The 92,653-nt window shown below is 70.4% G+C and carries 89 protein-coding genes (1 of these 89 running past the window's edge); 53 read left to right on the top strand and 36 right to left on the bottom strand.

The window, feature by feature from the left end; translation table 11 throughout:
• From AP234_RS04375 to AP234_RS04355, 5 genes are all read left to right on the top strand, one after another.
• On the top strand, positions 1 to 1,098 hold a 1,098-nt coding region (locus AP234_RS04375; protein WP_063842751.1), incomplete at its 5' end, for a citrate/2-methylcitrate synthase.
• Positions 1,099 to 1,108: 10 nt separating this feature from the next.
• Positions 1,109 to 1,399, top strand: coding sequence for a DUF3017 domain-containing protein (locus AP234_RS04370; RefSeq protein ID WP_055478151.1), 291 nt, complete (start codon positions 1,109 to 1,111; stop codon positions 1,397 to 1,399).
• Positions 1,400 to 1,506: 107 nt separating this feature from the next.
• Positions 1,507 to 2,724: an NADP-dependent isocitrate dehydrogenase gene (locus tag AP234_RS04365; RefSeq protein WP_055478150.1), complete on the top strand. Its 1,218-nt coding sequence runs from the start codon at positions 1,507 to 1,509 to the stop codon at positions 2,722 to 2,724.
• Positions 2,725 to 2,881: 157 nt separating this feature from the next.
• A complete protein-coding gene (locus tag AP234_RS04360; protein WP_055478149.1) occupies positions 2,882 to 3,781 on the top strand; it encodes a serine/threonine-protein kinase in 900 nt (299 codons plus the stop codon).
• A gap of 105 nt (positions 3,782 to 3,886) precedes the next feature.
• Positions 3,887 to 4,726, top strand: a complete 840-nt coding sequence (locus tag AP234_RS04355; RefSeq protein WP_152990225.1) for a DUF11 domain-containing protein — start codon at positions 3,887 to 3,889, stop codon at positions 4,724 to 4,726.
• On the opposite strand, the gene galE is transcribed toward AP234_RS04355, so the two are convergent.
• Positions 4,712 to 5,686 carry a UDP-glucose 4-epimerase GalE gene (galE, locus tag AP234_RS04350; protein ID WP_055478147.1) on the bottom strand — a complete coding sequence of 325 codons (975 nt, stop codon included), beginning with the start codon at positions 5,684 to 5,686 and terminating at the stop codon, positions 4,712 to 4,714. The two genes, AP234_RS04355 and galE, sit on opposite strands and share 15 nt — an antisense overlap.
• Positions 5,687 to 5,816: 130 nt before the next feature.
• On the opposite strand from galE, the gene AP234_RS04345 reads away from it, so the two are divergent.
• A complete protein-coding gene (locus AP234_RS04345; RefSeq protein ID WP_152990224.1) occupies positions 5,817 to 7,244 on the top strand; it encodes a hemolysin family protein in 1,428 nt (475 codons plus the stop codon).
• Between the two features lie 50 nt (positions 7,245 to 7,294).
• Positions 7,295 to 8,293: a tryptophan--tRNA ligase gene (gene trpS / locus AP234_RS04340; protein WP_055478146.1), complete on the top strand. Its 999-nt coding sequence runs from the start codon at positions 7,295 to 7,297 to the stop codon at positions 8,291 to 8,293.
• A gap of 42 nt (positions 8,294 to 8,335) precedes the next feature.
• On the opposite strand, the gene AP234_RS04335 is transcribed toward trpS, so the two are convergent.
• Positions 8,336 to 9,682 carry a D-alanyl-D-alanine carboxypeptidase family protein gene (locus AP234_RS04335; protein ID WP_235557946.1) on the bottom strand — a complete coding sequence of 449 codons (1,347 nt, stop codon included), beginning with the start codon at positions 9,680 to 9,682 and terminating at the stop codon, positions 8,336 to 8,338.
• 97 nt (positions 9,683 to 9,779) lie between these two features.
• Between AP234_RS04335 and AP234_RS04330 the strand changes: the two genes are divergently transcribed.
• From AP234_RS04330 to AP234_RS04320, 3 genes are all read left to right on the top strand, one after another.
• Complete coding sequence (locus AP234_RS04330) at positions 9,780 to 10,034, top strand: SCO4848 family membrane protein (RefSeq protein ID WP_055478145.1); 255 nt, start codon at positions 9,780 to 9,782, stop codon at positions 10,032 to 10,034.
• A 54-nt stretch (positions 10,035 to 10,088) separates the two neighbouring features.
• Complete coding sequence (locus tag AP234_RS04325; protein WP_055478260.1) at positions 10,089 to 11,258, top strand: glutamate--cysteine ligase; 1,170 nt, start codon at positions 10,089 to 10,091, stop codon at positions 11,256 to 11,258.
• A 141-nt stretch (positions 11,259 to 11,399) separates the two neighbouring features.
• Entirely contained in the window at positions 11,400 to 12,545 is a 1,146-nt protein-coding gene (locus AP234_RS04320; protein ID WP_200926204.1) for an amidohydrolase, read from the top strand.
• A gap of 207 nt (positions 12,546 to 12,752) precedes the next feature.
• Here AP234_RS04320 and AP234_RS04315 read toward each other — a convergent pair whose 3' ends face one another.
• The 3 genes from AP234_RS04315 to AP234_RS04305 all read right to left on the bottom strand — a co-directional run bounded on the left by AP234_RS04315 (position 12,753) and on the right by AP234_RS04305 (position 15,069).
• Positions 12,753 to 13,589, bottom strand: coding sequence for an alpha/beta fold hydrolase (locus AP234_RS04315; protein ID WP_055478143.1), 837 nt, complete (start codon positions 13,587 to 13,589; stop codon positions 12,753 to 12,755).
• A gap of 107 nt (positions 13,590 to 13,696) precedes the next feature.
• Positions 13,697 to 14,611, bottom strand: coding sequence for a hypothetical protein (locus tag AP234_RS04310; RefSeq protein ID WP_055478142.1), 915 nt, complete (start codon positions 14,609 to 14,611; stop codon positions 13,697 to 13,699).
• Positions 14,612 to 14,703: 92 nt separating this feature from the next.
• Positions 14,704 to 15,069: a DUF3592 domain-containing protein gene (locus AP234_RS04305; RefSeq protein WP_055478141.1), complete on the bottom strand. Its 366-nt coding sequence runs from the start codon at positions 15,067 to 15,069 to the stop codon at positions 14,704 to 14,706.
• A 525-nt stretch (positions 15,070 to 15,594) separates the two neighbouring features.
• Here AP234_RS04305 and AP234_RS35890 point away from each other — a divergent pair.
• From AP234_RS35890 to AP234_RS04255, 11 genes are all read left to right on the top strand, one after another.
• The gene (locus AP234_RS35890; RefSeq protein WP_152990223.1) at positions 15,595 to 15,831 is read left to right on the top strand and encodes a hypothetical protein; all 237 of its coding nucleotides are present in this window, start codon (positions 15,595 to 15,597) and stop codon (positions 15,829 to 15,831) included.
• Positions 15,832 to 16,054: 223 nt separating this feature from the next.
• Complete coding sequence (locus AP234_RS04300) at positions 16,055 to 17,122, top strand: BMP family lipoprotein (protein ID WP_200926203.1); 1,068 nt, start codon at positions 16,055 to 16,057, stop codon at positions 17,120 to 17,122.
• Between the two features lie 127 nt (positions 17,123 to 17,249).
• Complete coding sequence (locus AP234_RS04295) at positions 17,250 to 18,791, top strand: ABC transporter ATP-binding protein (RefSeq protein ID WP_055478140.1); 1,542 nt, start codon at positions 17,250 to 17,252, stop codon at positions 18,789 to 18,791.
• Positions 18,788 to 19,969, top strand: coding sequence for an ABC transporter permease (locus tag AP234_RS04290; RefSeq protein ID WP_083501749.1), 1,182 nt, complete (start codon positions 18,788 to 18,790; stop codon positions 19,967 to 19,969). The genes AP234_RS04295 and AP234_RS04290 overlap by 4 nt, the downstream gene beginning before the upstream one ends.
• Positions 19,966 to 21,258 (top strand): ABC transporter permease, encoded by a 1,293-nt coding sequence (locus AP234_RS04285; protein WP_235557945.1) that lies wholly within the window; start codon positions 19,966 to 19,968, stop codon positions 21,256 to 21,258. Before AP234_RS04290 ends, AP234_RS04285 begins: the two co-directional genes overlap by 4 nt.
• 28 nt (positions 21,259 to 21,286) lie before the next feature.
• The gene (locus AP234_RS04280; RefSeq protein WP_152990222.1) at positions 21,287 to 21,679 is read left to right on the top strand and encodes a cytidine deaminase; all 393 of its coding nucleotides are present in this window, start codon (positions 21,287 to 21,289) and stop codon (positions 21,677 to 21,679) included.
• Positions 21,680 to 21,691: 12 nt separating this feature from the next.
• Complete coding sequence (locus AP234_RS04275) at positions 21,692 to 22,978, top strand: thymidine phosphorylase (protein WP_055478137.1); 1,287 nt, start codon at positions 21,692 to 21,694, stop codon at positions 22,976 to 22,978.
• A 58-nt stretch (positions 22,979 to 23,036) separates the two neighbouring features.
• The gene (locus AP234_RS04270; RefSeq protein WP_055478136.1) at positions 23,037 to 23,990 is read left to right on the top strand and encodes an LLM class flavin-dependent oxidoreductase; all 954 of its coding nucleotides are present in this window, start codon (positions 23,037 to 23,039) and stop codon (positions 23,988 to 23,990) included.
• 92 nt (positions 23,991 to 24,082) lie between these two features.
• Positions 24,083 to 24,436 (top strand): cupin domain-containing protein, encoded by a 354-nt coding sequence (locus tag AP234_RS04265; protein WP_055478135.1) that lies wholly within the window; start codon positions 24,083 to 24,085, stop codon positions 24,434 to 24,436.
• Between the two features lie 24 nt (positions 24,437 to 24,460).
• Entirely contained in the window at positions 24,461 to 25,597 is a 1,137-nt protein-coding gene (locus tag AP234_RS04260; protein WP_055478134.1) for an adenosine deaminase, read from the top strand.
• Between the two features lies 1 nt (position 25,598).
• On the top strand, positions 25,599 to 26,195 hold the full coding sequence (locus tag AP234_RS04255) for a hypothetical protein (RefSeq protein WP_055478133.1): 597 nt from the start codon (positions 25,599 to 25,601) through the stop codon (positions 26,193 to 26,195).
• Between the two features lie 12 nt (positions 26,196 to 26,207).
• Here the strand turns inward: AP234_RS04255 and AP234_RS04250 are convergent, their stop codons facing one another.
• From AP234_RS04250 to AP234_RS04240, 3 genes are all read right to left on the bottom strand, one after another.
• Complete coding sequence (locus AP234_RS04250) at positions 26,208 to 27,851, bottom strand: phospho-sugar mutase (protein WP_235557944.1); 1,644 nt, start codon at positions 27,849 to 27,851, stop codon at positions 26,208 to 26,210.
• 96 nt (positions 27,852 to 27,947) lie between these two features.
• On the bottom strand, positions 27,948 to 28,751 hold the full coding sequence (locus AP234_RS04245; protein ID WP_055478131.1) for a purine-nucleoside phosphorylase: 804 nt from the start codon (positions 28,749 to 28,751) through the stop codon (positions 27,948 to 27,950).
• A 223-nt stretch (positions 28,752 to 28,974) separates the two neighbouring features.
• Complete coding sequence (locus AP234_RS04240; protein WP_055478130.1) at positions 28,975 to 29,427, bottom strand: gamma-glutamylcyclotransferase; 453 nt, start codon at positions 29,425 to 29,427, stop codon at positions 28,975 to 28,977.
• Positions 29,428 to 29,562: 135 nt separating this feature from the next.
• Here AP234_RS04240 and AP234_RS04235 point away from each other — a divergent pair, with 135 nt between their 5' ends.
• Positions 29,563 to 30,954, top strand: coding sequence for an NAD(P)H-quinone dehydrogenase (locus tag AP234_RS04235; protein ID WP_055478129.1), 1,392 nt, complete (start codon positions 29,563 to 29,565; stop codon positions 30,952 to 30,954).
• Positions 30,955 to 31,238: 284 nt separating this feature from the next.
• Here AP234_RS04235 and AP234_RS04230 read toward each other — a convergent pair whose 3' ends face one another.
• Positions 31,239 to 32,621, bottom strand: a complete 1,383-nt coding sequence (locus AP234_RS04230; RefSeq protein WP_055478128.1) for a hypothetical protein — start codon at positions 32,619 to 32,621, stop codon at positions 31,239 to 31,241.
• 159 nt (positions 32,622 to 32,780) lie between these two features.
• Positions 32,781 to 34,529: a biotin carboxylase N-terminal domain-containing protein gene (locus AP234_RS04225; protein WP_055478127.1), complete on the bottom strand. Its 1,749-nt coding sequence runs from the start codon at positions 34,527 to 34,529 to the stop codon at positions 32,781 to 32,783.
• Positions 34,530 to 34,786: 257 nt separating this feature from the next.
• On the opposite strand from AP234_RS04225, the gene AP234_RS04220 reads away from it, so the two are divergent.
• Entirely contained in the window at positions 34,787 to 35,059 is a 273-nt protein-coding gene (locus AP234_RS04220; protein WP_055478126.1) for a WXG100 family type VII secretion target, read from the top strand.
• Positions 35,060 to 35,075: 16 nt separating this feature from the next.
• On the opposite strand, the gene AP234_RS04215 is transcribed toward AP234_RS04220, so the two are convergent.
• On the bottom strand, positions 35,076 to 40,016 hold the full coding sequence (locus tag AP234_RS04215) for an FtsK/SpoIIIE domain-containing protein (protein ID WP_055478125.1): 4,941 nt from the start codon (positions 40,014 to 40,016) through the stop codon (positions 35,076 to 35,078).
• A gap of 539 nt (positions 40,017 to 40,555) precedes the next feature.
• On the opposite strand from AP234_RS04215, the gene AP234_RS04210 reads away from it, so the two are divergent.
• Genes AP234_RS04210 through AP234_RS04155 form a run of 12 tightly spaced genes read left to right on the top strand, consistent with a single transcriptional unit; the run spans position 40,556 to position 51,861 of the window.
• A complete protein-coding gene (locus AP234_RS04210; RefSeq protein WP_055478124.1) occupies positions 40,556 to 41,263 on the top strand; it encodes a hypothetical protein in 708 nt (235 codons plus the stop codon).
• A gap of 1 nt (position 41,264) precedes the next feature.
• Positions 41,265 to 42,107: a hypothetical protein gene (locus AP234_RS04205; protein ID WP_235557943.1), complete on the top strand. Its 843-nt coding sequence runs from the start codon at positions 41,265 to 41,267 to the stop codon at positions 42,105 to 42,107.
• Positions 42,104 to 43,423 carry an ATPase, T2SS/T4P/T4SS family gene (locus AP234_RS04200; protein ID WP_055478123.1) on the top strand — a complete coding sequence of 440 codons (1,320 nt, stop codon included), beginning with the start codon at positions 42,104 to 42,106 and terminating at the stop codon, positions 43,421 to 43,423. Before AP234_RS04205 ends, AP234_RS04200 begins: the two co-directional genes overlap by 4 nt.
• A complete protein-coding gene (locus AP234_RS04195) occupies positions 43,420 to 44,325 on the top strand; it encodes a type II secretion system F family protein (protein ID WP_055478122.1) in 906 nt (301 codons plus the stop codon). The genes AP234_RS04200 and AP234_RS04195 overlap by 4 nt, the downstream gene beginning before the upstream one ends.
• Entirely contained in the window at positions 44,322 to 45,392 is a 1,071-nt protein-coding gene (locus AP234_RS38365) for a hypothetical protein (RefSeq protein WP_055478121.1), read from the top strand. Before AP234_RS04195 ends, AP234_RS38365 begins: the two co-directional genes overlap by 4 nt.
• Entirely contained in the window at positions 45,392 to 45,637 is a 246-nt protein-coding gene (locus AP234_RS04185; protein ID WP_055478120.1) for a hypothetical protein, read from the top strand. The genes AP234_RS38365 and AP234_RS04185 overlap by 1 nt, the downstream gene beginning before the upstream one ends.
• A complete protein-coding gene (locus AP234_RS04180) occupies positions 45,634 to 46,068 on the top strand; it encodes a TadE/TadG family type IV pilus assembly protein (RefSeq protein WP_055478119.1) in 435 nt (144 codons plus the stop codon). Before AP234_RS04185 ends, AP234_RS04180 begins: the two co-directional genes overlap by 4 nt.
• A 44-nt stretch (positions 46,069 to 46,112) precedes the next feature.
• Positions 46,113 to 46,484: a TadE/TadG family type IV pilus assembly protein gene (locus tag AP234_RS04175; RefSeq protein WP_055478118.1), complete on the top strand. Its 372-nt coding sequence runs from the start codon at positions 46,113 to 46,115 to the stop codon at positions 46,482 to 46,484.
• Complete coding sequence (locus tag AP234_RS04170; RefSeq protein WP_235557942.1) at positions 46,481 to 46,993, top strand: pilus assembly protein TadG-related protein; 513 nt, start codon at positions 46,481 to 46,483, stop codon at positions 46,991 to 46,993. The genes AP234_RS04175 and AP234_RS04170 overlap by 4 nt, the downstream gene beginning before the upstream one ends.
• Positions 46,994 to 46,999: 6 nt before the next feature.
• Positions 47,000 to 50,185 carry a hypothetical protein gene (locus AP234_RS04165; RefSeq protein ID WP_235557941.1) on the top strand — a complete coding sequence of 1,062 codons (3,186 nt, stop codon included), beginning with the start codon at positions 47,000 to 47,002 and terminating at the stop codon, positions 50,183 to 50,185.
• A 9-nt stretch (positions 50,186 to 50,194) separates the two neighbouring features.
• Positions 50,195 to 50,875, top strand: coding sequence for a hypothetical protein (locus AP234_RS04160; protein WP_055478117.1), 681 nt, complete (start codon positions 50,195 to 50,197; stop codon positions 50,873 to 50,875).
• Positions 50,872 to 51,861 (top strand): hypothetical protein, encoded by a 990-nt coding sequence (locus AP234_RS04155; protein WP_055478116.1) that lies wholly within the window; start codon positions 50,872 to 50,874, stop codon positions 51,859 to 51,861. Before AP234_RS04160 ends, AP234_RS04155 begins: the two co-directional genes overlap by 4 nt.
• A 27-nt stretch (positions 51,862 to 51,888) precedes the next feature.
• On the opposite strand, the gene AP234_RS04150 is transcribed toward AP234_RS04155, so the two are convergent.
• The 5 genes from AP234_RS04150 to AP234_RS04130 form a co-directional block, all read right to left on the bottom strand.
• Positions 51,889 to 52,401, bottom strand: a complete 513-nt coding sequence (locus AP234_RS04150) for a methylated-DNA--[protein]-cysteine S-methyltransferase (protein ID WP_063842750.1) — start codon at positions 52,399 to 52,401, stop codon at positions 51,889 to 51,891.
• A 197-nt stretch (positions 52,402 to 52,598) separates the two neighbouring features.
• On the bottom strand, positions 52,599 to 54,140 hold the full coding sequence (locus tag AP234_RS04145) for an Ada metal-binding domain-containing protein (protein ID WP_055478115.1): 1,542 nt from the start codon (positions 54,138 to 54,140) through the stop codon (positions 52,599 to 52,601).
• A 148-nt stretch (positions 54,141 to 54,288) separates the two neighbouring features.
• Positions 54,289 to 55,227 (bottom strand): NYN domain-containing protein, encoded by a 939-nt coding sequence (locus AP234_RS04140; protein WP_055478114.1) that lies wholly within the window; start codon positions 55,225 to 55,227, stop codon positions 54,289 to 54,291.
• Positions 55,228 to 55,360: 133 nt separating this feature from the next.
• Complete coding sequence (locus AP234_RS04135; protein ID WP_235557940.1) at positions 55,361 to 55,651, bottom strand: acyl-CoA carboxylase subunit epsilon; 291 nt, start codon at positions 55,649 to 55,651, stop codon at positions 55,361 to 55,363.
• Entirely contained in the window at positions 55,648 to 57,237 is a 1,590-nt protein-coding gene (locus tag AP234_RS04130; protein WP_055478113.1) for an acyl-CoA carboxylase subunit beta, read from the bottom strand. Before AP234_RS04130 ends, AP234_RS04135 begins: the two co-directional genes overlap by 4 nt.
• A 232-nt stretch (positions 57,238 to 57,469) precedes the next feature.
• Here AP234_RS04130 and AP234_RS04125 point away from each other — a divergent pair, with 232 nt between their 5' ends.
• From AP234_RS04125 to AP234_RS04115, 3 genes are all read left to right on the top strand, one after another.
• On the top strand, positions 57,470 to 58,252 hold the full coding sequence (locus tag AP234_RS04125) for an ABC transporter ATP-binding protein (protein ID WP_055478112.1): 783 nt from the start codon (positions 57,470 to 57,472) through the stop codon (positions 58,250 to 58,252).
• On the top strand, positions 58,249 to 59,868 hold the full coding sequence (locus tag AP234_RS04120) for a hypothetical protein (protein WP_235557939.1): 1,620 nt from the start codon (positions 58,249 to 58,251) through the stop codon (positions 59,866 to 59,868). Before AP234_RS04125 ends, AP234_RS04120 begins: the two co-directional genes overlap by 4 nt.
• A gap of 104 nt (positions 59,869 to 59,972) precedes the next feature.
• Complete coding sequence (locus AP234_RS04115) at positions 59,973 to 62,657, top strand: phosphoenolpyruvate carboxylase (protein WP_083501747.1); 2,685 nt, start codon at positions 59,973 to 59,975, stop codon at positions 62,655 to 62,657.
• 358 nt (positions 62,658 to 63,015) lie between these two features.
• On the opposite strand, the gene fdhD is transcribed toward AP234_RS04115, so the two are convergent.
• From fdhD to AP234_RS04100, 3 genes are all read right to left on the bottom strand, one after another.
• A complete protein-coding gene (gene fdhD, locus AP234_RS04110) occupies positions 63,016 to 63,900 on the bottom strand; it encodes a formate dehydrogenase accessory sulfurtransferase FdhD (protein WP_055478110.1) in 885 nt (294 codons plus the stop codon).
• 167 nt (positions 63,901 to 64,067) lie between these two features.
• Complete coding sequence (locus AP234_RS04105; protein WP_055478109.1) at positions 64,068 to 65,156, bottom strand: glycosyltransferase family 9 protein; 1,089 nt, start codon at positions 65,154 to 65,156, stop codon at positions 64,068 to 64,070.
• Complete coding sequence (locus AP234_RS04100; protein ID WP_083501784.1) at positions 65,149 to 66,291, bottom strand: glycosyltransferase family 4 protein; 1,143 nt, start codon at positions 66,289 to 66,291, stop codon at positions 65,149 to 65,151. Before AP234_RS04100 ends, AP234_RS04105 begins: the two co-directional genes overlap by 8 nt.
• Before the next feature lie 172 nt (positions 66,292 to 66,463).
• On the opposite strand from AP234_RS04100, the gene AP234_RS04095 reads away from it, so the two are divergent.
• Both AP234_RS04095 and AP234_RS04090 read left to right on the top strand, forming a co-directional pair.
• Entirely contained in the window at positions 66,464 to 67,600 is a 1,137-nt protein-coding gene (locus tag AP234_RS04095) for a glycosyltransferase family 9 protein (RefSeq protein WP_055478108.1), read from the top strand.
• On the top strand, positions 67,597 to 68,424 hold the full coding sequence (locus tag AP234_RS04090; RefSeq protein ID WP_055478107.1) for a biotin--[acetyl-CoA-carboxylase] ligase: 828 nt from the start codon (positions 67,597 to 67,599) through the stop codon (positions 68,422 to 68,424). Before AP234_RS04095 ends, AP234_RS04090 begins: the two co-directional genes overlap by 4 nt.
• A gap of 21 nt (positions 68,425 to 68,445) precedes the next feature.
• Here the strand turns inward: AP234_RS04090 and AP234_RS04085 are convergent, their stop codons facing one another.
• The 3 genes from AP234_RS04085 to AP234_RS04075 are packed head-to-tail and all read right to left on the bottom strand — an operon-like array spanning position 68,446 to position 71,748.
• On the bottom strand, positions 68,446 to 70,098 hold the full coding sequence (locus AP234_RS04085) for an ABC transporter permease (protein WP_055478106.1): 1,653 nt from the start codon (positions 70,096 to 70,098) through the stop codon (positions 68,446 to 68,448).
• Positions 70,095 to 71,021 carry an ABC transporter ATP-binding protein gene (locus tag AP234_RS04080; RefSeq protein ID WP_055478105.1) on the bottom strand — a complete coding sequence of 309 codons (927 nt, stop codon included), beginning with the start codon at positions 71,019 to 71,021 and terminating at the stop codon, positions 70,095 to 70,097. Before AP234_RS04080 ends, AP234_RS04085 begins: the two co-directional genes overlap by 4 nt.
• 37 nt (positions 71,022 to 71,058) lie before the next feature.
• A complete protein-coding gene (locus AP234_RS04075; protein ID WP_055478104.1) occupies positions 71,059 to 71,748 on the bottom strand; it encodes a TetR family transcriptional regulator in 690 nt (229 codons plus the stop codon).
• 219 nt (positions 71,749 to 71,967) lie between these two features.
• Here AP234_RS04075 and AP234_RS04070 point away from each other — a divergent pair, with 219 nt between their 5' ends.
• From AP234_RS04070 to AP234_RS04040, 6 genes are all read left to right on the top strand, one after another.
• The gene (locus AP234_RS04070) at positions 71,968 to 72,480 is read left to right on the top strand and encodes a PH domain-containing protein (protein WP_055478103.1); all 513 of its coding nucleotides are present in this window, start codon (positions 71,968 to 71,970) and stop codon (positions 72,478 to 72,480) included.
• 239 nt (positions 72,481 to 72,719) lie between these two features.
• Complete coding sequence (locus tag AP234_RS04060; RefSeq protein WP_083501746.1) at positions 72,720 to 73,736, top strand: adenylate/guanylate cyclase domain-containing protein; 1,017 nt, start codon at positions 72,720 to 72,722, stop codon at positions 73,734 to 73,736.
• A gap of 107 nt (positions 73,737 to 73,843) precedes the next feature.
• Positions 73,844 to 74,023: a (2Fe-2S)-binding protein gene (locus tag AP234_RS04055; protein ID WP_055478100.1), complete on the top strand. Its 180-nt coding sequence runs from the start codon at positions 73,844 to 73,846 to the stop codon at positions 74,021 to 74,023.
• Positions 74,024 to 74,037: 14 nt separating this feature from the next.
• Complete coding sequence (gene bfr / locus AP234_RS04050; protein ID WP_055478099.1) at positions 74,038 to 74,526, top strand: bacterioferritin; 489 nt, start codon at positions 74,038 to 74,040, stop codon at positions 74,524 to 74,526.
• Between the two features lie 375 nt (positions 74,527 to 74,901).
• A complete protein-coding gene (locus AP234_RS04045) occupies positions 74,902 to 75,570 on the top strand; it encodes a response regulator transcription factor (RefSeq protein ID WP_030451323.1) in 669 nt (222 codons plus the stop codon).
• Positions 75,571 to 75,606: 36 nt separating this feature from the next.
• Positions 75,607 to 76,875, top strand: coding sequence for an ATP-binding protein (locus AP234_RS04040; protein WP_055478098.1), 1,269 nt, complete (start codon positions 75,607 to 75,609; stop codon positions 76,873 to 76,875).
• Between the two features lie 14 nt (positions 76,876 to 76,889).
• On the opposite strand, the gene AP234_RS04035 is transcribed toward AP234_RS04040, so the two are convergent.
• On the bottom strand, positions 76,890 to 77,474 hold the full coding sequence (locus AP234_RS04035) for a GtrA family protein (protein ID WP_083501745.1): 585 nt from the start codon (positions 77,472 to 77,474) through the stop codon (positions 76,890 to 76,892).
• 335 nt (positions 77,475 to 77,809) lie between these two features.
• On the opposite strand from AP234_RS04035, the gene AP234_RS04030 reads away from it, so the two are divergent.
• A complete protein-coding gene (locus AP234_RS04030) occupies positions 77,810 to 78,994 on the top strand; it encodes a 5-(carboxyamino)imidazole ribonucleotide synthase (RefSeq protein WP_083501744.1) in 1,185 nt (394 codons plus the stop codon).
• On the top strand, positions 78,987 to 79,514 hold the full coding sequence (gene purE / locus AP234_RS04025) for a 5-(carboxyamino)imidazole ribonucleotide mutase (protein WP_055478097.1): 528 nt from the start codon (positions 78,987 to 78,989) through the stop codon (positions 79,512 to 79,514). Before AP234_RS04030 ends, purE begins: the two co-directional genes overlap by 8 nt.
• 264 nt (positions 79,515 to 79,778) lie before the next feature.
• Here the strand turns inward: purE and AP234_RS04020 are convergent, their stop codons facing one another.
• The gene (locus AP234_RS04020; RefSeq protein WP_055478096.1) at positions 79,779 to 81,134 is read right to left on the bottom strand and encodes a UDP-glucose dehydrogenase family protein; all 1,356 of its coding nucleotides are present in this window, start codon (positions 81,132 to 81,134) and stop codon (positions 79,779 to 79,781) included.
• A gap of 219 nt (positions 81,135 to 81,353) precedes the next feature.
• Here AP234_RS04020 and AP234_RS04015 point away from each other — a divergent pair, with 219 nt between their 5' ends.
• Entirely contained in the window at positions 81,354 to 82,517 is a 1,164-nt protein-coding gene (locus AP234_RS04015) for an acyl-CoA dehydrogenase family protein (protein ID WP_055478095.1), read from the top strand.
• A 76-nt stretch (positions 82,518 to 82,593) separates the two neighbouring features.
• On the opposite strand, the gene AP234_RS04010 is transcribed toward AP234_RS04015, so the two are convergent.
• From AP234_RS04010 to AP234_RS03980, 8 genes are all read right to left on the bottom strand, one after another.
• Positions 82,594 to 83,853, bottom strand: a complete 1,260-nt coding sequence (locus AP234_RS04010; protein WP_055478094.1) for a tyrosine-type recombinase/integrase — start codon at positions 83,851 to 83,853, stop codon at positions 82,594 to 82,596.
• A gap of 3 nt (positions 83,854 to 83,856) precedes the next feature.
• Positions 83,857 to 84,033 carry a helix-turn-helix transcriptional regulator gene (locus tag AP234_RS04005; RefSeq protein WP_055478093.1) on the bottom strand — a complete coding sequence of 59 codons (177 nt, stop codon included), beginning with the start codon at positions 84,031 to 84,033 and terminating at the stop codon, positions 83,857 to 83,859.
• Entirely contained in the window at positions 84,030 to 85,400 is a 1,371-nt protein-coding gene (locus tag AP234_RS04000) for a replication initiator (RefSeq protein WP_055478092.1), read from the bottom strand. The genes AP234_RS04005 and AP234_RS04000 overlap by 4 nt, the downstream gene beginning before the upstream one ends.
• A 112-nt stretch (positions 85,401 to 85,512) precedes the next feature.
• Positions 85,513 to 85,653 carry a hypothetical protein gene (locus tag AP234_RS37040; RefSeq protein ID WP_160330373.1) on the bottom strand — a complete coding sequence of 47 codons (141 nt, stop codon included), beginning with the start codon at positions 85,651 to 85,653 and terminating at the stop codon, positions 85,513 to 85,515.
• Between the two features lie 24 nt (positions 85,654 to 85,677).
• Positions 85,678 to 86,052 carry a hypothetical protein gene (locus AP234_RS03995; RefSeq protein WP_055478091.1) on the bottom strand — a complete coding sequence of 125 codons (375 nt, stop codon included), beginning with the start codon at positions 86,050 to 86,052 and terminating at the stop codon, positions 85,678 to 85,680.
• Between the two features lie 17 nt (positions 86,053 to 86,069).
• Positions 86,070 to 86,804 (bottom strand): DUF2637 domain-containing protein, encoded by a 735-nt coding sequence (locus AP234_RS03990; RefSeq protein WP_055478090.1) that lies wholly within the window; start codon positions 86,802 to 86,804, stop codon positions 86,070 to 86,072.
• A 26-nt stretch (positions 86,805 to 86,830) separates the two neighbouring features.
• On the bottom strand, positions 86,831 to 88,183 hold the full coding sequence (locus AP234_RS03985) for an FtsK/SpoIIIE domain-containing protein (protein ID WP_055478089.1): 1,353 nt from the start codon (positions 88,181 to 88,183) through the stop codon (positions 86,831 to 86,833).
• Positions 88,176 to 88,514: a hypothetical protein gene (locus tag AP234_RS03980; RefSeq protein WP_055478088.1), complete on the bottom strand. Its 339-nt coding sequence runs from the start codon at positions 88,512 to 88,514 to the stop codon at positions 88,176 to 88,178. Before AP234_RS03980 ends, AP234_RS03985 begins: the two co-directional genes overlap by 8 nt.
• 126 nt (positions 88,515 to 88,640) lie before the next feature.
• On the opposite strand from AP234_RS03980, the gene AP234_RS03975 reads away from it, so the two are divergent.
• Positions 88,641 to 89,021, top strand: coding sequence for a GntR family transcriptional regulator (locus AP234_RS03975; RefSeq protein WP_055478087.1), 381 nt, complete (start codon positions 88,641 to 88,643; stop codon positions 89,019 to 89,021).
• 177 nt (positions 89,022 to 89,198) lie between these two features.
• Here AP234_RS03975 and AP234_RS03970 read toward each other — a convergent pair whose 3' ends face one another.
• The gene (locus AP234_RS03970) at positions 89,199 to 89,417 is read right to left on the bottom strand and encodes a hypothetical protein (RefSeq protein ID WP_055478086.1); all 219 of its coding nucleotides are present in this window, start codon (positions 89,415 to 89,417) and stop codon (positions 89,199 to 89,201) included.
• A 152-nt stretch (positions 89,418 to 89,569) separates the two neighbouring features.
• Here AP234_RS03970 and AP234_RS03965 point away from each other — a divergent pair, with 152 nt between their 5' ends.
• The 3 genes from AP234_RS03965 to AP234_RS03955 are packed head-to-tail and all read left to right on the top strand — an operon-like array spanning position 89,570 to position 91,291.
• Positions 89,570 to 90,310 (top strand): hypothetical protein, encoded by a 741-nt coding sequence (locus AP234_RS03965; protein WP_055478085.1) that lies wholly within the window; start codon positions 89,570 to 89,572, stop codon positions 90,308 to 90,310.
• Between the two features lie 2 nt (positions 90,311 to 90,312).
• A complete protein-coding gene (locus tag AP234_RS03960) occupies positions 90,313 to 90,789 on the top strand; it encodes an NUDIX hydrolase (RefSeq protein WP_055478084.1) in 477 nt (158 codons plus the stop codon).
• A gap of 55 nt (positions 90,790 to 90,844) precedes the next feature.
• On the top strand, positions 90,845 to 91,291 hold the full coding sequence (locus AP234_RS03955; protein WP_152990219.1) for a hypothetical protein: 447 nt from the start codon (positions 90,845 to 90,847) through the stop codon (positions 91,289 to 91,291).
• Between the two features lie 56 nt (positions 91,292 to 91,347).
• Here AP234_RS03955 and AP234_RS03950 read toward each other — a convergent pair whose 3' ends face one another.
• The 3 genes from AP234_RS03950 to AP234_RS03940 all read right to left on the bottom strand — a co-directional run.
• Positions 91,348 to 91,896 carry an HD domain-containing protein gene (locus AP234_RS03950; protein WP_055478082.1) on the bottom strand — a complete coding sequence of 183 codons (549 nt, stop codon included), beginning with the start codon at positions 91,894 to 91,896 and terminating at the stop codon, positions 91,348 to 91,350.
• 67 nt (positions 91,897 to 91,963) lie between these two features.
• The gene (locus AP234_RS03945) at positions 91,964 to 92,425 is read right to left on the bottom strand and encodes a GntR family transcriptional regulator (protein ID WP_055478251.1); all 462 of its coding nucleotides are present in this window, start codon (positions 92,423 to 92,425) and stop codon (positions 91,964 to 91,966) included.
• Between the two features lies 1 nt (position 92,426).
• A protein-coding gene (locus tag AP234_RS03940; protein ID WP_055478081.1) for a hypothetical protein crosses the window boundary here: on the bottom strand, positions 92,427 to 92,653 show its 3' portion. Its footprint extends 127 nt past the window's final position; only the last 227 of its 354 coding nucleotides appear in the window; its start codon lies off the right edge, out of view; the stop codon is at positions 92,427 to 92,429.

Genomic DNA, 92,653 nt, shown 5'->3' with positions numbered 1-92,653 from the left:
CTTGCCGATGTCGTCGCCGCGTCGACAGCGCTGAGTGACATCGACGGCAAGGCGGGTCGGCTCTTCTATCGTGGCTACGACATCCACGACCTGGCCGGCCGAACCACCTTCGAAGAGATCGCCCACCTACTCCAGCGCGGAACGCTGCCGACCCGCGACCAGCTTGCCGACTACGGCGCCGAGCTGGCCCGGGGACGCGGCCTCGGCGGACTGGCAGAGAACAACATCGCCGAGATCGCCGAGAAGCAGGAGCCGATGGCGGCGCTGCGCACGCTGGTCTCGCTGTCGGGGGCCGAGGACCCGGACAAGAACTCCAACGCCGCAGACGCCAACCGCAGAAAGGCGGCGCGGCTGACGGCCCAGCAGCCGATCCTGGTCGCCCGCTATCACGCAGCCAGGACGGGTGCCGCGACTCCGGAGCCGGATCCCGAGCTCGGCGTCGCAGCCAACTTCCTGCTGCAGATCACCGGCCGGCGGCCGTCGCCGCGCGAGACGGAGATCTTCGACACCTGTCTGGTCCTGCACGCCGACCACACGATGAACGCCTCGACGTTCGCCGCCCGGGTCTGCGCGGCCACGCTGTCCGACATGCACTCGGCGATCGTGGCGGCCATCGGCACGCTCAAGGGCCCACTGCACGGCGGCGCCAACGAGCAGGTCATGCGTACGCTGGAGGCGTTGGACCCGAGCGGCGTGGCGCAGGCCGTACGGGACAGGCTCGCGGCGGGCGAGAAGATCATGGGCTTCGGGCATCGCGTCTACAAGACGGAGGATCCCCGGGCGACGCATCTGCGGCGGATGTCGCGGGAACTCGGTGAGGCGTCCGGCGACGACACCTACTATCGGATGTCCAAGGAGATGGAGGAGGTCGTCTTCGCGGAGAAGGGCCTGTACCCGAACGTGGACTTCTACGCGGCGACCGTCTACCACTACCTGGGCATCCCGACGGACCTGTTCACTCCGGTCTTCTCCATCAGCCGGATGGCGGGATGGACCGCGCACGTGATCGAGCAGCACGCGGACAACCGGCTGATCCGGCCGGACAGCGAGTACATCGGGGAGCGTGACCAGAAGTGGACGCCGATCGACGAACGGTGACCCGACAGGTGTGAGGGCGAACGGCAAGGGCCAGGTCTGGAGACCGTACCTGCTGGTGACGGCGGGTGCGGGTGCCGGGCTCTGCGCGGTCGGCCTCGGTGCGGCCCCCTGGGTGGGCGGCGTGGTGATCGGGGCGTCGCTCCTCGTCGGGGCCGCGCTGCGCTACTTCGGCTCCGGCCGCAGGGCCGGGATGCTGGCCGTACGGAGCCGCAAAACCGACAGCGTTGTGCTGGCCGTGCTGGGGGCGGCCCTCGTGGCGGGCTCGCTGAGCCTGCTGCTGCCGTCCCTGCACCACCCGTAGCCCGCGACCTGGATCGAGGCGCTACCACAGCCATCCGATAGCCTCAACGGCCAGTGAGCCTCAAAAAGGACTGTCTGGCCAGTTAGTTCAGAAGGGGAACCCCACGCATGCCCAAGATCAAGGTAGCGGGTCCGGTCGTCGAACTCGACGGCGACGAGATGACGAGGATCATCTGGCAGTTCATCAAGGACCAGCTGATCCTTCCCTACCTCGACGTCGACCTGAAGTACTACGACCTCGGCATCGAGCACCGTGACGCCACCGACGACCAGGTCACGATCGACGCCGCCAACGCCATCAAGAAGTACGGCGTCGGCGTCAAGTGCGCCACGATCACCCCGGACGAGGCCCGCGTCGAGGAGTTCGGCCTCAAGAAGATGTGGAAGTCCCCGAACGGGACGATCCGCAACATCCTCGGCGGTGTCATCTTCCGCGAGCCGATCATCATGTCCAACATCCCCCGGCTGGTGCCCGGCTGGACCAAGCCGATCGTCGTCGGCCGTCACGCGTTCGGCGACCAGTACCGCGCCACCGACATCAAGATCCCCGGCGAGGGCACGCTGACGCTGACGTTCACGCCGAAGGACGGCAGCGAGCCGATCGAGCTCAACGTCTTCGACTTCCCGGGCTCGGGCGTCGCGATGGCGATGTACAACCTCGACGAGTCGATCCGCGACTTCGCCCGTGCCTCGATGCGGTACGGCCTCAACCGCGGCTACCCCGTCTACCTGTCGACCAAGAACACGATCCTCAAGGCGTACGACGGCCGGTTCAAGGACATTTTCGCCGAGGTCTACGAGAGCGAGTTCAAGGCCGACTTCGAGGCCGCCGGCATCTCCTACGAGCACCGCCTGATCGACGACATGGTGGCTGCCTCGCTCAAGTGGGAGGGCGGCTACGTCTGGGCGTGCAAGAACTACGACGGCGACGTCCAGTCCGACACGGTGGCGCAGGGCTTCGGCTCGCTCGGCCTGATGACCAGCGTGCTCATGACGCCCGACGGCCGTACGGTCGAGGCCGAGGCGGCCCACGGCACCGTGACCCGCCACTACCGTCAGCACCAGCAGGGCAAGCCCACCTCGACGAACCCGATCGCCTCGATCTTCGCGTGGACCCGGGGCCTGCAGCACCGCGGCAAGCTCGACAACACCCCCGAGGTGATCGACTTCGCCGAGAAGCTGGAGCAGGTCTGCGTCGAGACCGTCGAGGGCGGCCAGATGACCAAGGACCTCGCCCTCCTCGTCGGCGGCGACGCCGAGTGGTTGACCACCCAGGACTTCCTCGCCGCCCTGGACGAGAACCTGAAGAAGAAGATGTCGGCCTGACCCGTCCCCTCGGACAGGCGAGACAGGCAGGGCCGTACAACAGGCAGGGCCGTACAGAAGACAGGGCCGCCCTCTCCCGGGTGGCCCTGTCACGTCCTGTGCGGCGATCGGTTCGTACGGACAGACCGTAAAGTTGGGCTGACCGACTCTTTGCCCGATGCTGGGGAACGTGATGTCACAGATCATGCCGCTCGGGCCCGGGGATCCGACCAGGATCGGCCAGTTCACGCTGACGGGCAGGCTGGGTGAGGGCGGGCAGGGCATCGTCTACCTCGGCCGCAACGAGATGGACGAGTGGGCGGCGGTCAAGTTGCTGCACGTCAAGTTCAGCGGTGACGCGATCGCGCGGTCGCGGTTCGCCCGGGAACTGCGCGCGGCGCAACGGGTGGCGGGCTTCTGCACCGCCCAGGTCCTCATGGCCGATCTCGAGGGCGACACGCCGTACATCGCGAGCGAGTACATCGAGGGGAGATCGCTGCGCGAGACGGTCGAGGCCGACGGTCCGCTGCGCGGCGAGGCACTGGGCCGGCTGGCCGTCGGTACGGCGACCGCGCTGACCGCGATCCACCGTGCGGGGATCGTGCATCGAGACTTCAAACCGGACAACGTGCTCCTCGCCGCCGACGGCCCACGCGTGGTCGACTTCGGCATCGCCCGCATCGTCGACTCGACCGGCACGATCACCAGCCGGGCCATCGGCACGCCCGCCTATCTCGCCCCGGAACAGGTCGCGGGCGGCGGGGTGGGCCCGCCGGCCGACATGTTCTCCTGGGGGGCGACCATGATGTACGCCGCGACGGGGAAGTCCGCGTTCGGCGGGGGTTCGATCGCCGCCACCCTGAACCGGATACTCAACGGCGACGTCGACGTGAGCGTCCTGGCCGCACCGCTGAACCGGGTCGTACGCGCGTGCCTCAGCAAACGGGCGGCCGACCGGCCGACGGCGGATCGCGCCCTGCTGGGCCTGCTCGGCCTGCCGGAGTCGGACGACGCCTCGGCGGTCGTGCTTTCGCGGGGTGCCCGCATCGCCGGGGCGGGCAGGCGGTTCCCCGGCTGAGGCCCGGACGTCCGAACCGGCCGGGCGGTGCGGGCGGCGGCGTGTCGGCGGGATGGCGGCGGCTCCGACGCGATTGAATTGATCTCGAGCGTTCGGGGGAGCCGCATGGGTCGTAGGGTCGTCACGGGTTTGATCTGCGTTTTCGTCGCCGGGGTGCCGCGCCCGGCGGTGGCGATGGATCAGGTGGAGCAGTGGGGGGCCGCGGATCTCGCGGTGCGGATCTCCGCCTCGCCGAAGGTCGCCCAGCCGGGCCAGCCACTGGTCTACCGCGTCAAGGTGGACAACAGGGGGCCGGGTGACGCCGTGCTGCCGGTGCTGCGGGTAGACGTGCCCCGCGACTTCCAGATCATCAACGTCAACGTGGCCGAGTGCCGGCCGGTCCGCGGCCACCGCCAGGTCGTCTGCGAGTCCGACAGGGACGTCGTCGCCGGCGAATCCGGCAGCTTGACGATCACCGGGGTGGTCCGGCCGGGGGCGTCCGGCCCGCTCCGCGCCAGGGCCAGCGTCGACTCCGAGGTCGTGGACGGCCACGAGGCCGACAACAGGGCGAAGACGGTCACCAAGGTCGACGGCGGGGCCGATCTCGCCGTCCGCTTCAGATCGTCTGCGAGGTTCGCCCGGCCGGGTCATAGATTTTCCGTACGGGCCGAGGTGCGCAACCGGGGGCCGCGCATCGTGCGGGACGCCTACGTCTTCCTGCGGCCACGGCAGGCCCGGTTCCGATCGGCGACCGGAGGACGCTGCCGGAGTCGGCGGGCGTTCGTCGCGTGTGCGCTGCCGCCCATCAGGACAGGGTCGACCGGTTTGCTGAGGCTGGTGTTCAGCGTGCCGTCCCACGCCTCGCGCGCCGTGTCCACGATGGCCACCGTCTACTCACGCCATTTCGGCGACCGGCGGCCGGCCAACAACCGGGCGCGTATGCGGGTCGCCCTACGCCGAGACTGAGCCCTTCCCGATGGCGGCAGCCCAGGCGTCGGCGACGATGTCGCGCAGCGCGGGGTGGACCGGCTTCCAGCCGAGCTCGCGCTGGATCTTCTCCGACGACGCGACCAGCACGGCCGGGTCGCCGGGGCGGCGCGGGCCGACCGTCACCGGGATCTCGTGCCCGGTCACCTCACGGCAGACGTCGATGACCTCCTTGACCGAGAAACCGGTGCCGTTGCCGAGGTTGAAGATCTGATGTGCGCCGGCCGCGGTCGCGTCGAGGGCCAGCAGGTGCGCGCGGGCGAGGTCGGCCACGTGGATGTAGTCGCGGACGCAGGTGCCGTCCGGTGTCGGGTAGTCGGTGCCGAAGAGGCTGACCGATTCCCGCTCGCCGAGCGCGACCTTCAGCACGTTCGGGATCAGGTGGGTCTCGACCGTGTGCCGCTCGCGGAGGTCGCCGTACGCCCCGGCCACGTTGAAGTAGCGCAGGCTGACGGCGGCCAGGCCGTACAGGCCGGCGAACGCGCTCAGCGCGGTGTCGACGGCGAGCTTGGACGCGCCGTAGGGGTTGGTGGGCCGGGTCGGGTCGGTCTCCGAAATCGGCGTGCGCTCGGGCTCGCCGTACGTCGCGGCGGTCGAGGAGAACACGATGCGGCCGACGCCGGCCCGCCGCATCGCGTCGAGCAGCGCCAGCGTGCCGCCCAGGTTGTTCGACCAGTAGAGGCCGGGCCGCTCGACCGACTCGCCGACCAGCGACTTGGCCGCGAAGTGCAGCACGGCGTCGAAGCCCGTGAAGCTCTCGCCGAGCAGGGTGCCGGTCTCGCCGATCGTGCCCCGGACGAACCGCGCGCCGGCGGGCACGGCGTCGGCGTGCCCCGTCGACAGATCGTCCAGCACCGTGACCTCGTGCCCCTCCTCGACGAGTTGGGCGGTCACGACGCTGCCGATGTACCCCGCTCCACCGGTGACCAAGAGTCGCACTGGCACTCCTCTGTTCGGGTCTGTTGAAGTATGTTGATTTATGTACGGCTGTCGCCTAGCTTACGCGGTCCCTCCGCGGAACGGGTTGAATGCCTGCAGAAGAGCGACCACATGGGGAACGGACGATGACGTGAGCAACGTCGCGGTGATTATCACCCTGGTCCTGATATTCATTCTTATCGGCGGGTTCTTCACCGCCACCGAGATGGCCATGGTGTCCCTGCGGGACAGCCAGGTCAGGCGGCTCAGCGGGCAGGGCCGCCGCGGCGCCCGGGTGCAGAAGCTCGCCCGCGATCCGAATCGGTTCCTTTCGGCGATCCAGGTCGGTGTGACCGTCGCGACCGTGCTGTCGGCCGCGCTCGGCGCCGACCAGCTCGCCGATCGGCTGACCCCGGTCTTCGCGGGCTGGGGGCTGGAGCGGGGAGCCGCCGCGCCGCTGGCGTTCGTGGCCGTCACGCTCGCCATCTCCTATGTGTCGCTGGTGCTGGGCGAGCTCGTCCCCAAGCGGCTGGGGCGGCAGCGGGCCGAGGGACTGTCGCTGCTGGCCGCGCCGCTTCTCGACTTCATCGCCGCCCTGTCGCGGCCGGTCATCTGGCTGCTGTCGATGTCGACCAACGGCGTGGTGCGGCTGCTCGGCGGCAACCCGGCGGCCGACCGGGCCGCGATGACGACGGAGGAGCTCCGCGAGATGGTGGCGGGTCATCAGGAGCTCGCCCAGGACGAGCGCGACCTGATCGGCGAGGTGTTCGCCGCGGGCAAGCGCCAGCTCAGGGAGGTGCTGCTGCCGCGTACGGAGGTCGAGTTCATGGCGGCGGACACGCCGCTGGCCGAGGCGGCGGTGCTGGCCGCGGCCATGCCGCACTCCCGGTTCCCGGTCTACCGCGACTCATATGACGACATCATCGGATTCGTCCATGTCCGTGATCTCCTCGATCCGGTCCTGACCGGAAGCGTCGAACCGATCAGCGAGCTGGTGCCGATCCGGCCGGTCAAGCTCGTGCCGGCGAGCAAACGGGTGCTCACGACGCTGGCGGAGATGCGTGACGAGGGCCATCACCTGGCGATCGTGGTCGACGAGTACGGCGGCACCCGCGGCATCGTGACGCTGGAGGACCTGGTCGAGGAGCTCATCGGCGACATACGCGACGAGTACGACCAGGACGGAGAGTCCGTACGGCTCATCGCCGGCGACATGGAGATCGAGGGGCTGGTCCACCTGGGGGATTTCGCGGATCAGACGGGTGCCCGGCTGCCCGAGGGTCCGTACGAGACGCTGGGCGGATATGTGATGGCCGCGCTCGGTCACATCCCCGAGCGGGGCGACTCCGTCGAGGTGGTGGGGCTCAAGCTGACCGTGACCGAGATGGACGGCCGGCGGGTGGCCCGCGTCCGGGTCACCCGTACGGCCGCGGCCCCCGATCAGGTCACAGCGCAAGCCGAAGCTCAAACCGCAGATCAAGCGGCGAATCAAGCCACCGGGCAGGGTCCGGTTCAGCCGCCGGATCGGAAACCGGGAGGGACGCCGATCGACACGAAGCACGACGCGCAGAGCGGGTAGGACGATCGCCTGTCGCGGGCACCCGCCGACTCCTGACAGAATTACATGTCATGGCACGTCCTCGCGTTCTGTCCGGAATCCAGCCCACCGCCGACTCGTTCCACCTCGGCAACTATCTCGGCGCGGTGCGGCAGTACGTCGCGCTTCAGGACACCCACGAGGCGTTCTACTTCATCGCCGACCTGCACGCGCTGACCGTCGCGCCCAAGCCGGAGGAGCTGCGCCGCCGCACCAGGGTCGCCGCCGCGCAGCTGTTCGCGGCGGGGCTCGACCCGGAGCGCGCCTCGGTCTTCGTGCAGAGCCAGGTGCGGGAGCACAGCGAGCTGGCCTGGTATCTGATCTGCCAGACCGGCATGGGCGAGGCCGGCCGGATGACGCAGTTCAAGGACAAGGCCGCGAAGTACGGCGAGGGCGCGGCGAGCGTCGGCCTGTTCACCTACCCGATCCTCCAGGCGGCCGACATCCTGATCTACCAGACCGACCAGGTGCCGGTCGGGGGTGACCAGAAGCAGCACCTGGAGCTCAGCCGCGACCTCGCGCAGCGGTTCAACAGCAGGTACGGACCCACCTTCAAGCTGCCGAACCCGTACATCCTGAAGGAGGTCGAGAAGATCACCGATCTCCAGGACCCGTCGGCCAAGATGTCGAAGTCGTCGTCGAGCCCGCAGGGCATCATCGACGTGCTCGAGGAGCCGGGCCGGCTGCGCAAGAAGATCATGCGGGCCGTCACCGACACCGGCTCCGAGGTCGTCGCCGACGAGGCGAACAAGCCGGGCGTCACCAACCTGCTGCGGATCCACTCGGCGCTGTCGGGCGTGTCGATCGCCGACCTGGAGGCGAGGTTCGCGGGCCAGGGCTACGGCGCCTTCAAGAAGGAGGTCGCCGAGGTCGTGGTGGACACGTTCGCCCCGATCCGCGAGCGGACCGAGAAGCTGCTGGCCGACGAGGCCGAGCTCGACCGCATGCTCGCCGCCGGCGCCGACCGCGCGCGTGCGGTGGCCCGCGAGACCATGGCCCAGGTCCGCGACCGCCTCGGCCTGCTGCTGTAGGCATCCTGCGCCGGCCGGGGGGCAGCCGCTCTACCTGCCGACTCAGGTACGGTTCGCGCGGCGTCGGCGGCGGATGCCGTACACGGCGGCGCCGCCTCCGATGAGGAGCACGCCGCCCGCCAGCACGGCCGCGACGACCGGCAGCGGGCCGCCGCCGTCCCCGCCGGCTCCGCCCGCGGCGGCCACGGGACTCGCCGGGGTCCGGCCGGGCGGTCGTACGGGCAGGGTGTTGGGGGCGGGGGTCGGCGAGGGCACCACCGGACCGACGAGCCTGCCGATCGGTGCGGCCTTGCCCCGGTTGGCGAAGCCCCAGTCGAGCAGCTTGGCCACCTCGTCCCAGAATCCGCCCGGATGATGCATGACCACGACGATGATCGTGTGTCCGTTTCTGGTGGCGGCGCCCACGAAGCTGCCGAGGGCCTTGGACGTCCAGCCGTTCTTGACGCCGATCATGCCGGGGTACTTCCACAGCAGCCGGTTGTGGTTGCCCATCTCGTAGTAGGTCGGCCGGGGCGATCTGCTCGCGTCGGGATCGGCGGTGTGCCGCCGCTCGCGACCCCGTCCGTCACGCTTGTTCTTCTTCTTGTCGTAGTCCTTGGGCGCGGGGAACTTGGCGACCTTCGTGCTGATGTACTCGCGGAACCGGGGCATCTTCAACCCGGCGCGGGCGATCAGGGCGAGGTCGTAGGCCGAGCTCCGCTGGCCCGGCTTGTCCAGGCCGTGCGGCGTCTTGGCCACCGTGTCGTACGCCTGGAGTATGCGCGCCTCCTTGTTCATGTCCGCGAGGGTCTTGGCCATGCCGCCGTTCGCCTCGGCGAGCGCTTCAGCGGCGTCGTTGGCCGAGACCATGAGCAGTGCCCGCAGCAGGTCGTCGATCTTGTAGATCGGTTCGGGGACGATGCCGACGGCGCTGCCCTCCACGTTGGAGGCCCGGTCGCTGGGTTTGATCTTGCGGTTCTTGTCGAGCTTCGGGATGAGGGTGAGGGCGGTCAGCGTCTTGAGCGTGCTCGCCGGGCGATAACGCCCGTGCGGGTCCTTGGCCGCGAGCACGGCGCCGGTGTCGGCGTCGGCGATGAGGAAGGCCGAGGCCTCGGTCTTCGGCGGTGGTTTGAGCCCGGCGGGGACGATCAGCCCACGGCCGGCGAGCAGTTTGCCGCCCACGGTGCTGCGCGGGGCGCCCGCGGCCTTGGCGTCCTCGGCGTCGCCCGGCGGTGCCGTACCGTCCGGGGCGCCGGAGTCGGCGACGTCGGGGGTGGGGGAGGGTACGGCCGTCGCGCCGACCGGTGGCGTCCCGACGCCGAGCAGCGCCACGGCGGCCACCATCGTCCCCAGTGCCGTCACCCGCGTCTTCACCGACGTGGTGCCGCGGTTCGTCCTCGTAGGCAGCATAGGCAGATCAGCCTAGCCGTGAGTCCATGCACATGCCGGACAGATCCCCTAAAGATCGCGAATATACGCATATGGGGCAGACGTTGATACTAGAAGCATGTCGAGACGTGTATCGGTCTTTCTGTCGGCCCTCGCCGCTTTCATGATCTTTGAATGGATCAACCTCGGGTTCAACCTGCAGGACGGGCATGAAACGAGCTTCTACGTCGTCCACGGCGTGCTGATCGCCGTCAACGTCATCCTGGCGGTGGTGCTCGGCACCCTGGGGGTGCGCGGACTGCTGGCGACACGGGGAACGCCGGGGCGCGCAGGGGCGGAGCGCGAGGCGGTGAGCAGCGGGGGCGGTAAGTAAAGGCATGACGGGAACTAAGGAAAGGAGGGATATCTCGATGTGATGGAGGAACGCGTGGCGATCCAGTTCAACCCTTCCCGTGGCGCGACCCTTGGGGTGGAGTGGGAGCTCCAACTCGTCGACCGGCACACCCGCCATCTCCGCCAGGACGCCAAGGAAGTGCTCGCCGCGGTCCCGGACCTGAGCGACGGCCAGCGGCCCAAGGCGATGCACGAGCTCATGCAGTCGCAGATCGAAATCGTCACCGATGTCTGCCACACGGTGGCCGAGGCCGTACAGGACCTGAAGAAGAGCATCGGCAGGATCACCGAGGTGGTGGAGCCGAGGGGAACCGCGCTGGCCTGCACGGGCACCCACGCGATCAGTGACTGGCGCGACGCGGTCTACGCGCCGAGCCAGCGGTACGCGGAGCTGGTCGAGGACCTGCAGTGGCTCGCCTGGCGGATCCAGACGTTCGGCGTGCACGTGCACGTCGGCGTCCAGGACCGCGACAAGGTGATCCCGATCGTCAACGCGCTCGCCGCCCACCTGCCGCACTTCCTCGCGCTGACCTCGTCGAGCCCCTTCTGGGGCGGCAAGGACACCGGGCTGGCGTCCAGCCGTGCGATCGTCTTCGGCTCGCTGCCCACGGCGGGGCCGCCGCATCTGCTCGCGGACTGGACGGAGTTCGAGGAGTACATGGACACGCTGCTGCGGGCGGGGACGATCCGCAGCATCAAGGAGGTGTGGTGGGACATCCGGCCGCATCCCGACTTCGGGACCATCGAGATCCGGATGTTCGACGGCATCCCGACGCCCAGGGAGGTGGGGATGGTCACCGCGCTGTGCCAGAGCCTGGTGGCGCGATTCGACCAGCAGCTCGACCGCGGCTACACGCTGCCGCATCCGGCGGCCTGGGTGGTGCACGACAACAAGTGGCGGGCCACGCGGTACGGCCTCGACGCGAGCGTGATCACCGACGATCGCGGCTCGACCGCTCCGATGCGGGATCTGCTGTACGAGCTCCAGCGCGAGCTCGAACCGGTCGCCGAGCGGCTCGGCTGCGCGGAGGAACTGGCCGTGATGACCGAGGTGCTGGAGAAGGGCAACTCGAGCGAACGCCAGCGGGCGATCCTGGCCGACGGGGGAAGTCTCCAGGACATCGTCGACGCGACGGTCATCGAACTCGCCGAAGACAGGTTCGTCACGTCCCGTGTCGAGATACCCGGATGGACGGATCGGTAATGGTTGGGCCACGCTTCGCATAAACTCGCAGGAAAACCGGCAGATCGGTGCGCGGATCGCTAGACTGTCCCCCATTCTCGCTTGCGATCACAAGGAAAATGAACTAGCTGGACGGAGTCTGCTCTCGTGTTGACAGGGGATTTGGATCTAGAAACACTCATCCGGTTCCGCCGGGACATCCACTCCCACCCAGAGCTGGCCCGTCAGGAGATCCGTACGACCGCCGCCGTGGCGGACATGCTCAGATCCGCCGGACTGGAGCCACGGGTCTTCCCGACCGGGACCGGGCTCGTGTGCGACATCGAAGGGGGCGAGGGCCCCACCGTGGGTCTGCGCGCCGACATGGACGCGCTGCCGATCCAGGACGCCAAGGACGTGCCGTACCGCTCGCAGAACACCGGCGTGTGCCACGCCTGCGGGCACGACGTGCACACGACGATCCTGGTGGGTGCGGCCCTCGAACTCGCCAAGCGCCGCCAGCACCTTGCGGGACGGATCCGGCTGGTCTTCCAGCCCGCGGAGGAGTCCTCTTCGAGCGGCTCGCTCGACATGATCGCGGGCGGCGCGATCGACGGCGTCGATGTGATCTACGCACTGCACTGCGACCCGAGCCGCAAGCTGGGCGACGTGGGCATCCGCAGCGGTGCGATCACCTCGGCCCAGGACCACATCGTGCTGCGGCTGCACGGCAAGGGCGGCCACTCGGCCCGGCCCCACCTGGCGGTCAACCCGATCAACGCGCTGGCCTCCGTGATCGCCCGGCTTCCCGAGTCAGTGAACGAGTCCCTCCACCCCGAAGAGCGGATGCTCCTCGGCTTCGGCATGATTCAGGCCGGCGAGGCGCCCAACGCGATCCCGTCCCTGGCACAGGCCGCCGGGACCGTACGGATCCCGAACGCGGACATCTGGGAGCAGGTCCCCAGCATCGTGCAGAAGTCGCTCAGCGAACTCATCGAGCCCTTCGGGGTCGAGTGGGAGCTGGACTACAACCGGGTGTGCCCGGCGGTGGTCAACGATGCGGTGGCCACGAAGATTCTCTACAACTCGGCGCTCGCGGTCGTCGGCGAGGACCACGTCCAGGAGGCCCCGCAGAGCCTCGGTGGCGAGGACTTCGCCTGGTATCTGCGCCAGATCCCGGGCGCGCTCTTCCGCCTGGGGGTCACGCCTCCCGACGCGGAGGGCCACGTGGACCTGCACTCCGAGCGGTTCGACATCGACGAGCGGGCCATCGGGGTCGGCGTCCGGATGTTCGTGGAAACGACCTTGAACGCCCTCCAGTCCTACTGAGCCGAGCAATCCCCCGCTGTTCGGTCACGGCCTCAGGCGAATGCCCATGGGCGGCGAACACATGACGATGCTCTGGCGACGCCGGGTCGCCGAGCCGATGGCCGTGCTCGAATCACGGTGCCAGGCCGGCGTCCGGGCTCGCGGACTCGGCCTGGTCCAGTGCGAGAAGCCGATCGTGCGTCGAGCCATCGCGGGTACGGCCCCGTGTCAGCCGAGCGGGATGATGACGTCGGCCAGCTCGCCGGGCATGGAGAGGAAAGGCGAGTGGGAGGCTTCGAGCGCGACGACAGAGGTCGGGTCGTCCGGAAACGCCGCGTCGGCCTCTGAAATGAACTTCGCCTGCACATCGGGCCGGAGGGCCCTGTCCCGCGTGCACATGATGTACGTGCGCCGTACCGATCCCCAGCCGTCCTGAGTCAGGGTGGTGGTACCCACCATGATGCCGATCGGGCTGTCGGGCGCCAGCAGGCCGGTGGCGGCGTCGGCGATGGCCGGATCGACGTCACCGTAGAACGCCTCGTAAAGCCGCTGCCGGTAGGCGGCGTCGTCCGTGGCCAGGTCGAACCGCAGCGCGCCTGTCTGGGCCGGGTCGCCCCGCAGCAACGGCGTGACCAGGCTGTCGGCGGCCTCCGGAATCCGTGTGTAGGCCGCCGCGGACACATCCGATGCCGGCATGTACGCGGTGAGATATACCGCGTGCGCGATCAGTTCGGGCGTCTGCTCGGCCGCTCGCATCAGTACCGGGCCGGCCGCGCTGTGGGCGACCACCGTTACCGGCTCGCCACCGCCGATCCGCTTGATCTGCGAGGTCAGCAACTCGGCGGCATCGTCGAGACTCACGTCCGCCACGGGCGAGACCTCGGTGGCGACCGCCTCGCTGTCGTACGGCTGCTCGGTGAACCATCGAGGACGGCGGGCGTACAGCCCGTGCCCCGCCATGTCCACCGCGACGGCCGGCCGCCCGGCGGCCACCACGTGGGGGATGACTTCGCTCCAGCACCAGGAGCCGTGCCAGAAACCGTGGACCAACACCAGCGTGGACATGATCGCTCCTTCGGGGGGTGCCTGTGTCAAGGCTCGGGGGGTCGAGGGATCGGGGGGCAGGGGGAACGGTGGCGTCGCCGGAGGCGCTCAACGTGCTACCGGAGCCTTCAGGCTTGAGGAGACGTCATCGGTGTGGTGCCGGTTGCGGCCTCCACGACGTCCGTCCGCTCGGCCGAATCGATTGCCGCCGGTTCCGGTCCGTCACGGAACCGGTAACCGGTCGCCCGAAGGTGCCGGTATTCGAATATGGCCAGCACCAGCACCGTGGCCACGCCGCAGAGGTTCAGCGTCAGCCACAGCCATTCGGGCACACCGTTCGTGTCACGTTCAATGATCTCCTGGGCACTGATCAGCAGCGTGAGACCCGTTGTGCCGATCGGTGCGAGCAGCGGATGGACATCGCCGATCCAGAATCCGGTACGCGCTGTCCAGTAGATCGTGCAATACCAGAAGCACACGTACCAGGGAAAGAGGACGATCACCAAGGCCATGGCGGCGAGCAGCCAGAATGCCGCTTCCCCCGAGGCGTTGAGATCGATGTCCTGCTGAAATTCGACCTGACCGTTGGCGAGGGTGTCGATGTTGAGCTCACCGGCCGCGGCGAGGATCAACACGAACGGGAGGTAGAAGAAAATCAGTGCGAGCACCGCACGCCGTGTCATGAGCAGCACGCCGGAAAGAATCCGGGTGCGACGGCCGGAGCGGGTCACGATCAGTATCACGAGGATCGGTATCGGCAGCAGAATCAGGGCGAGCCGCCCGGTTTCAAGCGCCTTTTCTATGAGGTTCGCCGAGACGTCCTGGTATTGAGAGGTCGCCACCAGGATCACACCGAGGCCGACCGTCGATCGCCAGAACGCGAGCCGGTCCAGCGTCCGGTCTTTACGTGAGGGGCCGACCCGGGGCCTGAACAGGAATCTGGCGGTCAGCCATGGAAAGAGCAGGGTGGCGATGACACGCCTGGTCTTTCTGTGATCATCGGCGTTGTTTCTGCGGCGGTGTTTCGGTCGGGCTGAGGCCATCCGGCTCCCTTGCGATATCGACTCGGTAGGACGGACGCCCTGGTGGTTCGGGCGGAGGAATCAGATGTTCCAGGAACGCGGGCCTGCCGGGGTCAGAGGACATCGAGGGCGGACAGCACGCCGAGGGCCACGAGTAGAAGGCCGAGGCCGATCACGATCCACCCCATGGCGGAACCGGTCTGACCGCTGGTGTCGATGCGGGCCTTTCGCGGCTTTCGCGGGTTGTAGAGGATCGTGACGCGATCCCCTGGTTGGGGAGGATGGGCTTCGCCGAAACCCGAGGTGACCTCGACCTCATGCCCTTCGAGGGTCGTGAAGCGGAAGACGGGCCTGCACGTAGGGCTATCAGGGTCACTGCTCCTCACCAAGCCAGTGATCACACCGGGTACCCGAACCGCGCGGGCGCGGAACCGCCGTGCATTGATCACGATCCAGGCGCCGCACACCAGGAGCGCCAACCCTGGTTCCAATGATGATCACCTTTCGCTCGGGCGAGAATGCGCCGCGGAAATCATTGATCTCCGTGTGCGCGAGCCTCGCTGAAGAGGCCTGTCCCGGCTATGACTTCTGCTTCATGCATGTGGCTCGTGATGTTCGGATGTGGAATGACTTCTTTAGTGATTGACTACGCCATCGGCGGATCGGTTCGCTCCGCAATCGGAGTGTGACCTAGGTCACACTGGCCTTTGCCCAAATCGATAGATTTGGACGGTGTGGTGTCAAGAACTGAGGTCAATGTGGCTAAAGAGGGATTTGTGCCTGTAATGTCCCGCCGATTCGTGGAGTGGATCAAAAATCGGCGGTTCGGTCCGGCCGACGGACCTGATCGGGCTCGGGGTCGTTGACGCCGCCGGTGCCACCGGCAGGTCCTGGACAAGGCGATCAAGCTGTACGGACGCCGCGAGGAGGGTCGCGTCCACTGGCCGGATCTCGCCTCCCGACTGTCCGTACGGCAGGTCTGGGTCGCTCGGGGGAAATAGCGCATGACGTCCCCAGGGTCCTGGCCCACGTGCTGGAGGATCCGGTCGTCGGGTGACGCGGAAAGCGTCACCGCGGAGTTGCGCCGGATGCCCGGCCCGCGCCGCTGGAAGGTCGTTTCGTGTGTGCCCGAGAGATGGGCGACGGCGACGTCCGGAGGATCGAACGCCATCGACGCCGTCGTGAACGTCCTGTGCCTGGTGGTGCGCCTGGCGGCGGCCGGATTCGTCGCGGTCGGATGAGGCGGGCACCCTGGGGAACGGGTGGCGGGTGGGTCGGAGATTCCGTGGACCGGTCAACCTGGTCACAGGGCGGCCTGAGGTACATAACGGACACGTTGCGGACTGTGGTGTGGGTTTGGTCTGAGCAGGTCAAACAACTATCTTCCGTGCAGGGTTGCCGTGCGTTCCTACATGCCGGCGACGGGAGTTGGACCGGCGGGGACACGGAAGGGGACTACACACCTTGCTCCGCAATCGAGTTAGCAAACTGGCCGCCGCCACCGCGGCGGGTGCCATGCTCATGGCCGCCGCCGCGTGTGGAAGTGGTGACGACACATCGACGGCCACGTCTGAGGCGTCCTCGTCGGCGGCACCGGGAGGTGCGGCACTCAAGGTCGGCCTCGCCTACGACATCGGCGGTCGCGGTGACGGTTCCTTCAACGATGCCGCCGCCCGGGGCCTCGACCAGGCCGTCTCGGAGCTGAAGGCCGAGAAGAAGGAGCTGGAGGCCGCCGCGGGTGAGACGGACGCCCAGAAGGAGGAGCGGATCCGCCTGCTCGCCTCCAACGGGTACAACCCGGTCATCGCGGTGGGCTTCGCCTACTCCGAGCCGCTGAAGAAGGTCGCGCCGGAGTTCCCCGACGTGAAGTTCGCCATCGTCGACGACGACGCCGCCACGGGTGAGAACATCAGCAACCTGGTGTTCTCCGAGGAGCAGGGCTCGTTCCTGGTCGGCGTGGCCGCCGCGATCAAGTCGAAGAAGGACAGCATCGGCTTCGTCGGCGGCGTGGACGTCCCGTTGATCCACAAGTTCCAGGCGGGCTTCGAGGCCGGCGCCAAGGCGGTCAAGCCGGACATCAAGGTCCAGTCGAAGTACCTGACCCAGCCGCCGGACTTCGCCGGCTTCAACGACCCGGCCAAGGGCAAGACCGCCGCGCAGGGCATGTTCGACAGCGGTGCCGACGTCGTCTACCAGGCGGCGGGCGGCTCCGGCAGCGGTGTGTTCGAGGCGGCCAAGGCGGCCGGTGCGATGGCCATCGGGGTGGACTCCGACCAGGCGGCCCTCCCCGCGTACGCCGACGTCAAGGACGTCATCATCACGTCCATGATCAAGAAGATCGACGTCGCGGTCTTCGACTTCCTCAAGCGCGCATCCGAAGGCACGGTCCAGGCCGGTAAGACGGTCTACGACCTCAAGGCCGACGGGGTGGGCTACTCGACGACCGGCGGCAAGATCGACGACATCACCTCCCAGATCGACGAGTACAAGCAGAAGATCATCAACGGAGAGATCACGGTGCCGAGCTCCTGAGCCCGGCCTTCGTGGGGCCCGGCGAGGTTATCCACAGCCGGGCGGCAGCGGCCGCGCGGCCCGGGCCCCACGCCTAATCTCTCTTCCGTCACCGCATGCTCAGGTACTCCTCGAGGAGGGGGCCGCCATTTCCACCGCGACCGCCACGGCACCCGCAGTAGAGCTCACCGGGATCACCAAGAGGTTCCCCGGTGTCGTCGCCAATCGCGACATCCGGTTACGGGTGACCAAGGGACAGATCCACGCCATCGTCGGTGAGAACGGCGCCGGCAAGTCCACCCTCATGAAGATCCTGTACGGCATGCAGCGGCCGGACGAGGGTGAGATCCGCGTCGACGGAAAACCCGTCGTCTTCCACACCCCGGCCGACGCCATCGCGGCGGGCATCGGCATGGTCCACCAGCATTTCATGCTGGCCGACAACCTCACGGTGCTGGAGAACGTCATCCTCGGCAGTGAGCCGCGCCGGGGCGGGGTGGCCATCGACTTCCGCGCCGCCCGCAAAAAGATCAAGGAGATCTCCGACGCGTACGGCCTGGCCATCCGGCCGGACGTACCCGTGGAGGAGCTGGGGGTCGGCGACCGCCAGCGAGTGGAGATCCTGAAAGTCCTCTACCGCGGCGCGCGGATCCTCATCCTCGACGAGCCGACGGCGGTGCTCGTGCCGCACGAGGTGGACGAGCTGTTCGAGAACCTGCGTGGTCTGGTCCGCGAGGGGCTCACGATCCTGTTCATCTCCCACAAACTCGACGAGGTCCTGCGGGTGGCCGACGCGATCACCGTGATCCGCCGCGGCACGACCGTGGCGAGCGTCGATCCCAGGGACATGACCGCCCGCCACCTCGCAGAACTGATGGTGGGCAGCGAGCTGCCCAGCCCGGAGACCCGCGAGTCCACCGTCACCGACTCCGTGGTGCTGTCGGTGGGCGACCTGACCGTACGGGACATCGACGGGCGGGCGATCGTCGACCGGGTCGGCTTCGATATCCACAGGGGCGAGGTGCTCGGCATCGCCGGTGTCGAGGGCAACGGCCAGGCCGAGCTGGTCGAGGCGCTCATGGGCATCCGCCCCTGCACGGTGGGCTCGCTGACACTCGACGGCAAGGACATCACCGGGTGGTCGACGCTGAAGCGGCGTGAGGGCGGCATCGGCTACATCCCCGAGGACCGGCACCGGCACGGCCTGCTGCTCGAGGCGCCGCTCTGGGAGAACCGGATCCTCGGTCACCAGACCCGTCGGCCGAACGTCAAGGGCATCTGGATCGACCGCACCGCGGCGCGGGACGACACGCAGCGGATCGTCGAGGCCTACGACGTCCGTACCCCGGGGATCGACACGGCGGCGGCCGCCCTTTCCGGTGGCAACCAGCAGAAGTTGATCGTCGGCAGGGAGATGAGCGGCGATCCGGTACTACTGATCGCCAGCCACCCGACCCGCGGCGTCGACGTCGGTGCGCAGGCCGCCATCTGGGATCATCTGCGCGCCGCGCGCGCCGCCGGCCTCGCCGTGCTGCTGATCTCGGCGGACCTCGACGAGCTCATCGGCCTGTCCGACTCGCTCAAGGTGATCCTGCGCGGCCGGATCGTCGCGGACGTGGATCCCGCGAACGTGACCCCAGAACAGCTCGGCTCGGCCATGACCGGTGCCGGTGAGGCGGCAGCACAATGAGTGAGCGAGACGAAGCGGCCGAGCGCGGCGGCGGCAGGCCCGGAGCCGGCGGAGCGGGTGGATTCCGCGACAGGCTGCTGGGGCGGGTGCGGCTCAGCGGCTGGCTGGCCCTGGCCGCTCCGCTGCTGGCGGTCCTCTTCGCGGCACTGATCACCTCGGTGGTCCTGTTGATCGCGGGCAGCTCGCCGCTGGCGGCCTTCGACACGCTCGTGGAGTACGGCAGCCAGCCGCGCACGATGGCCGTCATCCTCAACAACGCGACGATGTACTACATCTCGGCGCTGGCCGTCGCCGTCGGGTTCCGGATGAACCTGTTCAACATCGGCGTGGACGGGCAGTATCGCCTGGCCGCCGTGGTGGCGGCGGGCGTGGGCGGAGCGGCGTTGCTGCCCGGAGTGCTGAACATCGTGCTCGTGCTCGTGGTCGCGGTGCTCGTCGGCGCGCTGTGGGCGGGGATCGCCGGGCTGTTGAAGGTGAAGCGCGGCGTCAGCGAGGTCATCGCGACCATCATGCTGAACGCGATCGCCACCGGTCTCGCGTCCTGGCTCATGAGCAACCATCTGGGTGTGCTGACGGGGAACGATCTGGCGACCCGGCCGATCCCGGAGGGCTCCAGAATGCCCGGCATGGAGCTCATCGCCGGCACGCCGAAGCTGGTCAACGGCTTCCTCGTGGTGGCGATCATCCTCGGCATCGCCTACTACGTGCTGCTGAACCGCACCCGGTTCGGTTTCGAGCTGCGGGCGACCGGCATGTCCGAACCCGCGGCGCTGGCGAGCGGCATCGGGGTCAAGCGGATGGTCGTCACCACGATGGTCGTGTCCGGGGCGGTGGCCGGTCTCGCCGGAATGCCCGAGCTGCTCGGCGAGACGTACAAGTACAGCAACAACTTCCCCGCCGGTCTCGGCTTCGACGGCATCGCGATCGCGCTGCTCGGCCGGAACAACCCGGTGGGCATGGCCCTCGGCGCGCTGCTGTGGAGCTTCCTGGGCAACTCGTCCGACTCCCTCCAGATGATCAACATCTCCAAGGAGACCGTGGACATCATGAAGGGCGTGACGGTGCTCTCGGTGATCATCGCGTACGAGTTGGTCCACCGATATCGGATCATCGCCGAGCAGCGGCGGGCCGGCCAGGAGACGGCCGCCTCCCCGGCCGCGGAAGGGGCCGCGGCGTGAGCGGGGGAGCAGAGGTGACGAGCACCGCGCAGGCGCCGGCGGGTGGACCGCAGGCCGCGCCGCCGGCGCGCCGATTCCGGGTCACGACGCCGATCCTGCTGCTCGCCGGGGCCGGGCTGGTCGTGCTGCTGTCGGCCGTGCGCATCGTCACCGGTGCCGACGACATCACCTCGGGGGGCACGATCGCCGCCGCCCTCGGCCTTGCCGTGCCGATCGGCCTGGCGGCCCTGGGCGGCCTGTGGTCGGAGCGGGCCGGCGTGGTCAACATCGGCCTCGAGGGCATGATGGTGCTGGGCACCTGGTTCGGCGCCTGGGGGACGCTCCAGTTCGGCAGCCCATGGGCCGGGGTCGTCGCCGGCGCGATCGGCGGAGCCCTGGGCGGCGCGATCCACGCGGTCGCCACCGTGACCTTCGGCGTCGACCACATCATCTCCGGCGTCGCGATCAACATCGTCGGCATGGGGTTCACCCAGTATCTGTCGAAGCTGGTCTTCGAGGAGATGCCGGGCGGCGGGACCAAGAACTCTCCCCAGCTCCCCGAGATGTCGAGGTTGAGCATCACGGTCATCGACGGGCCGCTGCGGTCCCTGGAGGGCAGGCACTGGTTCCTGGTGTCGGACCTGGCGGGCATCCTGCGCGGGCTCACCCAGGGCGTGTCGTGGTTCACGATCCTGGCGATCCTGCTCATCCCGCTGTCGTACTACATCCTGTGGCGCACCGCGTTCGGCCTGCGCCTGCGCTCCTGCGGCGAGCGCCCGGTCGCCGCCGAGTCGCTGGGCGTCAACGTCTACCTGTACAAGTGGGCCGCCGTGGTCGTATCCGGCCTGCTGGCCGGGCTGGGCGGCGCGTTCCTGTCCATCGTGGCGGCCGGGATCTACCGTGACGGGCAGACGGGAGGCCGAGGATACATCGGCCTCGCCGCCATGATCTTCGGTAACTGGCGTCCCGGGGGGCTCGCCGGCGGCGCCGCGCTGTTCGGTTACACGGACGCGCTGCAGCTTCGGCAGGGTGGGACGTCCGTGCACGCGCTGCTGCTCGTGGTGGCGCTGATACTCGCCGCCGTGGCGGTCTACCAGCTCGTACGGCAGAGCCGTACCATGGCCGCTTCGGTCACAGCGGGGTGCGCCGCCCTGGTCTTCGTGGTGTTCATGGCGACCGACACGGTGCCCGAGCAGTTCACCACGTTCACCCCGCACCTGACCACGCTGCTGGTGCTGTCGCTGGCCTCCCAGCGATTGCGGATGCCGGCCGCCGACGGAATCCCCTACCGCAGGGGGCAGACCACATGACAGGTCGCGGATGCGAAAGGGGAGCGACATGACGACGATCGACTGGGCGGCGCTGCACGCCGCGGCGAACGAGGCGATGACGCACGCGTACGCGCCGTACTCCAAGTTTCCGGTGGGCGCGGCGGCGTTGGTGGACGATGGCCGGGTGGTGACCGGCTGCAACGTGGAGAACGCGTCGTATGGCGTCGGACTGTGCGCGGAATGCGGTCTGGTCTCCGCGCTGCACGCGAGCGGAGGCGGCCGGCTGGTCGCCTTCACCTGCGTGGACGGGCACGGCGAGCTGCTCATGCCGTGCGGCCGCTGCCGTCAGCTGCTTCTCGAGCACGGGGGTCCCGACCTGCTGGTCGAGACGCCGGAGGGTCCGATGCGCATGGCGGACTTCCTGCCGTACGCCTTCGGACCGGACGACTTGTCGCGATAAGGGATAGAGGGCATGGGTTTCGACGCGATAGAGGTCATCACCGTCAAGCGGGATCGCGGTGAGCTGTCCACGCCGCAGATCGATTGGGCGGTGGACGCCTACACGCGCGGCGAGGTGGCCGACGAGCAGATGTCCGCGCTGCTGATGGCCATCCTGCTCAACGGGATGAACCGCCGGGAGATCGCGGACTGGACCCAGGCCATGATCAGGTCGGGGGAGCGGATGGACTGGTCCGTCCTCGACCGGCCCACCGCGGACAAGCACTCCACCGGCGGCGTCGGCGACAAGATCACCCTGCCGCTCGCTCCGCTGGTGGCCGCCTGCGGCGCGTACGTGCCGCAGCTGTCCGGCCGGGGACTCGGGCACACCGGCGGCACGCTGGACAAGCTCGAGTCCATCCCCGGATGGCGGGCGTCCCTGTCGAACGACGAGATGCTGGGGGTCATCCGTACGGCCGGAGCCGTGGTCTGCGCGGCGGGCAGCGGGCTGGCCCCGGCCGACAAGAAGCTGTATGCACTGCGGGACGTCACGGGCACGGTCGAGTCGATCCCGCTGATCGCCTCGTCGATCATGTCGAAGAAGATCGCCGAGGGCACGGGCTCGCTCGTGCTCGACGTCAAGGTCGGCTCCGGCGCGTTCATGAAGGACGTGGACAGCGCCCGTGAGCTGGCCAGGACCATGGTGGCCCTCGGCACCGACGCCGGGGTGCGCACGGTCGCCCTGCTCACCGCGATGGACCGGCCGCTCGGCAACGCCGTGGGCAACGCGCTGGAGGTCGCGGAGGCCGTCGAGGTGCTCGCCGGCGGCGGCCCGGACGACGTGGTCGAACTGACCGTACGGCTGGCCCGGGAGATGCTGGAGGCGGCCGGGATCGCGGACGCCAGGGACCCGGAGGAGGCACTGAAGGACGGCTCGGCCATGGACGTCTGGCGGCGCATGATCACCGCCCAGGGCGGCGATCCGGACGCGCCGTTGCCGAAGGCCGCCGAGTTCCTGGAGATCACCGCACCGGCGTCGGGTGTGCTGACCCGGCTCGACGCCCTGTCGGTCGGCCTGGCGGCCTGGCGGCTCGGGGCGGGGCGGGCGCGCAAGGAGGACCCGGTGTCCGCCGGGGCCGGGGTCACCCTGCACGCCAAGCCGGGCGACCTGGTCGGCGAGGGCCGGCCGCTGATGACGCTGCACGCGGACGAGATCACGAGATTCGAGCGGGCCCTCGACGCCCTCGAGGGAGCCTACGAGATCGGCGCCTCGGCCGACCCCGGTCTGCTGCCGCTCGTCGTCGAACGCGTCACCGCATAGCCGGGACGGCGTCCGTCCCCTCGGGTCGCCCGCTCGTCTGACAACCGGGAGCGTCGCCGTGAAGCTCGGCCTCTTCTTCGATCTCCGCAACCCGCCCGCCTGGCGACGTCCCTGGCCGGATCACTACCGGTGGAGCCTCGACCTGATCAGCGTGGCGGAGGGCATGGGCGCCGCGTCGGTGTGGTTCACCGAGCACCATGGGCTGGAGGACGGATATCTGCCGCAGCCGCTCACCTTCGCCGCGGCGGTGGCCGCCCGCACCTCCCGGGTCCGGATCGGCACCGCGGTCCTGCTCGCGGCGCTGCGTCATCCCCGGCACATCGCGGAGGAGGCCGCCATGGTCGACCTCCTGTCGGCCGGACGGCTCGAGCTGGGGGTGGGAGCCGGGTTCGCCCAGCGGGATTACGACGCGTTCGGCGCGGACATCCGGCGGCGTTACCCGCTGACCGATGCGGCGGTCGCCGAGATCAGGCGTCTGCTGGCCGCCGGCGAGGTCACCCCGCCGCCGGTCCAGCGGCCGCTGCCGATCTGGATGGGCTACCAGGGGCCGCAGGGGGCCCGCCGGGCGGGCCGGCTCGGCACGGGCCTGCTCTCCCTGGACCCGCGGCTGCTGGAGCCGTACGAGCAGGGGCTGGCGGAGGGCGGACACGAGCCGTCGTCGGCCCGCATGAGCGGGATGCTCGACATCATCGTGGCCGACGATCCCGAGGAGGCACGGCGGCGCATCCTGCCGCACTTCGTCTACCAGCTGAACTCCTATCGGAGGATGAACGCGGGCGGGCCGTACCGCGATCTGACCGTGGACGAGGTGGCCGGCGACACCGGCCGGAAGGGAAAGATCCCGGGCCTGACCGTGCTGACGGCGCACGACGCGATCCAGGCGATCAGGGAGCGTACGGCAGGCGTGCCGGTGGAGCACGTCTACCTGTGGGCGAGCGTCGCCGGGATGCCGGACGACCTGGTCGAGCGCCATGTCGAGCTGCTGTTCCGCGAGGTGGCGCCCGCGCTCTGATCGCCACAGAAACGACGGCGACCAGGATGACGGGGCCCGGGGTGATCGGCGGGGCGTTGAACGCTCGCCGTCGGAGTTGCGAGACTGGCGGCATGGTGAAGAGGATCGACGGCCCCACCCGCATCCCGGTGCCGGGCGGCAAGGTCATAGACGAGTACGTCGGCCGGGTGAACAGCGGCGACGAGGGAGTCTCCATCGCGCACATGGTCGCCCCGCCCGGCTGGGAGGAACCGGCCCAGACCCCCGAGTTCGCGGAGTACACGCTGGTGCTCAAGGGGTCGGTCGTGGTCGAGCACGCCGGGGGCACCACGGTCGTGGCCGCGGGTCAGGCGTTCGTCAGCGAGCCCGGGGAGAAGATCCGGTACGGCTCCGGGCCTTCGGGAGCCGAATACGTCGCCGTCTGCCTGCCCGCGTTCTCCCCAGACACGGCGCACCGGGAGGAATGACCGCGTCGAGGATAGGATTGCCTGATGAGTGACCGGAGCGGGGTGGGGAACGTGAGCCGCTTGCCCAGCCTTCAGGAGATTCGCAAAGCGCCCAAGGTGCTTCTTCACGACCATCTGGACGGCGGGCTGCGCACCGCGACGATCATCGATCTGGCCCGTGAACGCGGTCATGTCCTGCCCTCCGGCGATCCGGACAATCTAGCCGACTGGTTCAGGGACGCGTCCGACTCGGGCTCACTTGATCGTTACCTGGAGACGTTCGCTCACACGGTCGGCGTGATGCAGTCCCGCGAGGCCCTCATCAGGGTCGCGGCCGAGTGCGCGCAGGACCTGGCCGACGACGGCGTGGTGTACGCCGAGGTCCGGTTCGCCCCGGAGCAGCACAGCGAGGGCGGTCTCACTCTGGACGAGGTCGTGGAGGCCGTGCTGGAGGGCTTCCGTCAGGGCTCCGCCGGACCGGACGGCCGACCGCGGATCAGGGTCGGTACGCTGCTCACCGCCATGCGTCACCAGGCCCGCTCCAGGGAGATCGCCGAGCTGGCCGTGCGCTACCGCGACGTCGGCGTGGTCGGCTTCGACATCGCCGGGGCCGAGGCGGGATATCCGCCCACGCGCCACCTGGACGCCTTCGAATACCTGCAGCGGGAGAACGCCCACTTCACCATCCACGCCGGCGAGGCGTTCGGGCTGCCGTCCATCTGGCAGGCCATCCAGTGGTGTGGCGCCGACCGCCTGGGGCACGGCGTGCGGATCATCGACGACATCACCGTGTCGGACATCGGGCCCGACGGCTCCGGCGACGGAGAGGCCAAACTCGGGCGGTTGGCGGCCTATGTCCGGGACAAGCGGATTCCGCTGGAGATGTGCCCCACGTCGAACGTGCAGACGGGCGCGGCCCCGTCGATCGCCGAGCACCCGATCGGCCTGCTGCGCAGGCTCTACTTCCGGGTGACGGTCAACACCGACAACCGGCTGATGAGCGGGACGAGTCTGTCGCTGGAGTTCGCCAAGCTCGTGGAGGCCTTCGGCTACGACTGGGACGACCTGCAGTGGTTCACGGTCAACGCGATGAAGTCCGCGTTCATCCCGTTCGACGAGCGGCTGGCGCTGATCAACGGTGTGATCAAGCCCGGTTTCGCCCACCTGAAGTGGCAGGCCTGAGATGGACGGGGCGAAGGGCGAGGTCTTCCGGTCGAAGGTCGCCTGGGTCTTCGGCTGGATCTGGCTGGTGTTCGCCGCGTGGAACACCTATGACCTGATCGCCCGTGGCTCGATGCCCTCGGCGCTGATCGCCGGCGCGGTGCTGGGCGTCATCACGGCGTTGATCTTCCTCATGGCGATGCGCCCGGCGATCGTGCTGGAGGACGGCGGCGTGCGCATCCGCAATCCGCTGCGAAACGCCTACATCCCGTGGAACGCGGTCGACGACGTGATCGTGACCAACGCGATCGTCATCGAGGCCGGGCGCACCACGGTCCGGTGCTGGACGCCGCAGACCACCGCGAGAGAACGGGCCAGGGCCTCGGCGCGTGCGGCCAAGGCCGCGTCCTCGGCCGACACGTCCCGCGCCGATCGGGCGGTGGCCGAGGCGGTCGGCACGCGTACGCACGCCGACTGGGTGGCCCACCGGATCACCGAGACGAGCGCGATGCGGCGGGACGCCGCATCGGGTGAGACCTCCGTCACCTGGTCGCCCGTCGCGCTCGCCGTCACCGCCGCCGCGGTCGCCCTGGTGGTGGTGACGATCGTCCTCTCCTGAGGCGGCTCCTGATCAGTGGAGGCCGAGGGCGGCGGCGAGGTCCTTCTTGAGCGCCTCCAGGTCCTCGGCGGCGCGTGCCCTGGCCCCGGCCACGGAGTCCTCGACCGGGATGACGATCTCGAGGTAGCACTTGAGCTTGGGCTCGGTGCCGCTGGGCCGTACGACCACGCGGGCGCCGCCGCTCAGGCGGTAGCGCAGGCCGTCGGTGGGCGGCAGCCCGGCCACGCCCTCCGCCAGGTCCTCGGCCGATTCCACCACGCGACCGGCGAGCTCGGCCGGCGGCTCGGCGCGCAGCCGGGTCATGGCGCGGCCGATCTCCGCCAGGTCCGACACCCGGAACGAGAGCTGCGCGGTGGCGTGCAGGCCGTACCGCCTGGCCTGGTCGTCCAGCAGGTCGAGCAGCGTCCGCCCGGACCGCTTGGCCTCGGCGGCCAGACCGGCGACGGCGAGGGCGGCGCCGATGCCGTCCTTGTCGTGCACCGGCAGACCTTCGCGATCAGATCCGACGCTGTATCCGAGCGCCTCCTCGTACCCGAAGACCAGGCCGGGACCGGCCTTCATGATCCACTTGAAGCCGGTGAGGGTCTCGGCCTGGCGCACGCCGTACGCAGCCGCGATCTTGGCGAGCAGCGACGACGACACGATCGTCGTGGCGACCAGGCGGTCGTCGCCGGAGGTGTGCCGCAGCACGTGCTCGGCCAGCAGGCCGCCCACCTCGTCGCCCGTGAGCATGCGGTGACCGCCCTCCGGCAGCGGCGTGCCGACAGCGCACCTGTCCGCGTCCGGGTCGTTGGCCAGCACCAGGTCGGCGCCGATCGAGGCGGCCAGGCCGAGCGCGAGGTCCATCGCGCCCGGCTCCTCCGGATTGGGGAACGCCACGGTCGGGAAGTCGGGATCCGGCTCGGCCTGACGGTCGACCACGCGCGGCGCGGCGAACCCCGCGCGTTCGAACGCCTCGGCGAGGACGCCGTACCCGACCCCGTGCAGCGGCGTGTACGAGATCACCAGCTCCCCGGCCGCGCCGACCGGGAGGGCGGCCAGGGCCTCCAGGTACGGAACGACGATCGCGTCGTGATCGAGCGTCTCCCAGCCGTCCCCGAGGGGAAGCTCGTCCACCCGGCCCACGGCGTCGATCGCCTGGGAGATCTCGCGGTCGATCGGCGGGACGATCTGCGCGCCGTCCCCCCAGTAGACCTTGTAGCCGTTGTCCCTGGGCGGGTTGTGCGAGGCGGTCACCATGACGCCCGCGTCGGCTCCCAGGTGGCGTACGGCGAACGCCAGCACCGGGGTCGGCCATCTGCCGTCCATCACGGAGACGCGCAGGCCGGCCCCCGTGAGCACGGCGGCCGTGTCAGCGGCGAACACGTCCGACATATGACGCGCGTCGAAGCCGACGACCACATGCCCGCCCGGCCCGAGCACGCGGGCCAGCCCGGCGGCCGCCCGCATCACCGTGACGCGGTTCATCCGGTTCCGGCCCGCGCCCAGCTCGCCGCGCAGGCCGGCCGTACCGAACTCGAGCTTGCCGCAGAACCGGTCGGCCAGCGCGGCCGTGTCCCGGCGGTCGAGGATGTCCGCCAACTCCGCCCGGGTCAGCGGGTCGGGATCCTGGGCGAGCCACTCACGGGCGATCAGGACCAGGTCGTCGGTGGTCAAAGCGTGTTCCCCCTGAGTCATCCTCCGGTCGTGTCCCGACAAATCATGCCCTGATCGGCGCGTACGGCACCTGGCGGATATCCCCAGAACCACGACCTAAAGCTTGTCGACCACCTTGGCGAGGAGGGCGCCCATCCGGGTGGCGGTGGCCCGGCCCACCGCGAGGACCTCCTCGTGGTCGAGCGGCTCGCCGGTCAGGCCGGCGCCGGGGTTGGTGACCAGGGAGATGCCGAGGATCTCGGCGCCGGCCTCCCGCGCGGCGATCGCCTCGAGCACGGTGGACATGCCGATCAGGTCTCCGCCGAGCGTGCGGAGCATGCGGATCTCGGCCGGCGTCTCGTACGTCGGGCCGCGGAACGCCACGTAGACGCCCTCGGCCAGCGATGGGTCCACCTCGCGGGCGAGGGCGCGCAGGCGCCGGCTGTAGACCTCGGTCAGGTCGACGAACGTCGCGCCGGTGATCGGGTTGCTCCCGGTCAGGTTGATGTGGTCGCTGATCAGGATGGGCTCGCCGACCCGCTGCGTCTCCGGGCGCAGGCCGCCGGCGGCGTTGGTCAGCACGACGGCGCGCACACCGGCGGCCGTCGCCGTACGGACCCCGTGGACCACGGTCTCCACGCCGCGGCCCTCGTAGAGGTGCGTGCGGCCGAGGAAGATCAGCGTGTTCAGTCCCGCGCCGGTCCGCACCGCGCGGAGGGTGCCCGCGTGTCCGGCGACGGCGGGCGCGGTGAAACCGGGAAGCTTCGTCACGGGGAACTCGGCGATGGTCTCGCCGATGGCGTCGGCGGCAGGCACCCATCCCGAGCCCATGACGAGGGCCACATCGAAGGAGCCGACGCCGGTGAGGTTGCGCAGGGTGCTCGCGGCCTCGGCCGCCAGGGCGTATGGGTCGTTGGTCACACCAGTGAGCGTACAGAAGCCGCCCCGACCCCCACCCCATGGTGATCTTGCAGTTGCTCGCAGGGGTCCGCCCCGAGCTGCGAGAACACTAGTCGTGATCTTGCAGAAACTCACACAGAACGCCGCTGACCTGGGCGGTTACCGTCCGTGATCTTGCAGTCGTACGGCACGCGGGACGACGCGGAAGAGGCGGACCAGGACGAGAAACCGGGCGGTGTGGCGGTCAGTCGCCCAGTGATTTGCACGGGCGGTTGCGCAGGCCGGTGACGTAGTCGTCGGGGGCCCCGGCCTTCTCTGCGGCCTCGGCCAGAATGCCCAGATAACGCGCGGACGGCAGCCCGCCCTCATAGGAGTCGAGGACGTAGGTCCAGGCCAGCACGTCGCCCTCCAGGGTCGCGACGCGGAGCCGTACCTTGCGGTAGAGGCCGAGATCGGCGCCCATCCACTCGTCGAGGGAGGCCTCGTCCCACTCCGGCACGTCGTAGAGCACGACGAACACCTGGTCATCGGGATCTTCGACGATGGTCGCGAGCGCGCCCTCCCAGCTGACGTCCTCCCCGCCGAAGGTCAGCCGCCAGCCCGCGAACCAGCCGGTTCCTCGCATGGGCGAGTGGGGGGCCCACTCGGCCATCTGCTTCGGGTCCATGTTGCTGCCGTAGGCGGCGTAAACAGGCACGGCACACAAGCGTAATCCAAGATGCCCGGTCTTCGCCGACGGGATCGCGTACGCCGTGCCGCCGGAGACGGATTCGGTATGGCCATGCCGGGCGAACCGGGAATGAGCGCGTAAGAATGCGGGACAATAGGTTACGTGACGAGGATTGTGATCATTGGTGGCGGTCCCGGCGGGTACGAGGCGGCGCTGGTGGCCGCGCAACTGGGTGCACAGGTCACCGTGGTCGAGCGGGACGGCCCCGGCGGCGCCTGTGTGCTCACCGACTGCGTGCCGTCCAAGACCCTGATCGCCACCTCCGTCCGCAAGCAGGCGCTGCTCGACGCCTCATCGGTCGGTGTCCACTTCGACGGCGGCCCGGACGGCGACACCGGAGGTGTCATCGCCGACATGAGCCTGGTGAACAAGCGTGTGAAAGAGCTGGCGCACGCGCAGTCCGCCGACATCACGGCACGGCTCGCCGCCGAGGGCGTGGAGGTGATCCACGCCGAGGGGCGGCTCGTCGACCCCCAGGTGGTGCGCGCGGGCGACCGGACGATCCGGGCCGACGTCGTCATCGTCGCCACCGGCGCCCACCCCCGCGTGCTGCCCGGCGCGGAGCCGGACGGGGAGCGCATCCTGTCCTGGCGGCAGCTGTACGACCTGCGGGAGCTGCCCGAGCACCTGATCGTCGTCGGGTCGGGGGTGACCGGCGCCGAGTTCGCCGGCGCGTACCAGTCGCTCGGCTCCCAGGTGACGCTCGTCTCCTCCCGCGACCGGATGATGCCGAACGAGGACGCCGACGGGGCCGAGGTGCTGGAGGAGGTCTACCGGCGGCGCGGCATGAACGTCATGGGCCGATCGCGGGCCGCCTCGGTCAAGCGCACGGCCGACGGGGTCGTGGTCACGCTGGAGGACGGCAGGACGGCCGAGGGCAGTCACTGCCTGATGACCGTCGGCATGGTGCCCAACACGGCCGGAATCGGTCTGGAGGACAACGGCGTACGGCTCGACCGGGGCGGGTTCATCGAGGTCGACAAGGTGTCCAGGACCTCGGCTCCCGGGATCTACGCGGCCGGCGACTGCACGGGTGTGCTGATGCTGGCGTCCGTCGCGGCCATGCAGGGCAGGATCGCCGTCTGGCACGCGCTCGGCGAGGCCGTCCAGCCCATCCGGCTGGCCACGGTCGCCGCCAACATCTTCACCGACCCGGAGATCGCCAACGTCGGGGTGTCGCAGCAGCAGATCGAGTCCGGCGAGATCGACGCCAACGTCGTCAAACTGCCCCTGGCGACCAACGCGCGGGCCAAGATGCAGGGGTTCAACGACGGGTTCGTGAAGCTCTTCTGCCGGCCCAACACGGGCATCGTGCTCGGCGGGGTCGTGGTGGCCCCCCGGGCGTCGGAGCTGATCCTCGCGGTGTCGGTCGCCGTGCAGCAGCGGCTCACCGTCGACCAGCTCGCGCACACTTTCGCGGTCTACCCGTCGCTGTCGGGCTCCATCACCGAGGCGGCCCGGCGCCTCATGTCGCCGCTCACCACCGCCATCTGACCACTCGCAGTCGGCGAGGGTTCGCCGCCGGTGCCCGGACACGGCGACGCCGTGATCTCACACCCGGTCGAATGCAAGATCACGGCGGGTGAAGCGGCAGGTGGCAGGTCCTTCCTGTGACTTTCTGCAAGATCGCGAACGGTATCCGCGCTGATGAGCGGGGGTCGTTGCGAGTATTCGCAAGATCACGGGGGGAAGGGGGTGGGGCCGGGTGTCGCCTTCGGCGGTCACCCGGCCTCTTCGGTGCTACCGGCCCCTTCTAAAGGGTTACCAGCCGTAACGGGTCACCAGTCGCCGCCGCCGAAATCGCCACCGCCGAAGTCGCTGCCGCCACCCCAGTCGCCGCCGCCGAAGCCGCCGCCACCGAAGTCACCGCCACCCCAGTCGCCGCCGCCACCACCGGCCTCGACGCCCGCCGCGTAGCCCGCGCCGTAGCCGCCCCAGCCGCCGCCGAAGGCGTGGCCGAGCATGGTGCCGACCATCATGCCGGTCAGCAGGTCGCCGCCGAAGCCGCCGTAGTACCCGTAGGCGTACGGCTGGTAGGCCGGGCCCGCGTCCCAGTACGGCCTGCGCTCACCGTTGACCATGACCTCGCGCATCTGCGGGTCGAAGCCACGCTCCACCGCCTCGGCGTCGGCCGCGCAGGCGGGCACGTCGCGGAGCGCGCCGCCGGGCGGGGCCCACCGCACGTTGCGGGCCGAGGGGCCGTGTTGCGGGTTGAAGAAGCACGGGGGCAGACGCTCGGGCAGCGGCTGGTTGTTCACCCGGGCCTTGACGCAGGCCAGCGCGTAGCGGCCGTCCTCCAGCGTCGAGGTCACCGTGCGCAGCTCGTCGGCGCGCTGCACCGCGGCCAGCTCGTTCTTGGCCCGCTCGTAGGAGTCGAGCGCGCGCTGCCAGTCGGCCGCCGTCTCCGCCTGCGGCAGCATCTTCACATCCATGTCGAGGGCGGTGATCTCCTCACCGAACTTGGTGACGTCCTCCTCGACGGTCTGCTTCACCGCGGCGAGCTCGGCCGCCTCGCGCTCCTCACGCCTGCGCTTGTTGCGGCGACCGATCATCCACAGACCGGCTCCGCCCACGACCGCGACGCCCAGGATGCCGACGAGCACGCCGGTGCCGCCGCCTCCGCCGACCGTGCTTCCCGTCTTACGCGCAGCCTTGACATCGCCATCCTTGACCAGGTTGACCCGGTTGACGAAGTCCTGCATGCCGGTGAGGAGGTCGGTGTTGGCGTTGGTGGAGAGCTTTGCCAACGTGCCGGCCGCGTTCTTGGGCAGGTCGTTCGATCCGGCGAACAGGCTCTTCCCGTCGAGCACCGCCACGGTCGCCTTCGACTTGCCCGCATTGTCGAGCTCGGTCAGCAGCTGTGGGATATAGGTGCTGATCTGGGCGGTGGTCACGGTGCCGTCGGGCAGCGCGGCCACGTAGATCGGGGCCTTCGACTCCTTCAGCGCCTCGCGGAGCCCGTCCTGCTCACTGGACGACAGCGGCGATCCGCTCATCGCGTAGAAGTGGTCCTGGCTGTTCTTCCAGGACGCGACTACAGTGGCCGGGTCCGGCGGAGCGGCGGCGTGCGCCGCGGGGACCGTGGCGATCAGCGCGAACATGCTGATGAACAGCGCCGCCACGGCGCTGCCCGCACGGCCCAGCGGGTTCTTCTTGGTCACGGCTTTAAGCCTCCTTCGCCCTTCTGGACGAACGGCGGTGTTCGATGGTTCCTCTTTCCGGCAACGCTATCCGCTGAAGCATGCCCCGCGTCGGGCCGCTTTCCCGTTCCGAACGAACGCGCCCCGGGAAATTTCCCGGGGCGCGCCTCCTCGGCCCGCTCAGGTGTCCTTGATCTCGCAGATGACGGCGCCGGCCGTCACGGTCTGGCCGACGGAAGCGGCGAGACCGGTGATCGTGCCGGGCTTGTGGGCCGTGAGCGGCTGCTCCATCTTCATCGCTTCGAGCACCACGATCGTCTCCCCGGCCTCGACGGTCTCCCCGTCGGCGACGACGACCTTGACGATCGTGCCCTGCATGGGGCTGATGAGGGCGTCCCCGCCGGCCGCGGCCTTCTTCGCCGCGCCGCCCGCACCGTTGCGCCGTGGCGTCTTCCTGGTCTCCGTACGGCCGGCCGCGCCGAGCCCGGCGGGCAGGACGACCTCCAGACGCCTGCCGCCGACCTCGACGGTGATGCGCTGCCGCTCGGTCGGCTCGTCCGTCTCCGCGATGCCCTCGAACGGCGGGATCTTGTTGACGAACTCGGTCTCGATCCAGCGGGTGTGCACGGAGAACGGCTCGTCGGCGAAGGCCGGGTCGTCCACCACGGCCCGGTGGAACGGCAGCACGGTCGGCATGCCGTCGATCTCGAACTCGGCCAGCGCCCGGCGCGACCGCTCCAGGGCCTGCCTGCGTGAGGAACCGGTGACGATCAGCTTGGCCACGAGGGAGTCGAACGACTGCGGCACGCTCATCCCGGCCTCGTAGCCGGCGTCGAGCCGTACTCCCGGGCCGGAGGGCACGCGCATCGAGGCGATCTTCCCGGGCGCGGGCAGGAAGTTGCGGCCGGCGTCCTCGGCGTTGATGCGGAACTCGAAGGAGTGCCCGCGCAGCACCGGGTCGTCGTACCCGAGCGCCTCGCCGTCGGCGATCCGGAACATCTCGCGGACCAGGTCGATCCCGGCGACCTCCTCCGTGACCGGGTGCTCGACCTGCAGCCGGGTGTTGACCTCGAGGAAGGAGATCGTGCCGTCCTGGCCGACGAGGAACTCGCAGGTGCCGGCGCCGACGTAGCCCGCCTCGCGCAGGATCGCCTTCGACGACGAGTAGAGCAGCTCGAGCTGCTCCTCGGTGAGGAAGGGCGCGGGGGCCTCCTCGACCAGCTTCTGGTGGCGGCGCTGCAGCGAGCAGTCGCGGGTGCTGACCACGACCACGTTGCCGTGCCGGTCGGCGAGGCACTGCGTCTCGACGTGGCGGGGGCGGTCGAGGTAGCGCTCGACGAAGCACTCCCCGCGGCCGAACGCGGTCACGGCCTCGCGTACGGCCGACTCGTAGAGGTCGGGGATCTCCTCTGTGGTGCGGGCGACCTTCAGCCCCCGGCCGCCCCCGCCGAACGCGGCCTTGATGGCGATCGGCAGGCCGTGCTCCTCGGCGAAGGAGATCACCTCCTCTACGCCGGACACCGGGTCGGCCGTGCCCGCCACGAGCGGTGCGCCGACGCGCTGGGCGATGTGCCTGGCCTGCACCTTGTCGCCGAGCGCCATGATCGCGGCGGGCGGCGGACCGATCCAGATCAGCCCCGCGTCCTGTACGGCCCGGGCGAAGTCGGCGTTCTCCGCGAGGAAGCCGTAGCCGGGGTGCACGGCGTCGGCCCCCGTCGCGGCGGCGACGGAGAGCAGTTTGTCGATGTCGAGGTAGGTCTCCGCCGGGCTCTGCCCGCCCAGAGCGTGCGCCTCGTCGGCCACCCGCACGTGGAGAGCGTCCAGATCCTGGTCGGCGTACACCGCGACGCTCTTCAGGCCCGCGTCCGTGCAGGCGCGCGCGATCCGAACGGCGATCTCGCCCCGATTGGCGATCAGGACCTTCTGCACCGGTCTCCCCTTCCCTCAAGCACCGGCCTCCCCTTCCCTCAAGCCTTCCTGGAGTGTAAGGGGGCCTCCTGCCTCGGAGACGCCCGCCCCCGGAGCGCCGGCGTGACCCCACGAAACCGTACGTTCGGGAAGTAACCGGATGGGCCATCCGAGGTGTCGAACGGAGCCGGTATAGCGGCTGGGCATAGGAGCCTTTACAAGATTGACCAGCGGTTTACGGTGAGAGCGGACCTCTGTCGATTTAGGGAGTGAACTGAATGAGTAACAGCTTGCTCGGCGGCGACCCCGCGGAGATGCAGAGCATGGCCGCGCAGTTCAACCAGCAGGCGGACCAGGTTCGCACCACGATGGCCAGCCTCGACCGTGAGGCGGCCAAGGTCGGCACCGCCTGGACCGGTCCCGGCGCGCAGCGCTTCCACGACGCCTGGCAGAGCTACCGGTCGGCCTTCCAGCGCATGTCCGAGGAGCTCAACGAGGCGTCCCGCGTCATCAACACCTACCGCGGCAACATCGAGTCCGCCACCCGCTGACTCGCTCACGGCACGTTCACCGGACCGGGACCGCGGCCTGGATCGGGGTCGCGGCCCCGGAGATCACCAGCAGGCCGCGCCCGGTCGGGCCGCCCACGGCTCCGCGCGGCAGCCGTACGTTGAAGAGATCCCCGTCGGCCGGGCCCTGCACCGACAGCAGGAGCCCGGTCCGCGCCTTTCTGGCCTCCGCCACGAAACCCCGGTAGGCCGTCGCCAGATCCCCGGTGGGCCCCGCGATGAGCAGCCCGTGCTCGCCGTCCCGCCCGGTGCGGAGCACCTCCTCCAGGGCGAGGCCGAGCTGCGAGTCCGGCGAGATCAACTCCGCGTCGTCGACGAGCACCACGTAACGCTCCTGCTCCCTGACCAGGGCGAGAAGGTCCTGCGGCGCACCCCCGGTCACGCTTGCGGCGTTCCCGTCGAGCACGGCGAGCACGCCCGCTGAATCGGCCACTTCCCGCAGCGGGCTGCGGCGGGGGGTGACGGCGAGCACGGGGGTGCCCTGCCGCAGCAGCGATCGAGCCGCGGTGACCAGGCAGGACGACCTGCCCGATCGGGGCGGACCGGCGATCACGGCGGCCGGCCCCTGGGCCAGCAGATCGACGCCCAGCGGGGCGAGGGAGTCCCCGCCCGCGCCGAGCAGCGCCCACAGCGGCGACGGCGGCTCGAACGACGGCACGAGATCCAGGGCCTGCTCGGCCGTGATCCGCATCGGCAGGGCGTCCACGCGCAGCGGCGGCTCGCCGGCCCAGCCCCAGCGGCCCCGCGAGTCGCCGTCAGCGTGGAAGCCGCCACCAGGCACCTCGCCGAACCGGGCGGCAGCCGTACGGCCCAGCTCCTGCAGCACCGCCACCTGGGCGGGACCGGACGGATCGGGGGACAGCAGCGCGATCTGGCTCTCCACCAGGCCGTGTTCCCCGACCGACAGCGCGCGGCCGGGGGGCATCGAGGCGGGCAGATCACGCACCGGCAGCCCGGCCAGCCCGTAGTCGGCCGGATCGGCCAGCCGGAGGACCAGCCGGTCATCGAAGATCGTGGAGATCTGCCCGATCAGGCCCGACCGGTCGGAGGTGACCACCGCGCGCAGGCCGACGGCCGGCCCCTCACGCAGCAGTTGCATCAGCGCGTCGAGCAGGCGGCCGTAGTCGTAGTTCTCGAACGCCGCGACGTATCCCTCCCATCGGTCCAGCAGCAGCACCAGCCAGGGCAGGTGCCCGACCGCTTCGCCGGACGGCGCCGGCGCGGCCCGTCCCCGTGCGGCCGTCCTGGCCTCCGTCAGCGACGCGTACCCTGCCTCGGCCAGCAGTTGCTGGCGGCGGCCCACCTCGGCGCGCAGCCGGGTCAGCAGGCGCTCCACCCGGTCGAGCTGGTCGCGGGTGACCACGGCGCCGCAGTGCGGGAGGCCGACGAGCGGCAGCAGCGCCCCCGACCCGCAGTCGATCGCGTGGACGTGCACGTCCTCGGGGGAGGCCCCGGCCGCGATCGAGCCCGCGATCGTGCGCAGGGCGGTGGACCGGCCGCTGCGCGCCGAGCCCGCGATCAGCAGGTGCCCGCCGTGCCGCGGATCGAAGACGAGCGGCCGCCTGCCCTGCTGCCACGGCAGGTCCACGAGCCCGAACGGCAGCGGCGGCACCTCCTGGGCGTCCCGCCGGTACGGCCCGGCCGGGGCGAGCCGATGACCGGAGGAGCCGGCCGTCGCCGACGCGTCCGCCGACAGCGTGACCAGTTCCGGCAGGGGCGGCAGCCAGGGGCTGGGCTGTTCGGGGACGCCCCGCCCGGCCTCACGGATCGCGTCGACCAGCAGGGCGAGGTCGGAGTCGTCGCCGGACTCCACCGTCGGCACGGAGAGCGGACGGCCGAGCGCCGGCCAGGCCAGTTCCATCACCCGCAGGGCCTCACCACCCCGTCCGGCCGTCCGAGGGCTGCGCCCGCCGATCCTGGCCGTCTGCACCGCCACCGCCGGGCCCGCCCCTGACCTGACGTAGCAGCGGCCCGGCGTGGACCGCGAGATGTGCGCGGCGTCGGGCGCGTCGATCACGTCGGCCGACTCGCGCGCGTCGGTCACCCGCAGCGCGATCCGCAGCGAGGTGTTGGCCTGGATGTCGGCGGTCACCACGCCGCCGGGCCGCTGGGTGGCGAGGATGAGGTGAATGCCGAGCGAGCGGCCGCGCCGCGCGATGTCCACCAGGCCCTCGACGAAGTCGGGCAGCTCGGTCACCAGTGCGGCGAACTCGTCGATGATCAGCACGAGCCGGGGCATCGGCGGCCGTTCCGCCTGCCGGGCGGAGCCCCCGCCCGGCCGGCCCCCGGTCGTCTGTGCCGCGCCGGTCGGACCGAAGAGGCCGCCGGCCGGAGCCTGCCGTACGCCTGCGGAGCCCAGCACCCAGGTCGCGCCACGGGACCGCAGCCGCTGATACTCCTCGATGTCCTTCGCCCCCGCCTCCAGGAGCAGGCGCTCCCTCCTGCGGATCTCGGCCGCCAGCGACGCCAGCGCCCGCTGCGTCAGGTGGCCGTCGAGGTCGCTCACCATGCCGACCGTGTGCGGAAGCCGTACGCACTCTTTGAAGGCCGCCCCGCCCTTGTAGTCGATGAGCACGAACGTCATCTCGTCCGGCCGGTTGACCACGGCGAGCGAGGAGATCAGCGTCTGGAGCAGCTCCGACTTGCCGGCGCCGGTGGTTCCCGCGATGAGCGCGTGCGGGCCGTCGCGGCTCAGATCCACCTCGAACGGCCCCTCGGGGCCGACGCCGATGACGGCCCGGGTCGACCGGCCCCATCGCTTGGCGATGCGGTCGGGCTCACAGGCGTCCGCGCCGAGCAGGTCGAGCAGGCGGGCCGAGCCGGGTACGGCCGAGGCCGGGTCCTCTCGGCTCACGTCGCGCAGCGGGGCGAGCGCCCGGCCCAGGCGGTCGGCCCACGACACCGAGACCTGGTCGGCCCGGATCCGTCCGATGGCCTCCAGGCCACCGCCGTGCAGTCGCACCTCGCCGTCCGCCGAGCACGACACGACCGTCGCGCACTCCTCCGGCAGCAGCCGCCGGTCGCCGTCGATGGCGATCGTGTAGACCCCAGCGCGTGGGCCCTGCCTGAGCACCTGCGGCATTCCCGGCAGACCGCGCAGCACCTGGGCGCCGTCGAGCACGACGAGCACGTCGAACGGCTGCTCGTCGTAGCCGGCGAAGGCGGGCTCCGCCGCGGTCTCGGCCGCCGCGCCCCGGCCGAGGTCGTCCCAGCCCGCCGGGCCGCCGGTCAGCCGTCCGCCGCCCAGCGCCGATTTACCCAGTGCCGATGACTTGCCCTCGTCGTCGAGCCGTTCGTCGATCAGCGCGGTGAGCTCGGCGACCCGGCGGGCCGCTGCCTCGGGGTCGGCGCCGACGAGCGCGACGGAGTCCGCGCCGAGCGGCCCGCCGCCGCGCGCGCCGTGGCCGCAATGGGGGAGCCACCGGACCCAGCCCCACTGCCGGTCGCTGTCGGACCCGGCCGACAGCACGACGATCGCCAGGTCGCGCGGGCTGTGCAGGGCGGCGGCCTGGCCGACCAGCCAGCGTGCGCAGGCCAGCGCGGTCTTCCTCGGTCCGGTGACACCGGCCACGCCGAGCCGCCGCATGACCAGCGCGACCGGCACGTCGTGGCAGATCGGCTGCTCCGGACGGGGCGCGTCCTGCGGAGTGCCGCTCTCGAGTTCGAACTCCAGGCCGGCGGGCAGATCCGCCAGGCCCACCCGCAGCCGCAGCGCGTCCCGGTCGTGGCTGCGCCGCTCCCACAGCCTGCGCCGGGGGCCGGTGGCGGTGAGCAGCACCTCGGCCGGGTCGGGCGCGCCGTCGCGGCGGGCGGCCTCGTCCTCCTTGACGGCCTGGGCGACCTCCGCCTCGAATGCCGCCAGGCGCTCGCGATACGCCTTGACCGCCTGGCGGTGCTTCTTCTTGCCGTGCCTGCGGTCGCTCGCCCACTGGCCGATCATGATGAGCGGCGTCATGAACGCGAACAGCAGATAGTACCAGGTCCGGAGGGCCACGGCCATGACGATCCCGAGCACCGCCGGGAGCAGCGCGGCGAGCAGTTGCAGCCGCATCCCCTCGGCCCGTCGCGGCTCCGCCGGGACCGTGATCCGCCGGCCGCGCACCGGTCGCGGCAGCCTGGGCGGGCGGTTGTAGGCGAGCCCGCCGTCCGGCAGCGCGTCCAGGTGCGTGTCCGGCGGTTCGACCGGGCCGAGCGAGAAGGCGGAGCCGCCGCACGAAAGCGTGCCCCACTCGGGCCAGGGCGTGGCCTCGGTGAGCGGCTCGCCCGCCAACCGCACGACGCCCGCGCCGATGTCGTCCGGCCGTGCCGTGTCGTCCTGCCGCCGTCCCCGCCGTCTGCGCCGCTTCTTCTTTCCGGCCTTCACCGGTGGGACGGTGCCGCCGGGTGTGGCCGGTTCGACGGTGACGCCGTTCGGGGTCAGGCGGACCACGGCGGCGACCGGGGGCAGTCCCGCGTCGCGTACGGCTATCGCGCACGCCGGATCGGACCCGATCGTGTGCGCGCCCACGCCGAGCCGGTGGACCGAGCCCGCGCCCGGGCCGCCCACGACGCGCAGTTCCGCCAGCCCGTCGGGCTCCTCGGCCATGGTGGCCCAGGCGGCCCGGCCGTCCAGGGCGACCACGTCGCCGTCGCGCAGCAGGCCGAAGACGGCCGCGTCGGGATCGAGCGGCCGCCCGTCCAGCCAGAGCCCGGCCGCCCGTCGCGTGTCCCCGTCGGTCTCGGACCCGGTGACGCGCCCCGGTTTCCCGCCGACCGTTCTCCTGCCGCCGAGGTCGTACGGCGCGCGGGCGTGCGGGAGCCGTACGACATTGGACGGGCGCGGGTCGTCGAGCGCGGTGACGAGAGCGGCGGTGAGCCCGGCCACGGTGGCCGTCTCGTCGCCTTCGATCAACACGTCACGCCGTTCGTGCTCGGTGACCACGGTGAGCGTTAACCGCATGCGCAGACTCCCGGCGGGGTCGGGGTAGGGGGGACGTTCTCCGACAGAGCGTTTCACCCGCCGGACCCCTCCGTGAAGAACCCGTGCGGTTCTCCCGTACGGATTCCACCCATGAAGGGCCGGGTCGGCGGACGTCCGGCGAAGGCCACGTTAGCGAGGCGCTCCCGGCATCGCGCACTCTAATCGGTAAACCGCCATGTCATCAGCGCCTCCCCACCGTGGTGGCGTCGTACGGCTGTGCCGCGATTCGGCGGCGGCCGTACGGTCAAGTCCGTTGTGAACGACATGCGCATCAGGAATAGATCGTTACCCTCTATCACAAAATTTCGAGATCTGGTAGTCACCTACCGATATGGTAATAGATCCATTCCCGTTGACAGGTTTATTGCTAACGGATAAGCATGGGACGCCGTATAACCACACGCGGGCGGCCGAAATTTGGTCATAATCCGATGAACGCGCGGTGAACGGTAAGGACCGTAAATAAATTGGAGCGGCCCGAAAATCGGGCGTGATCATCACCGGGAGCCTCTGTATCGATGAGGATCAGCGAGAAGGCATCGCAGGACGGTCGCGGTGCGGTGAGTGAACGGCCGGGGCTGTCCGGGCCCGCGTCTCGCAAGCTTCCCGTGCCGCCCCGGGAGCGCAGGCCGGCGCTCGCCGCGCTCGCCGTGCTCCTCATCCTGGGCGGTGCGCTGGCGACCACGCTGCTGGTCATGCGCAGCGGCGAGCGGGTGTCCGCGGTGATGATCACCCAGCAGGTGGGGGCGGGGCAGCGGATCCCGCGGTCGGCACTGGGCGAGGTGGAGATCGCCGACACCGGCATCCCGCGCGTGCTGTGGCGCGACAGCGAGAGCGTCAGCCAGTGGTACGCCGCGGTGACCCTGCTGCCCGGCACGCTGCTGACCGAGTCGATGGTGGCGAAGTCCGGCGACGACGTGGGGCCGGGCAAGGCGCTGGTCGGCCTCGCGCTCAAGCCGGGACAGGCGCCGGCCCGTCTGAACGTGGGCGATGTCGTCCAGGTGATCCACGTCGCGGCCGCGGACAAGGGGGCGGACCAGCGGGCGGACGGCGGGCAGCAGCGGGTGCTCGCCACCGCCGCACGCGTCCACAGCATCGGCGCCGCGGGCCGGACCGGGGGAAGCGGACTGGTCACGGTGCGCGTGGACACCTCCGCCGCGCCGGCCATCGCCCAGTACGCCTCGGGCGGGGAAATCGCCCTGATCAAGCTTCCCGGAGTGAGGTGACGTGGCACTCATCGTCCTGGCGGCGGACAAGGGAGCGCCCGGCGTCACCACCGCGGCGACCGCCCTCGGCGCGGTGTGGCCCCGGCCGGTGCTGCTGGCCGAGTGCGACCCGTCGGGAGGCGATCTGGCCTACCGGCTGCCGGGGGAGGACGGCGGGGTGCTCAACCCGGGACGCGGCCTGCTCAGCCTGGGCGCGGTGGCACGACGGGGGCTGCGCGCCGATCTGATCTTCGAGCACACGCAGCGGCTCGTCGGCGGTCTCGACGTGCTCACCGGGCTCACCAACGCCGAGCAGGCGGCCGGGCTCACCTGGCTGTGGGGGCCGCTCGGGCGCTCGCTGGCCGCACTGCCGGGCGCCGACGTCCTGGCCGACTGCGGCAGGCTCGGGCCGCACCCGCAGATGAACGACCTCATCGCCGAGGCCGACGAGGTGGTCCTGTTCACCCGGGCCAGCCTCGACCACGTCGCCCATCTCCGGGAACGGCTGACGCTGCTCGGCCGGCCTGCCTGCGTGGTCGTGATCGCCGACCCCAGGGCCTACCGCGCCTCGATCGAGGAGGTCAGGCGGATCGTCTCCGGCTGGGACGTCAAGCTGGTCGGCGGCCTGGCGCACGACCCGAAGGGCGCGGAGCTGCTGCGCGGTCAGTGGGGCGGCCGGCTCGACCGCAGCCTGCTCATCCGGACCGCGCGCGACCTGGCCGGGCGGCTCGTGGCCCAGCTGGCGGCCGAGGCCGCCGCCAATGCGGCCCCCGGCGGCCAGGGGCGTACGGCAGGCGCTCCGGTCCCGGCACCACGACGTGGCCCGGGGCCGGGCCCCGGGCCGGTCAGGGGGGCGAGATCATGAATGCCGAGCAGCGACCCATCGACCACGGCCTGGTGAAGCGGTTCCGGCAGGAGGTCGGCGACCGTCTGGCGCACCAGCGGCGGCTGGATCAGGCCAGCGGGCTGCCGCCGATGACCGGCGAGGACGAGCGGCAGTTCGCCCGCGCGCTGATCGCGCAGGTCCTGGAGGAGTACGCGCGCGGCGAGATCGGGGTGGGCCGCACCCCGCCGACCGCCGAGGAGGAGGAGGCGCTCGCCGGGGGGATACACGCCGCGCTGTTCGGCGTGGGCCGGCTGCAGCCGCTGCTGGACGACACCGAGATCGAGAACATCGACATCAACGGGTGCGACCGGGTCTTCGTCGGCTACGCCGACGGCCGCGAGGTGCTGGCCGATCCGGTCGCCGACAGCGACGAGGAGCTGATCGAGCTCATCCAGGTCCTGGCGGCGTACTCGGGGCTGTCGTCCCGGCCGTTCGACACCGCCAATCCCCAGCTCGACCTGCGCCTGCCGGACGGGTCGCGACTGTCCGCCGTGATGGACGTGACCGTGCGTCCCGCGCTGTCGATCCGCCGCGCCCGCCTGGGCAAGGTCTTTCTCAGCGATCTGGTCGGCAACGGCACGCTCACGCCGGAGCTGGGCCGCTTCCTGTCGGCGGCGGTGGCGGCACGTAAGAACATCATGATCGCGGGCTCGACGAACGCGGGCAAGACCACCCTGCTGCGTGCGCTGGCCAACGAGATCCCGCCGCACGAGCGGCTGATCACCGTGGAGCGGGCGCTGGAGCTGGGGCTCGACCAGTTCCCCGAGCTTCATCCGAACGTCGTGGCCTTCGAGCACCGGCTGCCGAACTCGGAGGGCCAGGGCGAGATCACCATGGCCGAGCTGGTGCGGCGGTCGCTGCGGATGAACCCGTCCCGGGTGATCGTGGGCGAGGTGCTCGGCGACGAGATCGTCACGATGCTCAACGCGATGACCCAGGGCAACGACGGGTCGCTGTCGACCATCCACGCCAACTCCAGCATGGAGGTGTTCAACCGCGTCGCCACCTATGCCCTGCAGGCGGAGGAGCGGCTGCCGATCGAGGCCACGCACATGCTGATCGCCGGTGCGATCGACTTCGTCGTGTTCATCGAGAAGCACAACGACTATCACCGGGGCGGCGGGCTGCGGCGATACGTGTCCAGCGTCCGGGAGGTGACCGGGGTCGACGGCCGGGTCCTCTCCTCGGAGGTGTTCACTGTTTCGGACGGCCGGCTGGTGCCGCACGCCCCGATCTCCTGCGCCGCCGAGCTGGCCTATCACGGCTACGACCCGGCACATGGAGCGTGGCGATGAACACCGCGTTCTTCGGAGCCTTCGACCTCCTGGGGCTGTCGGCCGTGCTGCTGGCCGGGGCGGTGACCGGCGGCGGGCTGTTCCTGCTGGGCCTGTCTCTGTACGGCACGCGCCGCAGACCGGCCCGGCCGGACGGCAAGGCACGGGTGCGGCTGCTGCGCACGCTGACCACGAGGACGGCGGTGGCCCTGATCACCGGGGTGGTCGTCCTGGCGGTGACCCGGTGGCCGGTCGTCGCCGCCGGATCGGTGCTCCTGGTCCTCGCCTGGCGCGGCCTCACCGGAGGGGCCGCCGAGGAGCGGGCGGCGATGCGGCGGCTGGAGGCGCTCGCCGCCTGGACCGAGTCGCTGCGCGACACGATCGCCGGGGCCGCCGGCCTGGAGCAGGCCATCCCGTCGTCGGTGCGGGCGGCCGCCCCCACGCTGCAGCCGCAGCTGCGCACGCTCGTCGACCGGCTGCACACCCGCATGCCGCTCCCCGACGCGCTGCGGATGTTCGCCGACGAGCTCGACGACACGTCGGCCGACCTGGTGGTCGCCGCCCTCATCCTCAACTCGCGGTTGCGCGGGCCCGGGCTGCGCGACGTGCTGTCCGCCCTGGCGGTGTCGGCCAGGGAGGAGCTCGACATGCGGCGGAGGGTCGAGGCCGAGCGGAGGTCGACCCGCAAGAGCGTGCAGATCGTGGTCGGTACGGCTCTCGCCTTCGCCGGCGCGCTGGTCGTCTTCAACCGGTCGTACGTGGCGGAGTACGGCACGCCGCTCGGCCAGGCCGTACTCGTGGTGGTCGCGGGCCTGTTCGGCGCAGGCTTCGCCTGGATGAGGCGGCTGGCCCGGTTCGACAAGCCCGCCCGCATCCTCGCTCCCTATCACCGTCCATCGGTCGGCCGGAAGGAGGCCGGATGATCGAGACCGTGCTCGCGGGAGGCGTGCTCGGCATCGGGCTCTTCCTCCTGGTCAGGGCGTTGTTCCCGCCGAGGCCCGGACTCATCGCCAGGCTCGCCGCGCTCGACGTCGCGCGCGACGGCGCCGCGATCCCGAAGGCGCCGCTCATCGCCCCCGAGGAGAGGGTCAGCCCGTTCCGGCGGGGGCTGGGCGAGCGGCTCGCGCGCTTCTACGCGGCGCGCGGCTGGGAGGCGCGCTCGACCAGGGCCGACCTCGCCCTGCTCGGGAAGTCCTTCGAGGGGTTCCTGGCCACCAAAGCCCTGCTCGGCGTCTCGGGTCTGCTGGCCTTCCCCATCCTCGTCGCCTGGCTGGCGCTCATGGGCTGGGGAGTGTCGGTGCAGGTGCCGTTCTGGTCCGCGCTCATGGTGAGCGTGGTCTTCTTCCTGCTTCCCGACGTGCAGATCAAGCGCGACGCGGCCGTACGGCGACGCGACTTCCGGCACGCGGTCGGCGCGTTCCTCGACCTCGTCTCCATGAACCTCGCCGGTGGACGCGGCGTGCCGGAGGCGCTGATGATGGCGGTGTCCGTGGGGAACCCCGTCTCCGCCGCGAACCCCCTGTCCACCGTCAAGCAGCCGTTCAGGGCGGCGGCGCGCGGCGGGGGCGCGGGGACCGAGGGTACGGGCCCGGCCGCCGACGGCACCGGTCCCACGACCGCCGGCTCCACGACCGCCGGCCCGGCGGCGGCCGGCTCCAACTGGGCGATGGAGCGGATCCGCGAGGCGCTGGCCAACGCCCGGATCGTCGGCATCACCCCGTGGCAGGCGCTCGGCCAGCTCGGCGACGAGATCAACGTGGACGAGCTGCGGGATCTGTCGGCTGCCCTCGGGCTCGTGGCCGACGACGGCGCGAAGGTGCGCTCCTCGCTCACCGCCCGCGCCGCCACCCTGCGCCGCCGCGAGCTCGCCGAGGTCGAGGGCAAGGCGGGTGAACGGTCCCAGTCGATGCTGGTGGCGCAGCTGCTGCTGTGCGCCGGCTTCGTGCTCTTTCTCAGTTTTCCGGCCGCGATGAAGATGATGGGGGCCTGATGCTCTGGCTGCACTACCTGATCGCCGTCCTGCGCGTACGGATCGACCGTGCCAGGAACGCTCCCAGCAGGGGAGCCTCGGCAGTCGAATGGGTGATCATCACGGCGATCATCGCCGGGGTCGCCCTGGGTCTCGCCACGCTCATCAAGAACCTCGTGGCCGGGAAGGAAGGTGAGATCACCTCCAACTTCGGCGGCGGTGGTGGCGGTGGGGGCGCCGACATCCGCGCCCCGGGTGAACAGTGAGCCCAGCGGGTCGGCGCGCCACCCGAAGCGAGCGCGGCGCGACGGTGATCGAGCTTGCCATGCTCATGCCGGTCATCCTGGCCGTGGTGCTGCTGGTCGTTCAGTTCGCGCTGTGGTTCCACGGCCGTCAGGTCGCCGACGCCGCCGCGCGGGAGGGCGCCCGCATCGCCCGCGCCGCAGGCGCCTCGGACGGCTGGCAGAGCGGCGCGGAGGCCAAGGCCAGGCAGATCATCCAGGCGGTCGGGCCCAAGCTGCTGCACAACGCCCAGGTGCAGGCGTGGGAGCAGGGCGACCGGCGGGGCATCGACGTGACCGCGACCGCCGTACAGGTGGTGCCGCTGCTGCCCGAGGCGACCTTCGAGATCACCGCGCACTTCGGCGGTCCGATCGAATGCTTCCGTCCGGACGACGGCTCGGAGGGCTGTGAATGAGCGGGCCCGGCGCCTGTCGAGACGGCCGGTCCGATGCAGGTTCGATGACGGCCGAGACGGTCATGCTCGCCCCGGTCCTGCTGCTGTTCCTGCTGTTCGTGGTCGGGGCCGGGCGGATCGTGGAGGCGCAGGGGGAGGTCAACGGCGCGGCCAGGGACGCGGCCAGGGCCGCCTCGGTCCAGCGGAGCCTCGCCGAGGCCGAGTCGGCCGCGACGGAGGTCGCGCAGTCCTCGCTGTCGGGCGACTGCTCCCCGCAGGTCAGCCTCTCCGGGACCGAGTGGAAGGCGGGCGGTGTCGTCAAGGCGACCGTGACGTGCCAACTCGATCTCGGCTTCCTCGGTTTCTCCGGGACCAGGCAGATGACGGGCGACTCCGTCGTGCCGCTGGAACAGTTCCGGAGGTACGAGGAGAAATGATCCGTCGGCGCGGTTTCCCGAACGCTCCCTCCCCCGGAGCCGCCTCCGAGGCGGACCGGGGATCGATGTCGGTGTTCGTGGTCATCTTCTCGGCCGCGGTGTTCCTCCTGGCCGGGCTGCTGGTCGACGGCGGAGCGGCGATCAACGCGCGGCTGAAGGCCGCCGACATCGCCGAGCAGGCGGCACGCGCCGCCGCCGACCAGATCGACCAGGAGACCCTGCGGGCGACCGGCCAGATCCGGCTGCTCTCCGCCGACGGCGACGTGTGCGGCCGGGCCGAGGAGATCGTGGGCGCGCACCAGGCCGACGGCGTACGGATGACCAGCTGTGAGACGGGTGGCGGACAGACGGAGGTGACCGTCGGGGTGGCGGTCCACTGGGACGCCTACTTCCTCGCGGTGCTGGGCTTCGGCGGCTCCGACATGGCGGCGACCGCCACGGCCGCCCCCAGCACGGGCGCCGCCGCCCTGGCGGGGGCATCGGGCGGCCCGAATGTCGGGGAGGGATGAGGGGAAATGTCACAGAAGTCCACGCCCCCCGGTTCCCGCGAGACCCTGCGCCGCTGGCCGGACTCCGCCGGGCGGCGACCACGTGGCCGAGGAGCCGCGAGCTCCGGGTCCGCTATGAACACCGGGCCTTCAACGAGCGCGGGGCCAGAGGCCGGGGATCCGGTCGGGGTCTCCATCCCATCGCGGCCCGCCGACTATCGGCCCTTCGGACAGACGCAGCACGCGGCCGAGGCGCGGCGGGACCGCCGGCCGGTCCGCATCCGGCCCAGGCGGAGGTCCCGCGACGTCGTCGCGGGACTCGGGGCGCTGCTGGCCCTCATCGGGCTGGTCGCCGGGGTGCCGTACGCGCTGATCAGGCTGGCCGGTCCGCCCCTGTCACCGGAACTGCTGAACCTCGACCTGCTCACCAGCCGGGTCGGGCCGGAGACGATCGTCTCGATCCTGGTCCTGCTGGTGTGGCTCGCCTGGCTCCAGCTCTTCCTGTGCGTGATCGTCGAGGTGTACGGCGGGCTGCGCAGTGTCGGCATGCCCGCCCGGGTTCCCCTCTCCGGCGGCACCCAGGCACTCGCCAACCGGCTGGTCTCCGCGGCGCTGCTGCTGTTCACGGCGACGGCGGTGGCCGTGCCGATCGCCCGGGCGGCCGCGCCGGCGGTGCCGGTCCAGCCCCAGGTGACGACGCTCGCCGCACCGGTCGCCGCCGAAGCGGAGCAGCCGCTGCTGCACGCCCGCGAGGTCAAGAAGGTCTATGTCGTGCAGCCGCCGCACGGGCGCCATCACGAGAGCCTGTGGGAGATCGCCGAGAAGTGCCTGGGGGAGGGGCGTCGTTATCCGGAGATCTACCGGCTGAACAAGCACAAGGAGCAGCCCGACGGCAGCCGCCTGCACATCGCCGATCTCATCCGGCCGGGCTGGGTGCTCGACATGCCGGACGACGCCAGGAATGTCCATATTGTTCCTGTCGACGAGGATCGGCCGGAGATCCTCAAGGAGCACCGGGACGCGCCGGCGGAACTCGACGGGCGCACCGAGTATGTGAAGCCCGGCGCCACGCACCCGGAGCCCCACACCACGAAGGCCGACACCCCCAGGCCGGACACCGCCAGGCCGGATACCGCCAGGCCGGACACCGTCACCAGGCCGGAACCTCACCGGGAGTCGTCCGCCACCGCCGAGCCCACGGCCACGGCCACGGCTCGGCCCACCGCGGAACCGGTCGGAGAACCGCCGGTGACCCGGCCGGGCGACGGGACTCTCACGGGCCGGGACGAAGCCGCCGGGCTGGAACTGCTCGACTATCTGGCCGCTGCGACGCTGGCCGGTGCGGGGCTGCTCGCCGTGCTCGGCCGCAGACGCAGGGAGCAGCTGTGGCGGCGGGCGTTCGGGTGGCGGATCGCGCGGCCGCAGGGGGACGCCGCCGACGCCGAGGTGGCGATCCGGCTCGGCGCGGACGCACCGGGCGGCAGAGCCCTCGACCTGGGCCTGCGGCTGCTCGGCCGGCTCCTGGCCGAGCGCGGCGCGCATCCGCCCACGATCTACGCGGCCCACCTCAGCGACCGGGGCCTCGACCTGTGGATTCATCCCGCCGACGAGAACGCCCCGCAGCCGTGGGAGTCGTGCGACGGCGGGCAGGTATGGCGGCTGCCGGCGCACGAGGGGCGGCGGCTCGACGAGCACGCACTGACAGGCGTCCCCGCCCCCTATCCGGGCCTGGTCTCCCTGGGCGTCGGCCAGGACGGCGGCAGGGTGCTCATCGACCTGGAGGCCGCAAACGGAGTGATCAGCATGACCGGCGCGAACACGGTCGCGGCCCTGTCCGCGCTGGCCGTCGAGCTGGCGACCAATCGATGGTCCGACGACATGCGCATCACGCTCGTCGGCTTCGGCGAGGAGCTCACCGCGCTCGCGCCGGAGCGGATCAGGACGGCAGGCAGCCTGGCCGAGGTCCTGCCCGAGCTGGAGCGCCATGCCGCCGAGACCGGCTCGCCCGACGAGCCGTCGGGCGGCGAAGTCCTGACCGGCCGGATCCACGGCCGGGTCGCCGATCCGGCGTGGACCCCGCACTATCTGCTGTCGGCCATCGAACCCGACGAGGACGAGGCGCGCCGCCTCGCCCTGCTCGGCAAGGGCACCCGGACGGCGTACGGCTTCGTGCTCGCGGGTGAGGTGCCGCACGCGACCTGGACCTGGGAGATCACCGAGACCGGCCGGGCCCGGCTGGACGCGCTCGGCTTCGAGGTCGGCGCCCACCTGCTGCCGCGCAGGCACTACGACGCGGTGGTCGACCTGTTCCGTACGGCACAACACGCCGAGGGCGAGCCGCTCACGATCACCGGTGGCGCGGCGACCGCCGGACGGCCGCCCGACGAACCGCCCGAGATCGAGGTACGGATCCTCGGCACGATCGAGATCACCTCCGTCGATCCGCTGGAGGAGGGCCGGGCCGCCCTCGCCCACGAGATGGTCGTCTATCTGGCCACCCATCCCGAGGGGGTCCACCCGGTCGTGCTCGGGGGTGTCCTGTGGCCGCGTGGTGTGCAGGAGGCCGTACGCGACGCGACCATCGCCCGCGTGGCGGAGTGGCTGGGCAGCGACTCGCGCGGCCGGCCGCATCTCTTCCTCGACGACTCCGGCCGGCTGCGGCTCGGCCCCGGGGTCGGCACCGACTGGCGGCTGTTCCAGGACCTGGTCCGCCGGGCGGTGGCCGATCTCGACGCCGCGCCACAGGGCGCGCCCGAGGCCGTACGGCTCCGCGAGGCCGAGGCCGAGCTGCTGGACCGGGCGCTGCGGCTGGTGCGCGGTCCGCTGCTGAGCGGCAGGCCGGGCAAGCGGTACGCCTGGCTCGCGGCCGATCTGCTCGAATACGACGTCACGGCGTGGGTGGCCGACGCGGCGCACGCGCTGTGCGAGATCCGGTTGGGACAGGGCGATCCGGACGCGGCGATGGCGGCGGCCCGCGCGGGCCTGCTGCTGGCCACCGACGACGAGGGGCTCTGGCGTGACCTGCTGCGGGCGGCGCACGCCACGGGTGATCTCACCAGGCTGCGCGCCGTCGTCGACGGCCTGAGCCGGCGGGCCGCGTCCCATCCGTACGGCGGCGGGATGGCCCCGGAGACCGAGGCACTGATCGACGAGCTGCTGCCCAGCTGGCGCCGCGCCCCCGCCCAGGACCTCACGACCTCTCGCCTCGCCTGAGGAGTCCGTATGTTGACGAAGAATGCCAGGTGCGTTCTCGCCGTCCTGACGGGATGCACGCTGCTGGCGTCGGCGGCCGCCTGTGGCAAGGCCGAGGCGGAGCGCGGGTTCGTCCCACGCGGGGCCGTCCAGTCGTCCCCGGAGGCGGGGGAGCAGGCCCCCGAGGCGGCGACGCCGTCCCCGCCGGCGACCGGGACAGCCGAGGGTGCGGACGCCGGACCCGAGATCGAGATCGACTGGCCGGAGGGGCTCGACTCGAACCGCGAAGCCCTGTTCAAGGCGTTCACCGACGACTACATCGCCCAGTGGCGGGCCATCGCCTCCCACGGCGAGGACCTCTCCTACACCGAGGGCGTCGTGGACGAGGCGAAGCGGAGCGCGGTCAAGTGGGTGCACTCGTACGTCGATCAGAAGATGTCGGCAAAGGGTGTGATCAAGCTGTACGCGCTGCGCGTGCTGGCCGAGGTCGGGAAGGGGGTCCATGTCGCCGCGTGTCTGGACCAGTCCGGTCTGCGGATGACCGACTGGCGAGGCAGGCCGCTGGCCGACCAGCCCGACTGGCTCAAACCGCCGAAGTCGACCTTCCTCTACTCCGCCGCGTTACGGCATGAGGACGACGGCCGCTGGATCGTCGTCCTGTACCGCTTCGCCGAATACCCCCACGAGTACGCGAAGGAGTGCGCCCGATGAACGCTCGGCTGACGGCGCTGCTGACCGCCGTGCTGATCGGCCCACTGGCCGGGGGCGCGCTCACCACCCCGGCGTCCGCCGATCCCACTCCGCGGACGGCCAATCGACAGCAGACGCAGGCGGAGGGCTTCCAGCAGGGCCGTACGGCCGGGGTGACGCTGAAGAACTCCTCCATCACGCTGTCGGGGAACGGGCTCGGCGGCAAGAGCGACGGTTATCGGATGCCCCGCCCCTGCTGGCGGGAGCCGATGATGACGGCCGAGGAGATGCACCGCTTCAAGGTCACCGAGCGGAGACAGGACAGCTCCCTGCCGCCCAGTGAGCGGGGCACCTCGGGCGAGGACGTGCGGGATGCCGCGGCCAAGCTCAACGAGAAGGGCATGTGGTGGGGCCCCGCCGCCAACTGGGGCGACCCTGCGGCCGAGGCGTGCTACGCGGGGCTGGCCGAGCCGGTCTGGGTGCCGGAGGGGACCACGCCGCCCGGGGGGATCACGTTCGAGCAGCTCCTGCAGCTCGCCCGGGCCGCGCTCACCGTGCCGGAACCCAAGATCAAGCTCAGTCCCGATGCCGACAGCTACGTCAACCTGGAGACCTGGGTCTGGCTGGAGGGGGCGCAGGCGACGCCCCGGTCGGTCACGGCCACGCTCCCGGGCGTCATGTCCGCGACGGTGACGGCGACCCCGCAGGGTCTGGAGATCAAGTCGGGTACGACAGACGACCGGGCGACGGTCGCCAAGGACTGCGGCCCGACGGGTCACCCGTACAAGAAGGGCGGCGAGTTCAGGTGCGGCGTGCGGTATCTGCGGGCGTCGATCGACCAGCCGCGCAAGGTCTACACGCTCACGGTCACGGCGGTCTGGAACGTCACGGGAGGCGGCACGGGCGGCAACGCGACCGCGCTCACGTATGCCCCGATCCGGGTGTCGGCCTCCCGTGACGTCCCGGTGAACGAGATCCAGACCATAGTCAACGGAGGAGACGGATGAGCCGGATGCCCCGTTATGGGGAATACGTCAGGTTTTGGGGGGTGCCGGGGATTCGTGGGCGAGCAGCCATTCTTTGACGTGGGTGCCGTAGTAGTAGCCGCCGTAGCCGCCTGACGAGGGCAGCACCCGGTGGCAGGGCACGAACGGGGCGATGAGGTTCTGCGCGCAGGCCGACCCGGCGGCCCGCGCCGCCGTCCTCGGCAGCCCCGCCCTCTCCGCGAGCAGGCCGTACGACACGGTCGTGCCGGCGGGCACGGCGCGCAGCGCCTCGTACAGCCGCTGCCGGGTGGGTGTGCCGGACTGTTCGACCGGGATCCGGTCGAGCGCGTCGAGCTTCCCGTCGAGATAGTCCCGTACGGCCTGGGCCGCGTCGGCGAGGTCGCCCTCCGCCATGGCGAGATCCCGCAGCGCCGGCGGGAGCCGTACGAACATCTCGCGGGGGTCGGCGGTGAAGCCGGCGGCGACGAGGACCCCGTCGCGGGCGAGCAGCGAGAGCGGACCCACCGGGGTGGGCACGATCTGAGTGATGATCACCGGCATGATGGCGGTTTCCTCCTTGTTCGAAACCAGTGCCCCTACCACCAGGGTCGAGGCACCGGCCGGTGCTGGCGACACCGACGAAGTGCAAGATCACCAATTGAGTTTTCGCGGGTCAGCGAGGGCTGCTGCGAGTTTCTGCAAGATCACGACAGGGAAAGTGCGCAGGTCAGGGCAGAACCCTGCGAGATTTCGCAAGATCACGGCGGTGGGGTGGGGGTGGACCAGAGGTGGAGGGCGGCATAGGCCCGCCAGGGGCGCCAGCGCTCGGCCTCTTCCGCCGGGATGCCGAGCGCGGCCATGGTCTTGCGCAGCACGAGGTCTCCCTCCGGCCAGGCGTCCGGGTCGCGCAGCGAGCGAAGGGCGATGTAGCCCGCCGTCCACGGTCCGATGCCGGGGATCCGCAGCAGCCGGGCCACGGCCTCCGCGGGATCCTGGGCGCCGTCGAGGTCGATCTCCCCGGCTGCGACGGCCTCGGCCAGTGTGCGCAACGTCGCGATGCGACGGGTGGTGAGGCCCAGCCCGGTGAGGTCGGTCTCGGCCAGCCGCCCGGCCGAGGGGAAGAGCACCGAACCGGCCGGGCCGCCCGGGGTCCCCGCCCGTACGGCGACGCGGCCCAGGATCGTGCGGGCACCGGCCACCGAGATCTGCTGGCCGACGACGGCCCGCACCGCCAGCTCGAACCCGTCGAACGCGCCCGGCACCCGCAGCCCCGGGCGCTGTGCGATCAGCGGGCCCAGCGCCGTCGGACCGAGGACGGCGGCGACCGCCTCCGGGTCGGCGTCCAGGTCGAGCAGCCTGCGGCAGCGTGACACGATCTTGGCGAGGTGCCGTGTGTCGTCGGCGTGCACGATCAGCTTGATGTGATCCGCCGCGGGCACGAGCGTGAGTGATCCGCCGGGGATCGCCCGGGAGTAGCTCGCCACCTCGGCCGGTGCCGTCCCGTTCGCCGCGGTCTCCGGGCCGGACCAGGTGACGCTCTCCAGGCCGGGGATCGCACGGGCGGCGAGGAAGCGCAGCATGGACCGCGCGTCGTACGGCATGCGGTGGCCGAGCCGGAGCGTCAGCCCGGTGGCGGCAGAGGAGTGCCCCGACTCCGCCGAGTGCGGCTGCTCGTCCGGCTCCGGCACGGCGTGCCCGCGCCGGGCGACGGCGACGGCGGCGTCGGTCCCGATCTGGCCGTTTCTGAGCTCGCCGGGGGCGAAGCCGTACGACTCCTTCATCGCGGCGTTGAACTGCCGGACGCTGCCGAACCCGGCGGCGAACGCCACATCGGTGATGGGCAGGGACGTTTCGGTGAGGAGTTGCTTGGCGAGCAGCAGCCGCCTGGTCCGGGCGACGGCGAGCGGCCCGGTCCCGATCTCGGTGACGAACAGCCGGTGCAGGTGCCGCTCGGTCACGTGCAGCCGCCGGGCCAGACCGGCGACGCCCTGGTCGTCGGCCACGCCGTCGTCGATCAGGCGGAGCGCCCGCCCCACCAGGTCGGCGCGTACGTTCCACCCGGGGTCGCCCGGGCTCAACTCCGGGCGGCAGCGCCGGCACGGCCGGAAGCCGGCCGCCTCCGCCGCGGCGGCGTGCCGGAAGAACCGCACGTTCTTGCGTGCTGGAGTGCGGGCCGGGCAGATCGGACGGCAGTAGATGCCCGTCGAGGTGACAGCCGTGTAGAAGCGCCCGTCGAACCGGGGGTCGCGTGCGGACACCGCCAGGTAGCACGTGTCGAAGTCGAGCTGTCGTGTGGTCACGCGTTCGACGTTATGCGCAGACCACGGGCTCGGACTGGCGGAAATCGGACCACACCGTGCTCATGAATCGGACCACATCGTGCTCATATCGTGCTCACCACCGTGCCGCCGCCCCGGCGTCGGATCATGCCCCCGCCCCCTGCCGGCGTCACTTGCTCGATATGCCCACCCCGAGATCGAACTCCCGATAGACCCTGGCCCAGAAGCCGTCGCGCAGCCAGACCCGCGCCTCCGGATAGGGCCGCAGTGAATGGCCCAGCTCCTTCTCCGCCTCGATCAGCAACTCGGTGTCGATGACCGTGGGCAGGATGGGGCCGGGCAGTAGATCTCGGATGTTGTCGCGCCCCCGGGTGAGGATCCACTTCTGTGCGACGTGCTCGCCCACCTCCTCCACCCGTGGACGCCCCGGACCGAGCTTGGCGACCTGGCCGACCGGTGCCTTCGGCACGGGTTTGACCGTACGGCCCGCGAACACCTGGGCGGGCGACGGAGTGGGCGGCACCGGAACAGGAACGGGCGCACGAGTGAAATACGGACGCAGAAACTCGGCACTCAGGATCTCAACGGTGTCGGACTCCCACACGAGCCGCTCGGCCTGGTTCGTGCCGAACGGCGGCTCGACCCCCCAAAGATGGATGCGCACGCCGTACGCCTGGGCGGCCTCCACGGCCGGGACCATGTCCTCATCCCCGGCGATCAATACGGCGTCGCTGACCGCGTGGTGCCGGGCCAGTGCCTCCAAATCGCTGCGGATCTGCGCGTCCACACCCTTCTGCTGGCCCCTGGCGTTCAGGTTGCCGAGCCGCACCTTCACCCAGGGAAGCTGTGCGATCACACGCTGGTCCACGGTGGGCACACGATCACGAGCGGCGTCGTACCAGTAGACCCGGAGCAACTCGCCACCGGGGATGCGCTCAAGTGCGTGCTTCTGGAGCGCCTGGATCAACTCGTCCGCCGCGATGCGGTACTCCTTGCGCTCCTTCGCGCCTAACAGAACTTCGCCGGCAGCCGCGTATAGGTAACCAACATCAACAAGAACGGCATACTTTGCGGCAATGCCATGTGTGCTGAAGTCCGGGATGGCCATGGTGTCCTCCAGGACTCGTCACTAGATGATCGGGCTGACTATCATTCCCCCACTTTCTAGATAGTCCCAACTCTTGGGCCAGTTGACACCCCGTTCCGCCGATGTAATCGCACCGTGCTTGCGGCGGAGCCGTCTAGACGCCGGGGAAGAAGGCCCGCCGCCAGGCGCCGGGCCCATGTGGCAGCGGGCCTCTCGTCCGGTATGCCGATTTCCGCCAGTTTCCGGATTCCGGTACGGCTCTCGCCGCGGGGCGGGATTCCGGCAGCGCGGTGAGCACGGCAACGAGCGCGGCGATCTCCTCGGGGGTCGCCGCGCCGCGCACGATCTTCACGACCGGCTCTTCCGCCGCCTTCGAAGAAACCGCCGTCGTTTCTGGAGCCATGGCCACCTCCGGTGTCGTGGTCGTGTCCGTACCGCCGGTCACAGCGGGATGTTCCCGTGCTTCTTCGGGGGCAGCGCGGCCCGCTTGTGGCGGAGGGCGCGCAGCGCGCGGATGATCTGGACCCGGGTCTCCGAGGGCCGGATGACCGCGTCCACGTAGCCGCGCTCGGCGGCGAGGTAGGGGTTGGCCAGCCTCTCCTCGTACTCCGTGATGAACCGGCCGCGTGCCGCCTCGGCGTCGTCGGCCTCGGCGAGTTCCCGCCGGTAGAGGATGTTGACCGCGCCCTGGGCGCCCATCACGGCGATCTGGGCCGTCGGCCAGGCCAGGTTGATGTCGGCGCCGAGGTGCTTGGAGCCCATGACGTCATAGGCCCCGCCGTACGCCTTCCTGGTGATGACGGTCACCAGGGGCACGGTGGCCTCGGCGTAGGCGAACAGGAGCTTGGCCCCCCGGCGGATGATGCCATTCCACTCCTGGTCGGTGCCCGGGAGGAAGCCCGGCACGTCGACGAACGTCAGCACCGGAATGTTGAAGGCATCACACGTGCGGACGAATCGGGCGGCCTTCTCCGAGGCGGCGATGTCGAGCGTGCCGGCGAAGCTCATCGGCTGGTTGGCCACCACGCCCACGGATCGGCCCTCGACGCGGCCGAAGCCGACCACGATGTTCGGCGCGAAGCCCGCGTGGACCTCCAGGAACTCCTCGTCGTCCAGCACGTGCTCGATGACCTGGTGCATGTCGTACGGCTGGTTGGCCGAGTCGGGGATGAGCGTGTCGAGTTCGAGGTCGGTGTCGGTGGTCTCCAGCGGCGCGTCCACCTCGAAGACCGGCGCCTCGTCCATGTTGTTGGACGGCAGGTAGGACAGCAGCGCCCGGGCGAACTCCAGGCAGTCCTTCTCGTCGGTCGCCTCGTAGTGCGCCACGCCGGACTTCGAGCCGTGGGTGCGCGCGCCGCCCAGTTCCTCGAACGTCACCTCCTCACCGGTGACGGTCTTGATGACGTCCGGCCCGGTGATGAACATGTGCGACTTCTCCTGAACCATCAGGACGAAGTCGGTCAGCGCGGGGGAGTACACGGCGCCGCCCGCGCACGGACCCATGATCATCGAGATCTGCGGGATCACCCCGGAGGCGTGCACGTTGCGCTTGAAGATCTCCGCGTAGAGGCCCAGGGAGACCACGCCCTCCTGGATCCGCGCGCCGCCGGAGTCGTTGATGCCGACGACCGGGCAGCCGGTCTTCAGTGCGTGGTCCATGACCTTGACGATCTTCTCGCCGAAGACCTCGCCCAGGGAGCCGCCGAAGACCGTGAAGTCCTGCGCGAACACCGCGACCGGGCGGCCGTCCACCGTGCCGTGCCCGGTCACGACGCCGTCGCCGTACGGGCGCTCGCGATCGAGTCCGAAGCTCGTCGAACGGTGTCTGGCGAGCTCGTCGAACTCGACGAACGAACCCTCGTCGAGGAAGGCCAGCAGCCGCTCCCTGGCCGTCATCTTGCCCTTGGCGTGCTGCTTCTCCACCGCCCGCCGGGAGCCGGCGTGGGCCGCCTCGTGCTTGCGTCGCTCCAGGTCGGCGATCTTGCCGGCGGTCGTGTGGATGTCGATCTCGTGGGGGTTCTCGGCGCTCATCGGCCGATCACCGTTCCGCGTGGTCCGCTTCGTACGACGGGCCGGGTTCGCTCCGCACTCATGTCGGACAGGTTAACCAGGCGCTCACCGTGGTCCACGCCGGGGTCGCCCCGGGGCGACATCGGGAACGGCAGGGCGGAAACCGTACGGAACCCCGGCTCGGCCGCCGTTCGTTGCCCGGACGGCAGGACGGCAGGAACGGTACAACGAGGGGATCTGGCAGGGTGGGCGCATGACGGAAGCGGTGCGGACACAGGGATTGTTCAAGCGGTTCGGGCAGCAGGTCGCGGTGGCCGGGATCGACCTGGTCGTGCCGAGGGGCAGCTTCGCCGGCCTCGTCGGTCCGAACGGCGCAGGCAAGACCACGACGCTCAGTATGATCACCGGTCTGCTGCGCCCCGACGGCGGCCTCATCGAGATCGACGGCCACAACGTCTGGGCCGATCCCGTCAACGTCAAGGCGCGCATCGGCGTGCTGCCCGAGGGGCTCCGGCTGTTCGAGCGGCTCTCCGGCCGGGAACTGCTGCTCTACAGCGGTCAGCTGCGGGGCATCCCGGTCGACGAGGTCGGCCGGCGTGCCGACGAGCTCTTACGGATCATGGATCTCGTCGAATCACAGGACAAGCTGGTGGTCGACTACTCGACCGGCATGCGGAAGAAGATCGGCCTGGCCGCGGCGCTGCTGCACAATCCGGGTGTGCTGTTCCTCGACGAGCCGTTCGAGGGCGTGGACCCGGTGTCGGCGAACACCTTGACCGAGGTGCTGCGCAGGTTCACCGCCTCGGGATCGACCGTGGTCTTCTCCAGTCATGTGATGGACCTGGTCGAGCGGCTCTGCGACTGGGTCTCCGTGATGGACCGCGGCCGGATCGTGGCCCAGGGCCCGCTCGACGACGTACGCGGCGAGCGCACGCTCAACGAGGCGTTCCTCGATCTCGTCGGCGCCCGCGGCAGCGGCGAGGGCGGCCTGTCCTGGCTCGGCTCGGCCACCGCGGCGACCGGGGACACGACGTGACGCCGGATCTGACTCCCGTGACGCCCGCGACGGGCACGGCCGCGATGGGGACGCGCGCGACGGCGGCGCTGTTCGTACGGCTCAAGCTGCGCCTGATCCGCGGCAACCTGAGGGGAGACGTCGCCAAGCAACTCGGCTTCGTCTTCTCCTGCCTCGCCGCCGGCGTCGTCGCCGTCCTGGGATTCGTGCTGTTCGCGCTGCTCCGGCTGGCGCCGGCCGACGTCGCCCAGGACGTCGGCATCGTGATGTTCACGCTGGTCGCGATCTCCTGGATCTTCGTGCCGCTGATGGCCTTCGGCCTGGACGAGACCCTCGACCCGGCCCGGCTGACGCTCTTCCCGCTGACGACCCGGCAGTTCGCCGTCGGCATGTTCGCGGCCTCGGCGACCGGTCCCTGGCCGGTCGCGTCGCTGGTCATGCTGGGCGGCGGCGTCGTGGCGATGGCCTCGGGCCCCGGCGGGGTGCTGATCGGCCTGCCCGCCGTGCTGCTGCAGTTCGCCTTCTGCCTGGTGGTCTCCCGTGCCGTCACGACCGCGCTGTCCGGCGCGCTGCGCAGCCGCCGGGGCCGTGATGTGCTCGCGGTCGGTGTCGTCTTCATTCTCGTCCTCACCCAGATCCCCAGCCTGATCCTCAACCGGGGGCTCCCGGGAGACCCGCTGGAGCTGCTCGCGGTCACGGCGGGGGTGCTGCGCTGGTCGCCGCCCGGTCTGGCCGCGCACGCGATCGCCGACGGCGGGCTCGCCGGCGTCGCGGAGATCGCCGTGCTCGCACTGGTCGTCGTGGCGCTCGCCTGGCTGTGGATCGTGGCCCTGCGCCGAGCCCTCGTCATGCCCGACTCCTCCAACCGGGGCGGCGGAGCCGTACGGCGCTCGCGAGTGGCCGCCTTCCTGCCGGGCGGCATGCTCGGCGCGGTCGTCGCCAAGGAGCTCAAGTACGCCAGGAGGGAGCCGCGCGGGCGGATCAACTGGTTCACGGCCGTGGTGGTGAGCGGCATCCTGATGTTCTCCATGCGCGGCCAGGGCGACTACGACGGCCCGGCGCTCGTGATCGGGCCCGTCTGCCTGGCCGCGATCATGATGGGCTTCCAGGCGGCCAACGCGTTCGGCATCGACGGGCGGTCGCTGTGGATGAACGCCGTGGCCTTCGCCACGGAACGCGACGTGCGTACGGACCTCGCCGGCCGGCATCTCGCCCACGCGATCATCGCGGTGCCGCTGCTGACGGCGCTGTCCGTCCTCGCGGCCGTGACGACGGACGACCCCGGGCTCGTGGTCGCCACCACGGCCACGGCATGGGGCCTGCTGGGCGTCACGCTCGGTGTGGGCGCGGTGGTCAGCGTGCTGATCCCGTACACCTATCCCGAGCGCCTCAACGCCTTCACCGGGGCGGCGCCGGGGCAGGGCGGGCAGGCGTTCGCCGCCACCTTCGCCGCGATGACCGGCACCTGCGTCGTGGGGCTGCCCATCATCGTGCCGCCCCTGTTCGGGTTCACCGCATGGGCCGCCGTGGCCGTGCCGTACGGCCTGGCGGTGGCCTGGGGAGGGCGTCGCCTGGCCGCCTCGATCGGCTACCGGCGCATCCCCGACATCCTCGCGGCGGTCTCCCGACCCGCCTGAGCGGAAGCGCATAACCGCAGATCAGAGGGGCCTCCGGGGGTGGTCTAGTCCAATTATTGAGACCGGTATCCGGGCATCCGGGCGGGTTCGCTAGCCTTCCGAACATGGCCGCCAACGCTTCCTCAGATCGAGACGGTGTTCCAGCCGAACGGCACATTCCGGCGGAACGAAACAGCGCCGCGGCGGAGCTGCCCGAGGAGATGCGCGCCGATGTGCGCCTCCTGGGCGGCCTGCTGGGCCAAGTGATCGCCGAGCACGGCGGTCCTGATCTGCTGGCCGACGTGGAACGGCTGCGCAAAGCCGTGATCGCCGCCCGGCGCGGTGAGGCGACGGCCGACGAGGTCGCCGCCATGGTCGCCGAATGGCCGGTCGAGCGGGCGGTGCAGATCGCGCGGGCGTTCACCTGCTACTTCCACCTCGCCAACCTGGCCGAGGAGCACTTCCGCATCCGCATCCTGCGGCAGCGCGACCGCGACGACGTGCCGGTGCGCGAGTCGCTGGCCGAGGCCGTGCAGCGACTGCGCGACGACGAGCGGCTCCCCGAGCTGATCGAGGGGCTGGAGTACCGCCCCGTGCTGACCGCGCACCCGACCGAGGCGCGGCGACGGGCGATCGTCACCGCGATCCAGCGGATCAGCGCCCAGCTCGACGCGTACAACACCCCGGGCCGGGGCGCGGCGGAGCGCGACGAGACCCGCCGCCGGCTCCTCGAGGAGATCGACCTGCTGTGGCGCACCGCCCAGCTCAGGTCGACCAAGCTCGACCCGCTCGACGAGGTGCGTACGGCGATGGCCGCCTTCGACGAGACGCTCTTCCGCACCGTGCCATTGATCTACCGGTCGTTCGACGCGGCGCTCGACACCGGGACCGGCACGCGCGCACCGCTGTCGCGGCCGTTCATCCGCTTCGGCAGCTGGATCGGCGGCGACCGCGACGGCAACCCCAACGTCACCGCCAGGGTGACCCGTGAGGCCATGCAGATCCAGGCCGAGCACATCCTGATCGCGCTGGAGAACGCCACCACCAGGATCGGCCGCACGCTCACGGTCGCGGCTGGCTACACGCCGCCGTCGGCCGCGCTGCGCGACGCGCTGGCCCGGGCGGAGGGGCATCACCCCGACCTCGTGTCGGAAATGGCGACGCGCTCCCCGCAGGAGCCGCACCGGCAGTGGCTGCTGTTCGTCGCGGCCCGGGTGGTCGCGACCCGGCGCCGCGATCTCGATCTCGCCTACCGCTCGCCCGACGAGCTGCTCGCCGACCTGCGGCTCGTGCAGGATTCCCTGCGCGAGGCGGGCGCCGTACGGCAGGCCTACGGTGAGCTGCAGCACCTGATCTGGCAGGTGGAGACGTTCGGGTTCCACCTCGCCGAGCTGGAGGTGCGCCAGCACTCCAAGGTCCACGCCGAGACGCTGAAGGAGATCGCCTCCGGCGCGACGTCGGAGCGCACCGAGGAGGTCCTGGCCACGATCCGGGTGATCGGCTGGATCCAGGAGCGGTTCGGGGTGCGTGCCTGCTCCCGGTACGTCGTCTCGTTCACCCGTTCCGCCGACGACATCGCGGCCGTCTACGAGCTGGCCGCGCATGCGATGGGCGACCGGTCACCGGTGCTCGACGTGGTGCCGCTGTTCGAGTCCGGCGAGGACCTGGACAACGCCACGGAGGTGCTCGACGGCATGCTCAGGCTGGAGCCGGTCCGGCGGCGGCTCGCCGACAACGGTCGGCGTCTCGAGGTCATGCTCGGCTACTCCGACTCGGCCAAGGAGCTCGGGCCGGCCGCCGCCACCCTGCGCCTGTACGACGCGCAGGCGGCGCTGGCCGCCTGGGCCGCGGCCAACGACATCCGGCTGACGCTCTTCCACGGCCGGGGCGGCGCGCTCGGCCGGGGCGGCGGCCCCGCCAACCGGGCCGTGCTGGCCCAGGCGCCGGGGTCGGTCGCGGGCCGGTTCAAGGTCACCGAGCAGGGTGAGGTCATCTTCGCCCGCTACGGCCACTCGGCGATCGCCCGCCGCCACATCGAGCAGGTGAGCAACGCGGTGCTGCTGGCCTCCACCACGGCCGTCGAGTCGAACACGGCCGCGGCCGCGGCCAGGTTCCGCGATCTGGCCGAGCAGGTCGCCGGCGCCTCGGAGCGCGCCTACCGGTCGCTGACCGAGGCGCCGGGCTTCCCCGAGTGGTTCGCCCTGGTCAGCCCGCTGGAGGAGATCGGCTCGCTGCGGATCGGGTCCCGGCCCGCACGGCGTGGTCTGGGCGCCCCCCGCTCGCTCGACGACCTGCGGGCGATCCCGTGGGTGTTCTCCTGGGCCCAGACCCGGGTCAACCTGCCCGGATGGTACGGCCTGGGCAGCGGTCTCGCGGCCGTGGAGTCCCGGGGCGGCCTGGACGAGCCGCGGGCGGCCTACCGGGAGTGGCCGCTGTTCGCCGCGATGCTCGACAACGCCGAGATGTCGCTGGCCAAGACCGACCGGGCCATCGCCTCGCGATATCTCGCCCTCGGCGGCCGGGACGACTTCGCCGAGCAGGTCCTCGCCGAATACGACCTCACACGGCGGCTGGTGCTGGAGGTGACCGGGCACAGCAGGCTGCTGGAGAACCGGCGGGTCCTGTCGCGGGCGGTGCAGTTGCGCGACCCCTACGTGGACGCGCTCAGCCACCTGCAGTTGCGTGCGCTCTCGGCCCTGCGCGCCGACCGTGACGGGGGCGGGTTGTCGGAAGCGGAGCGCGAGCGCCTGTCCACACTCCTCCTGCTGAGCGTGAACGGCGTCGCCGCCGGCCTCCAGAACACCGGCTGACCCCAAGGAAGAAAAGAGAACAAGAGAGGTCCCTCGTGATCTCGCAACCCCACGACCTCACAACCCCCCCGCGTGATCTTGCGAATTCTTGCAAGGGCCCGGACCGACCTGCGCCGACACCTTCCGTGATCTTGCAGAGACTCGCACGCATGCCCGCTGGCCTGCCCGTATGCCGTTCATGATCTTGCACTATCGCAACTGCAAGATCATGAAACGTATCGGTGCAGGTCAGATGGCCTGGTTGCGAGAATCTGCAAGATCACCGACTTGGTGTGCCCAGGTCAAGGGGGTGTCCTGCGAGTATTCGCAAGATCACGGGGGTGCGGTGGGGTGGGGTGGGGGGATGCTCCTATGGATGTCAGGCGTCGTCCCCGGTCGTGATCCGCTCGGCACCCGAGTAGATGTTGAAGCGCTCCTCGCGCAGGAACCCGACGAGGGTCACGCCGAACTCGCGGGCCACGTCCACGGCCAGGGACGACGGGGCCGACACGGCGCAGACGATCTGGACGCCTGCGGTCACCGCCTTCTGCATGATCTCGTAGCTCGCCCGCCCGCTGACCAGCAGAATGTGCCGGTCGAACGGCAGCCGTCCGGCCAGCAGCGCCGAGCCGACCAGCTTGTCGACCGCGTTGTGCCGTCCCACGTCCTCACGAGTCCCGGCGAGTGTCCCGTCGGGGGTGAACAGCCCGGCCGCGTGCAGCCCGCCGGTCCGGCCGAACCCGCTCTGGGCCTTGCACAGCAGGTGCGGCAGCCCGTACAGAACCCGTGGCGCGACGGTGAAAGCAGGCGCGGCCGAGGCGGCGGGTGACGGGCAGCGGTCACGTAACGCCTCCAGCGTCGAGGTGCCGCAGACCCCACACGCGCTCGATGTCAGGAAATGTCGTTCAAGGGTGGCGATGTCGGGCAGGGTGGGCAGGTTGAGCCGTACGGTCACCGTGTTGTAGCGCTCTTCCGGCGCCAGATCCTCATCCGTGCAGTAGCCGATGGCGGCGATGTCCCCCGGCCCGATCATGCCCTCGCCGTAGAGGAAACCAGCCGCCAGTTCGAAGTCGGCGCCCGGAGTGCGCATGGTGATCGCGACCGTACGGCTCTCGCCACCGGCCAGCAGCCGGATCTCCAGCGGCTCCTCGGTCGCCAGATCGTCACGCCGATCTCGTACGGCCGAGCCGGACACCTGGCGGACCCTGATCCGGGTGACCGCCCCCGGGCGGTGCACCGGCCGTTCTCCACCATCGTCGTACATGCGTCCCTCCGGAGGCAGCTGCTGCCCAGCAGCCTGCCATGTGCGCGGAACACACGCGGGAGCGCCCTTCTGGTACGGCGTCGCCCGCGACGTGACCGTGATCGGAAACGGGCGTTCCGGCCACGGGAGCCGGGGCCCAGGGGCTCGCCTTCTCCGCCGCTGCACGGTCAGCGGCGGCCGGTGGTCAGCCGGGTCACGGCGTCGGCCACGGACCGCGCGGGAATGTCCGCCATGCAGGCGGGCCGGCCGCCGGGAGCGAGCGGACATCGGGCGGTCCACCAGCATGGCTGCTCGGTGATGGCGGTCGGCAGCCGATGCGGGCAGTCCGGCAGCCCCTGCAGGTCGACGCCGCCGCCGATGCCGTACCGGAGGGCGGACGTCGGGCCGAACAGTCCCACCGTGGCGGCGCCCGACGCGGCGGCCAGCCGTACCGGACCGGTGTCACCGCCCACGACGACGCCGCCCCGGTCGGCGACGGCGGCGAAGCAGGCGGCGAGGCCACGCAGCCCCACGACCGGCAGCCGTACGACCGGCAGCCGTACGACCGGCAGCCGTACGACCGGCAGTCGCACGACCGGCAGCCGCACAATGGGCGACTCCACATCGGGCGATCCCGCGCCGGGTGGCTCGCCGACGACGAGGACGGGATGTCCGCGATCGGAGAGCATCGCCGCCAGCTCGCTCCAGTACGGCCAGCGCTTGACGGCCATCCCGCCGCCGGTGACGAGCACCGCCGGAGGCCGGTGAGCGGCGGCGGGCAGGCACCCGCCGAGCACCCGGCGGCCCCGGGCCAGCTCCGCCGCGTTCAGGCGCACCCGCGGCCGGGCCAGGTCACAGGGGTCGTCGGGGCCGAGCAGGCCCTCGGCGTGCAGGATGCGCAGATAGCGCAGCCCGACCGGCTCGTCGGGCGGCGGTCGCCGCCACAGATCGGTGACGCAGCGGGCGCCGGAGGCGGCGAGCAGGTCGGGAATGCCGTCGTAACGGGTGGTCGTGACGGCGAGGCCGGGACGGCGCTCGGCCAGCACCCGCGCCACCGCCTCCCGCTCGGCACCGGGCCGTCCGTGTGCCGGGGTGTGAACCTCGGTCACGGATGGATCACCGCGGATGAGATCCGCACCGGGCTCATGAGTGAGCACACGCAGCGACGCGCCGGGGTTATGGCGGGCCAGTGCGTGCACCACCGGGAGGATCATGATCAGATCGCCGATGCCGCCGAGGAGGTCGACCACGAGGATGTCGGCGTACCGGTCAGGCATTCCGGCGTCCGTACGCCGAGCCGACCACGCTGTCGTACAGCTCCCGATGCGCGGCGGCCACCCCGGACCACGAGTGCCGGGCGGACACCCGCCGCCCGGCCTCGGCGAGCCGCCGCCGCAGCGCCGCGTCGTCCAGCAGCCGCTCCAGCGTGCCGGCGATCGCCGCAGCGTCGCGCCTGGCCGGGATCACGGCGACGGCTCCATCGAGAGTGGACACACCGGGTTCGTCCGGGACGGTGATCGCGGTCGGCAGCCCGTGCGCCAGCATCGTGAGCAGCGCCCCGCTCTTGGCGGTGACGCCGCCGGTGAAGGGCAGCACGCCCACGTCGGCCGCGTGCAACGCCTCCGACACCGCCGCGGCGGGCAGATGGCCGGTGAAGGTCACCGCGTCCGCCACGCCCAGTCCCTCGGCGAGCTCCTCCAACTCGGCACGGAAGGCGCGGGCCTCCGCCTCCGGCAGCGCCTGCGAGGTGAACCCGCCGATGACCAGCAGGCGCAGGCCGGGGCGCCGGGCCCGCAGGCGTGCCACGGCCTCCAGCAGATAGCGGACGCCCTTCACCGGATGGACGAAGCCGAAGAAGGCCAGCACCTCGCCGGTCCGCTCCGGGCCGGGGCCGTCGAGCGCGGGGCCGCCGTGATCGGCCACGTTGGGGGCCAGCGGCACCTCGACCGGGCGGCCGCGGGTCCGCAGCCCGACCTGCCGGGCGTGCCCCCCGTTGGTGACCACGACCACCCTGCTGGCCGGGACCAGCCGCCCGGTCTCCCGGTCCCACAGCCGGGCGCGTTCGAGCGGCCGCCACACCGCGTCCGGCACCCACGCCGGCGCCGCCCACCAGCCGTACTCGTGCAGCGTGGTGACGAGCGGCGCGTACGGCGGCAGCAGCGGCGGCAGCAGCCCGGGCAGCCCGGAGAACCGGTACGCCGACGGCGCGAACTGCACGTGGACCACGTCGGGCCGCAGCCGCCACACCTCACGCGCCGCCCGCAGCGTGGCGGTGAGCCAGCCTGCGGTCGAGCCGTCGCCGCGCACCGGGACCGATGCCGCCGCCACCCCGACATCGCCCAGCGCGTGCATCAGACGTTCGACGTAGTCGCTGACCCCGTCCAGGCTCGCCGGCGCCGGGCCGTGGATCATCGCCACCCTGATCCGGTCTCCACCCACCGCGCACAACCCCCGATCCCGCCATGCCGCCCCGGCGACCCGTACGGCCCGCGCCTACCCGCCGGGCGGAATGCGACACGCACCGGGTTCCTACCCGCGGGACCTCCGCTGTTTTCCCTGATCAGCGGCCGGGTAGCGCCATGAGATGGAGCACCCCGCCGCGCTCGCCGGGCCGCCGATCGGCTGGCGAGATCTGGAGCGCGTGCTCGTGGTGCGCCCGGACAACCTCGGCGACGTGCTGATGGCCGGTCCGGCGCTGCGCGCGCTGCGCCGGGCGGCACCCGATGCCCGGCTGGACCTGCTCGCCGCACCCGCCGGAGCGGCCGCCGCCCGGCTGCTGCCCGAGGTGGACGGCGTGCTGACCTGCTCGGTGTCCTGGCAGGAGGCCGGGCCGGGCGAGGTGCCGGTCGCCGCCGACCTGGACCTGATCGACCGCGTCCGGCACGGCGGCTACGGGGCGGCCGTGGTCCTCACGTCGTTCTCCCAGACGCCCTGGCCGGCCGGATATCTGTGCCGATTGGCCGGCGTGCCCGTCAGGGTGGGCATGTCGAAGGAGTTCGGCGGTGCGGGCCTCACCCACTGGGTCCCCTCGCCGCCCGACGGGCTGCACCAGGTCGACCGCGCACTGCATCTGCTGGAACGGGTGGGCGTGCCCCCGGTCGACGGGCGCCTGCGCGTCCGCGTCCCGGCCGAGGCGGTCGGCGCCGCCCGCGACCTGCTCGGCGATCGCGGGCCGACCGGGTCGTACGCCCTGATCCTGCCGGGCGCCTCCTGTCCGGCGCGGCGCTATCCCGCCGGCCGGTTCGCCCGGGTGGCCGGGCTCCTCGCCACATCCGGACTGCGGATCGTCGTGGCCGGGACGGCGAAGGAGGCCGCGCTGGTGGCGGAGGTGGCCGGTGACACGCCCGGCGTGACGGCCCTGGCGGGCGAGCTCGATGTGCCCGCCCTCGCCGCCGTGGTGGCCGGCGCCCGGGTGGTGGTGTGCAACAACAGCGGCGGTGCGCATCTGGCCGCCGCGCTCGGCACGCCCGTGGTCGTGCTGTTCTCCGGCACCGAGCAGGTCGGGCAGTATCTCCCGCGCTTCGCCCCGGCGTCGGTTCTGACCGTGCCGACCGGCTGCGCGCCGTGCCGGCAGTTCCGCTGCCCGTACGCCCTGGAGTGCCTGGATCTGCCGCCGGAGCGCGTCGTCGCCGAGGCCGTACGGCTGGCCGCGCCCGGCCGGAGTCAAGATCCGTACGACGGCTCACGCGAGGGGCGCGGAATCGATAGCCTGAGCGGATGAGGGAATCGCCCTACGCCGATCTCGAGCGTCCGCCGCTGTCGGAGACGGCGCTGCGAAGAGCGCTCGTCCGGCCCGGCTCGCTCTGGTCGGCCATCGACGTGGTCGAGCGGACCGGCTCCACCAACGCCGATCTGGCCCGGGCCGCGCGCGAAGGGGCCCGCGAGGGCACGGTCCTGATCGCGGAGTCCCAGTTCGCCGGGCGCGGCCGGCTCGGCCGGACGTGGGTCGCGCCGCCGCGGTCGGGCCTGTCGTTCTCGGTCCTGCTCCGGCCGGAGGGCGTGCCGCCCACGCTCCAGGGGTGGCTCTCGCTGCTGATCGGGCTCGCCGCCGCCGTCGCCGTACGGCGGATCGCCGAGCTCGACGTCCGGCTGAAGTGGCCCAACGACCTGCTGGCCGGTGAGCGCAAGTTCGCCGGCATCCTCGCCGAGCGGGTGGACGGCTCGATCGTCATCGGCATGGGCCTCAACGTCTCCATGCGGCGGGAGGAACTGCCGGTGGACCGGGCGACCTCCCTCGCCGTCGAGGACGCCGTGTGCATCGACCGCGATCCGCTGATGCGGGCGATCCTCCGGGAGATCGAGTCGCACTACCGGCCGTGGGTCGAGGCGGGCGGCGACGCGGACGCCTCCGGGCTGCGTGCGGCCTACCTCGCCCGGTCGGCGACGGTGGGGCAGGAGGTCAGGGTCGAGTTGCCCGGCGAGCGCGTGCTGGTCGGCCGGGCCGTCGGCGTCGACCGGTTCGGTCACCTGCTCGTACGGGCTCAGGGCGAGGAGCACGCCCTGAGCGTCGGCGACGTCGTCCATGTCCGCCCGGTCACCGGCTAGCGGGCGATCGCCGGTCGAGGGTCACTTGGTGGTGATGTCGCGCCGGCGGAATCCGTACAACCCGACGGCGACGAGTCCGGCCGCGATCGCGGTCAGGATCAGCAGTGGAGTCCAGCTGAAGCCCTCGATCGGGAGCCGCGGGATGTGGCCGAACGGCGACAGGTTGTCCATCCAGTCGGGAAACTGCAGGATCGTCCCGAAATATCCGACCACGCCCGCGTACACCACGACCAGCCAGGCCAGGGCGCTCGCCCGGGGGAACCACCCCACCAGGGCGACCGCGAGGCCGGTCGTCACCCAGAGCGCCGGGATGTAGGCCGCGGCGGCCGCCACGATCTCGCCGAAGAGACCGCTCTCGTTCACGGTGGGCGCCCCGGTCGCGGCGAGCGCCACGCCGGCGAGCAGGAGCATCAGCGGTCCGCCGACCAGCGCCACCGTCAGATGACTGCCAAGCCACCGGGTCCGGGAGAGCCCGGTCGCCAGCACCGGCTCGGCCCGTCCGGAATTCTCCTCCGATCGTGACCGCAGCGTCGCGATCACCGCGTAGATCGCCGCGACGACCGCGAGCAGCACCATGATCATGGCGACGAACGAGTCCACGAACGTGGCCCCGCCCAACTGGACCAACGCTTCCTTGAATATCTCGATGTCCTGGAGCTGTGTCTCGATGTCACCGAGGAACGGTCCGTACGACATCCCGAGCACCAGCATGCCGATGGCGAACCCGACCAGCATGCCCCGGTGCAGCCGAAAGGCGAACCCGAGCGGCGTGGTGAGCGCGCGCGAGGCCGCCGACCTGCCCCGCCGGGTCGCCCGCAGCCCGGCCCCGAGGTCGCGGCGGACGCTGAGCGCGAACCCGATCGCGGCCGCCACCGCGGCCGCCGCCAGGTTCAGCAGCAGCGGCCACCAGCGGTCGTCGAGGTAGGCGAAGGTCTGCTGGGCCCAGCCGATGGGCGAGGCCCACGACAGCCCGCTGCCCACCGAGTCGCCGGCCGCGCGGACGAGGTAGGCCGCCCCGACGACGGCGAGCCCCATGCCGGAGGCTCCTCGGGAGTGCTCGGTGATCTGGACGGTGACCGCGGCGATGCCGGCGAACGTGATGCCGACCGCCGCGTTCGCCGCCCCGTAGAGCAGCGACCCGCCCCAGGTCACTCCGTCGACGCCGAGCGAACCCAGGCTCAGCGTGAGCAGGAGCGCGAGGGCGATGTTCACCGCGATGGTCAGGATCAGCGCCGCGGCGAGCTGAGCGTGCCGCCCCACCACGGCCGCCCGGACGAGCTCGGCCCGTCCGCTCTCCTCTTCGGTCCGGGTGTGCCGGGCCACCATGAGGACACTCATGATCCCGACCATGATCACCATGAAGCCGAGCATCTGGTGACTCACCATCGAGCCGTAGTGATAGTCACTCAGGTAGTGCTCGGGCCCGGTGAACGCGAGCCCGGCGGGGCTGCGCATCGTGGCGGCCGCGGCCTGCCGATCGGCGGCGGTCGCGTAGAGCTGTGGGAAGGCGGCGGCCGGCCACAGCGTCCCGAGCGTCAGGGCGGCGAGCCACACCGGGATGCGGACGCGGTCGCGCCGTAGGCCGAACCGCAGCAGGACGCCCGTTCCCGCCAGGGTGCCTCCGCCCGTCCTTTCCGCCGTACGGCCGAGGGCCGGCGTGGCGGTCGCGGTCATTTCCTCACCCCCTGGCGGCTCCCGTTGTTCTCGGCGGCGAGCTCGTCGCCGTAGTGCCGGAGCATGAGCTCCTCGAGTGTCGGCGGGTGGCTGGTGAGCGTGCGGATGCCGAACTCCCCGAGGTGTTTGATCGCGGCGTCGAGATGTGCGCCGTCCACCGAGAACCGCACGTGGCCGTCGCCGACCTCGGCGTCGTGCACGCCGGGCAGCCGCTCCAGGCCGGTCACCGGACCGGCGGTGTCGGCTTCGATGGTCGTGCGGGTGAGGTGCCGCATCTCGACCAGCGTCCCGGACTGCACGATCTTGCCCAGCCGGATGATGCTGATCCGGTCGGCGAGTTTCTCGACCTGGGCGAGGATGTGGCTGGACAGCAGGACCGTACGGCCCGCCGCCTTCACCTCGCCGATCACGTCCTGGAACACGACCTCCATCAGGGGGTCGAGCCCGGCCGTCGGCTCGTCGAGCAGCAGCAGTTCGGCGTCGGACGCGAGCGCGGCCACGATCGCGACCTTCTGCCGGTTGCCCTTGGAGTATGTGCGGCCCTTCTTCGACGGGTCGAGGTCGAACCGCTCGATCAGTTCGTCGCGGCGTCGGCTGTCCAGTCCGCCGCGCAGCCTGCCGAGCAGGTCGATGGCCTCGCCTCCGGTGAGGTTCGGCCACAGCTCGACATCGCCGGGCACGTACGCCAGGCGCGGATGCAGCGCCACCGCGTCGGCCCACGGATCAGCGCCCAGCATGGTGACCGAGCCGGAGTCCGCCCGCAGGATGCCCAGCAGGACCCGGATGGTCGTGGACTTTCCCGCGCCGTTCGGGCCCAGGAAGCCGTGCACCTCTCCCGTGTTCACGGTGAGGTCGAGCCCGTCGAGGGCCCGCGTCGACCCGAAGGTCTTGACGAGCCCGGAGATGGCGATAGCAGTGGTCATGTCGTTTCCCGGTCTGTGCCTTTGCTTCTTCCGGTTGTCATTCGGTGCGCGGCTCGGATCGCTGTTCTGCGGCCTTCATCGCGTCCCGCCACTTGTCGTAGAACTCATCGTTGATGACGCCCTTGGCGAGGATGTCCGCGTTGATCCGCGCCCACTTGAGCACGGAGCCCGCGGTGTTCTCGATCAGGTCGACACCCAGCAGCCGGTTGACCTGCTCGTGCATGACGAGCGCGCCCAATTGCCACAGGCACAGGAGGACGGCCCGCTCCCGGGGGTTCTCGGCCGGCTTGAGGATTCCGCTCTTGACCCCTTCGGCCATATAGACCAGCGAGTCCTCGACCATTTTGTCGATCAGTTCGTCCACGTGGGGAGAACCGTCCACGATCGTCCTCGCGAAGTACCTGATGATCGGGCGGCCTTCGTACGCATCCCGGACCGCCTGAAACGGATCGAGTCCCTGGCCGGCCGCCATCGCCCTGGTCTTCTGCTCCTTGATCACTGAAGCGACGTACTCGTCACAGGCGACCCGGAGCCCGTCCTTCGAGCCGAAGTGGTGGATGACGAGCGGTGTCGACACCCCCGCGTCGGCGGCGATGTCCTTCAGATTGGTGGCCGCCACGCCGTCCGCGGCGAAGCGTTCGATCGCGGCGTCTCGGATCCGTGCCCTCGCGGTGCGGTCGCGATCGTCGAGCGTCCGCCTCCGTCTGGGCTGGGCCTGCGCAGTCATATCAGTACTTCCTGAACGTCACTCAGCATGCTGAACTCGATTCAGGCTAAATCGCGTTCAGTAACCTGTCAACGATTCAGTGTTGGCCTGCGCGGCCGGCTGTGGATCGGACTTCCGTAGAGATCGCGAGTGGATCGAGGGGTGCAAGGGGGGTGATCGGGTGACGATCAGGTGCCGAGGACGGTGCGAAGCGGGCGGGAACGTGTCACGATTTGCGCCATGGGTCTCCCGGATCATCACCTGACCGAGGGCGAGCGGATCATCCACGAGTTTCATCCGCACTGGAAGCGGCTGATCTTGCCGCTTCTCGCCTTCATCGTCGTCGTGGCCGCCGCGGCTGCGGCGATCTACTTCATCCCGAGTGACTATGGCTACGCGGGGTACGCCCGGATCGCGGTGGGCGTGGTGGCCTTCGTCGCGTTGATGCTGTGGTCGTTCATCCCGTTCCTGCGCTGGAAGACGACCTCGTACACGCTGACCTCGCACCGGCTCGCGATCAGCACCGGCATCCTGAACAAGTCCGACGAGGACATTCCGATGGCGAAGGTCAACAGCGTGAGCTCCGACCAGCGGTTCGTCGAGCGACTCCTCGGCTGCGGCACGCTCCGCGTGGAGTCGGCCTCGGAGAAGGGCGAGATAAATCTCCGGGACATCCCGAAGATCCAGCTCGTCCGGCAGGAGCTGTTCCGGCTGGTTGAGGACGCCTCCGACGGGGAGATCGACGGAAAGTAGACGAGCGGGGGAGAGCCCGACGGGGGCGGGGGGATGAGCGTGGCGTGGGCCGCGGCGAACCGGGACCCGCGCAAGGCCGCACGCCCCTGTGGCATCGCCGATGACGAGCCGACCGGCGGTGTCGTACCGACAGCGTCCCGGCGGCGTGGTATCACCGTGGTTCTGGTGGCGTACGACCGCCCGGATCAGAGGGGAACCTCCGTCCGGCGATTGGCCGAGGGCTGAGGTTAACTGACTCCGTGAACCGACGTGGAGAGCAACGGGCGTCCCGGCGTCCGGGCACCGATGACGTGCGACGGCTGCTTGTCGGGTCGCCTCCGATCTACACCCGCCGTCAGGTGGCCGAGGCGGCCGGCATCTCCCGGGATCTGGCGGCGCGGATCTGGCGGGCGCTCGGCTTCGCCACGCTGCCGGACGACGCGGTGGCGTTCACCGAGGCCGATCTGTCCGCGCTGCGGCGGATCCGTCATCTGATCGACGCCGGCCTGCTCGACGAGCGGACCGTCATCCGCATGACGCGGGCCCTGGGCCGTACGACCGGCAGGCTGGCCCAGTGGCAGGCCGAGATCATGATCGAGGCCGTTCTCGACCAGGGCAGGTCGGGTGGGGGCGACTTCACCCGGGTGATGGACACCGTCCGCCGGCTGCTGCCCGACTTCGAGGAGATGCTGATCCACGTCTGGCGGTCGCAGCTGACCGCGGCGGCGGGCCGGCTCATGTCGCTCACCGAGCTCGGTCAGGACGTCAGCCCGACCCGGCTGATGCTCGCGGTGGGCTTCGCCGATCTGGTCGCGTTCACCAGGGTCACCCGGGAGCTCGACGAACCGGCCCTGGCCGACCTGGTCGAGGGTTTCGAGGCCCTGGCCTCCGACGTCGTGGCCGCGCACGGCGGCCGGCTGGTCAAGACCCTCGGCGACGAGGTGCTGTTCACGGCCGGCGAGCCGCGGGCCGCCGCGCTGATCGCGCTCGATCTGGTGGACGAGCTCAAGGCGGGCGAGGAGGGGCCCGACGTGCGGATCGGGCTCGCGTACGGCCCGGTGATCCCCGCGATGGGCGATGTCTTCGGCACCACCGTGAACCTGGCGGCCCGTCTCACCGCCATCGCCCGGCCGGGCACGATCGTGGCCGACGGCGAGATGGCCGAGGTGCTCGGCGGCGTGAGCGACTTCGACCTGGTCAAGCTGCGCCGTCGTCCCGCACGCGGGCTCGGCGTCGTCCAGCCGTACGTCCTGCGGAGACCCGGCAGGGAGCGCTGAGCGGTATCCGTACGGCTTACTCCCGGGGGGCCATAGGCAAGCCTTACCTACATGGGTTACCTTAGGTGTGCCTAACCTTGCTTCCCCGCGAAAGGCCCACCGCCACCATGTACGTCTGCGTCTGCCGAGCCGTCACCGAGAACGAGGTCCACGACTGCATCGAGGCGGGCGCGAAGAGCGCTCGTCAGGTGCGCGACGCGACCGGCGCCGGGGGGGACTGCGCGACGTGTGTCCGTAAGATCTGTGCGATGCTGAAACGGTCAGAGGATCTGGTGACCAGCGCATAGACCGAGGGGCGGCCATGCAGGGGGACAGGGAGATCATCGCGCTGCTCAACGAGCAGCTCACCTCCGAACTCACCGCGATCAATCAGTACTTCCTCCACGCGAAGATGCAGGAGCACTGGGGTTACACGAAGCTCGCGAGCTACACGCGGCAAGAGTCGTTCGACGAGATGAGGCATGCCGAGCGGCTCACCGATCGCATCCTCTTCCTGGAAGGTCTGCCCAACTACCAGAAGCTGGGCACGCTGCACATCGGGCAGACCGTGAAGGAGCAGCTTCAGGCCGACCTCGACCTCGAGCTGGGGGTGGTCGCGCGGCTGCGGCCCGGGATCGCGCTGATGCGGGAGCGCGGCGACACCACCTCGGCTCGGATCTTCGAGGACATCCTCGCCGACGAGGAGCATCACATCGACTACCTGGAGACCGAGCTGAGCCTCATCGAGAGCCTGGGCGAGGCGCTCTACCTCCAGCGCTACGTCGGAGAGCCTTCGTCGTCGCCGTCCTGAGGCCGCCGTTCGTCACACCGACGCCGCCGTAAGCCGCCGTGAATCGTCGTGAGCCGTCGATTCGCGGCCGTCCGCCCGGGCGCGTCGTCGTTCCGGAATCTCTTCCCCATCGACGTTCCGGGCGGTGTCGATAGGCGGTACGTCTCCGCGCGCCCGACGGTACAGTGGCGGAGTCGTTGCATGTTTTTTATCGTGCTAAATGGGATTTGAAGCGCCTTCTGAGATGGGCGAGAAATGCCCGGATCGGGGTGCCCCGTTGCGTGCTGACTATCCCGGATTTATCAGTGTTTGCCCAGGTCAATTGATGAGTCAACGACAAGTCAAACTGCGCGCTGTAGCCGGGAAACGATCGCTTAAGGTCCTACGATCGCTTGCATGACCTGCGTACTTCTCGCCGAGGATGACACCTCGATCTCGGAGCCTCTGGCGCGCGCTCTGCGCCGGGAGGGTTATCAGGTAGAGGTGAGCCCGGATGGCCCGCAGGCCCTTGAGAGGGCCCTGTCGGGGGGCGTCGATCTGATAGTTCTCGACCTCGGCCTGCCAGAGATGGACGGGCTGGAGGTCGCTCGCCGCATCAGGGCGGAAGGACACGGGACTCCCGTGCTGATCCTTACCGCCCGGGTCGATGAAGTGGACACCGTCGTCGGGCTCGACGCCGGTGCCGACGACTACGTGACAAAGCCGTTCCGCCTCGCCGAGCTGCTCGCCCGCGTGCGAGCACTCCTGCGACGCGGTACGTCCGAGACGCCGGTGGTGCAGGGCGTCCGTATAGACGCCGACTCGCGCCGCGCGTGGATGGGGGACAAGGAGCTGCACCTGACCACCAAGGAGTTCGACCTGCTGCGCGTGCTCGTACGGGACGCCGGCAAGGTCGTCACCCGCGAGCAGATCATGCGCGAGGTGTGGGACACGAACTGGTGGGGGTCGACGAAGACATTGGACATGCACATCTCGTGGTTGCGCCGCAAGCTGGGGGACGACGCGGCCAAGCCGCGATACATCACGACGGTCCGAGGGGTCGGTTTCCGTTTCGAGCGCGAGTAGACCACCGTGGAGTGGTCGCTGGGGAGGAGCTAGCCCGTGCGCCGGCGCCTGCTGTCCTCGATGTTGCTCGTGGCGGTCATCGCCGTTGTGCTGTTAGGCGTGCCCCTGGGCATGCTCGTCGTCCGATCGATCAACGACGAGGCCGTGCAGCTGCTGAGGGCCGAGGCGACTCGGCTGCTGGCCGGGGTGGAATACTCCGTCGGCCAGGGCCAGAAGGTCGACCCGCACCAGCTCGCGAAGAACTACCCGGATCGGTACATCCAGGTGTACGTCCGGGGGAACCAGCCGATCGCCGTGGGCTCGCCGCCCCCACCGGGCCGCGAGCTCACGCAGGAGGCACGCTCCGAGGCCGGCTACGTCCGGGTGGCCCAGGACTCGGCCCAGGTCGAGCAGGACATCCGGGCCCGGCTCGTGCTGACGGTCGCGCTCGCGGTCATCGCGCTCGGGGTGGCCGTGAGCCTCGCGACCGTCACCTCACGCCGTCTGAGCCTTCCGCTCCAAGATCTGACGAAGATCGCGGAGCGGTTGGGCTCGGGAGACGCCCGGCCCAGCCGGCACAGCTACGGCATTCCCGAGGTCGACCTGGTCGCCGAGGTGCTGGACCGAAGCGCGCTGCGGATCTCCGATCTGCTCGCGCGGGAGAGGGAGTTCGCCACCGACGCCTCCCACCAGCTCCGTACGCCCCTCACCGGGCTGACGATGCGCCTGGAGGAGATCGTCGCCGCGGCCGACCAGCCCAAGACGGTCCGGGAGGAGGGCGAGGCCGCCATCGTCCAGGTGGAACGACTGACCGCGGTCATAGACGAGCTCTTGGCCGCGGCCAGGCGGCAGCGTCATGCCCAGACCGGTCCGATCAACGTGGACGACGTCGTGGACCAGCAAATCACCGAGTGGGAGCCCGCCTTCCGGCGCGCGCAGCGCGGGCTCATCCGGCGGGGAGACCGGGGGCTGTGCGCCCTCGGTACGGCCGGCGGGTTGAGCCAGGTCCTGTCCACGCTGATGGAGAACTCGCTGGAGCACGGCGCCGGCGTGCTGACCGTCTACACGACGAGCACCGACAGATCGGTCGTCATCGAGGTGGCCGACGAAGGCCCGGGCATCCCGGAGAGCCTCGGGCACAAGGTCTTCGAACGCAACGTGAGCGGCGGGGGCAGCACCGGGCTCGGCCTGACGCTCGCCAGGGCCCTGGTCGCGGCCGACGGCGGAAGACTGGAGCTGGTCAAACGCCGTCCGGCGACCTTCGCGATCTTCCTGCGGCACGTCCGCGAGCATGGCCGCCACCGGGTGGTGAGCGGTCCGGCCTGACCGAATGAGGATCGTCAGAGGGCGGTGAGGGGCCCCGCGTGCGCCTGTGTCTTCTCCGACGGCTGGGGATTGTCCTGCGCCGGCTCCTCGGCCACGGCCTGCGCCTGCGCGTCACCCGTGTCCCCCGCGGGGGACAGACCCGTCGGCAGGTCGGCCGGACCGTCCGGCGGCATCGCCAGGAACACCCACTTCTTGTAGGACCAGAAGCGGAACAGTGTGCCCAGCACCACGCCCAGGCCCTGGGCGATGTTGTAGCTCACCAGGTCGTCCAGCCCCAGCACGTACGTGACGAACGCGATCAGGATCAGCGGAGGCAGCAGCCCGATGCCGTTGAGCACGAAGAACAGGACGTACTCACGGGCGAGGCCGCTCCGCTGTCGATGGCGGTAGGTCCAGTAGCGGTTGCCCAGGTACGCGAACGTCGCCGCGAGGATCGTGGACAAGATCTTGGACTTGAGCGGCCCGATGTCGAGGCCGAACCGCAGCAGGTTGGCGCCGCCGAAGTCGATGACGAAGGCGATGGCCCCCACCGTCCCGAACTTCAGCAGCTCGTGAACGAGTGAGGCGAACCGCTCGTAAGCGTGTCGGAGGAACTGCACGACCCGGCGGTCCTTCCTGTCGGCGGAAAGTTGCTCCCAGGCTACCGGTATGACCTGTCCCCACGGTGCTGCTGCCCGGAGATACCGCTTCTCCCCAGGTCACCGAAGAACATTTCATGAAATGACCATCCAGCGGTTGTAGGCCGATCCACAGCTCGCAGCACGCCATACGCCGGCAACGCCTGTCCTCGACTGTTCAAATGCGGCAGCGGCCGGGCGGTTGTTCAGGCGCGGCAGCGGCCGGACGGTGCCGATAACACGGTGCCGAGAACAGGGCGGCTTCACACTATGCCGGGGGGCGGTGCACTTTCCCGCAATCGGTAGGCTGGCCTGTCGTGAACAGCCCGAACGTTCCTCCTTCCGTTGGACGCCCGGAGGTCGACCCGCCGGCAGGCCCCGTGGTCGGCATGGTCGGCGCGGGTCAGCTCGCCCGGATGACCCAGCAGGCCGCGATCGCGCTCGGCGTCGAGCTGCGCGTGCTGGCCAACGCGCGCGACGAGAGCGCCGCCCGGGTGATCGTCGACACCCGGCTGGGCGACTACCGCGACCTCGGTGATCTCCGCGAGTTCGCCAAGGGATGCGATGCCGTCACATTCGACCACGAGCACGTGCCGACCGAGCACATCCGCGCGCTGGCCGCGGAAGGCGTCGCCGTACGGCCCGGGGCCGACGCGCTGATCCACGCCCAGGACAAGGCGGTCATGCGGGAGCGGCTCACCGCGATCGGCGCCCCCTGCCCCGCCTGGTCTCGGGTCTCCTCCCTGGCCGACGTCGAGGCGTTCGCCGAGGAGCACGGCTGGCCGGTCGTGCTGAAGGCCGTACGCGGCGGTTACGACGGGCGCGGCGTGTGGGTGTGCGCCTCGACCGACGAGGCCCGCGAGGTGCTCGCCACCGGCATCGAGCTCCTGGCGGAGGTCTTCGTGCCGTTCGAGCGGGAGATCGCCGTGCTGGTCGCCCGGTCCCCGCACGGACAGGGGGTGAGCTACCCGGTCGTGGAGACCGTGCAGCAGGACGGCATCTGCGTTGAGGTGCTCGCTCCCGCGCCGGGGCTCGCCGAGGAGGACGCGGCGGTCGCCCAGCGCGTCGCGCTCGGCATCGCGCGTGACCTGGGTGTGGTCGGACTGCTCGCGGTCGAGATGTTCGCCACCAAGTCGGGTCTGGTGGTCAACGAGTTGGCCATGCGCCCGCACAACAGCGGTCACTGGACCATCGAGGGGGCCAGGACCTCCCAGTTCGAGCAGCACCTGCGCGCCGTCCTCGATTTGCCGCTCGGCTCGCCGTCGCTCACCGCGCCCGTCGTCGTCATGGCCAACCTGCTGGGCGGGGCCGACCCGGACGTCTTCTCGCGCTACGAGCACGTGCTCGCCAACGACCCGGGCATCAAGGTCCACTTCTACGGCAAGGCCGTACGGCCCGGCCGTAAGATCGGGCATGTCACCGCGCTCGGCACGGATCTCGACGAGGTGAGGGCTCGGGCCCACCACGCCGCCGTCTGTTTGAGAGGACCCCTGAATGGCTGACGTCGGGATCGTGATGGGAAGCGACTCGGACTGGCCGGTCATGCGGCAGGCCGCCGAGGCCCTCAGCGAGTTCGGCGTGCCGTTCGAGGCCGACGTCGTGTCGGCGCACCGCATGCCGGCCGAGATGATCGAGTACGGCACGCACGCCGCCGACCGCGGCCTCAAGGTGATCATCGCCGGGGCCGGGGGAGCGGCCCACCTCCCCGGCATGCTGGCCTCGGTCACCCCGCTGCCGGTGATCGGCGTGCCGGTGCCGCTGAAGTACCTGGACGGGATGGACTCGCTGCTGTCGATCGTCCAGATGCCGGCCGGGGTTCCCGTGGCGACCGTGGCCGTCGGCGGGGCGAGGAACGCCGGGCTGCTGGCCGTACGCATCCTGGCCGCCTCCGACGAGGGCCTGCGGCAGCGGATGGAGGAGTTCCAGGCGACCCTCAAGGCGCAGGCCTACGCCAAGGGCGAGCGCCTGCGCGCCGAGGCCGCCGACCTGCACGCTCAGCACCACCACGCCACCACCTCATAATCCCCGCGTGATCTTGCAAATGCTTGCAGGCTAGGCGGCTGACCTGCACAACCTCTTGTCGTGATCTTGCAGAAACTCGCAGACGTGCCCGTTGACGTGGGGAAACACCTTCCGTGATCTTGCACTGCAAGATCACGGAAAGTAAAGCGCCAAGTGAGCCATGATGTGTGCGAGTTTCCGCAAGATCGCGATCGGCGTTTGGCCAGGTCACCAGACCTCGCTGCGAGAATCTGCAAGATCACGGCGGGAGCGTTGGGGGGAGATTCAGGGGCGGCCGAGTGCGCGGTAGTGCCAGCCGGCCTCGCGCCAGGCGTCGGCGTCGAGCGCGTTGCGGCCGTCGACGATGTTGCGGGCCGCCACGACCCGCCCCAGAGCCTCGGGGTCGATCTCGACGAACTCCTGCCACTCCGTGAGGAGCAGGACGACGTCCGCCTCCTGGGCGGCCCCGCTCGCGCTGTCCGCGTAGTGGAGGTCGGGGTGGGCCGCCCGCGCGTTGTCCAGTGCGACCGGGTCGTAGACCGTGACCTTGCCCCCGTGCCGTGCGATCGTGACGGCCACGTCCAGCGCCGGCGAGTCGCGGATGTCATCGGAGTTGGGCTTGAAGGCCGCGCCGAGCACCCCGACCGTGCGCCCCTCGAACGAGCCGCCGACCAGCTCGCGGGCGAGGTCGACCATGCGGGCCCGGCGTCGCATGTTGATGGCGTCCACCTCGCTGAGGAACGTGAGCGCCTGATAGGCGCCCAGTTCACCCGCCCTGGCCATGAACGCCCGGATGTCCTTGGGCAGGCAGCCGCCGCCGAAGCCGAGGCCGGGGTTGAGGTATTTGCTGCCGATCCGCTCGTCGTACGACAGCGCCAGCGAGAGCTGTTTGACGTCGGCGTGGGCGGCCTCGCACACCTCGGCCATCGCGTTTATGAATGAGATCTTGGTGGCCAGGAAGGCGTTCGCCGCCGACTTGACCAGCTCCGCCGTGGGGTAGTCGGTCACCACGATCGGGACCTCCTCGCCCAGCGGGGCGTAGACGTCCCGCAGCACCTTCTCCGCCCGGTCGGAGGCCACGCCGAGGACGATCCGGTCCGGATGCAGGGTGTCCCGTACGGCGAAGCCCTCTCTGAGGAACTCGGGGTTCCAGGCCAGCTCGACCTGCGCACCCGCGGGGGCGAGCCGTACCAGCTTCTCGGCCAGACGCTCGGCCGTGCCGACGGGCACGGTGGACTTGCCGACCACCAGGCACTGGCGGTCGAGGTGGGGGGCGAGGGAGTCGACGACGGCGTCGAGATAGGAGACGTCGGCGCCGTATTCGTCCTTCTTCTGCGGGGTCCCGACGCAGACGAAGTGGACGTCGCCGAAGTTCGCGACCTCCTCGTAGGAGGTCGTGAAGCGTAGCCGGCCCGCCGCCAGGTTGCGCCGCAGCAGCTCCTCCAGGCCGGGCTCGTGGATCGGCAGTTCACCGCGCTGCAGCCGGTCGATCTTCTCCTGGTCCACGTCGAGACCGAGCACTTCGAAGCCGAGTTCGGCCATGCACGCCGCGTGCGTAGCCCCGAGATATCCGGTCCCGAGCACGGTGAGGCGGTACGGCACGGCATGCTCCCCTCTTGCCCACTGGTAGTGATGTGGCATGGTACCGGGCCGGTTTACTGCCCGTTGAACCACCTCGGCAAACTGGTATGAGTCAACGGTACGGCGGCGCCCCCGGCCGGTCGATGACGTCTAGGGGAGATGTTCTGTTACCGTCCGTGTCAGAGTTGACTGTCGGATCGACCAGGTGGGCCTACCTGTGACGACGACTACTCGGACGTCCCTGTGAGAACAACTACTCGGACGTCCTACTATCTCCTCATGAGCTTCCCTCTCTACGCGCCCGCCGAGGAGCACGAGCTGCTTCGGGAGACGGTCCGTGCCCTCGCAGACGAGAAGATCGCCCCGCGTGCCGCGGCGGCCGACGAGAACGAGGAGTTCCCGTGGGAGGTCTACAAGGACCTCGTCGCCGCCGACCTGCACGCCGTCCACATTCCCGAGGCGTACGGCGGAGCCGGCGCCGACGCCCTCGCCACCGTGATCGTGATCGAGGAGGTCGCGCGGGCCTGCGCGTCGTCCTCGCTGATCCCCGCCGTCAACAAGCTGGGCACGGTCCCGCTGCTGCTGTCGGCCTCCGAGGAACTCAAGCAGCGCTACCTGCCGCCGTTGGCGCGTGGCGAGGCGATGTTCTCGTACGCGCTGAGCGAGCCGGAGGCCGGCTCGGACGCCGCGGCGATGAAGACCCGGGCGGTGGCCGACGGCGATCACTACGTGCTCAACGGCACCAAGATGTGGATCACCAACGCGGGCGTGTCGGAGTACTACACCGTGATGGCGGTCACCGACCCGGCCGCCGGGGCGCGTGGCATCTCGGCGTTCGTCGTGGAGAAGGACGACGAAGGCGTGTCCTTCGGGGCCAAGGAGAAGAAGCTCGGCATCAAGGGCTCGCCGACGCGCCAGGTCATCCTGGAAGACGTCCGCATCCCGGCCTCGCGGATGATCGGCGAGCCGGGGACGGGCTTCAAGACCGCGCTGGCCACCCTCGACCACACCCGCATCACGATCGCCGCCCAGGCGCTCGGCATCGCCCAGGGCGCGCTCGACTTCGCCCTCGGGTACGTCAAGGAGCGCAAGCAGTTCGGCAAGCCGATCGCGGACTTCCAGGGCCTGCAGTTCATGCTCGCCGACATGGCGATGAAGCTGGAGGCCGCCCGGCAGCTCACCTACGCGGCGGCCGCCAAGTCGGAGCTCGCCATGAGCGGCACGCCGGTCAAGGACCTCACGTTCTTCTCCAGCGCCGCCAAGTGCGCCGCCTCCGATGCCGCCATGGAGATCACCACCGACGCCGTGCAGTTGCTCGGCGGGTACGGCTACACGCGGGAGTTCCCGGTCGAGCGCATGATGCGCGACGCCAAGATCACCCAGATCTACGAGGGCACCAACCAGATCCAGCGCATGGTCATGGCCCGCCAACTCCTGAAGTAGCCCCTGACGTGCAGAAACCCCGCCTCCCGTACTGGGCAGGCGGGGTTCGCTGTCTCCGGGGTGGACCACTAAAGGATCACTGTTCCGTCCCTGTTCCGTCAGAGACCGCACGCGGCCGGAACAGGCGGTCGTCGATGGCTTTGCGGGCACGGTCGTGGGAGCCGGGCATCATGTGGGCGTAGACGCGGAGCGTGAAGCCGGGGTCGGCGTGGCCGAGGTACTCGGCGAGCTCCTTGATGGAGACGGCACCGGCCAGCATGACGCTTGCGTAATAGTGCCTGAGCTGGTGAAGTCCTTCCTTCCGAGAGGTGGTGAACCGCTTGCGGGCGCGGCTGTCCTTCTCGGGGGCCGGGATGACGTCGGCGGCGACGAGGGCGGGTTTCCAGACGAGTTCGCTGTAGCCGCGCGCCCGGATGAACTTGTCGTCGGTCCAGCGGAACAGCAGGTTGTGCGTCCTGAGCTTGCCGTTCGGCTTCTCCCATGGCAGCGAGCAGACGAGCGGTCGATGTGCTTTCACATGACGCTCGATCGCTTCAGCGGCCCACTGGGGGAGTGGCACGACACGTTCCCGGTCGTTCTTGGGCAGCGCGTAGACGTGGTCAGTGCCCAACTTCTTGATCTGGCGACGGACCCGGATCACCTGCTCGTCGAAGTCGACGTCTTGTAGCGCCAGGCCGAAGAGTTCGCCCTGGCGGAGCCCGCAGGACGCCGCGACGATCGGGACCAGCCGGAAGAGATCGGGGTGAGCGTGTATCACCGCATGGACCCGCTCATCCGACCAGGCAATCAGCTCTTCTCCGCTACGCTTCGGCACCTGCACAATCGGCGATCTCGCCGGGTTCTTCTTGATCGCCTCGTCTGCGACGGCCAGTTCCAGGACGCCTTGCAGAACGAGGAACGACGTCTCGATGGTCGACGGCCCGTAGCGCTCGTTCAGGTCACTGATCCACGCCTGGATGTGCGAGGGGAGGATGCTCTTCACCTGGCGTCGGTCGAAGGAGGGGGCGACGTGGAGGCGATAGATGTACTCGTACCGGATCTTCGTTGACGGGTCGACGATGCGGGAGTCCAGCCAGCGCGCAGCGAAGTCGGCGAAGAGCGCCTTGCCGGCCTTCGGATCGATGTAGTCACCGCGGCTGACGTCCGCCTCCATGGCGGACGCCTTCTTCTCCGCGTCGGCCTTGCGCTCGAACGCGGCCGAGACCTCTTTCCCGTCCGGGTCGAGCCAGACGGCGAGCCAGCGCTTGCCGACGCCGTACCGCGCGGTCTTGACTTTCTCCGTCCTGCCGTCTGAGTGCCGGACGGTCTTGGTCCATAGGTCCTTGACGAAGGCCATCGGCTACTCCTGCTCGCGGACCCAGGACATGACGTCCTCGGGCAGGTAGCGCAGGTAACGGCCGATCTTCCGGCTTCGAGGGCCGATCCGGTGGTGTCGCCACTGGTAGAGCGTGGCCACCGGGACGCCGAGGAACTCCGAGACCTCTTCCACTGTCCAGAGCCGTTCGAGCGTGATCATTGGCCACCGTCCCAGAGCCAAGGCGCGGCGAGCGCGGCGACGAGGGCGTCACCGGGGGACAGGCCCTTTCCGGCGTACTCCCAATGCGTGACCACGAGAACGGTGTCCTCGTCGAAGAGCGGTAGGCGACCTGTGGTGATCTGTTCATCGCGGGCATGGTCCTGCCGTTCGGCGCGGATCTGGCCGAGGGTGGTGGAGTAGCGGCGGGAGCGGGTGGAGAAGTGGCCGCGGAAGCCGAGCATGTGCGCCCACTGGATCAGCCGGAGGTCGGCCAACTCGTCGAGGGCGCCCAGGCGCAGACATTCGGCGATCAGGCGTCGGGCGTGCTCGCGAATGGGCAGGGCGACCAGATCCTCGGCAGGGCTGATCCGCCGGTCGAGGGTGCCGACGCACTCGGCGGCCTTGGTCGCATATTTGGCGATGTAGCCTGCGACGGCCTGATCGGTCAGCTCACCGTCCATCGTGATCGGCCGGACGTCGAGCTGATCGCCCCAGCGCAGCACCCGGGCCGGTTCGCCGTCGACGGCGGGGATCTTCGCGGTGACCACCGAGGCGGCGTGCCGTACGGCTTGGCCGAGCAGGTCGAGCGTGGCCCAGGCCGGGGGCGCGGAGACCGGCCCGTCCGAGCCGTCGAGCCGGATCACAGCGTGGAAGTGGACGACGCCGCGCCGCTGGTACTCGGCGACCTTGGCGAAGGACACGACGAGCTGTTCGCGCATCTCGCGCAGGGTCAGGCCGCCGAGCTTGGCCAGATGACGGCGAAGAGCGTCGGCGAAGCGCTTCCACAGCAGCGGAGCAACCGCGTTGAACAGCACCGAGCCCGTGTAGTCGTAGCAGTCCGGGCACAGTGGCTCGCCGAGGCAGTCCTCGTCGGCGCCGTGCCGGGCGGTGCAGGACAGGACGCGCCCGTGCGGGCACTTCTGGGCGTCGCGGCGGGGGTGGCAGGGAAGGACCTTGCCGTTCTTCTCCCGCCGGGTGTGAACCGGGCCGAAGGACGGCGCGGTGAGCGTGACGAACAGGCACGGATGCGCGGTGACCGAGGCGGGGACGCCCTTGCCGCCGACGAGGCCCGCGCGGATCAGGTGGAAGGTGTCGGCCCGGTAGGTCTCGGCGCAGGACGGGCAGCGCGAGGCACGCCGGCTCTTGCACGGGACGCGAAGGACGCCGTCCGGTTCGGTCCTGGTGCTGTAGCGGTGCAGCAGGGTTCCGGTCGCGGCGTCCCAGTGTTCGACCCGGCCGCGCAGGTGGATCGGCTGGCGGCAGCCGCCCGCGCGGCGGATCTGGGCCGCCCACCGGGAGTAGTTCGGATCACCGAGCCGGGTGATCGCGTCGCGGATCGCGTGCGCGTTGACGACAGATGCGGGCAAGATGGAGACCTCCTTTCACTCGTTGCGGGTGAGGGGATGGCCCCCGACCTGGCAGGCGTCTTGGCGGATGTACGGCCAGGCCGGGGGCGCTGCGATCAGCGGGTGGAGGGGCTCAGCAGAAGCCGAGGCCCTCGCAGTGGCGGCAGGTGTCGCCGTGGGAGTCGATGCCGCCCCCGCCGCAGTGGCAGCACTGCCAACGCTTGGGCGTGATCTCCGTGATCTCTGGGGCGGTGGCCTGTGTGGCGTCGCTCATTCGTGGGTTCGGTCCCTTCCTGTCTCATGCGGCCCGCGCCGAGGTTCCGGCAGTGCAGTCCGCGCCGGGTTCTGGGGTGACGTTGTCGCTGTAGGACATGAGCGCCTCGTGCCGGGCGCGGGCGTTGGCGAGGATGGCCACCGCCTCATAGCGGACCGGGCCGAAGTCCCGGCCGGTCGCGTAGTGGCCGGAGTCCAGGCGCGCGGAGTTGATGGGGACGCCGAGCAGTGCGGCGATGGCGTCGATCTCGGCGCACATCTCGGCGTCGGCCTCCCGGTTGGGGAAGTAGGCGACACGGACGCCGCCGCGCGGCACCGGGACGGCCGGGTTGGCGGTCAGGAAGTCGGCCAGGGCACGGAGCCCGGTGATGACGGCGTTTCGGTGCTGGTCGTTTCGCATGTGGTGATCTCCTTTCGTCAGGCGGGCTCGGATATCGCGCGCAGGGTGCGCAGCAGGTCGGAGGCGAGTTGGTTGGACACGCCCAGCCGGGCGCGCAGCACATCGCGGGTGATCGGCTTACCGTGCTTGGCGTGATGTTCGTCGGCCACGCGCCGGGCGAACTCGACCAGCGCCAGGGACGGCCCGGTCTCGCCGTCCTGCCCGTCCTCACCGCCGGGGACGAGCACCGGGAGGCGGGACGGTTGGCCGTCCGACGCAGACCCGCCGGGGACCGCCGAGGACGGGACCGGGGACGACGGGACTGACGAGGAGGACGGCATCACCTCGGCAGGGGATGTGGCCTGGACGGCCGAGGTCGCTTCGGAACGAGGGCCGGAGGCGCGGCGTTCCAGCATCGAGACTGCGATGAGGAACGCACCGGCCGGGGTGGCGGCGGTCAGCCAGCCCCACACGGTGGGTTCGGCTTGGTGGAGGTTGGCGGCCAGGGACAGGACGATCCCGCCGGCCAGGACAAGTGTCGGCCACGACACCGCGCCGTGGCGTTGGCGACCGGTCTTCTTATCCCGCTGGCGTTCGCGGGCGGCCATGACGCAGGTGAGGTCGACGCAGACCGCGACCGCCCAGGACATCCAGCCGGTTTGCCCGTGGTCGGTGGCGGTGTCGCGGATGTGGGTGAATGATCCGGCACCCGCGATCGTGGCCAGGACGAGGACCGGCCCGGAGTCGAGCAGCCATGAGGCCAGGCGTCGCATCGTTCCCTCCCTTCGTTGGGGCGTGGTTAGGCGGATAGCAGTTCGGACAGATCCGCCCCGCCCACCTGGGCGGAGCGGGCAGGCCGGGTGATCTCGGCCCAGTCCGGGGTCAGGTGGGCGTGGGTGTGGGCGGCGTGTTCGGCGGTCTGCTCGCCGACGTAGAAGGAGCGGGCGCGGTACCACTGGCCGTCCTGGCTGGCGACGATCGCGACGCCGGGGGTCTCGGCGGGGATGGCCCGCGCGGAGACCAGGGCGGCCGGGTCGAGGTCGCCGAGGGTCATGGTCGCGGTCTCGGGGTCGTTGACCCGGTGGCAGATTCGGCCTGAGCACTGCGCGCGTAGGGCGGTGACGCCGGGGCCGAGGTCGGAGCCGATCCGCTGACCGGACAGGAACAGGTAGATGCCGAACGCCCGGCCGAGCTGGGCGACCCGCAGCAGCGCTGTAGAGGTACGGGTGATCTCGTCTTTCTCGGACTTGTCGGCCATTAGGTACAGCTCGGCCAGCTCGTCGACTAGGACCACGATCGGGACCGGGCGCACGCCGGGCGGGAGTTGCCAGATGTTGCGTGCTCCTGCTGTACGGCACAGCCCCATGTGGTCGACCATCAGGCCCACGAGGTCATCCAGCAGTCTCACGGACTCGGCCCGGGTGGTGGCCAGGGCCGACAGCCGTGGCGCGTACGGGGTGAACTCGACCCCGCCTTTGAGGTCGATGCCGACCAGGGCGACCGGTTGCGGAGCGAGCCCGACCAAGAGGGCGTTGGCGAGGTTGGACTTGCCCGATTGGGTGGCCCCGGCGTTGACCCAGTGCGGGACCGTGCGGAAGTCGATCGTCCACAGCCCGCCGGTCTCCAACCTGCCGACGTGCACGGTGAGCAGGTCGGCCGAGGGTGGGAGGTGGTCGAGGCGGACGAGCGGGTCCCGCACGGTGGCCGCCAGGACCACGCGGCCCGGCCGTGGGGACGACACCCGGACGGCGTGCACGCCCCAGGAGTGCGCGAGCCGTTCGGCGGCCTGGGCGTAGTCGGCGGGGATCTGCCCTTCCAAGGTGTGGACGGTGACCCGCCAGCCGTACCGGGTCGGCCGAGGTAGCAGCATGAACGGTTTGGTGTCGACCGCGACCCGCTGGAAGCGCCGCCGTACCTTCACCACGCCGGTTGAGGCGATCGCGCCGGGGACGGTGGTGAACCACCAGCGTTGCCGCTTCTTGGTCAGGCCGCAGCCGAGGGCGACCGTGCGCCAGGTCGCCCGCACGGTCACGGCGACGATCGGGAAGCCGACCAGCAGCCAGAACGACTGGTAGTGGTAGCGCCGCCAGGCCCACAGGCCGGCCACCAGGGCGGCCAGGCCCGCGAGCAGTTGCGGGAGGGTGTCAGGCATGGGCGCCCCCGGCGGGGACGATGGAGGCGGCCCGGTAGCTGATGCCCCAGCGGGCCTCGCCGCCCCGGGTCATCTCCCAGACGTAGCCGACCAGGCCGTTCGGGGTGACGTCCTGCCCGGCGGTGATCTGGGGTTCGCCGGAGGTGCCGACCTTGACGAGTTCGATGCGGCCGAACTCGTCCTCCACGGACAGGACGATCTCGTAGACGGTGTTGCCGTTCTTGTCGGTCTTGATCTCGCCGGTGTCGGCGTTGAGGACGCGCGGGCGGGGCGCGCGGACGCAGACGAACTGAAGCTTGGTCACGTCGACCGGGATCGGAATGGTGCGCATGGGATGGACCTCCTTCGACTCGTGGGCAACATAGTTAACTAGGTTGGCCTGGTTGTCAATGTTCTCTCGGTTGGCTTGGTCGCGATGTCGTGGTGTGATACCTAGGTCAGGTACGACAGGAGAGGGATGGTTAGGAAAACGGGACGCCCCGGTTACCTCCAGATCGCCGACGATCTGCGTGCGCAGATCCGCGGCGGGTCTCTGCCGCCCGGTGAGCCGTTGCCGTCCACGGCCCAGCTCGCCGAGCAGTACGACGCCTCGCTGAGCGTCGTGAAGATGGCAGTCGGACTCTTGCGGAACGAAGGCCTGGTCATCGGCCAGCAGGGCAAGGGCGTGTTCGTCCGAGAACCCGACGACACCGCCGAGGGCGACCAGGCCGACGAGGCCGGCACCGCACCGGCCGAGGATCTGACGGGCGAGGTCGTCAAGCTGCGCACCGCCGTACAGGACCTGTCACGGCGCCTGTCCCGCATCGAAGAACGGTTGTCTCAGCAATCCGGGAGTTAGGACCGCCGCCCCGGACGCGCAACCCGGTGACGTGCCGGGCGAGCCGGGCCGCCCCCTCAGGTGAGGCGACCCCACTCCTCATGGCCTTGTCCTCCCGGCGGATGCCGACCAGTACCGCCACGTAGCCCACACCCACGACTGCGGTGAGGATCAGGGCGAAGATCAGCGGCAGTGTGCTCATGACCAGATCACCCCCAGCGCGGCGGCACCGCGCGGGCCGCGCGGCGGACGCCGGGTGATCGCGCGCCGCTTGTCGGCCCTGCGACGGGCGGCCTGCCGCCGGCCCCACCGGTCACGGGCCAGGCACTTACGGCAGCGGGCCTGCCCCTCCTCCACGGCAGCCCCGCACTCGCAACCGGCGGGCTCGTCGGCCGGGCTGATCGTCGTGTTCGTCATGGTTACCTCTCCTTTCGTCGCTGTCGGTGCTGCGTTGTGACACCGAGAGTGCGCGAGAAGAGCAGGACGAGATCACTACACGACGGGACATGTTCAAGACGTCCGGCTTACGATTGCCACGTCCCTGGACGTCCTCCAACGTGGCAGGTGAGATGGCCAACGATCGGCTGCGCGCGGCACTGCTGGAACGCGGGGTGGGCATCGCGGAGTTGGCGACCGCCATCGAGGTGGACCCCAAGACCGTCGAGCGGTGGATCACCAAGGGTCGCGCCCCCTACCGCAGGCACCGCTACGCCGTGGCCGCCCACCTGGGTATGGACGAGGGTTACCTGTGGCCGGAGGCGCTGACCCGGGAACAGGTCGCCTCCGCCTCCGAGAGTGAGATCGTGACCGTCTACCCGCACCGCTGGGCCGTGCCCAGGGACGCCTGGGGACGACTGTTCGCCAGCGCCAGCCAAGAAATCGGCATCCTCGTCTACAGCGGGCTGTTCCTCGCCGATGATGCAGGGATCGTGCGGATGCTTGGCGAGAAGGCCAGTGCCGGGGTCCGGGTGCGGATCCTGCTCGGCGACCCCGACAGCACGGAGGTCGCCCAGCGGGGCGCGGACGAGGGCATCGACGACGGCATGGCCGCCAAGATCCGCAACGTGTTCGTGCTGTACAAGCCCATCCGGGGGCTGGACAACGTCGAGTTCCGCCTTCACCGCACGGTGCTGTACAACTCGATCTACCGCGGGGACGATCAGCTTCTCGTCAACACCCACGTGTACGGCATGCCCGCCGGCAACGCCCCCGTCCTGCACCTGCGCAAGGTCCTCGGCGGCGACATGGTCACCACCTACGTCGACAGCTTCGAACGGGTCTGGGAGCAGTCCCAGCCGTTAGAGTCATAGCCATGGCCCGCCGGATCGACTTCTACGACGACCCCGACGCTCCCAGGGCGAACAGCCTCGTGCCGTCCGTCAACGTCGTGGTCACCAACGACGCCGGGGACCTGCTGATGATCCGCCGGTCCGACAACGGCAACTGGGCCGTCCCCGGTGGCGCAATCGACCTCGGCGAATCGTTGCCGCAGGCCGCCGTACGGGAAACCCTCGAAGAGACCGGCATCCTGTGCGAGATCACAGGCTTGGTAGGGACGTACACCGACCCCAAGCACGTGATCCTCTACACCAGCAACGGCGAGGCCCGCCAGGAGTTCTCCATCGTGCTCACCGCCCGCGCTATCAGCGGCGAGCCGACCCCGAGTAGCGAGTCGACCGAGGTTCGCTGGGTGCCCCGCGACCAGGTCGAGGGCCTGCCGATGGATCGGTCAATGGCTCTGCGAATCGGCCACTACCTCGCCGGGAGCGGCCTGCCGTACATCGGCTAAGGAGCCTCCAAGAGACGACCCGAGGTTGTCGGAGGAGGGCGATACCGTCCTCGTCATGAGCTATGACCTTCATTTCCTATGCCGTAAACCAGGCGAGTCCTGGGAGGACGCATTGGAGGCACGGGAGGAGAGCGACGAGGAGCCCATACCCGTTGACGCGGATGTGTGGGACAGGGTTGTTCCCCGCGTCCGCGAGGTGCTGGGAGCCGTCGCCGTCCTCGAGAATCCACCTGTCTGGGAGATCTATCACGAGTCGACCGGCATACAGGTGTCCTTCTGCGAAGGGCAGTGGGACCTGAGCGTGCCCTACTGGACACATGGCGAGGACGCCGCCGGCCTCGTCGACAAGCTGCGGGCCGTGGCGAAGGTCATCGAGCAAGAGGCCGGTCTCGTCTGCTATGACCCCCAGCTCGAACAGCCGCTATCGGAGATCCTGCACGCGGACACCACCGCGTCCGTCGCCATGTTCAACCAGGCAGCCGAGTTGTTCAACCGGAGATAAGCGCCTATCCGATCCCGTCGAGCTTCGCCGGGTGTGTCTCGGTAGCCGCTCTCAAGCTACCGAGTACGCAACGCCGCCTCGATGCTGCAAACGGCGGCCAGGATGCACGGCGTCGAGACGGTGATCGAGCGGCTGACAAGGTGGTCAGGGCCGTATCGGGAACGGATCTCGGCCAGGCGGTCGAGCACGTCCAGGTGCCGCCCGTCCGGGCCGGTGGTCATGTCGCAGTAGGTCAGCGCGTCGGCCAGCTCCCGCCGCTCCGGGAGGAACTCCTTGGTCAAGGCGTCGTACAGGTCGCGTTCGGCCGCCTCGTTGACCGCACACGAGTGATGCGCCACCAACCGGCGCAGCGTCTCATCGGCCCCGGCGATATCGCGTAGATAGCGGGCGCCGTCGAGGGGGTGAAACCCGGTGTCGACCAGTTCGGGCGAGTATCCGATGTCGTGGAGGTAGGCGGCGGCGGTCAGCGTGTCGGAGTCGTCGCCGAGGATCGGGGCCAGGGATGCGGCCCGCGCCGCCACCCCTTGCGTGTGCGCCCACCTCCGGGGAAGCGGCTTTGCAAGGAGTCGTTCGGCCAGGTCGCGCGCCCACTCAACGTGTCCCACGGGATAGACGATAGGCACCCCAGGCCCGTCCAGACCTAGGGTGCCAACTCAGACGTCCCAGGACGTCTCAACCTCCGGGGCGGACGAACCGGCCCTTGCCGTGCCGGGACACGATCAGCTTCTCCCGCTCCAGCATCGTGAACGCCTGCCGTGCCGTGTTGCGCGACACGTCATACAACCAGCACAGCTCCGCCTCACTGGGCAGCACGTCCCCCGGGGCCAGGTCACCCCGCACGATCCGCCCCCGAAGGTCCCGAGCGATCACCTCATAGCGGTAGGCCGAATCCACGACGTACCCATCGGCCCGCACGATCCGCCCCTTGGCCGGAACCGTCACGATCAGACCCTCGACTTCCAAGGCGTGTAGTGCCCGGCGAATGGTGTTGCGGGCAACCCGGAACTCCGCCGACAGCACCGCCTCCGACGGCAGCGCCGACCCCGCCGGATACGCGCCCGTGGTGATGCGCTCACGCAGCCGCTCGGCGATCTGCCCATGCACCCGCCACCCGGTCAGCCATCGCTTAGGCATGTCAGGACCGGTGCGCATCGAGGATTTTGTTCAGGTTGATGCCGAGGTCTCCCTGTTCCCCTTCGCGCCAGCCCTCCTGCGCGGCCTGTTCGATCCGCGCAGCCGCGGGCAGCAGCTGCATGCACGAGACGCGCTCGTCGAGCTGGTCGCCCCAGTAGAACCACAGGAACGCCAGATGCACGTAGACCCGGCGCGACCGCAAGCACCGATCGAGAACCTCCAGCGCGG

Source organism: Sphaerimonospora mesophila (assembly GCF_001417795.1).
In the GTDB taxonomy this organism is placed as follows: domain Bacteria; phylum Actinomycetota; class Actinomycetes; order Streptosporangiales; family Streptosporangiaceae; genus Sphaerimonospora; species Sphaerimonospora mesophila.
The sequence above is the reverse complement of the archived record's forward strand: the minus strand, read 5'-3'. Positions and strand labels throughout refer to the sequence as shown.

Excerpts from the sequence above, each read along its gene's own strand:
- AP234_RS04365 (WP_055478150.1), top strand. The coding sequence starts at position 1,507 with ATGCCCAAGATCAAGGTAGCGGGTCCGGTCGTCGAACTCGACGGCGAC.
- AP234_RS04360 (WP_055478149.1), top strand. The coding sequence starts at position 2,882 with ATGCTGGGGAACGTGATGTCACAGATCATGCCGCTCGGGCCCGGGGAT.
- AP234_RS04355 (WP_152990225.1), top strand. The coding sequence starts at position 3,887 with ATGGGTCGTAGGGTCGTCACGGGTTTGATCTGCGTTTTCGTCGCCGGG.
- trpS (WP_055478146.1), top strand. The coding sequence starts at position 7,295 with ATGGCACGTCCTCGCGTTCTGTCCGGAATCCAGCCCACCGCCGACTCG.
- AP234_RS04335 (WP_235557946.1), bottom strand. The coding sequence starts at position 9,682 with ATGCTGCCTACGAGGACGAACCGCGGCACCACGTCGGTGAAGACGCGG.
- AP234_RS04330 (WP_055478145.1), top strand. The coding sequence starts at position 9,780 with ATGTCGAGACGTGTATCGGTCTTTCTGTCGGCCCTCGCCGCTTTCATG.
- AP234_RS04315 (WP_055478143.1), bottom strand. The coding sequence starts at position 13,589 with ATGTCCACGCTGGTGTTGGTCCACGGTTTCTGGCACGGCTCCTGGTGC.
- AP234_RS04310 (WP_055478142.1), bottom strand. The coding sequence starts at position 14,611 with ATGGCCTCAGCCCGACCGAAACACCGCCGCAGAAACAACGCCGATGAT.
- AP234_RS35890 (WP_152990223.1), top strand. The coding sequence starts at position 15,595 with ATGACGTCCCCAGGGTCCTGGCCCACGTGCTGGAGGATCCGGTCGTCG.
- AP234_RS04290 (WP_083501749.1), top strand. The coding sequence starts at position 18,788 with ATGAGTGAGCGAGACGAAGCGGCCGAGCGCGGCGGCGGCAGGCCCGGA.
- AP234_RS04280 (WP_152990222.1), top strand. The coding sequence starts at position 21,287 with ATGACGACGATCGACTGGGCGGCGCTGCACGCCGCGGCGAACGAGGCG.
- AP234_RS04275 (WP_055478137.1), top strand. The coding sequence starts at position 21,692 with ATGGGTTTCGACGCGATAGAGGTCATCACCGTCAAGCGGGATCGCGGT.
- AP234_RS04265 (WP_055478135.1), top strand. The coding sequence starts at position 24,083 with ATGGTGAAGAGGATCGACGGCCCCACCCGCATCCCGGTGCCGGGCGGC.
- AP234_RS04260 (WP_055478134.1), top strand. The coding sequence starts at position 24,461 with ATGAGTGACCGGAGCGGGGTGGGGAACGTGAGCCGCTTGCCCAGCCTT.
- AP234_RS04255 (WP_055478133.1), top strand. The coding sequence starts at position 25,599 with ATGGACGGGGCGAAGGGCGAGGTCTTCCGGTCGAAGGTCGCCTGGGTC.
- AP234_RS04220 (WP_055478126.1), top strand. The coding sequence starts at position 34,787 with ATGAGTAACAGCTTGCTCGGCGGCGACCCCGCGGAGATGCAGAGCATG.
- AP234_RS04215 (WP_055478125.1), bottom strand. The coding sequence starts at position 40,016 with ATGCGGTTAACGCTCACCGTGGTCACCGAGCACGAACGGCGTGACGTG.
- AP234_RS04210 (WP_055478124.1), top strand. The coding sequence starts at position 40,556 with ATGAGGATCAGCGAGAAGGCATCGCAGGACGGTCGCGGTGCGGTGAGT.
- AP234_RS04200 (WP_055478123.1), top strand. The coding sequence starts at position 42,104 with ATGAATGCCGAGCAGCGACCCATCGACCACGGCCTGGTGAAGCGGTTC.
- AP234_RS04195 (WP_055478122.1), top strand. The coding sequence starts at position 43,420 with ATGAACACCGCGTTCTTCGGAGCCTTCGACCTCCTGGGGCTGTCGGCC.
- AP234_RS38365 (WP_055478121.1), top strand. The coding sequence starts at position 44,322 with ATGATCGAGACCGTGCTCGCGGGAGGCGTGCTCGGCATCGGGCTCTTC.
- AP234_RS04185 (WP_055478120.1), top strand. The coding sequence starts at position 45,392 with ATGCTCTGGCTGCACTACCTGATCGCCGTCCTGCGCGTACGGATCGAC.
- AP234_RS04175 (WP_055478118.1), top strand. The coding sequence starts at position 46,113 with ATGACGGCCGAGACGGTCATGCTCGCCCCGGTCCTGCTGCTGTTCCTG.
- AP234_RS04170 (WP_235557942.1), top strand. The coding sequence starts at position 46,481 with ATGATCCGTCGGCGCGGTTTCCCGAACGCTCCCTCCCCCGGAGCCGCC.
- AP234_RS04165 (WP_235557941.1), top strand. The coding sequence starts at position 47,000 with ATGTCACAGAAGTCCACGCCCCCCGGTTCCCGCGAGACCCTGCGCCGC.
- AP234_RS04160 (WP_055478117.1), top strand. The coding sequence starts at position 50,195 with ATGTTGACGAAGAATGCCAGGTGCGTTCTCGCCGTCCTGACGGGATGC.
- AP234_RS04155 (WP_055478116.1), top strand. The coding sequence starts at position 50,872 with ATGAACGCTCGGCTGACGGCGCTGCTGACCGCCGTGCTGATCGGCCCA.
- AP234_RS04150 (WP_063842750.1), bottom strand. The coding sequence starts at position 52,401 with ATGCCGGTGATCATCACTCAGATCGTGCCCACCCCGGTGGGTCCGCTC.
- AP234_RS04140 (WP_055478114.1), bottom strand. The coding sequence starts at position 55,227 with ATGGCCATCCCGGACTTCAGCACACATGGCATTGCCGCAAAGTATGCC.
- AP234_RS04130 (WP_055478113.1), bottom strand. The coding sequence starts at position 57,237 with ATGAGCGCCGAGAACCCCCACGAGATCGACATCCACACGACCGCCGGC.
- AP234_RS04125 (WP_055478112.1), top strand. The coding sequence starts at position 57,470 with ATGACGGAAGCGGTGCGGACACAGGGATTGTTCAAGCGGTTCGGGCAG.
- AP234_RS04115 (WP_083501747.1), top strand. The coding sequence starts at position 59,973 with ATGGCCGCCAACGCTTCCTCAGATCGAGACGGTGTTCCAGCCGAACGG.
- fdhD (WP_055478110.1), bottom strand. The coding sequence starts at position 63,900 with ATGTACGACGATGGTGGAGAACGGCCGGTGCACCGCCCGGGGGCGGTC.
- AP234_RS04105 (WP_055478109.1), bottom strand. The coding sequence starts at position 65,156 with ATGCCTGACCGGTACGCCGACATCCTCGTGGTCGACCTCCTCGGCGGC.
- AP234_RS04100 (WP_083501784.1), bottom strand. The coding sequence starts at position 66,291 with ATGATCCACGGCCCGGCGCCGGCGAGCCTGGACGGGGTCAGCGACTAC.
- AP234_RS04095 (WP_055478108.1), top strand. The coding sequence starts at position 66,464 with ATGGAGCACCCCGCCGCGCTCGCCGGGCCGCCGATCGGCTGGCGAGAT.
- AP234_RS04090 (WP_055478107.1), top strand. The coding sequence starts at position 67,597 with ATGAGGGAATCGCCCTACGCCGATCTCGAGCGTCCGCCGCTGTCGGAG.
- AP234_RS04085 (WP_055478106.1), bottom strand. The coding sequence starts at position 70,098 with ATGACCGCGACCGCCACGCCGGCCCTCGGCCGTACGGCGGAAAGGACG.
- AP234_RS04080 (WP_055478105.1), bottom strand. The coding sequence starts at position 71,021 with ATGACCACTGCTATCGCCATCTCCGGGCTCGTCAAGACCTTCGGGTCG.
- AP234_RS04075 (WP_055478104.1), bottom strand. The coding sequence starts at position 71,748 with ATGACTGCGCAGGCCCAGCCCAGACGGAGGCGGACGCTCGACGATCGC.
- AP234_RS04070 (WP_055478103.1), top strand. The coding sequence starts at position 71,968 with ATGGGTCTCCCGGATCATCACCTGACCGAGGGCGAGCGGATCATCCAC.
- AP234_RS04055 (WP_055478100.1), top strand. The coding sequence starts at position 73,844 with ATGTACGTCTGCGTCTGCCGAGCCGTCACCGAGAACGAGGTCCACGAC.
- bfr (WP_055478099.1), top strand. The coding sequence starts at position 74,038 with ATGCAGGGGGACAGGGAGATCATCGCGCTGCTCAACGAGCAGCTCACC.
- AP234_RS04045 (WP_030451323.1), top strand. The coding sequence starts at position 74,902 with ATGACCTGCGTACTTCTCGCCGAGGATGACACCTCGATCTCGGAGCCT.
- purE (WP_055478097.1), top strand. The coding sequence starts at position 78,987 with ATGGCTGACGTCGGGATCGTGATGGGAAGCGACTCGGACTGGCCGGTC.
- AP234_RS04020 (WP_055478096.1), bottom strand. The coding sequence starts at position 81,134 with ATGCCACATCACTACCAGTGGGCAAGAGGGGAGCATGCCGTGCCGTAC.
- AP234_RS04015 (WP_055478095.1), top strand. The coding sequence starts at position 81,354 with ATGAGCTTCCCTCTCTACGCGCCCGCCGAGGAGCACGAGCTGCTTCGG.
- AP234_RS04010 (WP_055478094.1), bottom strand. The coding sequence starts at position 83,853 with ATGGCCTTCGTCAAGGACCTATGGACCAAGACCGTCCGGCACTCAGAC.
- AP234_RS04005 (WP_055478093.1), bottom strand. The coding sequence starts at position 84,033 with ATGATCACGCTCGAACGGCTCTGGACAGTGGAAGAGGTCTCGGAGTTC.
- AP234_RS37040 (WP_160330373.1), bottom strand. The coding sequence starts at position 85,653 with ATGAGCGACGCCACACAGGCCACCGCCCCAGAGATCACGGAGATCACG.
- AP234_RS03995 (WP_055478091.1), bottom strand. The coding sequence starts at position 86,052 with ATGCGAAACGACCAGCACCGAAACGCCGTCATCACCGGGCTCCGTGCC.
- AP234_RS03990 (WP_055478090.1), bottom strand. The coding sequence starts at position 86,804 with ATGCGACGCCTGGCCTCATGGCTGCTCGACTCCGGGCCGGTCCTCGTC.
- AP234_RS03985 (WP_055478089.1), bottom strand. The coding sequence starts at position 88,183 with ATGCCTGACACCCTCCCGCAACTGCTCGCGGGCCTGGCCGCCCTGGTG.
- AP234_RS03980 (WP_055478088.1), bottom strand. The coding sequence starts at position 88,514 with ATGCGCACCATTCCGATCCCGGTCGACGTGACCAAGCTTCAGTTCGTC.
- AP234_RS03975 (WP_055478087.1), top strand. The coding sequence starts at position 88,641 with ATGGTTAGGAAAACGGGACGCCCCGGTTACCTCCAGATCGCCGACGAT.
- AP234_RS03970 (WP_055478086.1), bottom strand. The coding sequence starts at position 89,417 with ATGACGAACACGACGATCAGCCCGGCCGACGAGCCCGCCGGTTGCGAG.
- AP234_RS03965 (WP_055478085.1), top strand. The coding sequence starts at position 89,570 with ATGGCCAACGATCGGCTGCGCGCGGCACTGCTGGAACGCGGGGTGGGC.
- AP234_RS03960 (WP_055478084.1), top strand. The coding sequence starts at position 90,313 with ATGGCCCGCCGGATCGACTTCTACGACGACCCCGACGCTCCCAGGGCG.
- AP234_RS03955 (WP_152990219.1), top strand. The coding sequence starts at position 90,845 with ATGAGCTATGACCTTCATTTCCTATGCCGTAAACCAGGCGAGTCCTGG.
- AP234_RS03945 (WP_055478251.1), bottom strand. The coding sequence starts at position 92,425 with ATGCCTAAGCGATGGCTGACCGGGTGGCGGGTGCATGGGCAGATCGCC.